Origin of the sequence: Clostridium hydrogenum, assembly GCF_021432385.1 — a bacterium.
GTDB classification, from domain to species: domain Bacteria; phylum Bacillota; class Clostridia; order Clostridiales; family Clostridiaceae; genus Clostridium_S; species Clostridium_S hydrogenum.
This window is the reverse complement of record NZ_JAEACT010000004.1, coordinates 1-115,343: the sequence shown is the minus strand read 5'-3', so window position 1 is coordinate 115,343 and position 115,343 is coordinate 1. Positions and strand designations below refer to the sequence as shown.

Below are 115,343 nucleotides of genomic sequence, written 5' to 3'. Positions count from 1 at the left end.
CACCACTTGCATCATGGGGTAGCTTAGCGTCAGATGCATTAGGAGGATATCAATTATATCCATATCAATTACTCTTCCCAGCTTTAGCAATTTGTTTAACAATGCTTGCATTTAATTTGTTGGGAGATGGATTAACTTATGCATTAGATCCAAAAATGAGAAAGTAGGAGGTAGAATATGGAAAAACTGCTTCAAATAAATAATATACACACATCGTTTCATACGCACATGGGTGAGGTGCAATCGGTAAGAGGTGTTACTATAGATTTAGATAAAGGTGAAGCAATTGGAGTTGTTGGTGAATCTGGAAGTGGAAAAAGCATTACTATGATGACAGTTATGCGTCTTTTAGATAGTAATGGAGAGATAAAAACAGGAGAAATTCTCTTTGAAGGAAAAGATTTAGCAAAAATTTCTGAAAAAGAAATGGAAAAGATTCGCGGAAATGAAATAGGAATGATATTTCAAGATCCGATGACTTCTTTAAATCCAGTACTTACCATTGGAGACCAATTAAGTGAACCTTTAATTAAGCATAAAAAATTAAGTAAAAGTGAAGCTAGGAAAAAGGTTATTGAAATGCTTGGTTTAGTTGGCATCCCTAGCCCTGAAAAAAGAATAAAACAATATCCACATGAATTTTCTGGTGGTATGAGGCAAAGAGTAGTGATAGCTATGGCACTAATTTGTGGGCCTAAGCTAGTAATTGCGGATGAGCCGACTACAGCGCTTGATGTTACAATTCAAGCTCAAATATTGGAGCTAATGAAGGATCTTAAAGATAAATTAAATATGTCAATAATACTTATAACTCACGATTTAGGAGTAGTTGCAGATGTGTGCAGCAGAATAAATGTTATGTATGGTGGCATTGTGGTTGAAAGCGGAAGTGCAAGGGATATTTTCTATAATGCAAATCATCCATATACTTGGGGACTTTTAAGAAGTATTCCTAATCCTAAATTGGAAACTAAGGAAAGGCTTAAACCAATTGAGGGAACGCCTCCGGATTTATTAGCACCTCCAAAGGGCTGCCCATTTGCAGATAGATGCGATTATGCAATGAAGGTATGTTTTGAAAATAGACCTGAAAATTACAAGATTAATGAAGGTCATTATTCAAGTTGTTGGCTTAATCATCCTAGTGCACCAAAGGTTGAACCTAATATTAAAAGGGGGGAAAGCTAATGGAAAAAAAAGATACTCTAATTGAAGTGAAAAATCTTTCTAAATTCTTTAACATTAATAAAGGTATTTTTTCAACTAAAAAAAGCTATGTAAAGTCAGTAGATGATGTTTCTTTTAGTATAAAAAAAGGTGAAACTTTGGGACTTGTTGGTGAATCAGGCTGCGGTAAAACAACAACTGGAAGAACTATATTAAAGCTTTACGAACCAACAAGCGGACAAATTATTTATGATGGCAAGGACATAGCAAAATTAAAAAATAAAGAAATACTTCCATATAGAAGAAAGATGCAAATGATATTTCAAGATCCATATGCATCCTTAAATTCAAGAATGACAGTTGGGGATATCATAGGTGAACCAATAGAAATTCATAAATTAATGAATAAAAATGAAAAGCTTGAGAGGGTCCAATATTTATTAAATAGAGTTGGATTAAATCCAGATCATGCAAATAGATATCCTCATGAATTTTCTGGCGGACAAAGACAAAGAATTGGTATAGCAAGAGCACTTGCAGTTGAACCAGAATTTATAGTTTGTGATGAGCCAATTTCGGCACTTGACGTGTCAATACAAGCACAAGTTGTAAATATGCTTGAGGATTTGCAAGAGGATTTAGGACTTACTTATTTGTTTATTGCACATGATTTGTCCATGGTAAAGCATATATCAAATAAAATAGGTGTTATGTATTTAGGTAAGCTAGTTGAAATAGCAGATAGCAATGAACTTTATAAAAATCCATTGCATCCTTATACAAAAGCGCTTCTTTCAGCGGCACCAGTTCCAGATCCAGATATGTCAGCAAAAAACAAAAGAATAGTTTTAGAGGGAGAAATACCATCACCTATAGATCCGCCGCAAGGTTGTAGATTTAGGGGAAGATGTAAATATGCAAAACCAGAATGTGCGGAAGGCAATATGGAACTTAAAGATGTTGGCGGCGGACACATGGTTGCATGCAAATTGTATTAAAAAACAGAGTACAAAGTACAGAGTACAGAGTACAGTTAAGGTTGATTTACCTTTCCTTACGTCAGGTAAATCTTAAAACTTAGATATTGTCAGCTTCGCTGAGCGCCATAAATGGTGGCATTGCGTAAGCAATCAAAAAATAAGTTTTAAGATTTTCTGTAGCAAAGCGGAAGAAAATCATCCTTCACTGTACTTTGTACTCTGTACTCCGTACTCTGTCTTTTTTTATTTGTGTATAAAATAATTTTTCGGCAGCCTCATATTTTTTTGACAAAAATTTTTAAAATGTATAAGAATAATAATTACATATTAAAGTTAATGTTGGTAACACTATATATAATGAAACTCAAGTCGGTTTCACAATATAAAAAATAGAAGGGAGAAATTCCATGTTAAAGGCTAAAAAATTAAAAATTATAGCTGTTTTTATGTCAACTGTGTTGTCAGCTTCACTTTTAGGTGGATGCGCAAGTAATAAAGGAACTACTACAAAAAGCACACAGCAGATTATAAGATACAATTTAGGTGCAAATCCTAAAACAATTGATCCAGGTTTAAACAGTTCTGTTGAAGGAGGAACTGTAATAGCAAATGCTTTTGAAGGACTTACAGATGTTGATGCAAATAATAAGCCACATCCTGGTGTAGCACAAAGCTGGACTGTATCAGCAGATGGAAAGAGTTACGTATTTCATTTAAGAAAAAATGCAAAATGGTCAGATGGTAAGCCTGTAACTGCACATGATTTTGAGTATGCATGGAAAAGGGCTTTGGCTCCAGAAACAGCATCTGATTATGCATATCAGCTTTATTATTTAAAAAATGGGCAGGGGTATAACGAAAGCGGACTTCCAGCAGCACAAAAGACTCCTGGTGTTGCAGCAGCTACAGCTGATCAAGTTGGAGTAAAAGCAGTAGATGACTATACTCTTAATGTTGATCTTGAAAATTCAACACCATATTTCTTATCATTATTGGCTTTCCAAACATATATGCCAGTAAGAAAGGATATTATAACTGCACATCCTACTGATTGGGCATTAAATGGTTCAACATATGTTTCTAATGGAGCTTTTATGATGAAGGATTGGAAACAAAAAGATAAATTGGAATTTGTAAAAAATCCATACTATTGGAATAAATCAGCTATTAAACTTACGAACTTAACATATACAGTTTTAGATGATGCAACAAGTTACATGTCAGCATATCAATCAGGACAAATTGATATGATTGATACACCACCAACAGAACAAACACCTACACTTTTAAAGCAAGGAAAAGCAAAAACTTATGTTAATATAGGAACTTATTACTATAGCTTTAATTTAGATCCAAAAGCTAAACTTGATGCATCGGTAGCAAAGGCACTAAACAATGTTAATGTAAGAAAAGCAATTTCTCTAGCAATAGATAGAACAGCTTTAGTTAATGATGTAACAAAAGCAGGACAATATCCAGCAACAAGCTTTGTACCTAGAGGTATAATTGGACCTGATGGAAAAGACTTTAAGCAAAAAGAGTATTACTCTGCTAAAGGTGATGTTACTCAAGCTAAAAAGCTATTATCAGATGCTGGCTATCCAAATGGCACAGGTTTTCCTACTATTGAGTTAATGTACAATTCTGGAGATCTTCACAAAAGTGTAGCTGAAGCCATTCAAGCCATGCTTAAAAAGAATTTAAATATTAATATAACACTTAGAGCTGTTGAAAGAAAAGTTCAGCTTGATGAGGTAAGCAAGCACACATATGCAGGAATGGCTAGAAATGGCTGGAGTGCAGATTATGCTGATCCAATGACTTTCTTAGATATGTGGGTAACTGGCAGCGGAAACAATGTTGTAGGATATAGTAATAAACAATATGATGCACTCATAGCAGCAGCTAAAACTGAAACAGATACTACAAAGAGATTTAATGAAATGCATCAAGCAGAAGATATATTGATGAATGATATGCCAATCATACCTTTATATGAATACAATGTTGTATCTGCCATGAAGGATTATGTTAAAGGCGTGTATAGAACACCTATGGATATAGTTTATTTTACAAATGCATACGTACAAAAATAAGGGTTTGGGCATCCCATTAAGATCATTGAACCTGAGATAACTACATTTAAAAGTAACAGTAGAAGAAAGACTGTCAAACTAAAAAGGATTTAAGCGTGATTTAAAATTATTGCGAACATTTATTCAGAGTACAGAGTACAGATGACAGAGTACAGTTAAGGATGATTTACCGTTCCTTACGTCAGGCAAATCTTAAACTTATATGTTGTTCAGCTCCGCTGAACAACATTGATAATATAGCGATTGCGTAAGCAATCAAAATAAGTTATAAGATTTTCTGTAGCAAAGAGGAAGAAAATCATCCTTCACTGTACTCTGTACTCTGTCAGTTGTACTCTGAATAAAGGTTCTTAAAATTTAAAATTTACGTATTAAATAATTATTAGTATGATAGTCTATTTTTTTGTTGACATATGTGGAAGGTAGTGACAAAATTTAATTTATATAGGTTTTATTAAGGCGGTGTATTCAATATGAAAAGATTTATGATTGGCCAATTTGATAAATTTGATGATAATAAACAAGCTAGGGATTTTAGAGATTATTTTTGGGGCATTGAAGTTAATCAAATGGAATCCTTGCATGAACTTGAAAGATTAAAAGAAAATATTAATAAAAGAAATTTAAAAATTGGAATTCACTTTCCTATATTAAAGAATCAGTGGAGAGTAAGAGACTTAAAGAAAAAAGCATAAATTTCTTTAAAATATTGTCCAAGCAAGGTAAGAAATATAATTTTACACCTGTTTTAGAATTAGATGCATTAAATAAATATGTGTATGGAACAAATTTACTTGAACAGTTATTAGATGAATATCCAGATATTAAATTATGTCTTGATTTTGGAAGAATACATATACAGGATTTTACAGACAATAATTTTAATGGAGTAGATGTGATTAGAAAGTTTGGAAGATATACACATTTAGTACACTTGTGGAATGCTAAGGTTGATTCAAATGGGCACTATCCTGCACTTAAAGCTTTAAAGGTAGAAGATGGTTGGGGCGATATGGAAGCATACTTTAAAGCTTTAAATGAAACAAATAGTGATTACAAGGTTTTATTTGAACATAGATCAGATTTAATAAGTGATGAGGAACTTGAAGAATGTTATAAGTGGATTTCGAAACTTGTAAAAAGTTGATTTAACATATATATATAGTGTTATCGATTCAACTGTTAAGTTATACATGTTGGTATTAGAAAAAGTGTATAAGGTTTCACGATTTTTATAAAATATATAAAAGAAAAGGAGTAAAACATGAAAGTAACAGTTATTTATGGTACTATGCACAAGGGAAGCACATATAACTGTGTAAAAAATTTGCTTAATAATACTAAAATTAACGATAGTGATATAACAGAATTTTTTTTACCAAAGGATATGCCACATTTTTGTTGTAGTTGTTTTTCGTGTTTTTTGAAAGGTGAAGACTATTGTCCGCACTATAAAGAAGTGCAGCCTATTGCAAAAGCTTTAGAGGAAGCGGATCTCATAGTGTTGTCATCTCCTGTTTATGTATTGAATGTTAGTGGTCAAATGAAAGCTTTATTAGATCATTTAGGTTATCGTTGGATGCCTCATAGACCATACCAAGAAATGTTTAGTAAAGTTGGAGTTGTCATATCTACAGCAGCAGGAGCAGGAACAAAGGAGGCAAATAAGGTTATGAAGAAAAGTTTGCTTTTTATGGGGGTTAGAAAAGTATATTCCTATGGAATTAATGTTGGAGCTATGAGCTTTGAAGACGTTGGTACAAAAAAGAAAGAAAAAATTGAAAAACAATTACAAAAGCTTGGAGATAAAGTTATTAAATCAGTTAAAAATTCAAGTAAAAAGGGTCCTAGCTGTTTTGCAAAAATGCTTTTTTATTTAATGAGAATGTCGCAAAAAAATAATAAATGGAATAAAACAGATTATAATTATTGGAAAGATAATGGATGGCTTGATGGTAAAAAACCATGGTGATAAGTAGGCACTTCGAAATATGTGTTGTTATCGTTAACAATAAATATATAAGGCTATGTTTTAAAATAATGTTGATATGAGCTTATGTCATTAACGGACTGTAAGAATTGCTCGTTTATAATAAACAAGTGTGAAAATCAACACTTATTTAAAACATAGCCTTATAAATATATGCTATAATGAATAATAAATATGTAAAAATTATAGAAAAGGTGGGAAATGAGTGAAAAGCTTTACTAAAATAATAATTGTAACAATAATGATATTGTCTATACTTAACGGCTGTTCTGTAGTTCCTGCTGAAAACAAAACCATTAATAAAAAGCAGAGCAGTAAGAAGGTACTTACCTTGTGGTATTATTGGGATATTGCTAAAAATCAGCAGGAACTTAGTGATCTAATTGATAAGTTTAATAAGTCACAGGATAAAATAGAGGTAAAAACTAGATATGTTCCAGATGAAGATTTTAAAAAGCAGTTATCTTTAAGTGTAATAAAAAAAGATACTCCAGATTTGGTTTTAATAGATTCCGCAGATCACGCTTATTATAATGGTATGCATTTATTTGAAGATTTAACTGATAAGATAGATGATTTAGGGTCTTATGATCAAACAGTTTTAAATTCTTGTAAAATGAATGGAAGGGTATACGGTGTGCCATTTGGAATTAATTGTTTAGCCCTGTTTTATAATGAAGATATGTTAAAAAAGGCTGGATGTGAAGTACCTACAAACTGGGAAGAATTTGAGGAAACTGCAAAAAAATTGACCAATGAAAATACTCATGGATTTGGCATGACAGCACTTCAAAGTGAAGAAAGTCTTTATGAATTCCTTCCAATTTTATGGTCATATGGCGGTGAAATAGATAAAATCGATAGTAGTGAGGGTAAGAAAGCCTTTTCTATAGTGCAGAATTTAGTTAGGAATGGTTCAATGAGTAAAGATGGTACAAACTTAACTTTAGTTGATTTAATGAATGAATTTATAAATAAAAAAATTGCTATGATGTTTAATTCACCAATGATAGTACAAACTATTAGGGAAAAAGCTAAAGGCTTAAATTGGAATGTAGCATTTCTTCCTAAAGTAAAGGAAAACGTTTCCGTAATAGGAGGAGAAAATTGGGCTGTAGTAAAGGGAAAAAACAAGGATGCGGCAATTAAATTTATAAAGTATGTTACTCAAAAAGATCGTGTAGAGTCCTATATTAGTAACTTTGGATTTCTAGCACCCAGAACAGATATTATGGAAAAACAATATCTAAATGATAAAATTATGAGAAAATTTTATGAAATTTATAATTACTCAAGGCAAAGAGAAATTACTAAAAAATGGCCACTTAAATCTGAAGTTATTTCTAATGCTATGAGAGATACTATAATGGGCTCAAAAGATTTGGATGAAATTTTACAAGAAGCTCAGCAAAGTATGGATAATATTTCAAAAGAGGAACAATAAAATGAATAAGAGTAAAAAAAGAAACAGTTTAATTTATCAATTGGTTTTAGCTTTTTTAATATCGTCTATTATCCCGGTTACCTTGATAATGCTTATATTTAACTTTCGCATGAAAAATTACATTGAAGGAAATATGAATCAATTGATTAAAAATAATGTATACAAAACACAGCAATATTTACAGCTTTCCTTAAATGTATATGAAAATTTGATGTATGATGTTTGTTCAAATGACGATATCATCCAAATAGTAGAGGCTATGAATGAACAAAAAGGAGATATGGATGTTCTTTATAGCCAGCTGCGTAGAGAACTGAATAGAACAGTTAATAACAATACATGTGTTCAGGGAATAACCATTATAACCAGCAGTGGAAGAATCCTTTATTATGATAAGTTGTCATCGTCTTCAGAAAATAGCCATTGGATTAAGTTCAATAAGAATTTCGATAATTCTATGAAGAATACAGATGATATACAATACCTTCCAACTCAGTTTGAAACTAAAATAGGTGATGAAAAATATTATATGTTTCACATGGCACATAAGATAGTAGATTACAGAGATATATATAGGAATATTGGTGTAGTTATTATAAGCATTGATTCATCTGTATTAGAGCAAGTGTGCACACAACAGTATCAAGAAGGCAGTCAAGGTGATAATTTAGGGATAAACATGATTTGTGATGAGGAAGGAAAAATAGTTTATTATAAGGATAAGAGTAAAATTGGAAAAAATGAAAAGGATGAGCTTACTTCTAAATATAAAGTAACAGCAATTAAAGATAATAAATCTGGTTGGGTAATTAAAAATTTGTATGATGAAAAGCAGTATATGAAGGGGATAAGGCAGGAAGAGGAAACTACTATAATATTGATGATTTGCATAGTGTTTATATTAGTATTACTTGTATTTAAGTTTACTGATAAGCTTACAAGTTCTATTAGGAAAGTAGTTAATGCGATGAAGACTGTAGAAAATGGTCAGCTAAAGGTTAAAATTGATCAAGATAAAAACATGCCTACTGAAATTTGCACCATAGCTGATGGATTTAATAGCATGGTGGAACGTGTTGAAGAGTTAATGAAAAATGTTACAGAGGCAACTTTAAGGCAAAAAAATGCAGAAATCAAGGCATTAGAAGCTCAAATTAATCCTCACTTCTTATATAACACCTTGGATACTATTAATTGGAAAGCCATTGAAAATGAAGAATTTGAAATCAGCAATATGATTAATTCTTTAGCAAAAATATTGCGTTATGCAGTATTAAATAGCAATGGAGTTGTCACAGTTAAAGATGAGCTGGAGTGGCTAAAGTCATATATATATTTACAGGAGTCTAGATTAGAAAATAAATTTGAGTTTTTTGTAAATATAAGTGAGGAATTGCAGTGCTTCGAAACTCACAAGTTATTGCTACAGCCATTTATTGAAAATTCAATTCGTCATGGTTTTTTCGAAAAAAATAAAACTTATATTTTAATTATAACCTGTAGAGAACAAGAGGCTTCAATTGAGTTTTGTATTGAAGATAATGGAGTTGGTATAGATAAAGAAACTTTATATAAAATAAATAATAATCTTTTAAAAGAGCAGTATTCTAAAGATCACATAGGTATTGGAAATGTAATGGCAAGATTGGAAATGTATTATGGTAAAGCAGCAGGCATTCATGTTGAAAGTGAAAAAAATAAGTATACAAAAGTGTATATACGTATACCAAAGAATATAGCCCAAAAATAAAAAAGGAAATGGAGGGGGATACATGAAAATCGCAATAATAGAAGATGAGTATGTAATTAGAAAAGGTATTTCTAGAACACTAGAAAAAATAAATAGTAAATATGAAATTGTTGGGCAAGCTGAAGATGGGCTTGAAGGATTAAATTTGATTAAAGAGAAAAGTCCGGATTTAATTATAACAGATATTAAAATGCCCAAAATGGATGGCTTGGAACTGCTAAATGAATTAAGAAATAGTGGAATTCAAGTAAAGGCTATTGTGTTAAGCGCATATTCAGAGTTTGAATATGCCCAAAAAGCAATATCTTTAGGTGTTAGTGAGTATATTTTAAAGCCGATATCAATTTTAGATTTGTCATCAGCATTAGAGCGCATAGAAAATCAGATTAATGAGGAAAAAAAGGTTAAGGCAGAGCATCCAAAAGAACTCTATGAATTAAATAGTATTTTATTAAGAAGTATTAAGGGAAATTTAAATATATCAGATAGTTTAAGTGCATTTTTAAAGGAACAATATAACCTAGCAATTGAAGAAGAAATGGGTGTTTTTGAAATATATTTAGGAGAATTATTTCAAAGTAAAATAAATGACTTGAAAGCTCAACTAAAATTAATAAATAAAAGACAATTTGATTATAACATTTTAGAGTTCAGCCAAGATAATATTGTGATTTTGGTTATTTACAACATGGAAAGCAAAGATAAGGTTAAAGTTTATTTTGAAAAAAGTGTTATCTTCATTATTAGAAGTATCATTTCAAAGGAATTTGTTTATGGATTAGCTTTTTGTAATGGACTATTAAAGCTTAGTGAGAGTGTAGAAGGCTTGAAAAGTAAGCTTGGGTTTAATTTGGTTATGAAAGAAGGTACTCTCATAAATTATGAAGTTGTAAATAATATGGATACGAAACAGTTTTTGTATCCAATAAATATTGAAAATAAAATCAAGGTTGCTATCGTGAAAAGGGATGTCGCTAAGGTGAAGGAGGTTTTTCAGTCATTTGAAAGTTATTGTAAAAGTGAAATTTATGAGCCAAAGGATATTAAAGAAGCGTGTGTTAATTTTTGCTGGACTGTAATTAATACTGCTAAAGAGTTAAATAGTTTACCATATCAAAACTTGGATGTTCAAACTATTCTAAAAAAAGTTATGACAGCTATTACATGGAAAGAAGTTGAACAAGCATTATATATTTTATTTAATGCAATTTCAGAGTCAAATGTTAAAGAAGACAATAAAACAGTAAGTTTGGTAGTCAAAAGAGCAGAAAGTTTAATTCATGAGTATTATAATCAAGGAATTAATTTAGATGAAATTGCAGCAAAATTAAATATTACAGCCGATTATTTAGGAAAGCAATTTAAAAAAGAAACAGGGGAATCTTTTAATGCCTATACTAAAAATTATAGAATAAATAAGGTTAAAACCTTGTTATTGGGAACGGAATTAAAGGTCTATCAAATTGCTGAATTAACAGGGTATTCTGATTCAAAATATATGAGTAAAGTCTTTAAAGAGACAACAGGATATTTACCAAATGATTATAGGAAGCTATATAGGTAAGCAACTAACAATTCACAGTGCACAATTCACAATGAAGGATGATTTTCTGTTGGAGCAGAAAATCTTAAAAAGAATAAATTATAAGATTTTTTGTAGTGTTAACGGAGAAAAATCATCAATCATTGTGAATTGTGAACTGTGAATTGTGCATTGCAAGAAAATAGTTCGGATTTTTTCTCCTTTTACAGTTTTTTTGAGTGTAAAACGTATACAAAATTTTATAAAATGTAATCGAGTACAAGATATAAAATAATTTGATTTTGTTTATATTTGCAGCTATTAATTATGGTTTTAATAATATTAACAAATCAAATCATAATAAAAGGAGGAAAATTCAATGAATAAAAAAGTATCTCCAGCTTTAATTTATTTTTTCGGAGCTTTTGGTGGCTTTATGTTTGGATATGATATAGGGATAATTAATGGTGCTTTACCTGGAATTGATGCAACTTGGCATGTAAGTTCATGGTTAGAAGGCTGCATAACTTCAGGATTATTTGTAGGTGCTATGATAGGAGCTTCAATGATGGCTTCTTTAGCAGATTTATTTGGTCGTCGTAGGATGATTATGTGGAGTGCAATTATATTTGCAATTGGTGCATTTGGATCAGCTATATCTACTAGTACAGCTTTTCTAATATGTGCTCGTGTGATTTTAGGAGTAGCTGTAGGTGGTGCTTCTGCTTTAGTTCCAATGTATATGGGCGAAATTAGTCCTGCTGAAACACGTGGAAAATTATCGGGTTTAAACCAATTAATGATAACTGTAGGAATGCTTTTTTCATATGGTATAAACTTCATATTTGCACATACATTTGAAGGATGGCGTTGGATGTTAGGTGGAGCCATGGTTCCAGCTATAGTACTTTTAATAGGAACATTTGTATTACCAGAATCACCAAGATTCTTAGTAAGAATAGGAAAAAAAGATTTGGCTAGACAGGTTCTTCAAACTTTACGTTCAAAGGAAGAAGCAGAAAGTGAATATGCAGAAATAATTAATTCAAAACATACAGAAACAGGATCCCTTAAAGATTTATTTGCAAAACAAGCATTACCAGCTGTAATTGCAGGTTGTGGACTTACTCTATTACAACAGATTCAAGGTGCAAACACTATTTTCTATTATTCATCACAAATTTTATCTAAGGTTTTCGGATCTTCAAATGGTGGAACTATTAGTACAGTTGGAATCGGTGTCGTTCTAGTAGTAGCTACAATTGTAACTTTAATGGTTGTAGATAAATTTAAACGTCGTACATTGTTTATGACAGGCTCTATAGGAATGGGTGTATCATTATTAATAGTTGGACTAGTTTATCCTGCTGCTCAAGCTAATCACGTATGGGCAACATGGGCAGTATTCTTCTTCATATGTTTATATGTTGTTTTTTATGCATACTCTTGGGCTGCTACCACTTGGATTGTAGTTGGAGAATTATTCCCAAGTAATATTAGAGGACTTGCAACAGGTATCGCTTCAGCAGTAAATTGGTTTGGTAATATTTTAGTTGCGTTATTCTTCCCAGTATTACTTGAAACAGTAGGTTTATCTGTAATCTTCTTTGGTTTTGCTGCAATTTGCGTATTAGGTTTTCTATTTGCAAAATATGTCCTTTATGAAACAAAAGGAAAATCATTAGAAGAAATTGAAAAATATTTGGACGATCGTTCTAATGGAAAAGTTGTTGGACTACAAGACTAATTAGAATTCCAAAAACAGAGTACAAAGTACGGAGTACAGAGTACAGTGAAGGATGATTTTTCTACGCTCGCGTAGAAAAATCTAAAAACTTATTTTTTAGTGTTTACGCAATGTTAGCATATATGGTGCTCAGCGAAGCTGACAACATTAAGTTTAAGATTTACCTGAGAGAAGCGAAAGGCAAATCATCATTCACTGTACTCTGTACTCCGTCATCTGTACTCTGTACTTTGGCTTCTCATCGGTTTATTTAACTACAAAGTTATATATTTTTCCTTTAACGTATATTTCTTTAATAATCTTTTTATCTGCAAAATATTTTGTTATTTCGCTGTTTTCAATGATTTTATTTCTAACGGCTTCTTTATTAGAAGAAGTATCAATTTTAATAGTTGTTTTCAGTTTACCGTTAATTTGTACAGCTATTTCTACAAAGTCATCTTTTATTTTATTGTCCTCCCATGCAGGCCATTTTTGTGAGTATAACCTTCCACCAAATCCTAAGAGTTCCCACATTTCTTCCGTTATATGCGGTGCAGCTGGATTTAAGAGTATTAGGAAAGTTTTTAATTCGCCAGTGGTGATTTTTTTAACTGCATAAAATTTGTTTGTTAAAGTCATTAAAGCTGCGATGGCAGTATTAAATTTAAGATTTTCAAAATCTTCACTTACCTTTTTTATAGTTTTGTGCATTTCAGTGGATAATTCATTTGAGTAATTCGTTTCGCTAGTTAATAATTCTTGAAGCTTCCAAACTCTCTCTAAAAATTTTCTGCAGCCACTTAAGCCATTATTTGACCAAGGAGTACTTTGTTCAAAGGCGCCTATAAACATTTCATAGGTTCTTAAAGTATCAGCACCATATTCATCTATTAAGTCATCTGGATTAATTACATTTCCTCTTGATTTGGACATTTTTTCGTTATTTTCGCCAAGAATCATTCCATGGGAGGTTCTTTTCATATAAGGCTCTGGAGTTGGTACATAACCTTCAGCATAAAGAAATTTGTGCCAAAATCTAGAGTATAAAAGGTGAAGTGTTGTATGCTCCATTCCACCGTTGTACCAATCTACAGGTAGCCAGTATTTCATTTCTTCCTTGTCTGCAAATTCTTTATCGTTATGTGGATCGATGTAACGAAGAAAATACCAGGAAGATCCAGCCCATTGAGGCATAGTATCAGTTTCTCTTTTTGCTTTGCCACCACATTTTGGACATGTAGTTTCAATCCAACTTTCCATATTTGCAAGAGGCGATTCACCAGTAGCTGTAGGTAAATAGTTTGATACTTCTGGAAGTTTTAAAGGAAGTTCAGACTCAGGTACTGGCACCCATCCACATTTTTCGCAGTGAACTAGAGGTATAGGTTCGCCCCAGTAACGCTGCCTTGAAAATACCCAATCTCTTAATTTGTAATTTATCTTAGAAAAACCTATTTTTTTATCTTCAAGCCATTCTATTATTTTTTCTTTTCCTGCTTCTGAAGTTAGTTCATTTAAAAAATTTGAATTTATTAAAGTATTGTTTTCGTTTATAACTTTAATTATTGGAAGTTTAAACTTATCTGCAAATTCAAAATCTCTATCATCATGTGCAGGAACTGCCATAATTGCGCCTGTACCATAGGACATTATTACATAATCAGATATCCATACTGGAATTTCCTTGCTATTAGCAGGGTTAATTGCGTTAATTCCTTTAAGTGCAACTCCAGTTTTTTCTTTTGAAAGTTCTGTTCTTTCAAAATCGGATTTTTTGCTTGCAGCATTTTTATATTCTTCAACCTCTGCAAAGTTTTTTATTCTGTCCTTGTACTTATTAATTAGTGGGTGCTCAGGTGAAATAACCATGTAAGTTACACCAAAAAGTGTTTCTGGGTGTGTTGTGAATATTGTTAAATTATCACTTGTTTCTGAAATTTTGAAGTTTATTTCCGCACCTTTTGAGCGGCCAATCCAATTTCTCTGCTGAGTTTTAACTTTTTCAATATAATCAACATAATTTAAACCTTCAATAAGTTTGTCAGCATAAGCAGTTATTTTTAGCATCCATTGTTTTTTTACCCTTCTAACAACTTCAGCACCGCAGCGTTCACATTTTCCATTTACAACTTCTTCATTAGCAAGACCTACCTTGCAGCTAGGACACCAATTTATAGGCATTTCAGCTTTATAAGCTAAGCCTTTCTTAAATAGTTTTAAAAATATCCATTGAGTCCATTTGTAGTAGGAAGGTTCAGTTGTGTTTATTTCTCTAGACCAGTCAAAGGAATAGCCAAGATTATTAAGCTGACCTTTAAATCTTTCAATATTTTTTTCTGTAACTAACTTTGGATGAATTTTATTTTTTATTGCAAAATTTTCTGTTGGAAGGCCAAAAGCGTCCCAACCCATGGGGAAAAGAACATTATAACCCTGAAGTCTTCTTTTTCTAGCGATAATATCCATGGCAGTGTATGGTCTTGGATGACCAACATGAATTCCCTTTCCAGAAGGGTAAGGAAATTCTATAAGTGCATAGTATTTTGGTTTTGACTTGTCAGTTCCTGTTTTAAAAGCTTGTTCCTTTTGCCATATTTCATGCCACTTTTGTTCTATTTGTTTTGGATTATATTTTTTCATTTTTACTACACCTCAAATTAAAGACTGTATTTTAAGATAATGTTGATCACCACTATAATAAAATAGAGCCAAATTAGTTTAATAAAGTATATAGAGGCCTCTTAAATTTTCATGTATATACCATACCGGCTGAAACAGCCAAATTAAAAATACCAAATGTATCCTTAATGTTAATGCTTTCAATTCACAATTCACAGTTCACAATGCACAATGAAGGATACACATACTAGGGGTTTGGGCTTTAGCCCATGTAAATTCATGAACCCAAGCCTACTAATTTCAAATGCAACAAACAAAAAATATATTTCTATTACTAAACTTAGTCTAGGGGTTTGGGCGTAAAGCCCATGTAGGTTCTTTAACTTATTAGAAGTACTTTCACTAGTAGTGAAATAAAACTTTGTATATTAATAAACTTGCGTCAGGAAAATCTTAAATTATAAGCTCCTACTAGCACCATAAATGGTGCTATTGCGTAAGCAATAAAAAAATAAGTTTTAAGATTTTCTGCAGCAAAGCGGAGGAAAATCCTCCTTTATTGTGAATTGTGCATCGTGAACTGTGAATTGAAAAATATTGCTGTCAGAATAAACTTGGAATTTGCAAGTTCCAAGTTGTCTATCTATAAATATAAAAAAGCCCTTTCATCTACATATAGAGACGAAAGGGCTCGTGGTACCACTCTAATTGATAATAAATAATGTGCAGTGCATTAAATTAAAAGCTATATAGCATACACAAGTTTGCTTTGATTATATTTACTATCATCTTAATTTTATAACGGTTTTATCCGGCCATAATTACTTTATATTGAAATTAATTCAACTAAATTTCACGATGGCAGCTCGAGGACGAGTTCAAAATATAATGATTACTGTTTTGCACCAAACAACAGCTCTCTTTATGGATAAACTAATTCAACTAATAAAATAAATTTGCATCATAATGCCCAGAAGATGGCATTTTGATATAAGTTAATTTTGAAGTTTCAAGCGGTTTATCTTTAAATCAATTATAAATTTACTACTTCCTGTCAAGGCTTTTAAATATTTGAATCTATTTTACCACACTATTAAAAAAAGTCAAATATAGAATAAAATTTAATTTACAAGATAAAACTAAAGATAAACCACCGTGAAACTTGAAATTCATTTGTACCAAAATGCCATCGTCTGGGCATTATAGTGCACATGAATTTCAATAGTTGAACTGGTTTATCTATATGTAAAGATATAATATTTAATATTTTATGCGGAGGTGTCGTATTTGAAAAAATTATTATATATACCTGTAAATACAAAAACGGAGGAAATGTCTGTAAGCAAAACGGTTGGAAGACAATTTGTAAAAAGATTTACTGAAAAATATCCAGAATATGAGGTCATGGAATTAGACATATGTAACGAATATATTCCGGAGCTTAATTATAAGTATTTTAAGGGAAGGGGGGAGCTTGTTACAGGGTATGACTACAATAATTTGAGTGAAGAAGATAAAAAAGCTGTAGATAGAATAAAAGAACTTTGCAATCAATTTTTAAGCGCGGATGTTTATGTTATAGCAGCACCTATGTGGAGCTCGTTATTTCCACCTAGATTAAAGATGTACATTGATTGTGTAATTCAAAATAATAAAACAATTAGAGTTTCACAAGATGAAGTAAAAGGTCTTATGGATGATAAGGAAAGAAAAATGCTGTATATTCAATCTTCAGGTGGAAAATATCCTAAGCTTATTTCTTGGAAAGTTGAGCATGGAGTAAATTATCTTCATGATACATTTAAATTTTTAGGCATAGATAAATTTGAAAAAATTTTAGTTGAAGGTGTTGATATGTCTTCGGTAGAAAGAGATAAATTGCTTGAAAAAGCATTCCAAGATGTTGAAAATATGGTTGATAAAATGGCTGTAAGGGAATTGGCGATGAAGTAGAAAGGTATAACTATAATTAAAAAATAAATGATATAATATACTATGGATATACCAATTGAAAAATCGAAATTATAAATGCCCAATGTATAACTTATAACAACTTTTTTAATTCACAATTCACAGTTCACAATGAAGGATGATTTTTCTACGCAAACGTAGAAAAATCTTAAAACTTATTTTTGTATTGCTTACGCAATTGCGCCATGTATGGTACTCAGCAAAGCTGACGACATTTAAATTTGAGATTTACCTGAGCAGGGCGAAAGGTAAATCATCCTTCATTGTGAATTGTGCATTGTGAACTGTGAATTGAGAAATATTGTTGTAAGGATAAACTTTGTATTTGCAATTTGTGTTTTTAACTGGTATATCTTTATATAAGTTTAATTGAGGTTGGAGGGTAAATTTTGATAGCAAATATTTTAACAGCAAATTTTAATATAACAGTAATTAAATTTTTACAGCAGTTTTCTAATCCATATTTAGACAAGCTTGCTGAGCTTGTAACAATGACAGGTGAGCAATATTTTTCAATTGCAATTATGGTTATTATTTATTTGTGTGTAAATAAAAAACTAGCATATAGACTTGGTTTTGCTAGTTTATTTAGTAATTCTATTAATAATTTAGTTAAGGGAATCTTCAAGGTACCAAGGCCAATAGGAACAAAAGGTGTAAGATCTTTGAGACTTGAGACTGCTGGAGGATATTCCTTCCCAAGTGGACACACTCAAAATGCAACTGTTTTATGGACAAACTTTATGAAAAACTTGAAAAAAAAGTGGATATATATTTTGGGAAGCATAATGATAGTAGCAGTAGCATTATCAAGACTCTATTTAGGTGTTCATAGACCGGTGGATGTGATTGGTGGTTTTATATTAGGAACTTTATCCATGCTAATAGTAAATAAAGTTTTAGATTTTGAAAAAAGTAGTGGAAGTATATTGGTTTTGTTAATACTTATTATACCGATGGTTATTATAACCTTGATAAATGGAAGTTCTGATTTGTACAAGCAACTTGGTGCTGCTCTTGGATTTTTTATAGGATACTTTATAGAAAGTAGATTTATTGATTTTAAGGAAAGCGCAACAGTAGTTCACAATGTAATAAAAATACTTTTAGCAGCTACAGGCGCATTATTTGTAGAATTAATTTTAAAAGCTATTTTGCCGCATGGACATTTTTTTAGCGTTATTAGATATACCATTATGTTACTATGGGTAACTGTTGGAATACCTTATTTAGTTGATAAATTTAAGCTGTATAAAGAAGAAAAATACTTTAATAATTACGTTTAAGTAGTTTTTGCATTTAATGTAGGGTCTGTATGTAAAATTAATGCGAACCTTTATTCAGAGTACAGAGTACAGATGACAGAGTACAGTTAATGATGATTTACATTTCCTTACGTCAGGTAAATCTTAAACTTAAATGTTGTCAGCTTCGCTGAACAACATTGATAATATAGCGATTGCGTAAGCAATCAAAAATAAGTTATAAGATTTTCTGTAGCAAAGTGGAAGGAAATCAACCTTCACTGTACTCTGTACTCTGTCAGTTGTACTCTGAATAAAGGTTCGCATTTTTTAATAATTACGACTAACAATTCTTAGTAATGCACCTCTGCATAATACATAAGTATTATTTAGTGTAGTCTCTATCAACAGTTATTACTGTGCTATAATTTGGATGAATTTTTTTTATTTCATAATCTATATTTTCACACAAGCCATTTTGGGCACCTTCGGATATTTTAACATCAAAAGATACAACAATATCAAAAAGTAATTTTTTGTGGTCACCTTCACCAACAATTCTAAAATCATGGAAAGAACTCACTTGAGGAAATTTTTTAATTAGTTTCGCTATTTCTTTTCTAGTTTCTGTAACTTCCCTTGAATCAGTAAGTACAGGATCCATGTGTATAACTGTAAATATATTAAGTTCTTCAGATATATGTTTTTCAGCCCTGTCTATTTCATCGTGAATGGTCATTATAGGTACGTTGTAGGGAACCTCTGCATGGAAAGATGCCATAGATTTTCCTGGACCATAATTGTGAATTACAAGGTCATGAACGCCGATGATTAGGTCATAATCCATGGCTAAACTTTTGATGCTTTTCACTAAATCTTGGCTTGGGGCCTGACCTAAAAGTGGATCTAAAGTGTCTTTCATTATCGAAAATCCAGAATGTAATATTATTAATGCTACTATAATTCCAACATATCCATCTATTGAAACATTAAAAACACCAGAAACTATAAGTGAAAATATTACTCCACATAATATAAATACATCATTTAGTGCATCAGCGCCAGTTGCAAGTAGTGTTGTTGAATTGATTTTTTTGCCTAAATATTTGTTAAAGTGGCTAAGCCAAACTTTAAGTGGAATTGCGATGATAATTATAATAAATGAGATTAAATTAAATTTAACTGGCTGTGGTGATAAAACCCTTAAAAATGAAGTTTTTATAAATTCAAAACCAACAAGAAGAATTATTGCAGAAACTAAAAGTGAAGAAAGATATTCAATTCTTCCGTGACCAAAAGGATGTTCTTTATCAGCTGGTTTACTAGATAATTTAAAGCCTAAAAGGGTTACTACAGAAGAACTTACATCTGCTAAATCATGAAACGCATCTGCGATTAAAGAGATACTATTTAAAAAAATACCAATAAACAATTCTATAAAAAATAAAATTAGGTTTATAACTAAACCTGTTATACCACTTAAGATTCCGTATTGCTCACGTACTTTGTTATCTTTGGTATTTTCATGGTTTTTTATAAATTTTGATATTATTAAATTTGCAAGCATAAAAAATCACTCCTTTGTATAAATTTATTATATCATATTAGAAAAGGTACTGGAAAAAAATAAATATATTTTGTATACTTAAAGGTATTGAATATATTGGAGGTTGACGAATGAAAAACGAATTAGAATATGCTAGAGAATTGATTGATTTTATATATGAAAGTCCAACGCCATTTCATGCAGTAAATAATTTGAAAAAGGAACTTTCAACTAGCGGATTTGTTGAACTTAAAGAAGATGAAAAATGGGAACTACAAAAAAGCGGAAAATATTTTGTAGAAAGAAATAATTCTGCAATAATTGCTTTTGTTGTTGGAAGTAGTGTTGTAGCTAAAAAAGGCTTTAAAATAGTAGGAGCACATACAGATTGCCCAACATTTAGAGTAAAGCCAAATCCTGAGATTGTTTGTGAAAATTCATATATGAAATTAAATACAGAAGCTTATGGTGGAGCAATATTAAATACGTGGCTTGATAGGCCTCTTTGCATTGCAGGAAGAGTAACTTTAAAAAGTAATGATATATTATTCCCTAAAACAGAACTTGTTAATATAAATAGACCAATTTTAATAATACCAAATCTTGCAATACACATGAATAGAAGTGTCAATAGTGGTGTTGAACTTAATAAACAAGTAGATATGCTGCCTATTCTAGGTCTTATAAATGAAAATTTAGAAAAAGAAAATTACCTTGTAAAATTGATTGCACACGAGCTTAATGTAAAAAGTGAAGATATACTTGATTTTGATTTGTTACTTTATGAATATTACAAAGGCTGTATAATTGGAGTAAACAATGAATTTATATCTAGCAGCAGGCTTGACGATCTTGAAATGGTTCACGCAGGATTAACTGCTTTAGTAAACTCAAAAACGTCAGAAGCTACAAATGTACTTGTATGCTTTGATAACGAAGAATGCGGAAGTTCTTCAAAGCAGGGAGCTGACTCTCAATTTTTATCAGATGTACTTGAAAGAATAATACTTTCTTTTGGTGGAGACAGAGAAGATTTCTTTAGAGCTCTTAATAAATCTTTTATGGTATCTTCAGATGTTGCACATGCAGTACATCCAAACAAGGGAGAAAAGGCGGATCCTACTAATAGACCACATATAAATAATGGACCTGTGATTAAAATTAATGCAAATCAAAAGTATGCATCGGATAGTAACTCTATAGCTGTATTTAAGGAAGTTTGCCAAAAAGCCAATGTTCCTTGCCAAACTTTTGTAAATAGATCTGATGAAGCTGGAGGTTCAACTATCGGACCTATAAGTTCGAACCATGTTGCAGTAAGAACTGTTGATATAGGAACTGCACTTTTGGCAATGCATTCAATAAGAGAAATGTGTGGAGTATTAGATCACAGCTATGTTGAAAAATCCCTTGAAGAATTTTTTAATATTTAAGCTTGAAATTTATTGTATAATTATTAGTAGTGTGATACAATAATAAATAATTTAATAGCAAATTAAACTTTTGTAGAGGTGCTGAAGTTAAGAGTAACTGTTCTAGTTGGCGAACGTTTATAAACAGTGAAAGGGACTTTGGCCGAAGAAGAAAACTGGCGGGTTTTTGTTCTGGCTTTTCACAAAACATGTGAACGGCTGTCGCTTATAAGGTAAATCATTTGGAATTTAAAAATTGTTTTTAATAAATGAATTTTTAGTTGGAATGATTTATAAAGGGTTTAAGTGGAGAGCTACAAGGTAAACGCAAAGTTGTATATATACGGCAGAGGTTACCTTTGTCGTATTTTTTTATATAGTTTTAACGCATAATTATAGACATGTTAGTTTAAATATTAATTGATTGTAAAAATAAGAGAGGTGTATAGAGTGAAATTATTTGGAAACATGAATGTAAAAAATAATGAATTATATATTGGTGGTATTAGTTGCAGCGAACTTGCAAAGGAATATGGTACGCCGCTTTATGTAATAGATGAAGATTTAGTTAGAGAAAATTGCAGAAGTTATTATAAAAGTTTTCAAGCGCAAAGTGGTATAAATAGAGTAGCTTATGCAGGCAAAGCATTTCTTCCAGTAGCTATGTGTCAAATTATAAAAGAAGAGGGGCTTAGTCTTGATGTTGTGTCAGGTGGGGAACTTTATACAGCATACAAGGCACAATTTCCAATGGATAAGATATTATTTCATGGCAATAATAAAACTTTAGATGAAATAAGAATGGGAGTAGAGCTTGGTGTTGGAAGATTCGTTGTCGATAACTTTTATGAAATTGAAATAATAAATGAGATTGCCAAAGCGAAAGGGATTATTCAAAAGGTTTTTTTAAGAATAACACCAGGAATTGAAGCCCATACTCATGAATATATAAAAACAGGGCAGATAGACTCAAAATTTGGTTTTACACTTCAAAATGGTGATGCGCTTGAAGCAGTTAGAGATGCAATAAAATTTGAAAATGTTGAACTTGCGGGTTTACACGCTCATATAGGCTCTCAAATTTTTGAAATAGAACCTTATATAGAAGAAGTAGATACTATGCTTGAATTTATTAAGGAAATAAAAGATAAATTTGACTATGAGATTAAAGAACTTGATCTTGGTGGTGGTTTTGGAATTTATTATAAAGATGGGGATGAACCTAAAGAGGCTAAGGAATTTTGCAGCGAAATATTAGAGGAAGCCCATAAGAAAAGCAATAAACTTTGTATGGAACTTCCTAAACTTATTATAGAACCTGGAAGATCTATAATAGGTAATGCAGGAACTACCTTATATACTATGGGTTCTATAAAAGATATACCTGGAGTTAGGAAATATATTTCCGTAGATGGTGGCATGAGTGATAATATAAGACCTTCGCTTTATAATGCAGAATATGAATGCGCTGTTGCCAATAAATTTAATAATGATAAAGAAAAGGTAACAATATCAGGCAAGTGCTGCGAGTCTGGTGATATTTTACTCAATGATGTTAATATATCAGAAGCTGAAAGTGGAGATTTACTTGTAGTTGCTACGACAGGAGCATATGGATATTCGATGTCAAGTAATTACAATAAAATACCTAGACCAGCTGTTGTTTTAGTTAAAGATGGAAATGCAAAACTTATATGCAAGAGGGAAAGCTATGAAGATATTATAATGAATGAACTAAGCATTTAATTACAGAGTACAGATGACAGAGTACAGAGTACAGAGTACAGTGAAGGATGATTTACCTTTCGCTTCTCTCAGGTAAATCTTAAATTTAAATAGTATAAGCTTCGCAAGCACCATATATGGTGCTGTTGCGTAAGCAATAAAAAATAAGTTTTCAGATCTTTCTACGCTTGCGTAGAAAAATCATCCTTCATTGTGCATTGTGAACAGTGAATTGTGAATTGAAAATATTAGCATAAGGATACATTTGGTATTTATAATTTCAATGTTTCAGGTTGTCTATCTTTATATATGAAAGTTTATTTAATCTTAAATTTTAGTACCATTTCAGTAAGTCTTTGCGAAAGCTCCGCTTGATTTTGAGCTGTTGATGCAATTTCTTCTAAAGCCTGAGTAGTTTCAGTTATGCTTCCCTTTATTATTTCTGTTTGATTGCTAGATTCTTGTGCCATTTGGGATATTGTTTGAGAAGCTTCTGTTACTTGATCTGCGGTAGCAGTAAGTTCTTCTGACATACTAGCAATTTCTTCTGACATTTTACTTACAAAGCTAGAGTCATTGTAATATTCTATTCCTGCATTGCTATACATATTTAATTGCTCATGTACATCTGTATTGATAAATTCTAATATTTCATTTGCTGTATCAGTGCTACTTTTAAATGCATTTTCAACTTGCAATATTGTTTCCTTAATATTTGCTACGGCTTCGGAAGATTGTTCTGCAAGTTCCCTAACTTCATTGGCTACAACAGCAAAACCTTTACCATGCTCACCTGCACGAGCAGCCTCAATATTTGCATTAAGTGCAAGTAAATTGGTTTGCTCAGATATTTCTGCTATGGTATCTGACATAATTCTAATATTATGTACTATCTTACCATCATCAATGGCTTTCAACATTTTATTTTGTTTTTCAGCAAATATATTTCTAGTTTGTTCAATGGCTTTTTGACTGTTGATTTTTACATTAGTGGCTTTTTCTTTAGCTTTACTTGAGTTATTACTTCCGTCTATAGACTTTTGTGAAAGTTCATTAATACTTGAACCAACTTCTTCTATGGAGGCATTTATTTCTTCTATTCCAGCAGTTGATTGCTGCATGCTGGCTGAAATATTATTTACAGATTCATCTATGGTTTCAGCCTTTGAAGCTAATTCTTCTACAGTTGCAGAAAGTTCTTCGCTAGCTGCACTAATATCTTGAGAGTTATCCATAATAGTTCTAACCAGTTTATTTACATTAGCTTGAGCTGTATTTAAATCAACAGCCACTTGTCCAAACTCGTCCTGCCTTGAAATTTTAATTGGTAATGAAAAATCATAAGAAGCTAATCTTTTTGACAAATCTTTTATGATATCGAGAGATTTAATTACATCAGTTGACAATAAGAAACCAAGTAAAATTGCAACTGCAAAACCTATCAAACTAAATAAGAATATAATTAGATTAAAGTTAACATATGTTGAGTGGATATTTTTGTTTGATAATTTTGCATTATCTAAGTTTATATTTATTAATGTAGCTACATTGTTAAACATTTCATCAGTATCTTTAATCATGTTATTATATTCTTCTTTTGCGTCATTATATTTATCATCATCAATAAGTTTAATTAAAGTATCATTTGAAGCTGTATATTCATTTAAATCGGTAAGAAAACTTTCATAAGTATTTTTTTCATTAGAAGACATGAGTGATTTATCTAAACTAGCTATGTAAGTTTTATTTTTATTTTTATTGTATTCAATATCTTTTTCTAATATATCCTTTTTATCTGGATTTTTTATGTATAATAATTCTAATGTATCACTCTTGATTTGAGTTAAATTTTGATTCATATCAGTAATCATATAAGCAGTTTTTAAATTTTTTGAATATAAAATATTTGCACTGCCATCTACAGCCTTTAAGGATAAAGCCCCCATTATGCCTCCAACAGCAATAAATATGGCAACGATTAAAAAGGTGCCAATTAATTTTGTTTTTACCTTTAGTTTTTTAAATAAATTCATCTCTACACTCCCCTTTTACCCAACTGATAATTCTTTTAAAAATATACATTAAAAGTAATTTTGACTTTTATAAATAAATGATTATACTATTCATTGAACAAAATAAATATTTTGTATAGTTTTAAGACGAGTTTTTAACAATAATATGGAACTTAATGTAATAAATTCACTAAAAAAGACGTATTTTTTTATAAAAGTTACATAATAAGTAAATTACATATACAATATTTACTTATTCTACAAATTGTAATATACTAAAATTGTACAAAATATTTATAATGTATCATTATTTACTAAGGGGAATGTAGAAATGATAAGAAATGCCCAAGTTAAAATTAAATATTTAACACAAAAAGAAACAAAAGCATTATTCAATGCTATAGAAAATTCATGTACTGCACATTCAATCCGTGATTTGGCTATATTTAGGGTAGCATATAGATGTGGACTTAGAGTATCAGAAATATCAATGCTAAAGTTGGAAAACTACAATATGGACAAGGGACAAATTTATTGTATGCGCTTAAAGGGAAGTAATAATAATACCTTGCGTTTAGATGAAAAAGCTAAGGATGCTTTAGACAGATATATACATGAGAATAATATAGTTTCGGATTCGCAAGTGTTATTTACAAGTCAAAAAAATAATCCAATATCAAGACAAACTTTAGATTACTTAATGAAAAAGTATTGTTCATTAGCCGGAATTGAAGATAAATCAAAATATCATTTTCATGCACTTAAACATACAACTGCTGTTCATCTTGCAGAATGTGATATGGATATTAAAGAACTTCAGTGGTGGCTTGGACATAAATCTGTATCTAATACGGAAGTGTATTTTCAATTTACAACGAAACAACAAGATAAAATGTATGAAAAGCTTAAGGGAAAAACGGAAATTGTTTAAGATACCTAAATAGAATGAATTATAGAACCTTTCAATGTTTGAATTAGTAAGGGTTCTATTTTTTTGTTTAAAATTTAAATATAAGGGAATAATAATTTAAGTTAGATTTTTTAAGATATATAGTTTCAATTTGAAAAGTACGTAGCCGAAAGGATGAATTATTATGACTTATTTGTATTTAACGTTAATAATATTTGCGCTTTTAATTCTATCTTATACGATTATAAATTTATCAATACATAAGACAAATGTTTTCTTTAATGATGTACCACATATTGATGATGTTGAAAACGAAAAATTAGGTAATCATGCAGAAAAGCTTTCGGAGTATCACAAGGTTACTAAAAAATCCAGCAGCAGGAGGGTCTTGATGAAAAGACTCGATAAAAGTTATGCTGCAATTTTAAGGGGATACGAGTATATAGATAGAGATGTAAGAAATAAAAAGGAAATAGTGCCAGCTGCAGAGTGGCTTCTTGATAATTTATATTTAATAGAAAAAGAGTATAAAGATATAAAACACAATATGCCTGAAAGTTATTATAAGAGCTTACCTAGAATAGACAAAGGTTCGCTAAGAGGATTACCAAGAATATATCATATTGGAGCTGAAATTATAGCACATACTGATGGTAAAATAGATGAAAATACCATAATATCTTTTATAGAGGCATATGAGAAACATACAGTACTTACAATTGCCGAACTTTGGGCTTTGCCTATAATGCTTAGAATAGCTTTGATTCAAAATATAAGCAGTGTTACAGAAAAAATAGTTTTTGCGCAAAGGGAAAAAAGAAAAGCAGATGATTTAGCTGATAAAATTATAAATCTTTCGGATAAAGAATTAGATGAGCAAAATATAGAAAAAATGTTTAGAGGTAAAAATATTTTTTCAACACATTTTATGGAAAGATTTCTTAAAGTTTTAATGGATAATGGAGTGGAAAATAAAAAAATATATGATTATATAGATAAAATAATGAATATTGAAGAGATAGACAGCAATAAAATGATAATTCTAGAGCATCAAAAGCAAGCAAGACTTCAATTATCTATGAGAAATTGTATAAGTGCTATAAGGGAAGTGGAAGCATTAAACTGGAGGGAATCTTTTGAAAAACTTAGTTTGGTTGAAAGAGTTCTAAAGGAAGACCCAGCAAATGTATATAACAACATGGATTTTTCATCTCGAGATTATTACAGACATCAAGTAGAAAAATTATCTAAGTATATGAGAGTTCCTGAATCTTATGTAGCCAAAGCTGCAATTAAGTGTGCAAAAGAACAAAACAGTTCGGATATTTTAAAAAATCATGTTGGATATTATTTGCTAGATGATGGTATTAAAATTTTGAAAACAAAAATCAAATTTACAGAACATGGTATTGGAGGGGCTTTTAATTTTATAAAACGCTATAGAGTTGCTTCATATATTTATACAAATGTTATTGGAACATTACTTTTAGATTTTGTAATACTTTGGATAATATATATTACTGATTATTATGTAATGCCATGGAAATATGTTTTAGGTGGTTTAATAATTTTAATTCCATGTTCTGAAATAGTTAATTCAATATTAAATTGGAGTATAAACCATTTAATAAAACCTACATTTGTTCCTAAAATGGAGCTTAGTGCTGGAATTCCGGGTGATGCTAAAACTATAGTTGTAATTCCTTCAATTTTGAATAATGAAAATAGAGTAGATGAACTTATTAACAATATGGAAGTTTATTACTTAGCAAATAGGGAAAAAAATATTTATTTTGCTCTTCTTGGAGATTTTAAAGATAGTGTTAATGAGAAGGAAGAGTCAGATAACAGTATAAATAGAGCTGCATTAAAGCACATAAAGGCTTTAAATAGAAAATACAGTACAAATGGTAAGGAGATATTTTTCTTTTTTAATAGGTATAGACAATTTAATGAAAGTGAAAATTTATGGATGGGTTGGGAAAGAAAACGTGGTAAGCTTATGGAATTTAATTCTCTTTTAAGGGGAGATAAAAACACTAGTTACAATGTTATGAGTGGAAATTTAGAACAGCTTTATGACGTAAAATATGTTATAACTCTTGATGCTGATACAAGACTTCCTATAAATGCTGCTAAAAAGCTTATTGGTGCAATGACTCATATATTAAACAAAGCGGTTATTAAAGAGGATAAAGTAGTGCGTGGATATGGAATTATGCAGCCGAGAGTTAGCATTAGTACAGTTAGTGCAAATAAAACTATGTTTTCAAGTATATTTTCAGGTGAAACAGGAATTGATACCTATAGTACGGCTGTATCAGATGTCTATCAGGATTTATTTGCTGAAGGAATATTCACTGGTAAAGGAATATATGATATAGATGTATTCCAAACTATGCTTAAAGCTCAATTTCCCGAGAATACTGTTTTGAGTCATGATCTTCTTGAGGGTTCATATGCAAGAACAGCACTTGTAACAGATATCGAACTTATGGATGGATATCCTGCATATTATTCTTCAAGTTCAAAAAGATTGCATAGGTGGGTAAGAGGAGACTGGCAGATAGCAAGCTGGATATTTAAAAAGTCACCCATAAATGCACTTTCAAGGTGGAAAATTATTGATAATTTAAGAAGAAGCTTAGTTTCAACAAGTATAATTATTCTAACTATATGTTCATTTACTGTGCTCCCATATAATCCTGATAGATGGTTAAGTATTGCATTTTTAGCATTGATATGTCCATGGCTTTTTGATGTTTCTGAGGTTGTAGCGTCTCCTATGAGGGGGCTTAGTTTATCTGGAAAAATAAATAATAGTAAGACGGTAATTGAGCAAGTATTCCTAATATTTGCATTTTTGCCTTACAAAGCATTTTTAATGTTAGATGCTATAGTTAGAACTTTATATAGACTTTTGATTAGCAGAAGAAATTTGCTTGAATGGCAGACTGCAGATGATGCTGAAAAAACCTCAGGAAAAAGCTTAAATTATTATATTAAAATGATGTGGTCTTCTAGTGTAATTGCAGTAGCAATAGGTGGATTTGCTTTTGCAAGAGAAGCAATTATGGGAATAATTATGTTCCCATCTTGTGTAGTATGGTTTATAAGTCCCGCAATTGCTTATTATATTAGTAGAGAAAGAAAATTAAATAATGAGAAAATAAATATACATGATACAAAACTTTTAGCAAGATTGTCTAGAAAAACTTGGGCATATTTTGAGGACTTTGTAAATGAAGAGTCTAATTTTCTTGCTCCAGATAATTATCAAGAAGAATATGATAAGGGTGTTGCCTTTAGAACATCACCAACTAATATGGGGATGGGACTTACCTCTAATATAGTTGCATATGATTTGGGCTTTATTGGAATAGGCGAGCTTGTAGAAAGACTAAATAAAGTTCTTTTCCAAATGGAAACTTTACCTATGTATAGAGGGCATTTTTATAATTGGTATGACACAAAAACTAAGCAGCCTCTAAATCCACGGTATATATCTACAGTAGATAGCGGAAATCTTGTAGGATACTTATGGCTTATAATAAGTGCCTTGAATGACTATAAAAATATGCCTTTAATTAATTCAAAATATAAAAATGGTTTAAAGGAAACAATAGAAATTGCAAATGAAGAAGCCAATAAAAATATTGATTTAAAAGCATATTATGATGATATACTTGATGAATTTGATAAAAATAATTTTGACTTAGTAGGGTGTAGAAAAATTATTTTAGGTGTAATAAATAAAGCTAAGTCTATAGAAGAGAAATATACTTCTGACAAAATTTATTGGAATCTAAAGGTTAAAAATGTTTGTAATAAGTTTATAGGTGAAATTGAAAAGTTTGTACCTGAATTAAATTTTATATTAAATAATAAAGATGAAGAGGAATATATCTATTATTTAAATAAAATTTGTATGAGTACAAAAATAAAGGATATTGATTATGAAATAGAAAAAGTAAAAATGCATGTATCAAAGCAAATTAAAAATAATCCAAATAAAATGGATACATTGCTTAGGCTTATGGATCTTCTAGATATGCAGAAAAAAGAAATAGAAGGCTTAATAAACGACATAAATAATTTAATAGATAGATTTAAAAATTTGGCAAACTCAACTGACTTTGGAATGTTATTTGATAAAAAAAGAAATCTCTTTGCAATAGGTTATGACATAGATAGTGATAGTCTTGGAAAAAGTTATTATGACCTTTTAGCATCAGAAGCAAGGCAAGCAAGCTTTATTGCTATTTCAAAAGGAGATATTCCTGAGTCACATTGGTTTAAGCTTGGTAGAGCTATGACATCGGTGGCTGGTAGAAAGGGCTTAGTTTCTTGGAGTGGAACTATGTTTGAGTATTTTATGCCGCTTATAATAATGAAAAATTATCCTGATACTCTTTTAAATGAAACCTATAAAACAGTTGTAGAAAGTCAGAAAAAGTATTGTAAAAGCAGGGGAATTCCTTGCTGGGGAATTTCAGAATCTGCATTTTATAAGGTTGATGTAGATAAAAATTTTCAGTATAAGGCCTTTGGGGTTCCTGGCATAGGTTTAAAAAGAGGGCTTGCAAATGAACTTGTTATATCTCCATATTCAAGTGTTATGGCTCTTCAATTGGATTTAATTGGAGCAATTCAAAACATTAAAAAACTTATTGCAGAAGGAATGGAAGGCAGATATGGACTTTATGAGGCAATAGATTACACAAAAGACAGAATGGAAAAAGGAAAAGAAAAGTCAATAGTAAGATGTTTTATGGTACACCATGAAGGAATGAGTTTAATGGCATTAGATAATGTGTTAAATAATAATATCCTTCAAGAAAGATTTCATTCTCTTCCAAGAGTTAAGGCTGCGGAACTTCTTTTGCAGGAAAGAATTCCAAAGAGGGTTGTATATGATAGAGAGCAGGCTTTTGAAGTTGCTGAATTTAAGGATGAGAGACAAAATATTATAGCAAGAACCTTTAAAACTGCAAAAACAGAAATTCCAGAGGTGCAGCTGCTTTCAAATGGAAACTATTCTGTAATGATATCAAATAGTGGAAGTGGCTACAGCAGAAAAGGCGATATTGATTTATATAGATGGAGGGAAGATTTAACCAAGGATGACAATGGAATGTTTTTCTATATAAAGGATATATCAACTGGAAAGTTGTGGAGTGCAACTTACGAACCATGCAAATCAGAGGGTGATTCGTATGAGGTAATGTTTACTTTTGATAAAGCGGAATTTAAAAGAAGAGACGGAGGCTTAGTAACAAATACTTCAATAACAGTATCCAATGAAGAGGATGCGGAGGTTAGAAAAATATCAATAACTAATCACGGCAATACTTCAAAAGTGATTGAGATAACAAGTTATTCTGAAGTTACTATAGCTCCACATAATGCAGATTTGGTTCATCCTGCCTTTAGTAATCTTTTTGTTAGCACAGAATTTGTAGAGGAACCTCAATGTATTCTTGCGACGAGAAGACCAAGAAGTGATAAAGAAGATAGGCATTGGATTATGCAGAGTATGGTAGTTGAGGGGGAAACTTTATCTAGGGTTGAATATGAAACCAGTAGAGTAAACTTTATAGGTAGGGGCAAAAATAGATATAATCCGGAAGGAATTAATAATCCTCTTAAAAATACTGTGGGAGATGTTTTAGATCCAATAATAAGCATTAGAAAGAAAGTAAGAATCGCTCCCGGAAAAACTTGCAGCATATATTATATTAATGCAATTAGCAAGTCTAAAGAGGAGTTAATAGGTATAGCTAATAAATATAGTAGGTATCACAGCATAAAGAGAGCATTTGAATTGGCATTAACTCATTCACAGGTTGAGCTTAAATATATGGGAATAAAATCGCCACAGGCAAATATATTTCAAGCAATGGCATCTAGAATATTATTTATAAGTGACAATTTAAAAAATAGGGAAAAGTATGTTAAAAACATAAAAAAATCGCAGCCTGATTTATGGGGGTATGGAATTTCAGGCGATTTACCTATAGTTCTTTTAATCGTGAGGGAAGAAAATGACATAGGTCTTGCAAGGCAGATGCTCACTGCTCAGGAATATTTAATAAGCAAGGGTTTAAAAATGGATCTTGTAATTATTAATCTTCAGCAGAGTTCTTATATTCAAGTATTACAAGATTCATTAAGGGATACAATAGCTTCCAGCCATATTCGTGATAGGCAAAACAAATCAGGCGGAGTATTTTTGTACAGTAGAGCAGAAATGCCTAAGGATTATATAGAATTTTTGATTGGTATAGCTAGATTTGTTGTGGCTCCTGAAAATGGACTCCTAGTAAGTCAAGTTAAAGTGGAAGCACGCAAAACTAATCAGATTCCAGATTTAAAAACTGAAAAGATAGAATATGAGGTAAAGCCATATAAATTTGATGTAGGTAATTTAAGATTTTTTAATGAGTATGGTGGATTTAATGACAATGATAACTATGTAATTATCTTAAATGACAATAAAAATACTCCTGCACCATGGATAAATGTCATTTCTAATGACAAATTTGGTTTCCATGTTTCTGAAAGTGGAGCGTCATACACCTGGAGCAGTAACAGTAGAGAAAATAAATTAACAACTTGGTATAATGATCCTGTATCAGATCCTCTAGGTGAGGCACTTTTTATACGTGACGAAGTAACAGGTAAGTTCTGGAGTATAAGCCCTAAACCAGTTAGAGATAATAATGATTATATAATTGAACATGGTTTTGGTTATTCAACTTTTAAACATTACTCAGAAGGTATAATAGGAACTATGAGTATGTTTGTTCCTATGACTGAAAGTTTAAAAATAATAACTGTAAAATTAAAAAATAATACCAATATTTTGAGAAAGTTATCTTTAACTTATTTTGCAGAACTTACTTTGGGGGTTGTTCCGGAGCATACAGCTTCATTTGTTTCGACATATGTAGAGGAAAATGATAAATTCATTTATGCTCAAAATCCGTACAGTACAAATTTTGGTAATGCTTTTGCTTATCTAAAAATAGCTGGTGGTGAAAATGAAAGTTTTACTGGTAGTAGAAAAGAATTCATAGGAAGAGGAGGAAAAATAGAAAATCCTCAGTTTATGGTAAAAGAAAGACTTTCAAATGATGTTGGTAGTGGTGAAGATCCATGCATTTCTGAAAATGTTAAAGTAGAGCTTAAGCCTAATGAAGAAAAAGAGCTCATAATTATGTTTGGTCAGGATATGTCTATTGAAGTAATAAAGGAGATAACAGAAAAGTATTCATCTTTTGAAACTGCTAATAAGGAACTTCAAAATACTATAGAATACTGGAATTCCCTTCTCCATACTATAACTGTTAAAACACCTGATGAAACTATGAATTTAATTATGAATGGTTGGCTAATGTATCAAACTATAGCCTGCAGGGTATGGGCGAGAACTGCATTTTATCAATCTGGAGGAGCTTATGGTTTTAGAGATCAGCTCCAAGATGTAATGTCTTTGAGCTATATAAAACCACAAGTTACAAGAAATCAAATTTTGATAAATGCTTCAAGACAATTCATACAAGGAGATGTACAGCATTGGTGGCATCCTGTAGTTAACAGTGGTATAAGAACTAGATTTTCAGATGATTTATTGTGGTTACCATTTGTAACAATTGATTATATAAAAAATACAGGAGATTACTCTGTTTTAGATGAAAAGGTTAATTATATTGAAGATGATCCTTTAAGGGAAGGCGAAGATGAAAGATATAATGTAGCAAGGCTATCTGAAAAGTCAGAGACAATTTATGAGCACTGCTTAAGAGCCATAGAAAAGGGTCTTAAGTTTGGAATTCATAATATACCTTTAATGGGCAGCGGCGATTGGAATGATGGTATGAATACCGTTGGAAATAAAGGTAAAGGTGAAAGCGTATGGCTTGGATGGTTTATGTATTCAATTTTAAAGGATTTTAAAGGTATATGTGAACGTAAGGGTGATGAATATAGGGTTCAAAGATATGGAGAACTTAGCGAGTTTGTAAGAGAAAATATTGAGAAAAATGCTTGGGATGGAGAATGGTATAGAAGAGCTTATTTTGATGATGGCACACCTCTTGGTTCTTCTGAAAATGATGAGTGCCGAATAGATTCTCTTGCACAATCTTGGAGCATTATATCTGGAGCTGCACAGCCGGCACGTGCGGAAAAGGCAATGAGTTCTCTTAAAAAATATCTTGTAAAAGAGGATAAAGGTGTAATTTTATTACTTACTCCACCATTTAATGAATCAAAATTAGAACCTGGCTACATAAAGGGTTATGTACCAGGGGTAAGAGAAAATGGAGGTCAGTACACTCATGCAGCAACTTGGGTAATTTATGCTATGACAAAGCTTGGCCATGGTAAAGAAGCCGTTAAAATGTTTAATATGATAAACCCTATAAATCATGCTAAATCTTATTATGATTGTCAAACCTATAAAGTAGAACCGTACGTAATGGCGGCAGATGTTTATGCAAAGCAGCCTTATGTAGGAAGAGGTGGCTGGACTTGGTATACAGGTACTGCTGGTTGGATGTACAGAATTGGAATTGACGGTATTTTAGGTTTGAAACTTGTAGAAGGACGCGGTTTTGCTATAAAGCCATGTATCCCAGAAGATTGGAGTGGCTACAGTATAAAATACAGACATGAAAATGCCACATATAATATAGAAGTTTATAGAGGTGGAAATAAGGAAATTACCCTAGATGGAAGTAAAATTGACGGAGAGGTAATACCATTTTCTGATTATGGTGAGCATAAGGTGGAGGTAATTATATAAAGCATTAAACCAGAGTACAAAGTATAAAGTACAAAGTACAGTGAAGGATGATTTACCTTTCGCTTTGCTTAGGTAAATCTTAAACTTAAATGTTGTCAGCTTCGCTGAACAACATTAGGAACTTGAGTGTGTAAGCAATCAAAAATAAGTTTTAAGATTTTCTGTAGCAAAGATTATTAATATACAAAGTTTTATTGCACTACTATTGACAGTGCATCTACTAAGTTAAAGAACCTACATGGGCTAAGCCCAAACCCCTAGTAAGTGTATCCTTAACTGTACTCTGTACTCTGTCAGTTGTACTCTGAATAATTATAGTATAACTTGATTCTAGTTAAATCAACTTGACAAAGCTTCATAGTTCTATTACCATAGAACTATGAAGAATATAGATTTAATAAAAATATTTAAAGCACTGTCGTGTGAACAAAGGTATAAGCTTTTTAAAATGCTATATGAATGGTATGAAACAACTAATAATGTGGAAAGTGAGTATTGTTTTGATGAAGGAGTTGAAAAATGTTTTACAAAAGCATGCTGCTGTATGAAATTATCACGTTCAACAATATCACATCATTTTAAAGAACTTCAAAATGCGGGACTTATAGAATATACAAGAAATGGTCAATGCTTTACATGCAAAATAAATTTAGAAGCTGTAAATGCAGTGAGAAATTTTTTGAAATAATTTTTTAAAAATTGGGTAAGAATAAATTATACATTTATTGTTCGATTGTTAGCGAACAATAGTATGCTATATTCAAAAGTTAAGGAGATTTTTATGTTGGAATTTAAGAATATTACTATTGAAGATAAAAGTATATTTGATATGTATTTAAAAGGATATGATTTTAGAACTAGTGAGTATTCTTTTACTAGTTTACTAATATGGAGAAAAGGCTGCGATATTCAATATTGTATATATGAAAATGCACTTATAATAAAGAAGAAAGATTTTAAAGGCAAATATCATTTTATGCAGCCTATTGGTTATAATAAAGAAAATTTAAGAAAAATAGTTGAGAAATTAAAAGAATATAAAGAAGAGAACAATATGGATTATCTTTTTAAAGATGTTGAAAATTCTTTTTTAGATGATATTAAGAATATTTATGGAGAAAAATTTGATGTTGAGAATGATATTGATAATTTTGACTATATATATCAAAGTGAAAAATTGATAAGTTTATCAGGAAAGAAGTTGCATGGTAAAAAAAATCATTACAATAATTTTATAAAAAACTATAATTATAACGTAAAAGATTTTTCCGAACCAAATGTAGTAAAAGAGTGTATTGCAGCTGCTGAAAAATGGTATGATGAAAATTATAATGGAGATAGTTATTTAACTTACGAACTTGAAGGAATAAAAGAGATTTTAAGTTATTTTGATACATTAAATTTAAAAGGATTAGCTGTTTATATAGATAATGAATTGGCTGCATTTACTATTGGAGAAATTGTAAATAACAACATGGCTATAGTTCATATTGAAAAGGGAAGAAAAGACGTTAATGGAATATATGTTTTTATAAACAAAACTTTTGTTGAGCGTTATTTTAGTGGAATAGAGTATATTAATAGAGAACAAGATTTAGGCATTGAAGGCCTAAGAAAAGCCAAAATGTCATATCAGCCAATAAAACTTGAAGAAAAATATTGTGTAAACTTATAATACAGAGTACATGGGGCTGATGAACAAGTAATAAACATTGCGAACCAAAGGTTCTTTGATTAATCTCACTACCTCTTTATTTCACAATGTTTAAATAAGTTCATTAATTAATATACCGATTAGCATCTTCTAAAATATTACTTGGTAAAAAATTAAATTTTCTGCACTAGCCCAAAATTCCGTAGGTACGGAGGAATTTTCACACTAAACCACTGTAAATGCGAAGTAAGTGTGGTTCAGAATGGTTTAAATAAAATTTTAATAAATCTTAGAGTGAAATATTTAAAAGACTTAGATATTTTAATTGTTTGAGCGTTTTTTGCGAGTTATTGAAATATCTTAGGATTTTAAATATTTCACTCTTAGACTTATTAATTTTATTTAATATTCTGGACTACACTTACTTCGCATAAGATTAGTATCTTCTATTTAATTTCCTCTCAATCAAGTCAACAATTAAGTACATCAAGTATGCTAAAATTGAAAGAATGACTATACTCATCATAACCATATCAAGGTTAGAAATTTGTCCACCATATACAATTAAAAATCCAAGACCCTCTTTTGCAACCAAAAATTCTCCCATAATAACGCCAACCCAAGATAAGCCTACGCTTATTTTTAAAGCTGATATTAAGGTTGGAATGGAAGCTGGAATTATTAAATTCATAAGTATTTGAAATTTTGTAGCACCAAAGGTTTGGAGCAGTTTTATTTTATCGGAATCAACTGCATTAAAACCATTTAATGTAGTTATTATAGTTGTAACTATTGAAATTAAAAGGGCTATTAGTATAATTGCCTTCATGCCATTTCCAACCCAGAAAATAATTATTGGAGCCAAGGCTACTTTAGGTAGGGAATTAAGTACTACAAGATATGGATCTAATACTTTTGATGCAAAAGTGGACCACCATAAAAGTATGGCAATAATTGTTCCTAGAATAGTTCCAGAAATAAAACCAATAATTGTTTCAAAACAGGTTATACCTATGTGAGTAAATAAAGTTCCTTCACTGTATATTTGTATAAGGCTTTTAACCATTCTAGAAGGCGTACTTGTTAGAAATGGATCTATCCAGTTTAAATCGCCAGCTATTTCCCATAAAGCAAATAATATTAGCAGTATTGAGATTCTTGTTATTCTTATTTTTAGTTTTTCCTTTTTTAAGCTAGCTATATATTTTTTTTGTTCTACAGTTTCACTCAATTTTATCCATCTCCTTCCATATGAGATCAAAGTAAATTCTGAAATTTTCATCTTCACGTCTTTCAATTGGTGAGGCTTCTTTTAAATCAATGCGCACATCCTTTTTTATATAAGCAGGACGTTTGGATAATATTAATACTCTTTCAGATATTGAAACTGCTTCAGCGATATCATGTGTCACCATAATTGCGGTTTTTCCCTCTTTTTTTATTATGCCGCATATTTCACTGCCAACATTTAATCGTGTTTGATAATCTAAGGCTGAGAAAGGTTCGTCTAAAAGTAAAACTTCTGGATTTAAAATTAAAGTTCTAATTAAGGCGACTCTTTGACGCATACCGCCCGATAGCTCATTTGGATAATGATTTTTAAAATCTTTAAGATCATATTTATCTAGAAATTCATCTATCTTTTTTTTACTTTCCTCTGTATATTTTTTTTGAATTTTAAGACCGAGAGCTATGTTATCTTTTACTGTGAGCCACTCAAAAAGGTTATCCTTTTGAAACATATAGCCTATTTTTGGAGAAACATTTTTTATTGGAACACCATCCAAGTATATTTCTCCACTTGAAGGTTTCAGTAATCCAGCGAGTATATTTAAAAAAGTTGATTTTCCACAGCCCGATGGTCCAACTATGCTTATAAACTCTCCTTCTTTTATAGAAAAAGATATATTCTTTAGTGCTTTTGTTTCTGCCATTAATGAATGATAATTAACAGAAATATTTTTAACATCAACTTTATCCATTTTATTATCACCTTTCTCTTAATTCTCATTTAAAATTTCTACGATTTATTTGATTTTCTGTACAGCTTCTTTTGCGAAAGTTGTATTTACAATTGTATTAAAAGAAGGTCTTTCTTTTATAAGATCTGATTTATAACCTTGTATTATATCCATAAGCCTGGTTAAGTCTTCTTCTTTTAAAATAGGATTTGAGCAGTACGCGTCTATACTTCTATAATTTTTTATTGAGTTTTCAAGTAAGCTTTCATTAGTCCCAGGGAAAAATGATTTTATAGCATTTGCAACTTCTTTATCTGAATGGTTTTTTACCCAAAGTTGACCTTTGTATATTGCATTTGTGAATTTTTGTACAACGTCTTTATTCTTAGATATATAAGATTTTGTAGCGAAAAAGCAGGTATATGGAAGGGTACCAGCTTCAGCACCAACAGATGAAACAATATATCCTGATTTACTTTCAGTAAGCAAGCTGCCTGTAGGCTCAAAAAGAGTAGCATAGTTACCGGTTCCGCCTTTAAAGGCACCACCAACAGCACTAAAATCTATATTTGTTATTACATTTACATTTTTGCCGGGCTTAAGTCCTTTGTTTTTAAGTACATATTCAAGTGCCATTTCTGGAACTCCGCCAGGTCTTCCACCAATTATAGTTTTGCCTTTTAAAGAAGTCCAATCAAAATTTGTTTCCTCTTTTCTACCAACTAGAAAGGAACCATCTTTTTGAGTAAGCTGAGCAAAAACTATAGGATAATCTGATCTATGTTGATTGTAAATATAAATAACTTGTTCAGGGCCGCAAAAACCTATATCGGCATTTTTACTTAAAACTTCCTGCATTGTTTTATCTGCACCTTGACCAGTCGATATATCTAGATTAATTCCATTTTCTTTAAAATATCCGTTATTTATAGCCGCGTACATAGGTGCGTAAAAAACTGAACGTGTAACTTCATTTAATCTAACCTTAGTAACATTTTTATCAGTTTTTTTCCCGCAGGCTGAAAATAGAGTGGTAAGCATTAAGGCAGAAGCTAAAAGTGATAAAACTTTTAAAGTACGATTTTTCATGAGAACCTCCATAATTTAGTACTTAGTTCATAATATGAAGAACAAGGTACTTAAGTTATTGTTTTGTACAAATATTTAAATAGTATAAAATTTTTTTATATTTAAATACTAATTATAAAAAGAGGAGGAGATTATTGTGGATAAAGCAAGAGTGGAAGAAATACTTGAATCTAAAGGTGTTATAGAGGTGACATATAAGAATAATCCTGTATGGTTAGAAGGCATTAGCACAAAGGAAGATGGCAAGATTTTGGTAAAGGATTTAATTACGGATGAAAAGTATGAAGCTGATATTAGAGAATTGAAAGAATGACAATATAATATTGGATAAAGTTACTAAATATTCTTTGATTATCTTAGTATATGTAGTATAATAAAGTAACATTTATTAAGAGAGGTGAAGGATATGGATATTAAAAGCTATGCAACATTGCACAATGGTGTAAAAATGCCTTGGATAGGCTTTGGTACATTTAAGGTTAAAGATTATGATATAGCGGTAGCATCAGTTAAAGAGGCATTGAGACTAGGGTACAGGCATATAGACACAGCTGCTGTATATGGAAATGAAGAAGCAGTTGGAGTTGGAATAAAAGAAAGCGGAGTTAAAAGAGAGGACATATTTCTTACAAGTAAAGTTTGGAATAGTGATCAAGGATATGATAGTACCTTGAAGGCTTTTGAAACTTCTATAAATAAATTAGGTGTAGATTATCTTGATTTGTATTTAATCCATTGGCCAAAGGCATTAAATAAAGAAACTTGGAGAGCTTTAGAAAAACTTTATAAGGATGGAAAAGTAAGAGCAATAGGTGTAAGTAATTTTAAAGTTCATCATTTAGAGGAGCTTTTGGAAAGTGCTGAAATCGTGCCAATGGTAAATCAAGTTGAGTACCATCCTGAATTTCCTCAAGCAGAAGTACATGAATACTGCAAAAATCATAAAATTCAGCTTGAAGCCTGGGGACCACTTATGCAGGGGAAAATATTTAATATCCCACTTATGCAAGAGCTTTCCGTAAAATATGGAAGGACTATTTCGCAAATAGTTTTAAGATGGGATTTGCAAATGGGAGTTGTAACTATACCTAAATCAGTTACTCCATCAAGAATAAAAGAAAATATGGAGTTGTTTGACTTTGTAATATCAGAAGATGATATGAAGAAAATAGAAGCTTTAAATAGCGAAACGAGGATAGGACCAGATCCTGATGAAATAACATTTTAAGCATATAGAGAAAATTAAAGAATAAAGTTCTAGATGGCTAAAAACCTATCTGGAACTTTATTTTTTTAAATTATAGTGTAACGTTAATTTTAACGCTGGAAATACAAGGATAAGCATTTATTTCAAATATATATTTTTACTCGTATCCTTTTCTAAATTATGAAAATAGTTAATAACAAATTTCATAAATTGATGTGCTGCTTTAGATATATACCTATCTTTTTTCCAACATAAGTTAATAGTTCCTTTGCAAGCTACATCTTGGATTCTAATCAGGTTTATTTCTAGGTTTGGATCTATTTCTAATATTAATGGAGTAATAAAAGCAAGACCTAAGCCATATTTTACATAGCGAATAATTGAAAGAGGTTCATTACTTTCAATTATAATATTTGGGTTAAAACCAGCTTGATAACAAAAATCGTCTGCTATTTCACGAAGACCATATCCCTTAGGCATGCTAATAAAAGGTTCATTTTCTATATCGTGAAGAGATATACTATTGCATTCAAGTAAAGCATGCTTAGGAGGTAGGGCTAAAAATGCTTCTACATTAATTATAGGAACTTCTTGAATACTAGGATGCTTTGAGGAAGAGATAGGTGTGACTGATATTCCAAAGTCCACTTGTTCGGATTCTAATAAATTTCTAATATTTGATGTAGTAGCTAATGTTTGTTGAAATTTAATATATGGATATTGATCAACAAATTTTTTTAATAAAGCAGGCATAAAAATACTGGTGTTAACCGCTAATGAAATTTTACAGTTCTTAATATCAGACAAATCTAAAAGTTCACGTTTTGCCTCGATTAATTCACTAAATATTTTATCTACATGGGATAAAAAACTTTTTCCAAAACTATTTAATTTAATTTGTCTGCCTACTCTATCAAAAAGAGGAGTCCCTAATTCTTCTTCCAATTTAGATATGGTACGGCTTAATGAAGGCTGGGCAATATGAAGTTCTTCGGCAGCCTTTGTAATGTGCTCTAATCTAGCGATGGTTCTGAAGTATTGCAATTGTAGTAAATCCATAATAACTCCTTTAATAGATAAATCGTTTCAACTTCTAAATTGATTTGTTTTTAATAACAATTTTGATATGAAATTATAAGAAATTATATATTTTTTTTTATAAGTAATCAAGGCTATAATAATAAAAAATATCAAATTTATCAGATTATTTATTGAAAAGGAGAGATAAACATGGACAATGAAAAATTAACTCAAAATTCAATTTGTGCAGATATAATTTTATATAATGGGAAAATAGTTACTGTTGATAAAGAATTTAGTATAGCACAAGCTGTTGCAATTAAGGGAAATACTATTTTGGCAGTTGGGAAAAATGAAGATATGAATTCATTTAAAGCTCATAAAACTCAAATTATAGATTTGGAAGGTAAAACTGTAATTCCAGGGCTGATTGATAGTCATATTCATGCTAGCCTTTGTGCTAAAGAAATTAAAAATTTTATTCTTTCAGAAGTTAAAACTATAGCTGAGTTACTCAAAGAAGTTGAAAAATGTGTTAAAGCTAGTGAACCAGGGAAATGGATTATTTCTTCAAGTGCTTGGCATGAAAGTCAATTAGTCGAAAATCGTTTTCCAACTAGATGGGAATTAGATAGAGTAGCCCCAAATAATCCTGTAATGATATCTAGAGGAGGGCATGTACTTGTTGTAAATTCCAAGGCTCTAGAATTGGGCAATATAACCAAAGATACAATAGAACCAGAGGGTGGAATTATTGTAAGGAACCATGATACGAAAGAGCCAACAGGAGTTCTATTAGAAAATGCTGCAGCTGTAATTAGAACTTTAATACCTAAGCCTACAGAAGTTGAAGTAAAACAAAATACTATAAATTTCATGAAAGAAATGAATTCTTATGGAATTACAGGGATGACCGATGCGTGGGCAAAGGATAGTGATATTGAAATATATTCAAAACTTAATGAGGAAAAAAAATTAACAGTGCGTACGCAAGCTTTATATCCAGTAATGAATTTAGAGGAGACTTTGCATGCGGTCTCAAAATATAAGCCATTAGAAGGTGATGATTATTTTAGAATTGGTGGAATCAAAACTATGGTTGATGGTGGTGTAGAAGCAGCTTGGATGAAAGAACCATATGAGATAGTAGCAGGAATGCAGTTGAATCCAGAATACCGAGGAATTCAAATTTATGATGGGGAAGCACGAAAAAAAGAATTTAAAGATATATTGAAGTTAGTAGCAGAAAAGGGGTTTCAAATTCAAACTCATGTTGCAGGTGATGCAGCAATAGAATTTGTAGTTAATAGTTATGAGGAAATTAATGAAATTACCTCAATTAAAGATTTAAGATGGACTGCTATGTATGTTATGTATCCAACAAAAGAAAGTTTAGATAAAATTAAAAAATTGGACATCTTCACTACTGTCCAAAATCATCCATATCTTTTGGGAAAGAATATGAAAAGTTTTTGGGGTGAGAGACGTGCAAATTCTGCAATTCCAATACGTACAATAATGGATAAAGAAATAGTTGTTGGGGGAGGAACGGATGCACCTATTGTTCCTTGGAATCCATTCATTTCAATTTCATGGATGGTAACACGTCGTATTGCAAATGGAGAAGTTCAGGGAATAGATGAAAGTATATCACGTGAAAGAGCTTTATATATTTGGACAATGGGGAGTGCTTATACTCAAGGTAGTGAGAATAAATTAGGTTCTATAGAGAAGGGAAAATCTGCAGATTTAGTTGTTATATCAAAAGATTTATTAACAATTCCAGTTGAAGAAATACAATCAATTAAAGCAATTAAAACTATTGTGGGAGGAAAGCTTGTATACCAAAGAAATAACTGAAATTATGAGGATAATTTTATATCCTCTTTAAAATTATTAAGGTAGGTTCAAAATAAACAATATAATTGTCAACTTCACAGAAAATACCGTATTTTTCTCTGTAATGTGCAAGGGCATATTCTAAAAATTCTTCAGTTACATTTAAGTAATCAGATAAATCGTTTTTGCTTCGAATGCCTTTTTCAAAAGCGGATATTAGAGAAGACAGTGTCACTAATTTTTCATATCCCCAATTTTTAGCTCTTTTTTCTTGTTTAGCATTTTCTATGTTATTGGTGCTTAATATATTGCCTAAAGAAGTATAGTGGTGTCCTAATTCTTCAGCTAATATGCAGTTCTTTTCGCTTTCAGTGTCAAGCCTAGAATCAATTGCTATAGTATTATCGCAATACAATCCCTTTAAATTACCCTTAAAATTCATTTCAATTATTTCTAAATTTTGTTCCTCAATTTCTTTTAGTAATGATTCATTCATACAATTCCTCCAATAATGTCCGTTATGTATATTATTAATTTTTCTTTTTTTTAGAGAGTACAAACCTAATAAAGTTTTCTATATCTTCTTTATCTGCTTCTGAAAATTCTTCCCCATCAAAGTGTGCGGCTATAGTATTCAGTGTATTTGGAGTTTTACAATCTTTTTCATTTTCTGAAATACCGGTTATATAATCCAAGGTTACATTAAAATATTCAGAAAGTATTCTAGCATAGTTTAAAGTGGGTTCCATTTTTCCGTTTTCCCATTTGGATATAGTGCTTTTAGCTATACTTACGCCATATAAGGCTGATAAGTCACTGCACATTTTATCCATAGAAATTCCTTTATTTTCTCTTAATTTTTTTAATTTAACACCTAATTCACTCATTACATGTAAATCTCCTTTAATAAGATTTTTGAAGATATTTATACATATAATTATAGCACGTGAGTTTCTAAATGTGAACACAAAGCTGTGAAAATTTACAATATGTTATTGACATGGAAACAAAAAAGAGATATATTGAATACAAAAGTTTCTAAAGAACTAACAAATGCTGTGAAAAAATAATTTTCCAAGCATGATTTTGCAGTGTTTGTTTCCAAAAGACTAATAAAATAAATTATATAAAAGGATGGGTGCTAAATAATGAATAAAGATATATTAAAAACAGTTGAAAACAGATTATATGACTATTTTGAACGTGAGGAATTATTAGAAGGAAGTAAATTAAAAATTCATAAACTTCAAGAGCAAATTAAACAAATAGATGAAGATATTAAAGGTAATAATGTTATGCTCGAAGGAGGATATAAGTCAATTACTTATGGGGAAAAAGTTCAAACAAGTTTAGACACCACAAGTTATTTTGAAAAAGAATTTGTTAGAGCTGTTGAAAGGCTAGAGAAGGAGAAGGTATTTAAACTTGGAAGGATAAGTGAATTGAAGTCGGAAATGAGAAAGTTAGAGGAAGCCTCAATAGATATCGAATGTAATATAGATAAGCTTCAGGAAATTGATTTAAAATTTATAGAACTTAAGTATAAATCAAAAGCTAGATTGAGTGTTGAAGAAGTAGCTAACGAACTTAATATGTCTAGATCATCAGCATATTTAAAGAGGGACAAACTAATAATAGAAATAGCAGGTTGGATTGGTTTGCAGGGTTTGGATTTTTAGTGGACAAACTATGGAGGAAGTTGGGATGATTTTACTAGTAAACCATAGTATACTAATAGCATAAGATTAAAACATTGAGAAGTAAGAGCATTCTGGAACATTAAATAACATCAATAAATCTAAGAGGAATATTATTAAAATCCTAAGAACTTTCAATAACTCACTGACGTTCAAACAAATTGAAAGTTCTAAGTACACATACTAGGGGTTTGGGCTTTGCCCATGTAGGCTCATTAACCTAAGCTTATTAATTTTTTTGAAACATGTAATAATGTTGCGTACTACTAAAAGTTTGGATATTCCTCTAAGATTTATAAGATGTTATTTAAATTGTTCCAAAACGCTCTTACTTCTCAATATAAATGAGTTTAAGGAGAGAACACATATCAGAGGTTTGGGCGTAAGCCTATTAACATTCTTGAACCTATATTGTTACTTTCTAGTGCTCCATTTCAAAGACATAAGTTAATGAAAAATATTAGTGTGCCTACGGAATTTTGGGGTAGTGCAGAAACAATAATTATTACAAAAATGCGAAGTATAGTATGTTAAATTACAATTTGAAAAGCAGAGTACAGATGACAGAGTACAGAGTACAGTGAAGGATACACATGCTAGGGGTTTGGGCGTAAAGCCCATGTAGGTTCTTTAACCTTAGTAGAGTTACTTTCAATAGCAGTGCAATAAAACTTTGTATATTAATAAACGTTGCTTAGGTAAATCTTAAACTTAAATGGTGTCAGCTTTGCTGAACGCCATGTATGGCGCCATTGCGCAGCAATAAAAAAATAAGTTTTCAGATTTTTTGGAGTGTTAACGGAGAAAAATCGTCCTTCATTGTACTTTGTACTTTGGCTTCTTGAAAGGTGGTGAGAAAAAATTATTTGCATAAGAGCACCTAATAATTTTGAAAAAGGAGGAGCAAGTGTTGATAGAAATAAATGGTATAGAGGAATATCTAAACAAACTTCAAAAATTTAATGAAGATTTTGAAGGTGAATTTGAAAATGAAGCAGCTGCATTAGCTTATAAGTTTTTAGAAAAAGTTGTCCAAAGAATACCGGCTGGAAATTATGATAAAAGTACAGAAAGCATAAAAGAAAGCTTTGTAATAGGACCACTAGTGGAAGATGAGGAAGGCTTGCATATTCAAATTTACAATGCGAGTGAAAATGCCAAGAAAGCAGAATATGGGTATATGACAATTGACACTACAACAGGTAATCTAATTTTTAAACCAGGAACACACTTTATGAAAATAAGCCTGCAGGAATTTAAAGAAGAATTAGATTTAGAAATTAAGCAGTGGTTAAATAATTTTTGGGAAGGGGAGTTTAGATGGTAGCATACAACGACATAAGAAATGCTTTTAAAACAATAATAACTGAAAACTATAATGGGATACCAATATATGATGAAAGTATACAGCAGGGATTTAAAGCACCTGCTTTTTTTATGCAGTTAATTCCTATTAATGGTGAAAGGGAAAATAAAAATTCCAAATCAAGACTTATGATGATGGATGTACAATATTTTCCCAAAGACAATTCTACTGATGATGCTTTTGATGTAGTAGATGGATTAGAAAATTTATTTAGAGATTCTATTGATGTAAATGGAAGAAGCTTAAAGCTTGAATACACACAGTATCAAACAGAATATGATGGTACAGGAATTGTACTACATTTTAATATTTTTATAAATTATTTTGAATTAATAAGGGAAGAGCCTACTGGAGAGACTGCTTCAGAGGTTATTGTGAAAGGAGTATAAAAAATGAATTTACCTAATATTAATATAGCTTTTAAAGATAAAGCAAATACAACAATAAGACGAGGGGAAAGAGGAATTGTGGCACTTGTTTTAAAAGATGCAGTGCCAAGCGTTAATCCAATAATAGTTAAAAGCGAAGATGATATACCAGCTAGTTTGACAGCTGATAACAAGGAACAAATAGAGTTAGCACTTATTGGAGGAGAAAATGTTCCAGAAAAAGTAATTGTATATATTGTTGCAGCCGATGCAGCAGATTTTTCAGCTGCTTTAAATTATTTAGAAACAACAAAATTTGATTATTTGGCAATACCAAGTATAGATAAGACAGATGATGTAGTTGCATGGGTAAAGCAGCTTAGAGATTCTATGGATATAAAAATAAAAGCAGTACTTCCACATACTACAGCAGATTATGAAGGTGTAATAGATTTTGACACAGATAATATATCTGCTAATGGTAAAACTTATACAGCAGCACAGTATTGTTCAAGAATAGCTGGAATATTAGCTGGTACACCACTTAATATATCTGCAACTTATTCAGTATTAAAAGAGGTTGAAGATGTGCCACATTTATCAAAAACAGATGGCGATAATGCAGTGGCAGCAGGAAAATTAATATTAATTAATGATGGAGAAAAATGCAAAATAGGCAGAGCAGTAAATTCACTTGTAACTACTGATGACAATAAAGGCGAAGATTTTAAGAAAATTTTAATAGTAGATAAAAATGATATGTGGCATAACGATGTGAAAATGACCGTAAGTGATTTTTACTTAGGAAAATATCCTAATAATTATGATAATAAAATATTGCTTATAGCAGCAATTCAAGGCTACAATGATCAGCTTGCAGTGGAAGGTTTGCTTGATAATTCTTTGGCGGAATATAACAAGGTGACAATCGATATAGATGCTCAAGAAGTTTATTTAGAATCCATAGGCACAGATACTTCAAGTATGAAGGAACAAGAAATTAAAGAGGCTAACACAAAAGACAAGGTATTTTTAGCATCAAATTTAAAATGGACAGATGCTATGGAAGATTTTAATATTAACGTTACTATATAAGGAGGATTTTGATTATGGCATATGATTCACAAAAAACAATATCAGGAACAGAGGGAGAGGTTTGGATTGACGGAGATTATATAAGTGAAGTTACAGCTCTCCAAGCTAAGGTTACACTTACTAAAGAAGAAGTTAAGATGTGTAAGGTAAGAGGCAAAAAATATAAGGTTACAGGTTATGAAGGTAAAGGAACACTTAAAATGAATAAGGTTAATTCAAGAATGCTTATAAAACTTGGAGAGGCTATTAAAGAAGGACATACTGTTGTATGCACAATAATATCTAAGCTTGATGATCCAGACAGTGAAGGTACAGAGAGAATTGCAATAAAAGATGCTACCTTTGATGAATTAACTTTAACAGATTGGGAAGCAAAAAAGATGGCAGTAGAAAGCATTCCCTTTACTTTTTCTGATTATGAAATTTATGACACAATACAAGCGTAAATTAAGAAGAGTCGGCTAGCTGCTGGCTCTTAATTTTTAGGAGGAAATGAAAATGAATAATAATGTTATGGATTTATTGTTAAAGGCAGATACAAGCAAAATAAAAAAGCCAACTAAAAAGGTTAAAATACAAAGCTTAAGTGAAAGTTTAGGAGAAGAAGTGATATTTACAATAGAAGCACTTTCTATGAGTGTGTATAGCTCTATTCAAGAAAGCTCCTACAGTCTTGTAGACAACGAACTTAGCGATATTGATATAAACAAAATTCAAGTATTAACTGTTATTGAGGGTGTAAAAGAGCCAAATTTAAAGGATAAACAACTTTTGGAACATTTCAAGGTGCATAGTCCAGTGGAACTTGTTGAAAAAATGTTTTCTGGAAAGCCGGGTGAAATAACAAATTTATACAACCATATAAACAGCTTGTGTGGTTTTGATAAAAAGGCGGTTGAAGAGGTAAAAAACTCATAAATTCTGATGGTGAAGTTAATTTAATGTATTATCTTTTTGAAACCAAGAGGATAAGTAAACCATCGGAATATTGGAATATGAAATTGGGAGATAAAATCGTTTTGAGATCCTTTGTTGAAAAAGAAATTTTAGATAAAAATAACAAATGGCGTGAACTTGAAAATAAAAAGATACCTGTTATGGAGGTAGACTTAATTTAATGGCTATGTTTTAAATAAGTGTGAAAATCAGCACTTATTTAAAACATAGCCAATTTAATATGTCTAAAGCTAGAAGGGAGGTGAGGTAATGCAGGATGATGATTTACAGGTAAATATGACCCTTAATGCTGATGATTATATGGAAAATATAAAACTCATTATTGATCAAACAAATGAGTTTAAAAATGTTTTAAATGAAACCATAAGAACCATTGAAAATCAGCAAAAAATGAGTTTTGTAGTAAAAATAAGAGCGGATAGTAGAGAGGTTATTGATGGAACTAATGAAATCAGAAATAATCTAGAACAGGTAGCTAGTAGTAAAGCAATAAAAATAGAAGCTCAAGATTTAGCAAAACCTAAACTAGTAGAGACTGTAAAGCAAGTAAATGAATTCTCAAAAAAGCCTAATAAGATAGTTTTAGATGCTGTTGATAATACTAAGAAAAGTATAGATTCGGTAAAAGCTAATATTTCAAAAATAAATGAATTAGAAAAGAAGAAAAAATTAAAAAGTAATTTAGAAAATACAGAAGAGGGAAACAGAAGTTCAAAGGTTTCAAGAAACTCTAAAGCAATGGAAAATAGTCCCAAGGAAGTAGAAAAATCAAATGCTGATGAAGATAATTCACTTAGTGTAGATAAAATTGTAAAAAGTATTTCTAAATTAGTAGGCGACAAAGCAAAGTATAAGAAGATATTAGACCCAATTAGCAAGATAGTTTCAAACAAAAAAACTTCAGCAGGTATGAAAAAAGTACAAGGCAGTCAAGAACAAGTAAAAGCTTTAGATGCTGTTAAAGGTGCTGGAGGAAGTTCTAGTGGCCTAAAAAAGATTATAAGCAATATTTCCAAAATAGCAGGTGATAAAGCTAATTATCAGAAAATATTAGATCCAATTAGTAAGATACTTGCAGACAAGGATAAGTCCATCAATGATGCTGTAGGAATTGTCAATTCTTTAAAGAAAGGTAATGTAGGTGAAGCCTTAAAGGGAATAGATAATTTAAAAGTAGGCGATAAAGGATGGCAGGATGCAGTTTCACAAATTAGCAAATCATCAAAAATGAAAGGTGCACCTAAGGAAGCTTTAAGCACAATATTACAGGTTGTAAAAAACAGTAAATCAATGAAGGCTTCAGATGAGGATGCTAATAAGGTTAAAAGTATAGTAGATAGTTTAAAGAAGGGTACAAAATCTATTGGTTTAAACATACCTGCTTTAAATAACCTTGATGGTGCAAAATTAGGACAAGATTTCGCAGAACTCAAAAAGAATATAAAAGTAGTAGAGCCTATTTTAAAGAAATTAGAAAAAACTAAGGCCTTTAGCAACTTAAAGAAACAAATAGATTCATTAAATTCTGGTGGAGTTAAAAAAGTAATTAATTTACTCAAAGATATTGAAAAGAATCCTAAAAAAATTGAACAAGCTTTTAAAAGACTTGGAAAAGTTACAAATCCATTTGAAAAAGCTTTAAAAGAAATTTCAAAGCTTATGTCAAAAAAAATGACACTACCTTCATTAGCAAAGGCTGGATTTAAAATAGGTCCTGAAGTAAAGAAGGGATTTAGCGAGCTGAAGAAATTGATTGATGATATTGCAAAAAGGTCTAAAACCTTTAAAGATTTCAGTGATAAGGTTAAAGCTTCTATGACTTCTATAGGATCAGTATTACAAAATAAGCTGCTTAAGATAGTTACATCTTCGTCATCTATAATTCAAAGTGCAGCTAGAGGGGTTTTTGCTTTATTTCAAGCTAATCCAATTGTTTTGGCAATAACTGCTATAGTGGCAGCTTGCGTACTTTTATATGAAGCCTGGAAACATAATTGGGGCGGCATTAGAGATAAAACAAAAGCAGTGGTTGATGAAATTAAAAAGATTTGGAAGGAACTCACAGATTTCTTAGCACACCCTATAAAGGCAACTGTAAACTTTTTTAAGGGCTTCTTTGGAGGAAAAACTGATGGAAGTCATGCAACAGGCTTGTCATATGTTCCTTATAATGGCTATGTAGCAGAATTGCATGAAGGTGAAAGAGTATTAACAGCACAGCAAAATAGAAGCATGGCAAATGGAGCTGGCTTTGGTGGAATATCAATAGCAAAATTAGCAGAAACAATAATTGTTCGTGAACAAGCAGATATAGATAGAATAGCAAATGCCTTGGCTAGAAAATTGCATGAAGCTGCGTATAATATGTGAGGAGGTAGGTTATGGAGTTTTTATTAAAACAAAATGAAGAAAGTTTATGGCTTCCTGTTCCTCCAGCTGATTTTTCAATTCCAAGGGAAATAAGCACAGATACCTTTGATGTGGAAGGCTTTGGGGAAATAAGCTTTATTGGAAAAAGAAAATTGCAAACAATATCTATAAACAGTTTTTTTCCAAGTGAGGCATATTATTTTTGCCAATATACTGATTTCCCTGAGCCTTATGCTTGTGTGAATTTAATTTCAAATTGGCAGGACAGTGGCATTCCAATAAGATTAATAATTTCAGAAACAGGTATAAATATGGAATGTAGTATTGAAAGATTTGAATACGGTGAAAAGGATGGAACAGGTGATGTCGATTTTCAGCTTGATTTAAAGGAATATAGAAGAATAAATACAGCAGAAAAAGTAGTTGGTACCTTTGGGTATAGTTATGATAAGGTCTCAATTAACGATGCAGATAAAATAATTAATACTACAAGACCAGTTACAAAGCTAGTTCCAAAAACCTATACAGTAAGATATGGAGATACACTTTTTAGTATAGCCAAGAAATTTACTGGCAGCATCATGAATTATAAGGCAATAGCAGATAAAAACAATATAAAAAATATGGATAAAATTTATGTTGGGCAGGTGCTTAATTTATGATACATGCATACAGCTTGTACGATAGGTGGCTTGTTACAGACATTACAGGATATTTAAAAACAATTGAATGGAGCGGTGATTTGAGCCAGTGTGCAAGGAAAATAGAATGTACTCTGGCTTATTCTATATTTGATAAAAATCAACCTCATGTTCAAATAGGTCCAGGGACTTTAATATGGCTTGTAGATGATGAGATTGGGGAATTTTTTAGAGGTATAGTTTTTGATAGAGAATTAAATTCTTCAGAGGAACTTAGTTTTACAGCATATGATTATTTAATATATTTTTTACAATCGAAGGGAACCTATAATTTTCAAAATATGTGCCCAGAGGATGTAGCAAGAAAAATATGCACGGATGCTGGAGTAGCAGCAGGAAATCTTGAAAAAACAGGAGTCCAAGTTAATTTATTAGTTCAAGAGGAAAGTTTTTATAACACAATAATGAAGGCATATAAAAAAGCAAGTGATAACTCAGGAGGTCAAAAACAATATTTTCCTAGAATAAATGGAACTAAATTTGAAGTAATAGAAAAAGGGCAAGTCATTGATGAATTTGAATTAAGCCCCGAGACAGATATGAGAAATGCAGCTTATAGTGACAACATAGAAGCTATGGTTAATAGAGTGAAAATATACGATGATAAGAACAATTATGTAGGCACTAAGGAAAATTCTAGTTGGATAACGACCTTTGGAGTATTTCAAGATACCTATACAGTTGAAGAGGGCAAAGATCCAAATGCGGAAGCAAATTTAATGCTTCACGGTGGTGATTCTGAAACTGTTGTAGAGGCACTTGGAAATATGAAGTGCATAACAGGTTTTGGAGTAAAAACAAAAATTTCTTATGTTGATGTCTTGAAGGATTCAGTATGGTATATAGATGCAGATACACATACCTTTTATGTTGCAAGTGGCAAGCACACCATGCAGTTAACGCTTCACAGTACAAATATAATGGATTCTGAAGGGGAGTGATAAAGTGAATATAGGAAATCCGTATAGTTTTTTAGTTAGCACCATAAGAAATCAAGGAGCAGTTAACAATTCCCCGAGTGTGGAGCTTGGAAAAATTGTAAGTGCTGCACCTTTAACGGTTACCATAGGAGATTTGCAGCTTACTTCAAGTAATTTGCTTTTGGCAGATTATCTGAAGGAAGGTTATGAAAGAACACTTGAGGTCAGTGGAACAGAAAATGTTTATACGGCTAAAAGCAATTTAAACAATAACGATACCGTGGCACTTATTAAGATAAGTGATTCAAGCTTTCTCATACTTTGCAAGGTGGTGGAAGCATGATATTTCCAGAAATTAATTATGAAAATTTAAGTACTACAAGTGAGCTGAAGCCATTAAAGGAGTATGCCTGGGATTTTGAGCAGGAGGATTTTATTTTAAAGGATGGAAAATTTCAAGTGGTTTCTGGAACTGAAGCACTTAAGATATGGATATGGAAGGCACTAAGCACAGAAAGATATAGATATATGGCTTATTCCTTTGACTATGGAAGTGAAATTGAAGCTTTAATAGGAAGTACCTATTCAAGTGGACTTATGAACAGTGAAATAGAAAGATATTTAAAAGAAGCTCTTTTAATAAATCCCTACATTAAAAATATAAGTGATATTTCTACAAGTATTGATGAAAGCACAATAAATATAGCTTGTCTTGTAGATACTGTATATGGGGAGGTGAAAGTTAATGTATAGTGAGGATGATGCAGTAATTTTAAATAGAATGAAAAATAATGTACCCTCAGATATTGATAAGGCTGAGGGTTCTTTTATACACGATGCCTTATCACCAATAGCTTTGGAGCTTGCACAGCAGGAGATAAATTTGGATGATGTGTTAAAAAGAGCTTTTGTTATAACAGCAGCACAAAATGGATACAGCGAGGAGCTTGAAAATAGGTGCCTAGAGCAGGGGGTTACTAGAAAACAGGGAACTAATTCTACTGGTCAGGTGACTTTTACAGGTTCAGCCAATACATCAATACCAGATGGGACTATAGTTCAAACTGTAGGTGGACTTCAATATAAAACCGTAGGGGCAGCAGTAATATCAGCTGTAAGTGTAGTGGTTAATATTGAAGCTGTAGATGTAGGTATTAAATACAATGTGCCAGCCAGTGCCATTGTTCAGCTTCCAGTACAGGTTACAGGTGTTACAAGTATTGTAAATTATAATTCAACTACAGGTGGAACCGATATAGAAAGTGATGATGATTTATTACAAAGATATTTAACAAAGGTTCAGCAGCCCTCCAGTTCAGGAAATGTTTCAGATTATATTCAATGGGCGGAAGCTGTTGATGGCGTTGGTGGTGCAAAAGTATTTCCGCTTTGGAATGGGAATGGAACGGTGAAGGTTTGTATAGTTGATAGTAATAAGCAGCCTGCTTCGGATGATTTGTTAAATTCAGTTCAAAGCTACATTGAGTCGGTGCGTCCTATAGGTGCAAATATAACTTATGAAGCTGCTAAGGGGCTAAATATAGATATTTCTGCAAAAGTAGTTCTTGCAGATGGCTTCACACTTCAGCAGGTTCAAGATGATTTTTGTTCCATTGTGAATAAGTATCTCAGTAACTTAGCTTTTAATGCAACTTATGTAAGCTATGCAAAACTGGGAAGTATGCTTTTGACTACAGAGGGTGTTGTTGATTACAATACTTTAACTTTAAATTCTAATACTGTTAATGTGGCTCTTCAAGCTGAGGAGATACCAGTAGCAGGAAATATAAGTTTGGGGGTATGATGAAATGGCATATCCAGATAATATAGATAATTTTACAGATAAATTAAACAAGCTTGATAATAACACTTATGTTATAGAAGAGGAAGTGGCGCTTGTAAATGGTGTTTATGAGGGTGAGCTTCAACATGATAATGTTAGCTTACCTTCTATTAATGTGTACACTGGTTCAAAGCTTACAGGAACTAAGGTAGAAAATATTGTGATATCCACGCCGAGTCTTACACCCTGGAAAAATACAATTAGAATATATTCCGAGGTGTCGCCAGTATATATAACCTATCAAACACAAGGAGATACTGTGGAGGCTGATGATATAAATAAAGTTCAAAATAGTATTGTTAATACTCAAAAAACTTTGAATAATGAGATAACCCGTGCGATTAATGCAGAGACAACATTAACAAATAATCTGAACTCAGAAATAACAAGGGCAAAAAACTCTGAGACAACTATATCAAATGCTTTGACATCTGAAACGAGTAGGGCAGAAAGTTCTGAAGCTACAATAACAACTAATTTAAATGCGGAAATTACGAGAGCCACTAATTCCGAAAATAATATTTCGAATACTATTACAACTAATACTCCTGTATGGAATGATAAATATACAAAAAATGAAGTGGATAATAAAATAAGTGCTGTCATAACGAATTTGGATTATAAAGAACATGTTGCCACTTTTGCAGACTTAGCAACAACTTATCCGAATCCTCAAGATGGTTGGACAGTAAGTGTAGATGCTGACAACATAACTTACAAATACAACGGAACTTCTTGGATACCTATTTCAGCAAACTCAATTCCATTGGCAACAGAATCTGTCAGCGGATTACTGAGTAGTCAAGATAAAACTAACTTTGATGACGCAAATGCTAAAAAGCATACTCACAGCAATTTAAGTTTACTTGAAACAATTACTCAGGTTTTGATAAACAACTGGAATAGTGCTTATACACATATATCAGATGCAGTCAGGCATATTACTTCGGCAGAAAGGTCACTTTGGAATACAGTAAGTAACAAAGTAGATAAAAGTGGAGACACAATTTCAGGACAGCTAACAGTTTTGGGGAATGCCCAAAATAGACCTATAGTAACTCGTGGTATTTCAGGTTCTTCCAGTGATGGGACTACAGTTGATAGTCTATATTTAAACTATGATTCGAATAAGCCTGTGCAGATTGGAACTACTATAACTATAGATCCGAGTACGTCATCAATAACTGCAAAGGCAAGTGATAGCGATGCTGTTGGAGGACATCCTGCTACAGATTTTGCACCAAGCGGATATGGTCTAGGCGGATTCACTCCTTTAATAAATAGCACTGATGCAAATACTGTCATATCAACAGGTTTTTATTACGGAAACAATATTTCTAATGTTCCAACCGTTTCAGGGGAGTCAACTGCTGGGTATTTATTAGTAGAAGCTTCAAGTTCAAATTGGGTGAAGCAAACGTATTGCACATATACAAATTCAAAGATATTTGTAAGAACTAATAATAATGGAACATGGACATCTTGGAAGTCATTAGCATCCTCAGGAGATATACCAACATCACTTCCAGCAAACGGAGGAAATGCTGATATGGTTGGAGGAAAACATGCTACAGATTTCATGGCTAGAACCATTTCTTCAACTACTCTTGATTTTAATACTGTCAAAACGAGTGGAGTGTACAGTGTTAAAGCAAATACAAATTCACCAAATCCAAGTTATAATGGAACATTAATAGTTGAGTTTGAGGTTGGCACTCCGTATCAATTGTGGTGTCCTGATAATTTGAATACAGTATATAAACGAAACTATACTGTTGGGTCTTCAACTTGGGGAGCTTGGGTTAACTTGTTAGGATTGGATACCTTAGGAGCAGACGCTAAATATGCACTTAAAACTGATATTACTAACTTAGGAACTGGTGATATGCAGAAAGCTACCTATGATAAAGATGGAGATGGGATTGTAGATAACTCAGAAGCTTTACAAGGTCATCCTGCTAGTGATTTTATGCTGTTGGGACAAGCAATTATAGGGGAACAGCATTTTGGATATGGCTCATATGTAGATCCATATGTAGGGTTAAGCTGTGCATTGAAAATAAATGGAAATTTGGCGGTGGGCGGAACTATTTATGAAAATCAAAAACAGGTTCTGACAAAGGGCGTCAAATGGAATGACCTCAAGGGGGTGTGATTTATGTATGGTACGGAACATTATGGAATAAATGAATATGCAAGTGAACTTGAGATGACAGCGGGAGAAGTTAAGCCATATAAACCAGACCTACTATCGTATATTACACCTATGCTTAGAGCGTCTCAGGTATTTAAAAGTTGGGATGCTGCCTCTGGGTATGAAATAGGCCTTTTAAAGTTAAATTCCAATGAACTACTTGAGCAATTTTTTATAGCTACAGCAACTTGGGGAATTGCTTATTGGGAGAAGCAGTATGGAATTCCAACTGATTTAAATAAAAGTTATGAGGATAGAAGAGAAGTAATAAAAGCAAAAATTAGAGGTTCAGGTACAACCACAACACAAATGATAAAAAATACTGCCGAGGCTTTTAGTGGCGGTGACGTAAATATAATTGAACATCCTGAAAGTTATTCTTTCACTGTACAATTTGTTGGGGTTTTAGGAATTCCAAAAAACTTGGAGGCTTTCAAGGAGATGTTAGAAACTATAAAGCCCGCCCATTTAGGTTATGAATTTAAATATACCTATACGGTTTGGGATTTTATAAAAAATAAACCTGAAATCTGGGACAATGTAAAAATAAATACCTGGGATAACTTAAAAATATTTAGTGATAAAAATAAGTTACTTGAAACTTAAAATCTATTTGTACCAAAATGCCATCTTCTAGGCATTATGGTTCACATGAATTTCAATAGTTGAACTGGTATATCTATAGGCATTATGGTGCAAATAGATTTTGTTAGTTAAAAAAATTTATCAATAATTAAGGAGGAGAATAAAATGCAGCAAACAACAAATTATGCTTTAAAAAAGCCAGATGGAACTGATACGGTTGATATATCAGTTTTGAATGGGAATATGGATACTATAGATTCAGAACTAAAGAAAAGAGCCATTGATAATTATGCAGTGACAACAAATAGTGGAAATGCTTATTCTGCCACAATAAATGGAATAACTGCTTTAGTAGATGGTTTACAAGTAAGATTAAAATTTAATGCAGGAGCAACAGCACCTATAACATTAAATATAAATGGTCTAGGAGCATGTAAAGTATTTGATTATTATGGTAATCAAGTTTCAGATGTACACGGAGGATATATTGCGAATTTATCATACGACTCAGGTACTGGAAATTTTATATTACAGGGTAAAGGGGGTGGTGGAAATGCACAACCAGCTCACCTTTTAAATGGAGAAACAGCTACAACGAATAGTGGACCGATAACTGGAACTATGGCAAACTACCCAATGGATAAAAAAGCTTCAAATACGCAGGTATGGACACCTCCAAGTAATGTAAATGGCGAATTAACAGCAGGGATACCAACTTTGGCTTATAGAATACCACTTGGTGCGTATTTACAAGAATTAAGTTCTTCTCCAGGAAATTCAGTTGTTAATTATCAAGAGCCTAATTTAGTAAGCGGGAATATAAAATCAGGAGCTAGCATATTTGGAGTAGTAGGAAAATCTTCGGTAGTAGATACAGCAGATGCAACAGCTACAGCAGGGCAAATTTTAAGTAATCAAACTGCTTATGTAGGTGGTTCAAAAGTAACTGGCACAATGGCAAATAGACCTGACGGGCAGATGGCATCAAATGCAGTAGTATGGAATAATAATGGCACACAACAAATGGCAGTTAGAATTCCAAATGGTGCATACTTAGTAAATCATGATGGAGCAGGTAATCAAGAAGTTCAACTTGTAGAAAATAATTTAAGAACTGAAAATATAAAAGCTGGTTCATCAATATTTGGAGTATCAGGTAAGTCTAGTGTAGTAGATACTTCTGATGGAACAGCTACAGCAGGACAAATCCTCAATGGTCAAAGTGCATATGTTAATGGATCTAAATTAACTGGCACTATGGCAAATAATTCAAGTGCAACAAATGCCATAAGTGTGGGAACTAGTGGAACTAATAAATATTTCAGAATACCTTATGGAGCATATTTACAAAATAATGGTCAAGGATATCCTGAAATAGTTTCAAGTGCTACACAGATTGATAGTAATATAGCGAGTGGAAATATTAAATCAGGAATTTCTATATGTGGGGTTACAGGTACAGCAACATCCATACCACCTGGCAACACATGTGCTATATCTACGGTAAATGAAAGTGCTTATTCTTTCAGCGGAGTAACAATACCGACATATTTAACCTCTATAAAATGTAATTCTAATGCGGCTGGAAGTTATACACTTGCATTAAATATTTATTCAAATGGAGGAGTGGGAATATCTTATATAAGTGTTCGTATAAATAGCATAGAAGTTGCTTGTGTAAGTTATGGGATTTTTCCAGCTCAATATGTGTGGGAATATTGTACTGTTCAACTTACCCCAGGTTGTACAATAGATCTTTACGGTTATAATGCAAATTCAAATTGCCCAGGAGAATTATGTGGATGGAAATTTGTATGTGGGGGGATAGCTTAAAGCTATATAAATTTTAATAGGATATTGAATTTAAATAGTTTTACAGTGATATTTTTTTAATTAATGTATAACTGCTGTTTATTGAGTTAACTTGGGGAATGACTATCCCAACTACAAACACTACTACAGTCACAGCGTAGGAGATAATAGGTATGAAGTATCTAAAAAATAGGCTATGTTTTAAATAAGTGTGAAAATCAACACTTATTTAAAACATAGCCCAAAAATAAAATAATCCACTTCTTAGTTTTTGGTGCTATTTATATGGATATAGAAGTACTTGCAAGAGCAGCAGGCAACCAACTTGTAGGTTATGAAGGTATAAAACCTCTATCCCTCATGGGTTATACAAGTCTTTGGATGTTTTTAGTCGGTGGCTTATGTGGTGTCTTAATAGGTCACTTAAATGACCACCCGCGCTTTTATGATAAGAAAATATGGCAACAAATTTTAATTGGCGGTACCCTTATAACCTTAGCTGAACTATTTTCAGGAATAGTATTAAATTTAATGCTTCACTTAAATATTTGGGACTATAGTAATGATCCTTTTAACTTCATAGGACAGATAGAATTAAAAAACTGTATTTTGTGGTACCTAGTAATTACGCCACTTGTAATATGGCTTGATGATATACTCACCTATTACTTGTACAGAGAAGGACAGCCATATAATTTACTAGAAATATATAAAAAAATGATAAGACTAAAATAGCCAAACATACTAAAGGAAGCTCTAGAAGGCAAAATGCCAGCTAGAGCTTTTATTTTGAGCAATTTCCTTAAAACAGCATATTGATTATATGAAAAACTAATTAAACCCTGAAATATGAATTTTCTCAATTCACAGTTCACGATGCACGATTCACAATGAAGGATGATTTTTCTACGCGAGCGTAGAAAAATCTCAAAAATTATTTTCTTTATTGCTGCGCAATCGCGCAATATATGGTGTTCGGCGAAGCCGACAACATTAAGTTTAAGATTTACCTGAGAGAAGCGAAAGGTAAATTATCCTTCACTGTACTCTGTACTCCGTCATCTGTACTCTGCTTTTTTAGGGTTTACATTAACCACAAAATTTTCTTTTTAAAGTTATCAATATTTCTAAAAACAACAAAATAAGAAAGGGGATGTTTTATGATAAATGAAACTGCGGCAAATTTATATTTACAACTCGGAATAGCAGGAGCTACTTTGTTTATTTTATTGGTTTTTGTTATTCTTTTGTTCAAATTTTCTACAAGGGTGAGTACTTCAGAAAGCAGTCAGCAGAATAATAGGATAGACAAGCTTTGTGATAAAATTGATGGTTTAATTACAAGTTATTCAGAAAATACAAAACAGCTTAATAAGGTTTTACTATGTAATGATAAGGATCAAAAGGAAACTTTAAGTAAGCTTGATACAATACTTGAAATAGCTGTAGAAAATCAAAGGAGAATTTCTTTAATAGATGATAGAACATATAAGTGTCCCAATAAATAAAATAATTTTAGGAGGTGCTTTTAATGAAGGGAATAGATATAAGTAATTTAAATGGAAGTGTAGATATAAACAGCGTAAAAAATTCAGGCTATGGCTTCGTAATTTCCAAGATTACAGAAGGAACAACCTTTGTTGATAGATATGGCAGCACAAATGTAGCAAATACGAAAAAAGCAGGTTTAATTGCAGGTGCATATCATTTTGCAAGATTTAGAACTAAAGATAAAGCTATAAACGAGGCTAATTTCTTTAAGCAGAATTGTCCATCAAATGTTGACTTTGTTTGTTTGGATTTTGAACAGCAAGAAGCAGCAGGAGACATGACAGAAGCATGTTTGGCATTTTTGAATATTGCAGCAACAATAGCACCAGCAGTTATTTATTGTAATCCTAATTATATCAATAGCTATTTGAATTCTTCTATTACAAAGTATCCGCTGTGGATAGCAAACTATGGAGTTTCAAGTCCGAAGGTTCCTATTTGGGGAAGGTATGCTATATGGCAGTATTCTGAAAGTGGCAGAGTAAGTGGTGTAAGCGGACAAGTAGATTTAAATCAAAGTGGAGATGACTTTTACAGGGTGTCTAATAAAGGAGGCGCTACTGTAACTACTTCAACAGCAGTTGCTTCAAATTCTGTGAAAGAACTTCAAAATCAATTAAATTCACTAATAAATGCGGCTTTAGTTGTAGATGGAATTAATGGACCTAAGACGGTGGCGGCAGTTAAAAAATTTCAAGGCATCATGGGACTTACGCAAGATGGTATTGCAGGACCTAAAACCCTTGCAGCTATAAGCCAAATAAGGAGTTATCCAGTAGTAGGCATTAATTATCCAAAGTATGAATATGCCACAAGGTGGATACAGTGGAGAGTTGGAGCTTCTATTGATGGAATATTTGGAAATGGAACCGCTGAAGCAGTTAAAAATTTTCAAAGCGGTGTTAATAAGGCACATGGTGAAAAACTTGCAGTAGATGGTATAGTCGGAAAAGAAACCTGGAGATGCATGTTTAAATATTAAATTTAAAGAGTTTCTTCATTAATATAATAGGTAATCAATTCACAATTCACGATGCACAATTCACAGTGAAGGAGGATTTTCTTCCGCTTTGCTACAGAAAATCTTACAACTTATTATTTTAAGATTTTTATCCGCGAGCGGATAAAAATCAACCTTCATTGTGAATTGTGAACTGTGCATTGTGAATTGAATAAAATAGGAGGGGTATTAAATGACAACAGCACAATTAATAACAATAATAATTATTTTAGCAGTTACAGCAGGTGTTCTTGCAACATTACTTTTTATATTTCCACTTTTAAAGAAAAAGGGAGTGGACGCTGGAAAAGCCTTAGATAATGCACAAACAGCTGTAAATACGGCAGGAAAGCTAATTGATGCGGCAACAGCAGTTTTGCCAAGTAACCCAGCATTAAATATACTTGAAATAGTAGAAAAGTGGGCGAAAATAGCAGTTGGGGATGCTGAACAGCTTTATCACGCGGGAGATATTACAAAAGACGAGAGAGCTAAAACTGCAGAAACAGTAGTATTAAATGTTCTCAGTGAATTAAAGATAGATGTAGATGATAATAAGAAAGCGCTTATAGATGCAGCAATTAAAAATGCAGTAAATGACTTAGGCCATGCAAAATAAGTATATTACAGGATATTAAATAAAATTAATAAATCTAAGATGAAAAACTTTAAAACCCTAAGAAGCTTCAATAACTCGCAAAAGAAGCTCAGACAATTGAAGCATCTAAGGCTTTTAAAGTTTTTTATCTAAGATTTATACAATTTTATTTAAATCATCCTGCAATATACTTATTTCGCATTTACAGTAGTTTAATGCAATTAAACAATATAAAGTTTTTTACCAAAAAGCTCTTTAAAGGAATCAGAAACTCCCTGTGCCTGTTTTATTAAAAAATCTTGGGGATGTTTTGAAATTGCCTTTATTATAATTAAATCATCTTCTATTGTGCAGTTTACATCTTCAATTGAACCTGAAAGATCCTTATCTAAATTTTCAGCTATTCTAATTAAAATTCCAACTACTTTAATTGAATATATATCAAGTTTATCTAATAAAGGTTTAAAATTATCAAAGCTTGATGGTAAATTGTCACTTCTGTGATATGAAGCAGCAAAAGCACTCATTATACATTCTTGTGGTGTTATACCATAAATAGTAGAATTAAGGATAACATAAGAAGAATGTTTATAATGATAATAATAGGAGATATTGTTGCCTATATCGTGAAGTATAGCAGCGGTTTTAACTACATTAATAAGGTAATCATCAAGTCTATGCAGTGGTTTTAATTGCATAAATAGAGATTTTGTAAGTTTATATATATGAAGGCTGTGTTTAAGATTTACACTATTATTGGTTAAAATATTATTTAGTGAATGACTTAAAAGGTCATCTAGTTTTTTATCTTTGTATAAGGTGCTGAAGAGAACTCCCTCACGAAGTCCATTTCTACTTATTATAAGTTTTTTTATTTTGCATATATCCATTAATGTATCTACAGCTGAAACAGCACCTAAGAATATATCAGCTCTATCTTTTGACAAACCTTTTATCTTTTTTCTCTGTTCCGTTGATTTAGTTCTTACATTATTATATATTGATGAAACTTCTTCAGCAGCTATTGAATAATTGTGAATTAAGTCTAAAGGATAATTATTTCGTTTTTTGCTGATTTTAGCTATGTTTCTTATACTTCCACCTATACCAACTAGGGCACTTGCTTTAACCTCTTTAAGCCAAGGTATAGCAGAAAAGCTTTGTACAAAAAAGTTTTTTAAGTCTTTTTCCTGGTCAGGGGTAATTGCATTTTGAAGATTAAATTTGTTAGTTAAAGTAATGGCTCCAAAAGGTAGGCTTATGCACTCCTTTAAGTTTCTGTTCTCAACCCAAATTAATTCTGTGCTGGCACCACCTATATCCATTATAAGTCCATCAACAATATTTAAAGAATTTATTGAAGCAAAGTAATCATAATAAGCTTCTTTTTCTCCAGATAAAACCTTTATTTCTATTCCAGTACTAGACTTAATTTTATCTAAAAAATAGCTTTGATTTTTTGCCTTTCTAACGGCCTCAGTAGCAGTTGCAATAATTTCTGTTCCCTCAAAGCTATTGCAAAAGTTTTTATACATATTTAAAACTTGTATAGTATCGCTTATTTTTTCCTCAGTTAAATTTTGATTATCATCAAAGCCTTCACCTAGACGTACATATTCTTTTAATTCAGTTATTATTTTAAAGGAATCATAAGCAGTTATTTCTGCTAATAGAAGTCGTACAGAATTTGATCCAATATCTATTACTCCAATGTTTTTCAAAGTATCACCTCTTTTAAATAAATATTTTTATTATTATATCATAAATTTTTAATTTTGCATTTATATTAAGCTTTTTTAACACAAAAAATAAGGTGTTTATGATATAATTACAATTAAAAAGGGAGTTGTTTTATGCAAGAGACAAATGAAAATGTTGCAGCGATAGATATTGGTGCAAATTTTATAAGAATGACTATAGCGGGCATAAGCCCAAATGGAAATATAAATATAATTGATAATCTTCAGAAAAATACTAGTATAGGTAGAGATACTTTTAATTTTAAAAGAATAAAGGCAGAATCTGTAAGAAGTACTTGTGATATTTTGAAGGGCTTTGTTAATGTTATGAATGATTATGGAGTAAAGTCCTATTTAGCCATTTGCACAAGCGGGATTCGTGATGCTGAGAATAAGGAATACATAATAGAGCAAATAAGAATGAAAACTGGGCTAAAGGTTAAAATTATAAATAACGCTGAAGAAAGATTCTTTATGCTAAAAGCTATAAAAAGCAAATTAAGTAAGGAAAATGCTGCATTTAATAGTGGAACTGCGGTTTTAAATATAGGCTCTGGAGGAATTGAATTTTATATTTTTGAAAATGGAAAGCTTAAGGCTACAAATTATCTTGATATGGGTGCTTTAAGAATAGGGGAGACCTTTTCAGAAATAGAAAAGGACAACCTTGATTTTGGAAATGTTTTAGAGGAATACGTAAATAGTAAGATAATAAATTTGAAAAGCTACCTAATAAATTTAAAAATAGACAATTTTGTGGTTTTAGGTGGAGAATTAAAGTTTATACTTAAGCTGCATAAGGAAGGCTGTTTTATTGACAAGGCGTGGATGAACTCTTTTTATGCTGAAGTAAAAAAGATGACAGTTGGAAATTTAGCTGATAAATATGAAATTCCACTTCGTCAAGCTAAAGTTCTTCTGCCTAATGTGGTTATTTTATCTCAGTTTTTAAAGTTAACTAGGGCAAAGGGGATATATGTCCTGGGTTCAAGTTTAAGAGATGGTATGCTTATAGATCTTTCCCATAAGAAGTTGAAAAAAATTGGGCAAAATACTTTTAAAGGTGACATAATAAATTCTGTATGGGTTATTGGAAAAAAATATGGAATAGACATGGCACATGCAAGAAGAATAAAAAAATTAGCACTAAAAATTTTTGATAGTACTTTGGAAATTCATACCCTTTGTAATAGGGAAAGATTGTTTTTAGAGGTAGCAGCAACGCTACATGATGCGGGAAATTATGTAAATGTAAATAGACACTTCATTTACAGCTACGACATTATTAATTATGAGCAAATAATAGGCTTTTCAGATAGGGAAAGAGCCATATTAGCAAATGTAGTTATGTACCATGAAGAATTAATCCCTTCCTTTAATGAGTGGAATTATGTAAATTTGAGTTATGAGGATAAAATAGTAGTTTCTAAATTATCGGCTATATTAAAGCTAGCAGAAAGTTTAGATATATCTCAAAAGGGTAAAATAAAGGAATTGAATATTGAACTTTGTGAAAGTGAAGCATATTTTGATATTTTTTCGCAAAGTGATTGTACTCTTGAAAAATGGAGTTTTAATAAAAATGCAAGTTTTTTTGAAGAGGTTATGGGAGCAAAACCTATAATTAGATAAATTATTGGCTAAAGATAAGGAAAAAGGTGATACTATGGGAAAATGGAATTGTGAAAATTTTATAAATAGAGAGTTAAGCTGGCTTGAATTTAATAATAGAGTTTTAGAAGAGGCAGTGGATGACAATAATCCTGTTTTTGAAAGATTAAAATTTTGTGCTATTGCGAGCTCAAATTTAGATGAATTTTTTATGATAAGAGTAGCGTCAATAGTGGAGCAGGTTAATGCAGGTTTTACTATGCCAGATATTGCAGGTTTTACTGCTCAATATCAGCTTGAGTTAATAAGGCAAAGAGTACATAAAATGATAGAGGACCAGTATAAATGTTATATGAAGCTTTTGGAAGAACTAAAAAAACAAAGAATACATATAATGAAAGCTGATGAATTAAATACAAATCAAAGAGAATACATTACGAAGTATTACTATAACACTGTCTTTCCAGTTCTCACGCCTATGGTTATGGATAGCAGTAGACCCTTTCCCCTTATACTTAATAAAAGCTTAAACATTGCTTTATTTATAGAGGGAAAGGATGAGGCGCCTATGTTTGGAACAGTGCAAGTTCCTTCAGTAATAGGGAGAATCATTGAAATGCCATCTGAAGGAAAGCAGATGAATTGCATCTTACTTGAGGATGTAATAAAAATGTTTGCACAGGATTTATTTAAAGGCCACAAAATTATAAGCATGAGTTCATACAGAATAACGAGAAATGCAGATCTTTCCATAGATGAAGAGGGTGCAGAGGATTTACTTGAAACTATAGAGCAATCTGTAAAAAGGAGAAAATGGGGAGAAGTTATTAGAATTGAAGTAGAAAAGGATATAAATGCTGAGCTGATAAACATACTAAAAGATGAAATGGAAGCAGATGATGCAGATATATACTATATAGATGGACCAATTGATTTAACATTTTTCAATAAATTAGCTGGTAGTAAGGGCTATGATGATTTAAAATATGAAAAATTTGATTCTCAACCTATCCCTGAGTTTTATGGAAAGGATAAGGATATGTTTGAAGTTATATCAAAGCAAGATGTGCTTGCGTTTCATCCATACCAATCCTTTGATCATGTTGTAGAATTAGTTAAAATTGCGGCAAAAGATCCAAAAGTTCTTGCTATTAAGCAAACTTTGTATAGGGTAAGTGGTAATTCTCCAATAGTAAAAGCACTTATGGAAGCGGCTGAAAATGGAAAACAGGTTACGGTGCTTGTAGAATTAAAGGCCAGATTTGATGAGGAGAACAATATTGTATGGGCTAAAAAGCTTGAAAAAGCAGGTTGCCATGTAATATATGGACTTCTTGGACTCAAGGTTCACGGAAAGCTTTTATTAATAGTTAGAAATGAAAAAGAGGGGATTAAGAGATATGTCCATTTGGCAACTGGAAATTATAATGATGTAACAGCTAATTTTTACACCGATTTAGGCTTATTTACATCTAATAATTTAATTGCGGCGGATGTATCAGCTATTTTTAATATGCTTTCAGGTTTTTCTCAAATAGGAGAATTAAATAAACTTTACATAGCACCAGTAAATTTAAGAAAAAAATTTGTAGCACTAATAAAAAAGCAAATTGAAAGTGCACAAAATGGCAAAAAAGCACATATCATTGCCAAAGTAAATTCTTTAGTTGACAAAGAAATAATTGAAAGATTATATGATGCATCAGAAGCAGGTGTAAAGATAGATTTGATTGTAAGAGGAATATGCTGCTTAAAACCTCAAGTGAAAGGTGTCAGCGAAAATATAAATGTAATTAGCGTAGTTGGCAGATTTCTCGAACACAGCAGAGTATTTTACTTTAATGATGGTGAGGAAGAAGCTATTTATTTATCTAGTGCGGATTTAATGAACAGAAATTTAGATAGAAGAGTTGAAGTTTTATTTCCAGTTGAAGATGATAAGTTAAAAGAAAGAATAAAAGAGCAGTTAAATGTATATTTAAATGATAATGTAAAAGCTAGAAAATTAAATATGGATGGAACATATTCAAGGGTTGAAGCTAAAATAGATTTAAAAGTTAGTAGTCAAAAAATATTTGAAGAAAAATCAAGAAAATTCGTTAAAAAAGTTAAAAAAAGCGGTAAAAGAAAAGAATTTAAACCAATAAAAATGTGAAAAAACAGAGTACGGAGTACAAAGTACAGTGAAGGAGGATTTTCTTCCGCTTTGCTACGGAAAATCTTAAAACTTATTTTTTTATTAAGTGCTCAATTGCACCACTTGTGGTGCAGAGAGTAGCTTATAATGCTTAAGTTTTAAGATTTTTCTGACGTAAGGAGGAAAATCAACCTTCATTGTACTCTGTCATCTGTACTCTGTACTCTGTTTTTTAAAGGTCATCGTCTCGGTTGTAAGTGTAGTCAAATTCCATGCTTGAAATATTATTACTAACTATTGGATCTCTTACTGGGTCTGGAAGCTTTGTGCAATCATATTTGGAGTAAGATTTTATTACTTTTGGTTTTTGCTCGAAGTAATCTCTTTTATTGGGTGCGTAAGCAGTCTTATCTTTGGTTTTCATTTAAATTACTCCCTTCATGATAAAATTATTTATAGATTTTTGGGTAAAATATTATATAAAATCAAAGCTTCATTTTTATTATTTCTTGCATGTAAAATAATAATCTAAAAATTTTTAGGGAATTTTGTTTTTAGATGAAAAATTCATGCAAAAATGATATAATTTATTACAAATAAATATTTGGGAGTGATTTTATATGACAGAAGTTAGACAAATTTACAAATGTCCTATTTGTGGAAATATTGTTGAAGTTGTGCACAAGGCAGGAGGAACTCTTGTATGTTGTGGAAAACCTATGATCTTAGTCTCAGAAAATAGTGTTGAGGCTGCTGTTGAAAAACATGTCCCTGTTATTGAAAAAATTGAAAACGGCGTTTTGGTGAAAATAGGAGAAGTAGAACACCCTATGATACCAGAGCATCACATTGAATGGGTAGAAATCCATACTGAAGATAAGGTTTATAGAAAATATTTAAAAGTTGGAGAAAAACCAGAAGCAATTTTTAAAGTTGATGAAGAAGTTTTATATGCTAGAGAATACTGTAATTTGCATGGACTTTGGAAAAAATAATAAACCAGAATTTGAAAAGCAGAGTACAAAGTACAGAGTACAGAGTACAGTGAAGGATGATTTACCTTTCGCGCTGCTTATGTAAATCTTGAACTTAAATGTTATCAGCTTAGCTGATAACCGTGCATAACGCGACTGCGTAAGCAATAAAAAATAAGTTTTTAGATTTTTCTACGCTTGCGGATAAAAATCATCATTCGTTGTACTCTGTACTCTGTCATCTGTACTCTGAATAAAGGGATGGGGTATAAAGATGATATTTGATTCTCACGCGCATTATGATGATGAACAATTTGATGAAGATAGAGAAAAAGTAATTAGTGAGCTTAAAGAAAACGGAATTATTGGAGTTTTGAATTGTGGTGCATCTTTGCAAGGAGCAAGAAACTCTGTTCGTCTCTCAGAAAAATATGACTTTTTTTATGCGGCAGTTGGTTTGCATCCTGAATTTGCAGATAAAGTTGATGAAAAAGTTATAAATGAATTAAAAGAATTAAGCAAAAACAATAAAGTAAGGGCTATTGGTGAAATAGGACTTGATTATTATTATGAGGAAAATCCACCAAGGGAAGTGCAAAAGAAGGCTTTTATTAGACAAATGGAGCTTGCAAAGGAACTTAATCTACCTGTTGTTATACATGATAGAGATGCACATGGTGACACTTTGGAAATAATGAGAAGTTTTCCAGAAGTTAAGGGCGTTGTTCACTGTTTTTCTGGAAGTGTTGAATTTGCAAAAGAGTGTTTAAAGCTTGGATACTATATTGGATTTACAGGTGTTGTAACTTTTAAAAATGCAAAGAAAGCTGTAGAAGTTGCAAGTGAAGTTCCATTAGATAGGATTTTAGTTGAAACGGATTGTCCTTATATGGCGCCAGTTCCAAATAGGGGAAAAAGAAATAGATCAGAATATATTGAATATGTAATTGAGAAAATAGCAGATATAAAGAGTATTTTACCAATAAATGTAAGTGAACAAACTATTCAAAATGCTAAAGACTTGCTAAAAATATAAATATGAGGTAAAATGTGAACATGATTATTTTTTTAAACTTGTTAAATGATAAATTATTTTTAACTTCTAATGATTAAATGGTTGTCATATAATAGTTATAAGAACCCCTAAAAATTGAATACCGATTATTAAAATAAACGCTATTATACATTTTTTATCTTATATGCATATTGTGCATTTTATCGGTTATTAAATTTTTTTATGGCATTAAATTTGACATTTTCCTTTAGATAGGTTTATAATGTTAAAGACTTTTGCCTTTGGGGGGAGGTATTACTATGTTAGAAAAGATGAAGGGTAATATCCAAGCTTTGGTTAAATTATTTAAAGACAAAGTTAATCAAAACCTTAGAGATTACTTTTCAAATGGACCTAAGGCATTAAAATCATGTATCGCTTTTATAGTAGTAATTTTGTTAGTTGCTGTAACTGCAGTTTTTTCTACTAGGAAAACTATAGTAGTTAGGGTTGACAACAAAGTAATGAAGATTGTTACCTATAGAAGTATTGAAAAAGACGCCTTAGCACACAATAACATACTAGTAGGGCCAAAAGACAAGGTTCAACCAAGTTTAAGCACAGAAATAAAAGACGGAGATAAAATATACATCAAAAAGGCTGTAAATGTTAACATTGCAGTCGATGGAAAGTTGCTTAAGATTAAATCCGCAGAAAATAATATAGCAAGTATGTTAAAAGCGGAAGGTATCACTTTAAGCAAAATTGATAAAATAAAACCAGCTAAATCTTCAAAAATAAAAAGTGGCATGAAAATATTGATTACAAGAGTTAATTCACAAATTGTGAAAAGTAGTGAAGATGTTGGTTTTGCAACAGAAGTTATAACAGATAACACTATGGGCAATGATGAAAAAAATATTATCCAGCAAGGGCAAGCTGGTGTAAAAGAGACAGAAACAAAAATAGTATATGAAGACGGTAAAGCAGTATCAAAAAATATTATATCTGAGGTATTATCCAAATTGCCAATAAAGCAAATAGTAAGGGTAGGCACATTAGGTGTTTTAAAACCAGATAGAGGCGGAAAAGTCTTATATAAAAGCAGTGTTGGCGTAGTCGCAACTGCATATACTAATGACTTTGGTTTTGGAATAACAGCTTCAGGAACAAGGGTAAAAAGGAGTGTTGATGGTTACAGCTCAGTGGCTGTAGATCCTAGGGTTATTCCTTTAGGTACACGACTTTATATCCCAGGGTATGGTTATGGTATTGCAGAAGATACAGGTGGAGCTATAAAAGGAAATAGAGTAGATTTATTTTTTTCAAGCGAAAGCGATTGTTATAACTGGGGAGTAAAAGATATTAAAGTGTATATACTAAAATAAAACTAGGAGCTTTTAATGCTCCTAATTTTTTTATATTTATAAAAAATGAATAGATTATTAGTTTATATAAGGAGTAAAAAATGATAAAAGAAGTAGTTGTTGTTGAGGGAAGAGATGATGTGTCTGCGGTAAAAAGAGCAGTTGAAGCAGAAGTAATTGCCGTAGGCGGATTTGGTATAAATTCTAAAGTAATTGAAAAAATAAAAGAAGCGCAAAAAAGAAAAGGCGTAATTATTTTTACTGATCCTGATTTTGCAGGAGAAAAGATAAGAAAAATAATAACTAAAAGGGTTAGTGGTGTTAAGCATGCTAGAATATCACAAAAAGATGGAATAAAGGATGGCGACATTGGTGTTGAAAATGCCGCACCGGAAGTAATATTAAAAGCACTATTAAAAGCTAAGTGTGAGCTTCAGGAAAAAAGAGAAGTATTTACTATAGAGGATATGATGTTTTTTAAACTTATAGCTGATGAAAAGGCTAGGGCAAGAAGAGATTTTGTTGGGAGAGAACTTGGAATTGGCTATGCAAATGGAAATCAATTTTTGTCAAGGTTAAATAATTTTGATATATCAAAAGAAGAACTTACAAAAGCTGTAGATAAAGCTAATAAGGAGATTTAAATATGGAAAAGTTAAACACGTTAGATGTTGTTAAGAAGCATGGATTTAAATTTTCAAAAAGTCTTGGGCAAAATTTCTTGACGGATTCCAGTGTATTAGAAGATATAGTCAATAGTGCAGAAATATCTAAAGAAGATTTTGTAATAGAAATAGGACCAGGGGTAGGAACATTAACAAAGAAATTAATAGAAAAAGCGAAGTACGTCTGCGCAATTGAAATAGACTCAACACTGTTACCTATAATACAAGAGGAAATAGGAGAAGTATCAAATTTTAGAATTATAAATTCTGATGCACTTAAACTAGATTTTAATGAGATAATAGGAAATGAAAAATCAGTTAAGCTTGTAGCGAATTTGCCATATTACGTAACAACGCCTATAATTTCAAAGCTTTTAAATGGCGAGTATAATTTTAAGTCACTTACTGTAATGATTCAAAAAGAAGTTGCAGATAGAATAAATGCAGCTCCAAACTGCAAAGAATATGGAGCACTTTCAATACTTGTACAATATTATTGTAATACGAGTATTGTGAGGGTTGTTAAACCTTCATGTTTTGTACCACAACCGAAAGTTGATTCTACTGTTATAAAATTAGATAAGCTTGAAAATCCTAGAGTAAAAGTACATGATACAAAATTGTTTTTTAGAGTTGTAAGAGATGCATTTAATATGAGAAGAAAAACTCTATGGAATGCAATGAAACAACTAGGAATTTCCAGTGATAATATGATAAGTGTCTTTGAAAGAGCGGAGGTTGATCCTAAAAGAAGAGGAGAGACTCTCTCAATAGAGGAATTTGCAAGATTGGCTGATGAAATACATAAAGAACTGTAAAACTTTAAATTTTTAATTGTGCATTTTTTATTATAGCCCTTCATATATTATTAATGTATAAATTTTTATGGAGGGCAAATAATTTGAGTCAGAAAAAAAATTATAGTAGGAGTTTTATAATTCTTCAGGAGAATGAAAAAGGTCATGGAGTATCTTCAGATAAACTTCCTACAGGTTATACAAAGATAGAGCTTAAAAATGGGAAGTGCAAAGTATCTTACTATGTTCAAAACTTAAAAAAAGGTGCAAGACCATACCATATGATACTTATATGTAATAAAAAAGACACAAAAAAACTTATAAAATTTGGAGAAATTAGCCTCGATCAAGATGGAAAATCAGAAGCTTCAAAAGAATTTGAAGGTAATAATATAATTGGAAGCGGAATAGGCACAGATAAAATTATAGGGGCTGCAATAGTACAATTTATTGATAAAGATATGGTAGTTGTAATGAGTGGATTTAACGCTTCTGATATTCCAGATTCATGGAAAACATATCCACTGGTTGGGGAAATGAGCGAAAAAAAGCCTGCTGAGGTGGAGGTTAAAAAAGAAGTTAAGGCTGAAGTGAAAAAAGAAGCTAAACCTGAGCACAAAAAAGAAACTAAAGTTGAAGTTAAGAAAGAAGTTAAAATTGAAGAGCCAAGAACTGAAACTAAAGTAGATAGTCCAAAAGTAATTGTAGACGAAGGAAATAAAAACATATTTGAGCAGTATGAAAAAGATATAGAAGAAAGCAAGAGCAAAGTAAAATTAGAAAATGAGAACATAAATGATAATTCTGATAAAGAAAAATTAGATGTTGAAGCTGAAAATGATAATGAAAACGTAGAATTATCTGAAAATACTAGCACTGAAGTTAAAGAAGAAAATAAAGATTATGAGAGAGAATATTTTAATCAAAGTAGCGAAGCTTATCCTACTGGAAGAATGGGAAGCTTTTTTAGAAATTTGGCCGAAGATTTTGAAGATTTAGGAGAGTATTTTCCAGATGTAAGATGCTGCAAGTGGTATAAGGTTCCTTTGAATAGTGAAGAAGAAGATTATAATGAAAGAAACCATAATAAACATGTTCTTATTTATTATCCTATGATGGCATATTATCCATATATACAGAAGAATGGGTATTATCTAATAGGGTATAAGTGTGACAAGAATGGAAAAATGAAATATATGGTGTATGGAATTTTAGGAACAAAGAGCAAATATGATCAGCCTTTTCATGGAAGAACAGGTTTTGTATCATGGGTCCCACTAGAAAGAGGTAAGGAAGAAGAAGATTCTAAAGGATGCTGGCTTATGTTTTACGATTTTAAAAATGCAGCTATTTTGGTACCGGAAAGGCGATAGAGTACAAAGTACAAAGTACAGAGTACAGATAAGGTTAATTTTCTGCGGTTTCAGAAAATTTTAAAACTTAATGGGCTTAGCCCAAACTATTGAATATTTATCAGCGAAGCTGATTTATATAAGTTTTAAGATTTATACGACGTAAGGAGCATAAATCATCATTCACTGTACTTTGTACTCTGTCATCTGTACTCTGAGGGATGCTATTATGAAGTTTGTAGTTATAGATGGGAAAAAGCTTGGTGCCATAATAGTTGTAGTTGGACTTACGCTAGTTTTATTTGGAATTGGAACTAACCTTGGTGGGAGAATAAGATCTACGGCATATATTCAAAGTAATCTTGGGCAACTAAAAAAATATAATATAGATAATTTAAATATTAGTTATATGTTGCCAATTAAATGGACAACAAATACTGAAAAGTTTAGTGGAAATGAAATAATATATCACAATAATTTTAATGACAACAAATCTATACATGGATTCGTTCAGGTTTGGAATAAAAATCAGGATTTATTAAAGTTTTTAAATGCAAGCAAGGAAATATCAGAAAAACAAAATACAATACAAAATTACTCAATACAAAAAATAAAAGTAAAAGATAAAGAAGGATACAATGTACAATATACAATTGAAAATGAAAATGGACAAAAGTTTAATGCTGATGAATATTTTATAGATATTGGTGATAAATTTGTGCGTTTTTCATTTTATGTTAATAGCAAGGATTATAAAGCAGATATGAAGCCTATATTTAAGGCAATAGTAGAAACTTTAAAGGTATAGCGAGTTATAGATATATAACTTGGAATATTGAAATTGCTTATCTGTATTAAGCGGTGAATTATTAACAAATGGTTAATATAATTGATAAAAAGTTGTTTAAGTATTATAATCATAGAAGAAGTTAAAACTTCTTCTATTTGTTTTTTAGGTGATTTTGCAATAAAGGTCTTAAAGCTTTAGCTGGCTTAATGCCACTTTTAGTTTCATTGGTAGGAGGAATTTTTTTGAAAATAAAAAAACTTATATCCTTTTTTATAATTTTATTAATTATTTTTAGTTTTTCAGGATGTGATAAATTAGATAAGGTTGAAGTTAAAATGGGATTAAAAAATCAAGATTTTGATTATATGCAGCAAGGTAAAATAAAAAAAATAATAATACAGAGTACAAGAGATAAAGGGTTTAGGTTTGTTGTTACGAGTTCTAAAACTATAAATGAAATTTATGATATTTTATCAAGTGCAAAGCCGGCACAATCGAAATCAACACTAGATCCAGACTATACTTTTGATTTGTATAAGAGTGATACTGTGAAATTTGATAGTTTTAATTATATTGCTGGATTAGATAAAAAGGATGGTGGAAATTTATATAATGGTAAGAAAAGTTATATAGTTTCCAAGAGAATAGATAGTGATATATTAAAAGATTTTTGGGATACAGATGCTAAAAGGCTGCCAACTAGTTTCAGCAAAGTGTATTATCCTATGATTTCTGATGCACTTAGTAAGTATGAGGCTACAGGTGTTGATAAAAATAAAAAAGTAGGTATTAATATTAAAGACGATGTAGAAGCAGCTAAATTCATTCTTTCTACAGAGGTAGAAGATTTTAAAAAGAAGCTTGATGATAATGTGTCTTTAATCACTGATGATAAGGACAATAATGATATTGATGAATTGGTTAGTACTTATGGATATAAAAGTGATGTATATAAATCTATAATAACCTTTTATGATAAAAAGACCATGATTCAAAAAAAATACTATTTGATTGGAACATATTCACCATATAAAGATAATTGGGGTATAACAATTTATGAAAGTGAACCTAATGATTTTTAGGTTTTTTTGATAGTAGGAATCTTATTAATATATATTGGAGGTAAATATTTTGAGTAATTGTGATAGTTGTGCAAGTAAAGGAAAATGTAATTCTAAGGATAGTAATTGTTCTAAGATGAATTGTAAATATGGTAGTATAAAAAATATTATAGGAGTAATAAGTGGTAAAGGTGGAGTTGGAAAATCAACAGTTACAGGTATTCTTGCAGTTAAGCTTGCAAAGGCAGGCTATAAAGTTGGAGTGCTTGATGGTGATATAACAGGTCCATCAATGCCTAGAATATTAGGTATAAGCGATAAGAGAAGCTTAATTGTCCAAAAAGATGGAAGCGAGGAAGTTAAATTTATTCCAGCTGAAACTGAACTTGGAATAAAGGTAATGTCTCTAAATTTAATGATTGAGAGCGAGGATCAGCCAGTTATATGGAGGGGTCCAGTCATAAATAATGTTTTAAATCAAATGTATGTTGACACTGAATGGGGAGAGCTTGATTATCTACTTATCGATATGCCACCGGGAACAGGTGATGTTGCGCTAACTGTTATGCAAAGTATTACACTTGATGGTATGATAATAGTGTCAACACCTCAGGATATGGTATCTATGATAGTAAAAAAAGTAGTTATAATGGCTCAGAAGCTTAACGTTAATATACTTGGTGTTGTAGAAAATATGTCATACATAAAATGTGAAAAATGTGGTGAAAAGATGAGAGTATTTAGTAAAAAATCTGCTGCAGAGCAAGCTAAATATTTGAATTTACCACTACTTACAGAAATGCCAATAGATTTGGATCTTGTAGAAAGTCTAGAGCAAGGTACAGCTGAAAAGTATATATATAACAATGATGAATATGAGGAATTAGTTAAAAAAGCAATTAAATAGAAAAATTATTATTTTATTTAAGATGCCTTAAGAGTAGAAATTAGAATGAAGTTAAATCCATCTTCATTCTAATTTCTACTCTTAATTTTTATCTCTAAAAATTTATATACTGCATCTTAAAGAAAATAACAAGTCCAACTTTCGGCTACTTTTGTGTAATACTTCGTCACCATAGCACGCTAAGACAACCAGTATTAGCGTGCTACAGTTCCTTGCATTACACAAAACTATCTCTCAATTTGGAATTGTTATTTTTTTTAAAATGCTTAAATAAAAAAATAAAAAAGTTCACATACTATAAGGCAAAGGTATATTTATATAAAAGGGAGCAATTGTATGAAAAAAATTAAAGCGAGTATAAAGGTTATAACAGTAATAATTATAATTTTAATAATATATTTTGGCTGTGGTATGATAATTAAATCGAGCAAGAAGGCAAGTGAAGCTAAGAATATTAATATAATGGCAAACTTAAATGATACAGAACTTTCAGAACTTAAGAAGATATGCAAATCGTGGAGTAATAAAAATGGCGTGAAAGTTAATATTGAGAAGATAAATGATATTAATAATGATTTAAATACTTTAAAAAACAATAAAAAGGTCGATATAATACTAGGTATATCTAACGAATATACAGGTATACTTGCAAAAAATAAAATTGTTAGTGAAATTCCCAAAGGTATTATAAAAAATAACGAATATTTAAATAAGGGAATAATAGACGCAGGAAAGTACAAAGGAAAAGAATATGGTGTTCCATTATTTGCAGACACATATGCATTATTTTATAACAAAAGTTTAATACCTAAAGTTGCAGATACATCAGAAAAGTTATTAGAACAAGCAAAAGCAAAAGGATTTGAGTATGATGCTAAAAACCTTTATTATTCTTACGCATTAATTGCATCTAATGGTGGATATATATTTAAAAACAACGATGGTGATTTTGACACTAAAAAAACAGGATTGGGAGATGAGGCGATTCCTGGCCTTAAAGTAATTGAATTTTTAGCTAAAAACAATATTATTGCTGCTAACATAAACAAAAGTACTGCTCTACAGGATTTTAAAAATGGTAAAATAGCCTTTTACGTTGGAGATACAAAGGATTTGGATGAAGCTAGAAAGTCTGGAGTTAATTTTGGAGTTTCTGAACTTCCTACAATTAATGGCAAAGGTGCAAAATCGCTTATGAAAGTTCAAGAAAGCTACGTTTTAAAATCATCTAAGAATGAGAAAAAGAGCTGGGATTTAATTAAATACATACAAAATGATAAAAATTTATCCAGCTTGGTAAAGGTGGATTCAAGATTGCCAGTGAAAAAATCAATTAAATATTCTGATGAAAAGATGAATGCATTTGTAAAACAGCTTAAAAAGTCTGACCCAATACCTGGAATACCAGAAATGGCAGCAGTGTGGAAGGTATCATATAATGCACTTGATCGTATGATTAATGGTAAAATTACAGCAGAAGAAGCAGCTCAAATTATGAAAAACGAATTAGAAAAAGAGATAAATACAATGAGTTAAAAATATTTGGAGGTGATAGTATGATAAATATACCATCACATATTGGAATAGTTATAGACAATTATTCTGATGAAAAATTCTCTAATGAAAGTATAATGTCTTTTATTAATTATGTATACAATATATGTGCAGATATAGGTGTAAAAGAAATTACTTTTTATGGGATGGATAACACTAATGTTGAAGATAATTATTGGCAAAACTTAGCTGTTATAATATCGTATGAATTATTTAAATTAGGTTCAAAATTGCTTGTAGTTGGTAATACAGAATCAGCTAAGTTTCCTTATGAATTACTTTGTTTTGCACAAAAAAGAGCTATAGGTCATGGCTTGAAGGTGAATTTTTTGGTTAATTATAGTATAGAATGGGATTTAGATAATGAGATTTCTAAGCATTATCAGAAAAATGTTTATGATGATGCAGTTAGTAATATAGATTTAATAAGTATATGGGGAAAATCAAAAAAAATTAAAGATTTCTTGCCGATGCAAACATCTTCATCTAATCTATATTTTCAGAAAAAGTTGTATTACAAATTTGAACCATCACAAATTTATGATGCTATTATGCTTAGTAATTAAAAAAATTTAAATTTACTATTGATTATATTTTAAAGTAGGGGTATAATGTATTTAATTTGTTGCATATATATGCAGCTACTATTGAGAAAATGATGATGAAGGGAAGAGTACAGTTAGCAAAGTTTTTAGAGAGTCGGGGATTGCTGGAAACCTGATAACCTAGTTGATTGGAAGAACATCCTGGAGTAGTTAACCCAAATCTATTTGTAGTTTAATTAAAAGCTCACAATAAGAAAGTAGGCTTAAACGGCTGTCCACCGTTAAAAGGAATAAGTATCGGTAGTTTTTATCATTGAGATAAAAGCTTGGACTAAAAATTACCTGTACGGATTAGAGATAGCTTCGGCTAATTAGGGTGGCACCGCGAATATATACGCCCCTATACCAATTTATTGGTATAGGGGCTTTTTGTGTATTATAAATGTATTTAAATTCAACAAAATTGGAGGTTAAAAACATGAAAAAATTGTATGTTAAAGATGTATTAGCTCTTGAAGAAGGAAAAGAAGTAGTTTTAAAAGGTTGGATTCATAAAATCTATGATCTTGGTCATGTTAATTTTATTAAATTAAGAGATAAGACAGGTATTATTCAACTTGTAGCTAGCAAAGAGCAGCTAGAAGGACTTAGAAATGAAATGTCAATAGAAGCAAAAGGAACTATAAGTAAAAATGAAAAAGCACCAGAAGGAATTGAAGTTCAGCTTAAAGAAATTAAAGTAGTTGGTAAGGCTTACTACGACAAATTGCCGTTTGACATAAATGGAAGAAAGACAAATGCAGCACTTGAAACACAGCTTGATCACAGAAACATAAGTTTAAGAGCACCGAAGGTACTTGCTGTTTTTAAAATTCAAGAAGAAATAGGAGAATGCTTTAGAGCATATCTAAGGGCAAATAATTTCACTGAAGTACATACTCCGAAAATACTTGCGTCAGGAACAGAAGGTGGAAGTGAATTATTTACTGTAAATTATTTTGACCATAGAGCATTTTTAGCACAAAGCCCTCAATTTTATAAGCAAATGATGGTTGGCGTTGGATTCGAAAGAGTTTTTGAAGTTGGTCACGCATATAGAGCAGAACTACATAATACCTATAGACATTTAAATGAATATGTAAGTTTAGATGCCGAAATGGGATTTATAGAGGATGAAACTGAAATTATGGACCTTGAAGAAGGCTTTTTAGATTATCTATTTAAGCACCTTAAAGCAAATTGCAAAAGAGAGCTTGAGATGTATGGTATAGAACTTCCGGATAAAGTTGAAATCCCAAGAATTCCACTTTCAGAAGCACAAGAAATAGTTTTTGAAAGGTATGGAAAGAGATCTCCAAAGGGTGATTTAAATGCTGAAGGTGAAAGATTATTTTCTGAGTTTGTTAAAGAGAAATATGGAAGTGATTTTGTATTCTTAACAAAGTATCCTATTTCAAAGAGACCTATGTATACAATGCCAGATTCAGATATAGAAGGGGCAACTAAGAGTTTTGATCTTATATATAAAGGACTTGAAATAACAACAGGCGGACAAAGAATCAATGATTATGATATGTTAATAGAAAATATAAAAAAGTTTGGATTTAAGCCAGAAGAATATGAATTTTATACTGATAATTTTAAATATGGAATGCCTCCTCATGGTGGATTTGCAATAGGACTTGAAAGACTTACAATGCAAATACTAGGACTTGAAAATATAAGAGAAGCATCACTTTTACCAAGGGATATGAAGAGAATAACACCATAAAGGCAGAGTACAAAGTACAGAGTACAGTGAAGGTGGATTTTCCTCCGTTTCACTTCGGAAAACCTGTAAATATAATTTAAAGATTAGGTATAATTGATTGAGAATTGCGAATTATAGTAAATTAACTAAAAATTATATGTCATGAGAAGATTTTAAGAATTCAAAAATTTTAGAATATTAAGTAATGAGGAGTGATTATTTTGGGTGATAAACATGTAGATTTTGATACAGTTAAGTATATTGCAAAACTTGCAAAGCTTAAATTTACGGATGAAGAGGCATTAAAGCTTGCAAAAGAATTTGAAGCAATACTTGGACATTTTGAAACAATAGATAAGGTGGATTTATCAGATATAGATATAAATGAGTTTGATGAGGTAAATACTGAGTTCAGGAAGGATATCCCAGAAACTTATGAGGACAAAAAGAAACTTCTACAAAATGTAAAAACTTTAAGAGATGGTGCAATTGAGGTACCAAAGATAATAGAGTAAGGAGGTTTTATTGTATGGATATATTAGATATGACAGTAGAAGAGCTTAGAACTTCTATTTTAGATAAAAAATTAAAATCAAAAGATATAGTAAAAGCTTATTTTGATAATATAGAAAAAACTGAACCAGAAATAAATGGATATATAACACTATGTGAGGAATATGCACTAAAACAAGCTGAAATTGTGGATAAAAAAATTGAAAATGGGGAAAAAGTGGGTAAACTTGCAGGAATACCTATTGCTATAAAAGACAATATATGTACAGATGGAATAAAAACAACTTGTGCTTCAAAAATGCTTTATGATTTTGTGCCACCTTATGATGCAACAGTAATAAAGAAATTAAAAGAGGAAGATGCTGTAATTATAGGTAAGACTAATATGGACGAATTTGCCATGGGATCTTCTACTGAAAATTCAGCTTTCAAGGTTACTAAGAATCCTGTAGATTTGAGAAGGGTTCCAGGAGGTTCTTCTGGTGGTTCAGCGGCAGTAGTTGCTGCTAAAATGGCACCCATATCACTTGGCTCAGATACAGGTGGTTCAATAAGACAGCCAGCTGCTTTCTGTGGAGTTGTAGGTTTAAAACCAACTTATGGGCTTGTTTCAAGATTTGGACTTATAGCTTTTGGTTCATCACTTGACCAAATTGGACCCTTTGGAAAAACTGTAAAGGACTGTGCAGGGTTACTTCAGGTTATATCAGGAGAAGACAAACTTGATAATACAAGTGTAAAGGGACTTCCAGAAGTTGATTATATGGAAGGCATTGATGATGGAATACAAGGTATGAAAATAGGGATGCCAAAAGAATTCTTTGGAGAAGGACTTGACTCTGAGATTAAGGCAGCGGTACAGGAGACTATTGAAAAGTTAAAGAGTTTAGGTGCTTCAGTTACTGAAATGAGTCTTCCGATAACTGAAGAAGGACTTTCTGCATACTATATAATTTCATCAGCAGAAGCAAGTTCAAACCTTGCAAGATTTGATGGAATAAGGTATGGATATAGAACGGAAAACTATGAAAATGTTTATGATATAATGGAAAACAGCAGAACAGAAGCCTTTGGAGATGAAGTTAAAAGAAGAATAATGCTTGGAACTTATGCACTTTCTTCAGGCTATTATGATGCTTATTATAAAAGAGCACTAAAACTTAAAAAGAAAATAAAAAATCAATTTAAAAAGGCTTTTGAGGAGTATGATCTTATTTTAAGTCCAGTATCTCCAGTACTTCCATTTAAAATAGGAGAAAAGAAGGCAGATCCCTTAGAAATGTATCTTGCAGATATATATACAGTAAATATTAATCTTGCTGGAATACCTGCAATATCAATGCCTTGTGCCAAAAGTAAAGATGGGCTTCCAATAGGAATTCAACTTCTTGGACCACATTTTGGAGAAAAGAAAATATTTAAAGCAGCAAGAGCACTTGAAAAGGAGAGATAGAGATGAGTTACGAAACCATAATTGGTCTTGAAATACATGCCGAATTAAATACAAAAACAAAAATATTTTGCAACTGTTCAACTGAATTTGGAGCAAAACCTAATGAACATACTTGCCCAATATGCATGGGACTTCCAGGAACTCTACCTGTTTTAAATGAAGAAGTAGTTCATCTTGCAGTAAAAGCTGGAAAGGCACTTAATTGCAAAATAAATAAATTAAATAAAATGGATAGAAAGAACTATTTTTATCCAGATCTTCCAAAGGCATATCAGATATCACAATTTGATCTTCCTATATGTGGTAATGGAAGTGTAGAGATACACACAAAAGATGGTGTTAGAAATATAAGACTAAATAGAATACATATAGAAGAAGATGCAGGAAAACTTGTTCACTTAGATTATGAACCATATTCGCTTATAGATTACAACCGTGTTGGTGTTCCTCTTGTAGAAATTGTTACAGAACCAGATATGCGTTCACCAGAAGAAGCTGTTGAATTTATGAAATCTTTAAGGGCTATACTTCAATATGCTAATATTTCTGACTGCCGTATGGATCAAGGGTCAATGAGATGTGATGCAAATATATCACTAAGAGAAGTTGGAAAAGAAGAATACAATACAAAAGTTGAAATAAAGAACATTAACTCCTTTAAAGAGCTTCAAAAAGCACTCGAAAAAGAAGAAAAACGACAAAAAGAACTTTATGATTTTGGAGAGAGTTTTAGAATAAAACAGGAAACAAGAAGATGGGATGCAGGAAAAGGCAAAACTGTAACTATGAGGACAAAAGAAGATGCTAATGACTATAGATATTTTCCAGATCCAGATATAATTCCAATAGTAATAAAAGATGAACTAATTGAAAGTGTACAAAAGGAAATGCCAGAACTTCCTCACGATAGAACTAATAGATTTAAAGAGCAGTATAATCTTACGGATAAAGAAATAGAAATACTTGTAGAAGATAAACCTTTTGCAGATTATTTTGAAAAACTTGTAGCTGTAGGTGCAGATAGCAAAACAGTTTCTAATTGGATGCTTGGAGATATGATTAGGCTAATGAGAGAAACTGAAACAGAAGCTAAAAATATACCAGTATCGGTTGAGCACATGAATGAGCTTCTAAATATGATTAAGAGCAAAGCAATAAGCAATACTGCTGCTAAGGAAGTATTTGAAGAGATGTTTAAAACTTCAAAAGAACCAAAGGCAATAGTTGAAGAAAAGGGGCTATCACAAATAAGTGATACTGGTGCACTAGAAAAGATAGTTGATGAAGTGCTTGCAAACAATGAAAAGTCTGTTACAGATTACAAAGCAGGTAAAGTTCAAGCTATAGGTTACCTTGTTGGTCAGGTAATGAAGGCAAGCAAGGGTAAAGCAAATCCACCTGTGGTTAAAGAAATCATTGAAGGTAAACTGAAGTAATGATAGTACTGTGGGACATTAAATAAAAGCCATAAATCTAAGAGGCTAATTATTAAGAGCACAAGAAATTTTAATAACTCACTTGTAAGATAAGTGGAATTTCTAAGGCTTTTAATAATTAGAACCAAGATTTATTGGCTTTTATTTAAATTGTACGCATTTATACAAAAATGTCTTTTTGCTCTATTATAATAAAATATATTATGAAAGTTGCAAGTAAATATATAAAAGATATTAAGCCACAATATAATATACTATAATTTATACTCATTGGTGCGTCTGTATTAAATAAACCAAGCATACCTATAGGTGAAAAATACTTACTTTTTGAAAAAGTATCACATATGCTTATTAGAATACTTATTGATATAGAAAGCAATGTAAGTATTGATTTGCTTATATTTGTGGTAGAAATTACTGCAACAATACTGGTAAATGCAAGTAATGGTAAGCATCCAATTAAGTATATAACAAATGTATTTAAAATATCGGATAAAGTAATATTTTTTGTTCCGAAAAAAATAGCACCAATAAAGAAACCAAAGATAAAGAGCATGCAAACTATTGTAAATATAGTTATTGCCATGTAAATATATTTACTTAAAGTTAATTCAAATTTACTAATACCAGCTGCTAGTGTAAATTTAGCGTTACCTGATTTATAGTCATATAAAAAAGTATCTATTGCCAAAAAAGAAATTATTATTATTAGAAAAGGAGTTGTTCCTGTAAAAATTGAATCGGTGGAAAATAACTTTAAGAAATTTATAGCATTAATATTTTTTAAAAGAAATTTCATGTGTGGTGGAAAGTATTCACTGCTTGAAGTTAAATCATATCTGTTATTTGTATAATTGTTTCCTACTATAAGAGTCAATATAATTATATATGCTAATATAACATAAAATTTTTTTTCTGAAAATAATTTAACAAATTCATTTTTTACTAGTTTTGATATACTTTTCATATCCAGAAATCCTTTCTTTTTATTATAATAAAGTCAAGCGAGAGAAAAATAACGGAATATATTAATATAGAAATTAAGGAATAATATATATTAATTGAACTTTTGGCAGTAAGAAACATTAAATTTATTATAGTGTAAGTTGGAATTAAAAATTTAATAGTTGTAAATAAATTAGTTATAATGCAAAGTAAGAAGAAAGTTACTATGGATAGTGTAATTGATTTTTGAAATTCATTAAAAATAAGACATATAAATATAGTAAACAAACAAATTGGTAATACTGATATAGAACTGAATATATATTTTGCAAATAAATTTAAATATTCTTTTGAGAATATTCCTAGAAAATTATGTTCAACTAAACCACTAATTATTGAATTTGTTATAAATATTAAAACTATATTTATAATTATAGCTAAAATTATGAAAAATATTTTTCCTAGAAGTATATCAAATTTCTCTATTTTAGATATTAAAGAAAATTTCATTAAACCACTTTCGTAATCTTCAGAAATAATTGATGAAGTTATAACTATAGTTATTATTGGAATTACTAAATTCATAATACCAGATTCTACGTTATAAGGATTTAAAAATAAAGTTATATCTTTAATATAATTAGAATGAGCACTTCCACTAAGTATCCTAATTAAAGTTATAAGTATAACTGAAAAAATAGAAAGAAAAGAGTATATAATAAATTTACCATTAAAATATTTAAGAAATTCATTTTTTAAAATTGCTATCAAATTAATGCACTTCCTTGCCTAATGCGTTAAAAAAGTATGTTTCTAAGTTTTTTTCTTTTTTATCAATAGAAGTAATTTCTATATCGTTTAAGGATAATTCTTTGTTTATTAGACCTATTCTACCTTTTAAGATTTTTATCTGAAGTTTATCATTAAGAGATTTAATTGAATGAACAACTGAAATATTATTAAGTATTAATTTAGCTTTATTTAGAGCTGGAGTACATATTTCGTATTCATCAAATTCGTCAGACAAAAGATCTTTAACAAGACCTTGTTGTACTACTTTGCCTTTATTTATTATAACTACCTTGTTGCAAATTTCTTGAATTTCACTTAATATGTGAGAGCAAATTATAAAAGTGGTATTGTTATTAGAAAGCTTTTTTATTAAATTTCTTATTTCAACAATTCCTGTAGGGTCAAGACCGTTAGTAGGCTCGTCTAGAATTACAATACTAGGTTTATTTATAAATGCTCTTGCGATTGCTAAACGTTGTTTCATTCCTAAAGAATAATTTCTTACTTTTTTATTCTTATCATTTTCTAAACCAACTAATTTTAAAACCTCATTTATCCTGGTAGAAGGTAAATTATATAGATTTTTATATATGCAAAGATTTTTATACCCTGTTAAATAATCGTAAAAACTAGGAGCCTCAATCATTGCACCTATTGAAGAAAGGGCATTTTTTTTATCAGTTTTTATATCATAGTTATTTATTTGTATTTTACCATTCGTAGGTTTTACAAGACCAAGTATCATTTTTATAGTTGTACTTTTTCCGGCACCATTTGGACCTAGAAAGCCATAAATATCACCAGAATTAACTTCAAAATTAATTCCATCCACAAGTTTAATATTATTCTTTTTTTTTACTAAGTTTTCAACTTTGACGACACATTTCATAAAAATTCACTCCTAAATAATATATAATAGTTATGTTATGGTTTTACTTTTTAAAGTTTTTATTTTGCTAAAGCAAATTATAAAAAAAATAAAAATATACATTTTTATTTCTTTTAAACCATCAATTATATTATTGTTGATGTTGAAACCTAAAATAAAGCTTCTATAAATAGAAATTATTTGCGATATAATTAAGTAAAAAATTGATAGTATTGATATTAAAAAATATACTAAATATACAACCTTAAAAGTAGTACGTTTTGACGAATTCTTTAATACTTTAAATGAGTTCTTTCGTAAATTTGGAATTTTTAATATAGTAGATAAAATAAAGTATCCATCCAGTGGTAAAAATGGAACTAGGTTTGTTACTATTAATCCCAAATTACTATAGCAAGAAACTAAAAATATATTATGAATAGTTCCGAAAGTATAGTTCTGTAATATTGCTGATATACAAAAAATTACAAAATTGCAATAAACACCAGATAACCAAAGATATACTCTTTTTTTTCTACTAAGGGTGTAAATACCAGGAATACATATATATATCATTGAATTTACATATAAGTAGAGGGTTAATTTTAAACTTTTTGGTTTAAGAGAAAACCTTGTTGCTATGGTTGCATGGGAAATTTCGTGTAGAATAACACTTATAGTTGTTATAACTGTACAAATAATTAGGCTTATTATTGAAGAATTTACTATTTTAAATAAATTTAAGTTCATCATTTTGTAAAAAACAGGAATAAAATAGTTTATAGATGTTAAAATCACAAATATGGATATTATAAAAAATAATTTTATATATTTAGCAATTAATTTAAAAAAATAAATAGATTTGTCTAATTTTAAAGTTGCAATATTAATTCCATATTTCTCATACTCGTTTTTTTCTAAATTTGCATTACAGGAATTTTCTATAAAACCTGCATTGTTTAATATGTTGTATAATTTATTAGTATCAACGTTTAAATTATTTAAAGTGATAAGCTTTAAATGTATATCATCAATAGTATTTTCTCCATTAAAATATGATATGGCAACCATTATTGAATCTACTAAACTTTTTTTTAATTGAATGTATTTATCTTTTTTTAAGCTTCCAATGCAGTAAATATCTTCATTATTTTTATTTTTAAAAAGAGAATAAGATTTTATATCGGAAACTACAATAGGTTTAAAATCATCCATATAAACAACATCCTTTTAACTTATATTTGCTAGTGAAATTATTAATTGCTCTGATAATTTCTTTTTAAATTCGCAATCTTCATTAGGAGTATTGTATATATCTCCTGTGCTAAAATAATTTGAGCCGAGACAACCAAAGCATAGGGTATTATTAAAGCAATCTTTACATTTGTTTATTTTAAATCTATCCACTTGTTTAATTAATGAAAAATCATCAAATACATTGCCTAGTTTATATTGCTTTACGTTATCTAGCATGAAGCAAGGATAAATATCTCCGTTTACAGATACAGAAAAAGTTGATAAACCAGCATTACAAATATGTTTTGAGGTTGACTTATGTAATAAATCGCTTATCATCCTATCGAGGATCATATAACTATAATTCTGACCTGTCTTACTTTTATAATCAATTATAGCTGGAATGGAATCTATAAATGATTTTTTGTTTTGCAGGTAGAAGTCTTTTGCTTTTTTTGCATTTACAGGCGTTACATGTACATCTTTTATTTGTAATTCATTTTTTAAATATTTAATAATGTCTAAAACTGATAGATTATTATCAACATGATATTGTGTAAAAGTAGATTCTACTGCTTTAATACTATGCGTAAATTTTTTTAATTTAGAAATATTATTTAGTACTATATTAGAACTTCCTATACCATTTTTCAGAATTCGTGTTTTATCATTAATGCTTTTAGGACCATCTAAACTGATGGTTAATTCTAAATTATATTTATTTATAATATCTATAAATCTATCACTAGCACAGGTCCCGTTAGTTACCATACCGATATTGGGTTTAAATTCAATCTGGCCATTAGTGTACTTGTCATTTATATATTTGCCTATAAACTCAACTGCATCTAAATTTAAAGTGGGTTCTCCACCGAATATCTGTATATTAAGTATATTTTTGTATTTATCAAAGAATAAATCCAAAGATTTCTGCATAACTTCATTTGATGAGTTATGTGATTTAGAATTGTTACCACCATTATGCTCATAACAATAAACACAATTTAAATTACATTCACTAGTTACATTTAGTATTAATTTGTATAGGTAATCATTATATTCATCTATTGTATAAGTTAATACTTCTTTGCTTGAATCTGAAACAAATTTTTTTAAATGGTTAAAGTTATCCTCGGTTATTTCATATTTGTCAATTATGTATTTTTTATCTTGGGAATTAATGATGTCAATTATAATTGATTTAGTTGTGGAGTTTATTTTAAAAAATCTTAAGGAATCAGGCAAATACATTATTAAATTATCTTTATTTTCGATAAAATGAATTCTCAATTGGTATACCTTCTTTCTATAAACAAGTACTAAATATTTAAACAGTCTTTTTCATGCAAAAAAAGACTGAAAGAAAAAGATATAGGATAGGAACTAGTGGCAGTGTGCACCAAACCATCCATGAGGGCAGGCAAATCCAAAGCTAGGAGTAACAGCATCCTCTAATAGTTCAACTTCATCCAATTTTACTTCTTCTAAAACTGTTTTATTATCTTCATTATTTTTCATAATTAAACATCTCCTTTTGATAAATCGAAATAAATTAATAACGTTGATTAAAAATTAACAGAAAATGAATCAAAAGAACCTACTATAATTGTGATTAAATATAAATTCAGAAATAATAGCAGGCTCTGAAAATTAAAGATTGTCCAATTTTAGTTTTTACAAAATTATGTTAGAGTATCCATTATATTTAATTGGCAATCAGTCAACTATGCAATAAACTTACATATTAGTGACAGTATCCACCGAACCATCCATGAGGACAGCCGAATCCAAAGCTAGGAGTAACAGCATCTTCTAACAATTCAACTTCATCTAATTTCACTTCTTCTAAAACTGTTTTATTATCTTCGTTACTTTTCATGGTTAATCACCTCCTTATCTAAAAAGTTTAAAAGTAAAGTTTATAATAAAAATGCTGAAATGATTTGTAGTAAATTCAATTAGGATTAATATAATACTGTTCAAGTATAGATAAATACAAGTAAATGAATTTATTACCATTTATGAAAGAAATAAGCTTTACAATCTTTATAATACCATTATGTAAAAAAAAGTCAATAACTAATTATAATATAGAAAGTTAAAAAATATAATTAACAACGCATTTGCATTGCATAGCCAAATGTCACTAATATCTAATAAGTTTTTACGTAAGTATGCATGATTTACAGTTTACTTCGTCATATTTTATTTATAGAAAATCCTATAAATTATATAAAAATGTAAAGCGAAATATTGACTTTGCTATTATATGTAAATATAATGTAATTATTCAATATATTTATAGGAGTGGTAATTATGAAGAGTAATAGAATAATACTTATACTTACAGCGGTTTGCTGTATTACTGCAAGTTTTTATGGGACAAGCAACATCAAGGCAAAAAATATTCAGGATGGAAAGAAAAGTGTTGCAGCAGTTAAGCAATCAGTAGATATTAAATCAGATAAAAGCAAGTTGATTGATTTAATTGCAAATGGTTCAAACAGAGTAATTGGTAAGGGCGTTGGATTCGATGGAGATGAAATAGGTAACAAAACAGGTAAGATTAGATATGATTGGGAAAGTGGAGGAAGAGATCATACACATCAGTTTATTGTTGCTAATGCAATAGATTGCATAGAAAACGATAAGGGTGATAGCGCTGCTGGAGATTTGATTAATTATTCTGATACGATTTTGGAATATGCGGATATGCCAGATATTGATGAAAAGGGATTTCCACCTTTTGCAGCACATTTTTATAATCCATATACAGGTGAAAACTATATAGGTGGCACAAGTGATACAGCACTCACAGAATTTATTAAACATGCTAATAATGCAGTAAACAATTTTCCTAAGGATAAAACATATGCAATGCAGGAACTTGGAAGAGCATGCCATTATTTAGGCGACATGAATGAACCTCACCATGCAGCTAACTTAGTAGCAGGACTTTCAACACATTCACAGTATGAAAAATGGGCTGATTCCCATAGATGTAATTATGAAGTGAAAAGCTCAAGATACTATTCTTCATGGGAAAGAGGCGGTTTTGATGATGATTGTAAACATAATGCAGTTTGGGATGCAGAGCAAGCGTATTCACATAAAGATGATGTTAATTCTTTTATAGATATGTCTAAATGGGATTCTGCAACTAAAGCATGTTTAGATGATGCACAAGAAGATACAGCAGGCTTCTTATATAGATTTTTAGTTGAAGTAGGGGAGGAAAATAATTAATAAGGTGAGAAGATGGAGGAGTATTTGTATTTTACCAGAGATACTAGGGTATTAACTAATACAAACAGAGTTATTTTAATTAATAGAAATAACGGAAGGAAATTAAAAATTACCAAAGAATGTTATGACATACTATCCAATATTTCAAAAGAAAAAATATCACTACAACAAATATTAGATGATTTTCAAGAAGAAGAGGATAAGGATTACTTTAATAAGTTAATAAAAATATTGAAAGATTATGATATCTTAAGTGACAAGTTTTTAAATAAAGAAAGTCGTAAAATTGAAAAGGTTATGTTTAAGATAACCAATAAATGTAATTTAAAATGTTATCATTGTTCTGTTGATGCTAAGGTTGATAGCAATATTAAGGAAATTGATTTTGAAGATATAAAAAGAATTATTGACATATTGGTGCAAGAAAACCCAAAGCTTTTGGTATTTACAGGTGGTGAGCCATTAGTTAGAAAAGACATATTTGATATACTTGATTATTGCAAAAGTGTATATAGAGGATCAATTCAACTTATGACTAATGGCACCTTGATAAATGAAGAAAATGTAAAAAAAATAGTAAGTTGTGTTGATGACATTGATATAAGTATTGATGGAATTGACGAGAAATCATGCTCTTTGATAAGAGGAAAAGGCGTTTTTGAAAAGGTGATTAGTTCTGTTAGATTATTAAAAAAATTTGATTTTAATAGGATATCATTATCAATGGTGCAAGTGAAAAGCACTGAAGCCTTAGTAGAAAAGTTTTACGAATTAAATAGAGAATTAGGTACAAGACCAATGATAAGGGCATTTGCGGACATTGGAAGAGGAAAAAAGAATAAAGATTTATTTAGAAGTGATGATGAGGATGTTCAAGCATTAAATTCATTTGAAAATAATAATTTTGAAAAAGTAAGATTAAATAAGTTTTTTTATAAATTAAAAACTTGTACTTGCGGAGCTGGAAAAAGGGAAATAATGATTAATGAATTTGGGGACGTATATCCCTGTGTGTTATTAAATTTAGATAAGTATAAAATTTGTAATATATTAGATTTGAAAAATATGAGTGAATTAAATGAAAAACTAAATCATAATTGTACAAGCCTTAACAATATACAACCAGATAATTATAAAAGGTGCAAGGATTGCAATGTAAATTTATTTTGCTGGGGATGTATTGAGGAATTGGATAGACTGTCTAGAGAAACTAAGAGATTTGAAAGAAGATGTAAAGTTAATAAAGGAAAATTACAAGAGGCAGTTTGGAACATTTAAATTTGAATTAGTGTCAACTTTTCTATAATGCTAATTTATATATTAAATGCAAAGGGGGGATTTATTATGTTAAAGGTTAAAAAGTTAACAGAAAAAATAGAGTTAGAAGATGTAAAAGCAGATGGATGGATAGATGGACCTTGTAATTCAGATTGTTGGGCAATAAGAAGTTGGTCAGGAAATAGTAATAGTAGTAGAGAAGATGGGTGTGAAGCAAACTATGGTTGGACTCCTGAAACTACTACATGGTGGTAAAAAATAGTGCTAATAAGTTAAATCTTCACATAAAAAAGTATATTACGGATAAGTAGTGTTTGATTTACAATTAATTATTTAAATGTTTTATTATGGAATAGTTGACATTAATATAAATTACAGCTTAAATAATATTATAGGGGTGAGATAAAAGCATGGATATGCATGAAAGCATTGCAGTTGCAATTATTGATAGTGGAATTGCAAGAGATATATCCATTTTTCAAAATAAAATTATTGGTGGGTTTAGTATATTTGAGAATGATAATAAAATCTTATTTGATGATAAATATGATGATTCTAATGGTCATGGTACTGCTTGTGCCTATACTATAAGCAAGCAGTGTAAATATGCAAAATTCTTTATCATAAAAATTCTAAATACTAATGGGGTATCAAGCTCAAAAAAGCTTTTAGAGGCTCTTAAGGCATTGAAAAATATTAATGTAAAGATAATAAATTTAAGTTTATCCACCCTGAATAATGAATATAGAAAAGAGTTATTTGATATTTGTGAAGAGCTAAAGCAGCAAGGCAAAATAATAGTAAATTCACTTAGAAATAATTCGAGATATAGTTTTCCAACAATGTTTTCTAGTGTTATTGGAGTCAAAGGAGTAAGTTTCCTTACTGAAAAAGAATACTGGTTTGATTCTAAAAAGCAAGTACAATGTTTAGTAGACAATACTCCAATTATATATGATAAAAACTGTAGGGAACATGACATTTTTTACGGTAATAGTAAGAGCACTGCATTGTTTACTGGTATACTATGTGGTTTGTTATTAAATAACAAGGTTAATACTTTTGATGAAGCTGTCAAATTAATTAAAGAAAATGCTATAAGAAGTAAATGGAATAATATAAAAAAATTAAATGTACTAATCAATAGAGAAGTTCATGAAAGCTATAAAGAATTTACAAAGGAACAAGGTAGTAAAATAATAAATATTTTAAAGGAACAACTAAAATGTGAACAAATGGAAGATAATATGTTTTATAAATATAATTTAATAGATCCTATAATAGGTCTTAATGCTTCTAATATTATTAGTGTAATTAAGAGCATTGAAAACCAATGTAATATAAAATTGGATTATGAAAAAATAAGTGGAAGAGATTTTATTAGTATATATGATTTGCTTTATATGATTCATAATAATCAGGAATAAGGAGTAAGTAATGAAAAAAGGTAAGTTATTAATACGCTTTATCAAAGAGTTTATACTTCCAATGAAAAAGCAAATTATTATTTATTGTTTTTTTATGATTTTTGCTTCTTTAGGAGAATTATTTATACCAATGGGGGTTCAGCTAGCAATTGATAAAGGTATAGGAAATAAAAATATCAAATTGTTATTTACATATATAGTAGTTATACTTGTAGTTGCCTTTTTAACTGTTTTAATTAAGTATGTTCAAAATTACAAGATAACGCAATTGGTTAAAACTATAAGCTTTAATATAAAAAATAAAATTTTTAAAGGCTTACAAGAATATAATTTAGAGTTTTTTTCAAAACATAAAGCAGGAGAGATTACGTCTATAATTGAAAGAGATGTGGAACAAATAGAGGGGCTAGCAACAACTACATTTTTAGTGGTTGTTGTAAAGAGCTTTACATTAATTGCACTGCTAGTTACGATGTTTTTAATTGAATGGAAGGTTTCTATTTATGTAATTGTTGTAAGCCCTATGATGGTTTATCTTCAATACAGCATAGGAAATAAGTTGACAAGTAAAATTTCAAAATTAAGACAAGCTGTTGGAGAGATAAATGATTTTACTCAAGAATCCATAGAAAATATAAATGATGAGCAGTTGCTTGACTATACATCAGTTATTAATAATAAATATGAAAAAAAGCAAATAGATCTTATAAATAAAAATGTTGATATTACTAAAATATCTGGACTAATTTCTGTGGCAGGTCAATTGATAAATATACTAGGAATAGTCATAATACTGCTTTTTAGTGGAATTGATATTTTGAATCACAAGATGAGTGTTGGATATATAATGTCACTTATCATATATGTTCAAAGAGCATATGATCCATTATTACAAATTATGCAATCAGTAATGCAAATACAAAATAGTAATGCTATTTTAGAGAGAGTGTATTCATTAATTGATGTTGAAAATAAAATTAAAGATGGAAGCTTTGAAGGTAAAAGTAATTTAAGAGGTGAAATACATATAAAAAATTTAAAATTTAGTTACGATGAGAAGAAAGTATTTGATAATTTATGCATGCATATATGCTATGGAAAATTTGTGGGAATAGTTGGTGAGAATGGTACAGGGAAATCAACTATTGCAAGAATTCTTACTAGAATTTGTGAACCTGAACGCGGAGAAATATTATTTGATGGGGTTGATATTAGAAAGTATAAATTAAAATATTTAAGAGAACAAGTATTATATATACCGTCAAATACTTATATATTTACTGGAACAATAAAAGAAAATATATTACTTAATAAGGATAATGAAAAATTTGACATGGATAAGCTTTATAAAATAGTAGAGTTAGTTGGTCTAAAAGATGATATATGCGCTATGGAAAAAGGTTTTGATACTATTTTAACACCACATGCAGTAAATTTATCTACAGGTCAATGTCAAAAGCTATCATTAGCTAGAGCGTTAGTAAAAAATCCATCAATTTTAATTCTAGATGAACCAACAGCAGCCCTTGATTTAAATATGGAAAAGGATATAGCAAATACATTGAAAACTGCTTTTGAAGGAAAAACAGTTATTATTATAACTCATAGAACCGAATTGCTAAAAATATGTGATGTTACGTATTTAATCAATAAGAATGAAAATAAATTGGTTAGAAGGCTGGAGATAACTGATGTTAATAAGCTTAAAGTTAACTGATAATTGTAATTTAAAGTGCAGTTATTGTTATGAAGGAGAACATAATAACGGTACTAATATGAAACTTAGTACAGTAAATTCAATCCTAAATTTTATTGAGAGATATTGTAGGCTTAAAAATAAAGATAAACAGATTATTATAGGACTTTATGGAGGGGAACCTCTTTTAAAATTTGATTTAATAAAATATTTTATAGACAAAATGAAAGAGATAGAGGAAGAATATTGCCTAGATGTTAATTATATAATGACAACTAATGGTACCTTACTAACAAATGAGGTAATTGATTATATAAAGGAGAATGATATAGCATTATCTTTAAGCATTGATGGACTACCTAAAATTCAAAATAAGAATAGAAAAACAATAGATGGAGGAAGCACATCTAATATTATTGAAGACAAGCTATCATATTTAATTGAAAATATGCCAGAGGTTATAGCAAGAATGACCTATACGCCTAAGACTGTATCATTTTTAGCAGAAGGAATAAGTTATTTAATTAATGCTGGCTTTAAAAATATAAAACCTGTACCGGATTTTTTTGATAATACCTGGGATAATCAAGATGTTGAAGTATTGATGGAACAGTTGAAAATTACCATGAAAATTGTAGAACAAAATAAAAATATTAAACTTATGATTTCTAATTTACAAAATCCATTAAGAAAATGCAGTAAGTGCAAAGGCGGAATTAGCCAGTTCTATATTGCCACTAATGGAGATGTATATCCGTGTAGCTACGTAATTGGAGAAAAAAATTTTTTGATTGGTAATGTAGAAAATATTGAAGAGTTTAAAGAAGAGAGAAACATGAATAAAAATTACGATTTTAAATTATGCAAGGGATGTACTTATTTTCAATACTGTGATGCTAGTAAGTGTATATATATTAACTACAAAATGACTGGTAAGGAAGATGAACCGACAGGCTTTTTTTGTAGGTACCAACAATTAATTTATAGTATGAGAATGTGAATATAGATAAACCAGTTCAACTACTAAAATGAATTTGCATCAAAATGCCCAGAAGATGGCATTTGGATACAAATTAATTTTAAAGTTTCAAGTGGTTTATCTTTACGAGGAGAACAATTATGGAAATTAAAATAGATAATTTATTTAAAAAGTATAAGGATGTTAATGTTTTAAAAGGAATTAATTTAGAAATTAAAAATGGTATGTTCGGTCTATTGGGACCTAATGGAGCTGGTAAAACCACATTAATTAGAATATTAACTACATTGATTCCGCAAACCAGTGGGAAGGTTGAGATAAATGGGATAGATGTAAGACAAAAAAAAGAAGTTAGAAAAATTATAGGATATTTGCCGCAGGAATTTTCTTTTTATCCAGAAATGACTGTTACGGAGTGTATGGATTATTTAGCAATTTTAAGTGGTATTAAAAATAGAAAAAACAGGATTGAAAAAGTAAAAGAATTGTTGGAAAAAGTAAATCTTTTAGAACAAAAAGATAAAAGATGTAAATCTCTATCAGGTGGAATGAAAAGGAGACTTGGGATAGCACAGGCAATGCTTAACAATCCAAAAGTATTAATTGTAGATGAACCTACTGCAGGGTTAGATCCAGAAGAACGAATTAGATTAAGGAATTTACTAAGTGACTTTTCAAAGGATAAAATAGTTATATTGTCAACACATATTGTTGAGGATATTGAGTATACTTGTGAGAATATAGCAATATTAAATAAAGGACAAGTCATTTATTTGGGTAATGCAAGTTCACTTATAAAAAAGGCAGAGGGTAAGATATGGTCCATAGAATTTAAAAATAATAAATTTGAAGAAGTAAAGAAAAAGTATACTTTAATTTCATCTATATATGATAAAGAAAATGTTAAAGTAAGAATATTATCAGAAAAAAAGCCTATGGAAGAAGCAGTAACTGTTAAACCAACCATGGAAGATGCATATATGCAGTTAATCAAGGGGTGATAAATATGTTTTTTGATTTATTTAAGAAAGAATGCAAATATTATTTAAAAAACCCAATATACTATTTTTTTATAGCTGTAACTGTAATATTTTATATTATGCAGGTAGCACCAAAAAGCATTAACGAAAGCTATAAACCAAAGCAAGGTGATCAAAGAACATATATTGCGTATACAATTAAGGACGAAAGAAAAATTATTAATATTATTTTAGAAGAATTACAGGGAATAACTTCACGAGAAAATGTATTGAAGATAGGATTTGTTTTAAATACTAGCCAAAGTATCACGGGAGATGAAAAACAGTATGTAGATAATAGTATTAAGGATATTAATAAAGTTCTTAAAGAGCTAAATGATAAGAAAATATCAAAGGAAAATGCATTAAATGAGGTATTATTAATTGGAGAAAAAGTTGACGTGAAATTGGGCGGAAACACTGAGCTAGCTTCAAAAAATAGCTATCTTTTATTAAATGCTAAAGATAGCTATAAAGAATCTATGAATGAGTGGAATGATATATTAAAAAAAGATCATATTACAAATGCTGTTGGAAGATATTTTGCTGATTGTATGGGGATAGTAGCTGGGATTTTTCCTATATTTTTAGCTGCTTTTTTTATTTTAAGAGAAAAAGCAAATCAAATTTATGAAATAGTATATACCAAAAGTATTTCCTCCTTGGAGTACATACTATCAAAGTTTACAGCATTATTTTTTCAAATATTTATTGTATTTATGATTTTAGCTGCACATTGTACTATTTTTTATTATTTTATTTGTAGAAAAAATAATTATATATATGAATCGTCATCGTTTTTTAAGTATACGATATTTTGGATATGTCCAACCATATTATTATGTTTATCCATTGGACTATTTATATCAACTATAACAGAAAAAAGGATTATAGCCGTGGCTATTCAATTAATTTGCTGGTTTATAAGTATAATGCCAAGTGTTGGAGATTACCGATTATTTAAAATTTTTATTCGTTTTAATCAGCTTGGAGGATATGACAATTATATTAAGTGGCTTCCAAGTATAATAATTAATAGAATATTTTTTGTGATAATATCTATATTTTTAATTGTTATGTCAATATATATATTTGATAAAAAGAGAGGAAATGTAAATGGAAGCTTTAAGCAATTACTATAAAATTGTTAAATGTAATATTAAATTATTAAGAGTGCCAATTGGAATTAGTTTGATTTATGTATTGCTTAGCAAATTATTTTTTGATTTTAAAATGCAAAATGCTTCTTATGTAAGTAGCTTTTGTGAAATGTATTTATCAGTTGTTGGTATTTTTATATTTAATGGACTTATAATGATTGAAGAAGAGAATAGAATTCAGGAAATTTGTTATATTAAGCCAATTAGTCAGTTTAAAATAGTTATAATTAGAGTAGGTATAATGATTTTTACTAATGTATTGCTGTTTGGTTTGATACTAGCTTATGTTAAATATGAACAAGCACAAATAAGAATTATTTATTTTCTAGTAGGTGCTTTTATCACAGCATTATTTTTAGGTACTATTGAAATGACTGTTTCTACAATATTTAAAAATAACATATTAGGGTTATGCTGCTCTATATTTATATATATTATAAATTTTTTTGGTGGAGAAAAATTATTAGGCAAATTATATCTATTTACATTAATAAATAATCATTATGAACGCAAATTAATTTTTTTAATTATAAGTATTGTGTTGTTGGTTGCAAATGTTCTATATTTAAAAAAGAAATTTTAATAAAATAAGCTATTTATTTCCTATAAGATTTATGAGAAATAAGGCATCTTAAAGAAAATAAAAAGCCCAACTTTCGGCTAGTTTTGCGTAATACTTCGTTAGCATAGCACGCTAAGACAACCAGTATTAACGAGTTATACCTCCTCGTCTTACACAAAACTAGCTCTCAATTTGGACTTATTATTTTTTTTAGATGCCTAAATAGCTAATTTGTTTAAAAACTATATAAATTGTTCAAAGACGAATTATAGGTCTAATGCAGCATAATGACCATGATGAACTGCAGTCATTGCTTTTCCAGGGCGAACACAATCGCCAATTGCACGGAAATCAAGTACAGTATCACTCAATGCTTGGACTTCATTAGAACGAGATCTCATACCAACTGCACATAAAATTGTATCAGCTGGGAAAACGAGCTCGTTGCCATCCTTATCAACTGCTACAACACCTTCTTTGGTTATAGCTTTTACAGAAGTACTGACCCTTACATCGACACCTTCGTGTAATTCTCTAGTTAATCCCATCTTATGGAACGGATTTGCATCTATTGCAAAATCATTTCTAGCTTCTATAAGTGTTACTTCTTTATTCTCACGTTTGAAATGAATTGCTGATTCTGATCCTACAAGTCCTGCTCCAATAATAACAACTTTATTACCTATTTTAGGACTATCTTTTGCAAGTTCATCGCAGTATACTACTCTTTCATCATCAATTCCAGGAATCCTTGGTACTATAGGATAAGCACCTATAGCGCAGATTAGAGAATCTGGTTTTATATCTTCAACAAGTTTTGTATCTACTTTTGTATTTAAGCGGATTTCAACATTATTATGTTTTTTTAGTTGGCGAATAAGCCACTTAGAAAAACCATAATAGTTTTTCTTAAAATCAACATGAGCTTCACAAAGTATTTGTCCACCCAATTTATCACTAGCTTCGCAAAGTATTACATTATGACCTCTTTCTGCGGCAGTAAGTGCTGCTTGCATACCACCAGGGCCGCCTCCGGCAATTAATACTTTCTTTAATTTAGCTGGTGGTGCTGGTGGTGAAAAGTATAATTCTTCTTCTCCAATTACTGGATTTAAAGCACAGGCTGTATCTCTTGTATTAATGATGGTATCAAAGCATACATGACAGCGCATACATTTTCTAATATCTTCATCACGACCTTCTTTAACTTTAGTTGGGAAGAAAGGATCAACTATAAGCGCACGAGCCATTTCAACTACATCTGCTTTTCCAGAAGCAATAATTTCTTCTGCTTTTTCAGGATCAGAAATAGCACCTACAACAGCAACTGGAACGTGTACGTTCTTTTTAATTTCTGCTGCTAGTTCAACATTAAGTCCATGTGGATAGAACATGTCAGGATGTGTACGTACAAAAGTTTCCTGAACTTCTTGATTTCCAACACTAATATGAAGCATATCTACATAATCTTGAAGGTGCTTTGCGATTTCAACAGCTTCGTCTAAACCATAACCACCATCAAAATAATCAAGACCATTCATTCTAAATTCTATTGGGAATCCAGGTCCAACAGCTTCTCTAAGAGCTTTTAGCACCATTATAGGGAAACGTAATCTATTTTCTAGGCTGCCGCCATATTTATCTTCACGATTGTTAGTAGGAGAAAGAAATTGGCTTATTAACCATCCATGACCACCATGGACCATAAGCATTTCGAAGCCTGCTTTTTTTATTAGGGAAGCACCTTTAGCAAAAGCATCTACTAAATCTAAAATCATACCTTCGTCCATCTGATGAACAATAGTTCCATTAACCATTTCATATATTGGACCATATGCCTTATTTTTAGGATATGGATTTTCTAAATTAGGAACACCAGCATATTTACCAGCATGTGTTAACTCAATATTAGGAACACAGCCATGACGTTTAATTGTACGAGCAACATGAGTTAAAGATGGCAATATTAAAGGATTATCTAAAGCGAGTTCTTTGGTATGTCCACGACCAGAATCAAGTACATTAGATACACCAATAGTACAATTTGCTGCTCCACCCTTTGCACGTAATTCAAAGAAAGCAATATTTTCTTGGTTTAAAGTTAATTCTGGTGATAATTCTTGCAGAGAAATAGGTGCAGAGAACATTCTATTTTTAAAAGTAACATTTCCTAGAGTAATAGGTTTACAAAGATTTGGATATTTTAAATTCATAGTAATTCCTCCTTGGCTTTTATACTTGATTTAAGTTAAAAATTTAAACGAATACATAGTTAATTTTTTCTCAATCACGATATAATTGTAGCAGATAATAAAAATGTTTTTAAATTCAAAAAAAGTAATAAGTTATTCCAAAAATGAATCGCACTTCTTTACTTTGGTATAATAATATGTTAATCTTGTGTCATAAAAGGTCATAAAAAGTATTATTTGCGATAACAAAAATGATATAAGAGTGAATTTATATTGCTTTCCTATATTATCTGTTTGTTTTTTAATGACATCTATTTTATAGAAAGGAGTTATAAAATGCGAATTGATATATTGCGTGAATTTATTATACTTTCTAAGAATTTAAATTTTAGTGAAACGGCTAAACAACTCTATATTACCCAGTCTGTTTTAAGCAAACATATTATTTCGTTAGAGCAGGAAGTAGGTACAGCTTTATTAAGAAGAAACTATCACAAGGTTGAATTAACTGATGTGGGAAAATTATTTTTAATTGAAGCCACAGAAATTGTAAATAGATATGATGAAGGCATGAAGAAAGTAAAAATGTCAATAAACAGCTTTGAAAAAGAATTGAAAATAGGTTATTTATATGAGCATACCAAAAATATACTTGTACCATCTGTACATTTATTTAAAAGAAATTTTCCTAATACTAAATTATCCTTAATTGCTGGATTATACGAAACTTTGCCTAGGCAACTTAAAAATAAAGATGTAGATTTAATTCTTACACTTAATTTAGATAAAGATATGCTATCTTGGTGTGATACCTACCCATTATACAGGGATACTCTTTGCGCAGCGGTATGTAAAAGCAATCCATTGTCAAAGCGAAAAAATATTTCTAGTCATGATTTAACCTCAGAAAAAATTTTGCTACCTTCTAATGAAATTTTTAATGGGTATGGAATCTTTACAAATACCATTTTAAACTCAGAAGATTTCCAAAAAAACAAGGTTTTTAAGTATGAATGTATATATTCTGCATTACTAATGGCTGAAGCTGACCAGGGAATTGCAATTATACCTGAAATGTTCCAAGCTAGTAGAAATAACAATATATGCTTTATACCCTTTGAAGGAACTCAATATTCCTTTGATGTTATTGCAGCTTGGAGAAAAAATGAGAATAATTCGTCAATAAAAAATTTTGTTGAAACATTATCTCTTAATTTAAATTAGTTTAAGGCATCTTCAAAAAAATAAATTATTTGGTGGATAATTTATTTTTTGAGGATGCCTAATGTCTTTCAAATTTAGTTTAATTATCTCTTTGTGTTATGGCTTTTAGCTTTATTTGTTTTAGATTTTTTTTGGGTGCCTGAAAAACTAACTTCATCAGCGAACTCTTCGCTTACTTTACTAGTTTCTCCTTTAGCTTTTTGATTTGTAGTACTATTTCTATCTTTGCGAGACATTAAAAAAGACCTCCGTATTAATAATTTATATATTTTTATACTAGAAGTAAGGAACGTTATGTATATTATTTCTAGTACGGTTTTTATTTTAACCAAAACTAATTTAAATATACATAATATAATTTTTTAACTTCTAGGATCTCTTATTTCACGTTCTCTAGCTTCATTATTGCCAAGTTTTTTGGAAGCATTTGAATAGCCAACATCATTTGCAGTTTCAAATTTCATTTTATTAAGTTCGCCTTTAGTTTTTTCACCTGCCTTTTTGTTTGATTTACTATTTTTATTATTTTTATGTGCCAAATAAAACACCTCCTTTCTTCAGAGTAGAGAGTAGAGAGTAAAGAGTAGAGTGAAGGATGATTTTCTTTCGTTTCACTTAAGAAAATCTTATAACTTATTTTTTATTATTTACGTAATAGTAAGGTGTACCTTAATTGTGCTTTGTACTCTGCTGTACCTACTCAGTAATGTATTGTTAAGTTAAATGTAAGGAATTATAATAAAGCTATAAAATTAAAAAGTTTATCCGTATTATGCTTTTTAGTTTTACCCCAATTAATTTAAATATGCAGTAAGAGTATTAACAGATTATTAATACTTTCATAAGTGATATTATATACCATTTATAAAGAAGGTGTGCTATAATAAATCTAAAGTTAAAAGAAATTTAGAGATATTTTTATAAATAAGAGGAGTGATTGAAATGAGTTTTTCAGATAAAGGTGTTTTTGGAACAATAGGTGTTTTGATAATTGCTTTTTTGGCAATAGCTTTCTTTATTAAATTACTTCCTATAATACTTATAATGGGAGTTGCAATTTGGGGAATAGTAAAGTTATCAAAATTATTTGAAAGTAAAAAGAATAATAAATTTGTAAATAATGAAAAATCAAATGTTTCTGAAGTTTCAAAGGATGATGATGTATTTGATTTTGAAAAACAAGATGTTGTAGATGTTGATTATACAGAAATTAAAAAATAGGATTAAATGTTTGTACAAGCATAATTATAAAAATATAGAGTACATATATTTAATTTGTGATATAATGTTTATATAAAACTATAATTCATATTTGTATTATAGGAAAAAATAAATAGTAGATATACTTCTTATCAAGAGAGGTGGAGGGACTGGCCCTGTGAAACCCGACAACCAGCATTTTATTTTAATGCATGGTGTTAATTCCTGCAAAGTTAATTTGGAAGATAAGAGAAGAGCGACTGTTTGAGTATTATTAAAAGCTGTTTTTCTTGGGGAAGACAGTTTTTTTTATTTATAAGGAGTGATAACAATGCCAGAGTTAAGTAACAGATTGGATTTTATTACTGAGTCAGTAATAAGGAAAATGACTAGAGTAGCTAACAAGTATGGAGCAATTAATCTTTCACAAGGATTTCCGGATTGGGATCCGCCTACAGAGATAACAGATGCTTTAAAAGAAGCAGCGATCCATGGACCACATCAATATGAAATAACTTGGGGGTCTAAAGAGTTTAGAGAAAAACTAGCAGAAAAGCAAAGTAAGTATATGGGATTTAAAATCAATCCAGAGGAAAACATAGTTGTAACCTGTGGAAGTACAGAAGCGATGATGGCTGCGATGATGTCTGTTTGTAATAAAGGTGATAAGGTTATAGTTTTTTCACCCTTCTATGAAAATTATGGAGCAGATGCAGTACTTTCAGGTGCTGAACCTATATATGTTCCATTATTACCACCCAAATTTAATTTTGATAAGGAAGTTTTAAGAAAAGCATTTGAACAAAAACCTAAAGCTTTAATATTATGCAATCCATCAAATCCAGTTGGTAAGGTATTTACAAAGGAAGAACTATTGTATATAAGTGAACTTGCTATTAAATATGATGCTTATGTAATAACCGATGAAGTGTATGAACACATTGTATATAAGCCATATGAACATATTTATATTGCATCACTTCCTGGAATGCTTGATAGAACAATATCTTGTAGTTCCTTGTCTAAAACTTATTCAATAACAGGGTGGAGGCTTGGATATATTATAGCTGATAAAAAGATAATAGATAATTGTAAAAAAGTACACGATTTTTTAACCGTTGGAGCAGCTGCACCACTTCAAAAGGCAGCATTGGCAGGGCTTGAATTTGATGAAAAATATTATGACAGTTTGATAGAACTTTATACCCATAAAAAGCAATTGTTTTTAAACGGGCTTGATGAAGCGGGATTAAAATATTTTGAGCCACAAGGAGCCTATTATGTTTTAGTTGATATATCTGAATTTGGAGAAAAAGATGACTGCAAGTTTTGTGAATGGCTTGCAAAAGAAATAGGTGTTGCAGCTGTTCCAGGTTCAAGCTTTTTTAAAGAAGATGTAAATAATTATATAAGATTTCATTTTGCCAAAAAAGACGAAACTTTAATAGAGGCAATAAAGAGATTAAAAAAATTGCGAAGGAACTAAATCAAAGTACAAAGTACAAAGTACAATGAAGGATGATTTACCTTTCCTTGCGTTAGGTAAATCTTAAACTTAACTGTTGTCAGCTTTGCTGACAACAGTAGTGACGCGATTGCGTAAGCAATCAAAAATAAGTTATAAGATTTTCTGTAGCAAAGCGGAAGAAAATCATCATTTTACTGTACTTTGTACTCTGAAAAAAGGTTAGCAATAATTTTAAGTTGCGTGTTAAATAATCTTTGTGTCATAGCCATTTTATATCGCCTTATTTTATTACTTTAGGCAATATTTTTTCATATTCATGCCTAAGCTTATAAAGTTCATTAAGCTTATCAAGTGATTTTTTCTCACGCTTTTTTCCAACGGAAACTATTATGTTCTCAACAAGAGCTAGTGGTGCAAGCATAGAGTGAAATTCCCAAAGTTCACCTCTTGAGGTGTAAAAACTAAAAGTAGCTTTTTCTAGCATTGGACTAATTAATAAATCAGAAATTAAAATTGTCTTACATTGAAGTTTGTCTGCAAGGTCAAGTAGAACTTTTATTTCTGGAGATTCATAGACAAAGCCAAATATGAATATTACATCATCTTTTTTTATATGAATTAAATCTTCAAACAATTCATGACCGCTTTGTGTAAGAACATTTATATTAAAGTCAAATCTCTTAAGTCTAAATTCCAAAAGAGAAACTAGACATACAGAAGGACCATAACCATATATGTGGATTGTATTGCAGCTATTTAAAATTTGTATCATCTCATTAAATTTTACGTTGTCTATATTATCAGCAGTTTCCTTTAAAAAAGCAGTACCTGAGAGTATATTATTTGAAACATTTTCAGCTTCAAGTTTATTAAAAGCAGATTTAAGTTTTTCAGCAGGGGAAAAGGTGTTTTCTTGCATTAAAAATTGTTTAAATTGTTTAAAGTTTTTAAATTCAATAGTTTCCCAAAAGCGTGATACTGTGGATATGCTTACATTACAGGCTTTTGCTAAATCACTTTCAACCATGAATGGAATTTTGTCTATTTCTTTCATTATATAATTGGCTATTTTCTCGTGATTTGGTGTAAATTTTTTTGTAGAAAAATTTAGATCTATCATAAAATTATCTCCTTAAACCTTAAGTTTTTCCTTTAACAATTTTTTTATAATTGTGGCTGCTTTGACTTTAGTTTTTAAGCAGGGAGAAATAACTATTTTATAGTTTCCTTTTGCAATTTCCTCTTTGATTTCTTTAACAGTAGTACAATCTTTTTCAAACGCAGTCATAACACATCCTAACTGCAAATATTGATGAGTATCACTGCCAGTTACTACTGGAACGCCGTATTGTTTACCCATATTCATAACCTTTTCTTTCATTTCTTCTATTCCATAGGTGAATAAGTCCTTACCATTTAAATCAAAAGCATCAAATTTACATAATAATTCATCTTGAATCTTGTAAAGTGGATGATCATTTCTGAAGGGATGAGAACCTATAACAAGCATAGAATTTTCTGAGCATAATTTTAATAAAGTCTCTAAGGCTATAAAACAATTTGAAGTTTCATGTGAACTTAAAATTTTTCGTATTTTTCTAACCTTTTTAAGATTACCGATAACTAGCACATGTCCATTTTCGGCTATATCAACTTCCATACCTGTAAAGGCTTTTATGCCATTGACTTCAAAATAATCATTTTTATAGGCATATGTTTTTTCTAAAGTATCATAGACATCATCGAAATTAAGTGTGTTAAAATGCTCCGTTATAGTAATTGCAGTCATGCCATTTTCTTTAGCTTCTTCTATGATATTATTGAAATTCTCCATTGAAAAGCTTGATTTTTTAGATAACTTAACGTGTAAATGAAAATCTATTGTCATTTTTAGTCTCCTAACTATAATTAATTTAATAAGTTTCCAGTTGATTTATCATATATGTTTATATTTCTATAATTAAAATTCATAAAAATAATAGAATTAACAGAGTAATCCTCTTTGCTTTGAGTAAGTATATTTAAAGTTTCGCAGCCAATCTTTACTTGAAGCTGGGTTTGAGCACCCTCTGGAAAGACAGAAGTCACTGTACCGGATATAGTGTTTGGAGTTTCTTCTTTTAAAACCGCTATATCCTCTGACCTTATAGTTATAATTATATCTGTGCAAGAAATTTTTGAAGTCTCAAAATTAAAAGCTGTAAAGGATGTTTTTATTATAGCACCAGAGGCTAAAGCTTCATAAGTTCCTTCAAGCATATTGAGAGAAGAGTTTCCAATAAATTGTGCAACTTTTAAATTTTTAGGTTTATTATATAAAGTTTTGGGAGTGCTAACTTGTGCTATAGCTCCTGCATCGAATACAGCAATTTTTGTGGATAAAGTCATTGCTTCCACTTGATCGTGAGTAACACATATTATTGTTGTATTTAATTCTTGGTGTAATTTTTTTAATTCATTTCTCATTTCAATGCGAAGCTTTGCATCTAAGTTTGATAAAGGTTCATCCAAAAGAAGTATTTTAGGGTTTGTAACTATGGCTCTGGCAAGGGCCACTCGCTGCTGTTGCCCTCCAGATAATTCATTTGGATATCTATCAGATAAATCAAGAATTTGCAGCTTTTTTAGTGCTTTTTCAACTAAGCCTTTAATTTCTTTTTTATTAATTTTTTTCATCTTTAGGCCAAAGGCTGTATTTTCATAAACTGTCATGTGTGGCCACAGGGCATAATTTTGAAATACCATACTTAAGTTTCTTTTTGATGAATCTAAGTGGAAATTATTTAATGCATTGTCAACTTCAATTCCATCAATAGTTGCAATTCCACCTTCAGGTTTTTCAAGACCAGCAATAAGCCTCAGAGTTGTTGTTTTTCCACAGCCTGATGGACCGAGCAGTGTCATAAATTCGCCTTCTTCAATGCTTAGATTTATATCATGTAATATATGGTTTCTATTGTAATATTTATTAATATTTTTTAATTCAATTAGGCTCATTGTTGCCTCCTATTCCTTTCGCAAAATCTATTCTCCCAAATATAAAGGAAATAAAATAAACGCAAAATATAATGAAAATGGTTAGTATAAGAGTTGCATCCGTTAACTGCGTATATCCTTTTTCGGCATAAGAAAAGGTCAAAGTCGTAAGTGTTTCTGTACTTGGGGTTATTAAAATAATTATAAGCTCCAGCTGTTTTATTGAACCTATAAATACCAGTAAAAAACTGGAGAATAAAGATTTCTTATTTAGTGGAATTATTATATTTTTAAAACGACTAAGCCAGGAAGAACCGCTTAGTTTGGCTGCTTCTTCTAATTCATTACCTATTTGCAGCATGGAACTAGTACTTATTTTCATTGTAAAAGGAAGTTCTTTTACTACAATAATTAATACTATTATAGAAGTAGTTCCATATAATGCTGGAAGTCCAAGTGTAGGTTTTGCAAACATTGTAATATAAATTGTAGACAAAGATATTCCAGGTATCAAATATGGCAAAAATGAAATTTGTTCCATAGCCTTTGAAATTTTTTTGCCCTTGCTAGTGGAAATAATATAACCAAGTACTAGACCTATAAGCGCAGTTATAATTGCAGCAGTAAGTGAAATAGTTAGAGAATTTTTTAAGCCTAGAAAAAAGGTATCATTTTTAAAAATACCGGGCTCACCTGTGTTAATATTGGCACTGCCCTCACCAATCCAATAATGAAGGGTAAGATTTTTTAAACTATAAACACCATCTTTAAGCAAAAGCGTCTGCAAGAATATTAATATTAGAGGGATGATTGAAACAAGAGAAAAAAAGCAAAGTAGAAGCATTGTTACAACATTTTTCATTTTTCCAAGGTCAATTATTGTATTTCTTGAACTTTTACCTGTTACAGTTACAAAACTTTTTCTTTTGCCAATTAGCTTTTGATTAATAAAAAGTGTGAATACAGATACAATAATCAAGATTAAACTTAAAACGTTGGCGTCAGAAGTCATTTGAGAACGTACACTGCTGTAGAGCATAGTTGCTATAGTTTGGAATTTTACGGGAGTACCCAGAATAGCGGGAACTCCGTAAGAACTAATTGCTCTAGTAAAAATAAGTATAAAGCCAGATAGTATAGATGGTAATATTATAGGAAGAACAATTTTTCTTAGCACAGTAAATTTATTTGCGCCACAGATTGTGCCTGCTTCTTCAAGAGAACTGCTCATGGAAGCAAGAGCAACAGAAATTATTAAATAAAAGTATATACTATCATGAATACTTAGCGAAGCGACTATTGGAACAAAACCATAGGAAATCCAATCAGGAGGATTTATATTAAAAAGCCATTGAAAAATACCGCTAGTGCCTCCGATTTTTTGATTTTTAAAAATACTTAGCCAGGCTAAAGAAGTTGCCCAAGACGGCAATAAATAAGGAATTATTGCTAAAAAACCTATTGCCTTTTTAAAGCGTATGTTAGTCCTAACCATAAGCCAAGCTAAGGTTGAGCCAATAACCATTGATAGAATTGCTACTGATATACCAACAGAAATTGAATTGAAAAAGGGCTTATAAAACAAGGAGTTACTTATGCTGCTAGATAAAATTCTAAACCAGTGGTAAAGTGTAAATTTGCCTGTAATGGCATCCGATGATAAACGTAAGTCAGTGTCACTCCAAGTAAAGGTGCTTGCTATTATTTGAGCTAAAGGAATTAGTATAGTATAAGCTAAAAATATTAAGGAAATTAAAATCACTATATTAATAGGATTTGTAAAAAAGTTTTTAGCTGTGTTTTTTAGTTTTACTTTCAAAGCCTATCACTCCAACATAAATTTTTATTTTAAGCCTATCCAAAAGTCCCTTACCTTAGGTGATGTTTTATAAAGCTTATCTCCATCAAAATTCCAAAGATTAAGATCGCTATAGTTAAGAGGGTTCTTTGATTTTACATCCTTTCGTGGTATCCAGGCTCCAACTGCATTAAAGGCATCAACACCTTTTGCTTTTCCATCGGTTTCTCCCATTATCCAGCGTAAATATAACATTGCTGCGCTTGAGTGAGGTGCATTTTTAGCAACAAAAACATAACCAGGATCGGGAACTGAAGTTTTTGGTTGTATATCATATATAGGCGATACGTGCCAGCTTTTTTCTTCTATTTTACTCATATCACCGGATACAGCTATGGCAACTGCATTTTTTCCTTTTTTATTTATAGCATCAAGTGCATCATCGCTGCCTTTAAGTACGACAAGACCGTTATTGTACAATTCCTTTATAAATTCATAACCTGCGTTTTCAGTACCATGAAGAACTATATCTTTTCCGAATTTTTCTTTGTATGCTTTTGCCATATCGTCGCTGTTAATTACCATAGTACTAAATAAGTCCATAAATGCTGGATTGCTTAAAGGGTCTGCGGTATAAACTTTTCCCTTCCATTCGGGAGTTGTAAGATCCCACCAGTTTTTTACTGGAGCTTCTTTAAAATCATCTGTATTATAAAATAAGGTTCTAAATTCTAAATAGCTAGCATAGCCCTCGGACTGTGTTTTAAAAGGTTCGTCTACGTTAGCAGCTATATCTGATGGAAGGTAACGCAAATATCTGCCCTTATCTACCATTTGGTTTTTCACAGCACCGCTTACTTCTTTTGTAATAATAACATCAGCATTAAACATAGAAGCATCCTGCTCTTTTGTAACTTTATTCATAAGTTCATCTGATTTAAGGACGCTTACTTCTACTTTTATTCCAGGATATTTTTTCTCAAAGGATTTTTTTGCATCCTTTGCACGCCCAGAAGTTGAGTAAATTACAACCTTGCCTTCTTTTTTGGCTGCTTTATATAATTCATCGGTTGATTCGTTTTTTGCGAGAATGCTTTTTAAATTTATGTTTTTAGAGGTATTTGTGCTTGAATTGCTGCAACCTGAAATTATGGAACTAAGAATTAATAGAGAAGATAATAAGGTTAATTTTTTGTGTGATAAAAATTTTCTTTTCATTAATAAATCCCCTTTGCACTTTTATAGATAAACCATTTCAACTAAAAATATACAGGCACAATATTAACTAAATGTTAAGCTAAGGTTTGCTTTTGGTAAAAAAATATTATTTTTATGATTTATGATAAAAAAATTTCAAAAATAAGTTTTTGTGTAAAAAACAACTTCTTGCAGTAAAAACAAGTTGACATCTGACTAATATTGATTTATATTTATTGTGATAATATGACTAAAACATATAAAACCAATATGATTTATAAGAAAGAGGGGTCTCATCTTTGGTTTATTTTGATAACAGCGCAACAACAGAGCCTCTTAAAGAAGTTTCAGAAATAATGAGGGATGTTTTCTATAATTACTATGGAAATCCATCATCACTGCATTCTTTAGGTAAAAGGGCAGAAGATAAATTAATTGAAGCAAGAAAAACTATAGCAGCTACTATAAAGGCAGAAGCTGAAGAAATTATATTTACATCAGGTGGAAGTGAAAGTAATAATTTTTTAATAAAAGGTTTTGTAAAACCAGGATTACATATAATAACTTCAAAGATTGAACATCCAAGTGTATTAAATTCTTTTGCACAGCTTGAAAGGTTTGGAGTAAAAGTTACTTATATAGATGTGGATAGCAATGGCAAAATAAAATTAGATCAGCTTGAAAACAGTATAACAAAGGATACTGTTCTTGTAAGCATTATGCATGTAAACAATGAAACAGGAGTTATTCAAGATTTAAAGAAAATAAGTTCAGTAATAAAGTCTAAAAGTGCAAGAGCTAAGTTTCATGTAGATGCAGTACAAAGTTATGGAAAATTAAAAATAAATCCAAGTAAAATGGGTATAGATTTGCTTTCTGCAAGTGCACATAAAATATACGGACCTAGAGGAATAGGTTTTGCATATGTTAGAAAAGGTCTTAACCCAGAACCACTTATTGCTGGTGGTGGTCAAGAATTTGGCTTTAGAGGAGGTACAGAAAACCTTCCTGCTATGTGTGCCTTTGCTTTTGCAGCTGAAAAGATACATGAAAATATGGAAGATAACTATAACAAGGTAAAAGCTTTGAAGGAATATTTCCTTAATAAAGTGTCAAAGATAGATAAAATAATAATAAACAGTGGAACTGGAGATGACTTCCTGCCGCATGTTGTAAATGTATCCTTCGAAGGAGTTCGTGGAGAGGTTCTTGTACACGCACTTGAGGATAAAGAAATATATGTTTCTACAGGTTCAGCCTGTTCTTCTAAAAGAAAGCATATAAGCCATGTACTTCAGGCAATTGGAGTTAAAGAATGTGATATGGAAGGTGCAATTAGATTTAGTTTTTCACCTAAAAATACCTTCGAGGAAATAGATTATACAATAGAAAATATAGAGAAAATACTTGTTTTTTTAAGGAGAATTAAAAAATGAAAAGGCTTATAATGATTAAATATGCCTCTGAAATTTTTCTAAAAGGATTAAATAAGAGCAAATTCGAAAAAAAATTAAGAGATAATATTAAAAGAGCACTAAGAGGTGTAGAATTTACTTTCGTTGAGGATTCAGGAAGATGGTTTTTAGAAAGTAACGACATAGATGAAGCAGTAGAAAGATTAAAGAAAGTATTTGGAGTATCTGAAATATGTTTAGTTACTCAAATTAAATCAGATTATGAGGAAATAAAGAAGCAATCACTTTTAGAAGTTAAAGAAAGTGGAGCAGCAACCTTTAAAATAGAGACTAACAGAGCAAATAAAAGCTTCCCTAAAAATTCAATGGAAGTAAGTAGAGAAGTTGGAGCTTATGTTCTAGAGAATTTACCGGATATTTCGGTTGACATACATAAGCCACAATGTACAGTTCATTTAGATTTAAGAAATGATACTTATGTGTATTCAAAAGTTATAAAGGGATTAAATGGAATGCCATATGGTACCAATGGAAAAACTCTTTTAATGCTTTCAGGGGGAATAGATTCTCCAGTTGCTGGATACATGATGGCAAGAAGGGGAGTTGAAGTTGAATGTGTTTACTTCCACAGTCCTCCATATACTAGTGAAAGAGCAAAGGATAAAGTTAAAAAGTTAGCTGAAATATTAACAGAGTATACAGGTAGAACTACTTTATACGTTGTTCCGTTTACTGATATACAGATGCAGATAATAGAAAAATGTAGAGAAGATGAACTCACTATAATAATGAGAAGATTTATGATGAGTGTTTCCTGCAGAATAGCAAAAGATAATGAAATTCATTCGGTTGCTACAGGAGAAAGTATAGGACAGGTTGCAAGCCAAACTATGCAGGGACTTGTTGTAAGTGATGATTGCGCTGATAGACCGGCCTTCAGACCACTTATTGCTATGGATAAAATAGATATTATGGATATATCAAGAAAAATAGGCACTTATGATACTTCGATACTCCCATATGAAGATTGTTGTACTATATTTGTACCTAAGCATCCTAAGACAAAACCAGTTTTAGAAGTTATAAGGAAATCTGAAAGTGTTCTTGATAAGGAAAAGCTTATTGATGAAGCAGTCAAAAATATGGAGATAATTCGTATAGGACATTAATAAAGAATATACTATTGTGAAACTCAAAATGGTATATCTATAAAACAAAACATGCACAAGAAATTGGATTAAGGCATAAGGTAATAATATATAAATAAAGTTTAAGCAATGATAAGGAATAGTAAATTAAATTTGAGCTAACAGAGATAAATCCTCAAGGCTGAAAGGGATTTTTAGTGAGAATTAATTGAATGCACCTTTGAGCACCGTGTTGAAAGAGATTAGCTTGAGTAAATTACGGCGGGTACGCCCGATAAAGCGTAAAGGTATTATTTGTACCTAATTGAGAGCAATATTGTATTATTGCTAGTATTAGAGTGGAACCGCAGAGTAAACTCCTGTCTCTATAATTTATTTATAGAGGTAGGAGTTTTTTATATAAAAAATAGCTAAATAAAAAAAAGGAAGTGTTTAATTATGAATACAGTAGCATACTTTAATGAAATTGCTCATGATTGGAATAGAATAAGAAAGGAGTATTTTGAAGATGAATTAAGATCAAAGGTTATTTCTAAGGCAGATGTAGAAGGAAAAGTATGTGCAGACTTAGGCTGTGGAACAGGATTTATATCACTTGGTCTTTCAGAAAAAGCAGACATAGTATTTTCTATAGATAGTTCAAATAATATGCTTAAAGAATTAAGAAATTCAGCTTTCAATAAACAAATTAAAAATATATATGAAATAAAAGGAGATATGTACGATTTACCACTTTATGATGAAAGTGTTGATGCAGTTTTTATTAATATGGCACTCCATCATATTGTAGATATAGAAAAAGCAATTAAAGACATGTACAGAATATTAAAGAAGGGAGGAAGTTTAGTTATTTCGGATGTTGAGCAGCATAACGGAAATTGGGCTAAAGAGGAAATGCATGATGTTTGGCTTGGATTTTCCCATGATCAAATTGAAAAGGCTATGACAAAAGTAAAATTTGAAGAGATAAATGTAGAAAGCACAGGACTTAAATGCACAGGGTATTCAAGCAAGGGAGAATGCACAACTACAGGAATTTTTATAGCAGTTGGAAAAAAGAATTAAATTATAAATAAAAACCTAGTAAGTCAATAAGAATAATATTAAAATGGAGGAGAT

The 115,343-nt window shown here is 30.6% G+C and carries 99 protein-coding genes, 2 riboswitches and 2 other annotated features (1 of these 103 running past the window's edge); of the genes, 73 read left to right on the top strand and 26 right to left on the bottom strand.

Annotated elements, in window-relative coordinates:
- From CUEA01_RS18905 to CUEA01_RS18855, 11 genes are all read left to right on the top strand, one after another.
- Window positions 1-167, top strand: partial view of an ABC transporter permease gene (locus tag CUEA01_RS18905; RefSeq protein ID WP_234123484.1) — the 3' portion only. The gene continues 748 nt to the left of window position 1, outside the view; 167 of the gene's 915 nt are visible here — the last part of the coding sequence; its start codon lies beyond the left edge, outside the window; the stop codon is at window positions 165-167.
- Window positions 168-177: 10 nt separating this feature from the next.
- The gene (locus CUEA01_RS18900) at window positions 178-1,188 is read left to right on the top strand and encodes an ABC transporter ATP-binding protein (RefSeq protein ID WP_234123483.1); all 1,011 of its coding nucleotides are present in this window, start codon (window positions 178-180) and stop codon (window positions 1,186-1,188) included.
- Window positions 1,188-2,165 carry an ABC transporter ATP-binding protein gene (locus tag CUEA01_RS18895; protein ID WP_234123482.1) on the top strand — a complete coding sequence of 326 codons (978 nt, stop codon included), beginning with the start codon at window positions 1,188-1,190 and terminating at the stop codon, window positions 2,163-2,165. Before CUEA01_RS18900 ends, CUEA01_RS18895 begins: the two co-directional genes overlap by 1 nt.
- Window positions 2,166-2,554: 389 nt before the next feature.
- Window positions 2,555-4,243, top strand: coding sequence for a peptide ABC transporter substrate-binding protein (locus CUEA01_RS18890; protein ID WP_234123481.1), 1,689 nt, complete (start codon window positions 2,555-2,557; stop codon window positions 4,241-4,243).
- Window positions 4,244-4,716: 473 nt separating this feature from the next.
- Window positions 4,717-4,938 (top strand): hypothetical protein, encoded by a 222-nt coding sequence (locus tag CUEA01_RS18885; RefSeq protein WP_234123480.1) that lies wholly within the window; start codon window positions 4,717-4,719, stop codon window positions 4,936-4,938.
- Window positions 4,905-5,390 (top strand): sugar phosphate isomerase/epimerase, encoded by a 486-nt coding sequence (locus CUEA01_RS18880; RefSeq protein ID WP_234123479.1) that lies wholly within the window; start codon window positions 4,905-4,907, stop codon window positions 5,388-5,390. The genes CUEA01_RS18885 and CUEA01_RS18880 overlap by 34 nt, the downstream gene beginning before the upstream one ends.
- 117 nt (window positions 5,391-5,507) lie before the next feature.
- A complete protein-coding gene (locus CUEA01_RS18875; RefSeq protein WP_234123478.1) occupies window positions 5,508-6,215 on the top strand; it encodes a flavodoxin family protein in 708 nt (235 codons plus the stop codon).
- Between the two features lie 223 nt (window positions 6,216-6,438).
- Entirely contained in the window at window positions 6,439-7,677 is a 1,239-nt protein-coding gene (locus CUEA01_RS18870; RefSeq protein ID WP_234123477.1) for an ABC transporter substrate-binding protein, read from the top strand.
- Between the two features lies 1 nt (window position 7,678).
- Window positions 7,679-9,427, top strand: coding sequence for a sensor histidine kinase (locus CUEA01_RS18865; protein WP_234123476.1), 1,749 nt, complete (start codon window positions 7,679-7,681; stop codon window positions 9,425-9,427).
- Between the two features lie 22 nt (window positions 9,428-9,449).
- Window positions 9,450-10,991, top strand: a complete 1,542-nt coding sequence (locus CUEA01_RS18860; protein ID WP_234123475.1) for a response regulator transcription factor — start codon at window positions 9,450-9,452, stop codon at window positions 10,989-10,991.
- Window positions 10,992-11,328: 337 nt separating this feature from the next.
- The gene (locus tag CUEA01_RS18855) at window positions 11,329-12,696 is read left to right on the top strand and encodes a sugar porter family MFS transporter (protein WP_234123474.1); all 1,368 of its coding nucleotides are present in this window, start codon (window positions 11,329-11,331) and stop codon (window positions 12,694-12,696) included.
- Window positions 12,697-12,942: 246 nt separating this feature from the next.
- Here CUEA01_RS18855 and leuS read toward each other — a convergent pair whose 3' ends face one another.
- Window positions 12,943-15,318 (bottom strand): leucine--tRNA ligase, encoded by a 2,376-nt coding sequence (gene leuS / locus CUEA01_RS18850; RefSeq protein WP_234123473.1) that lies wholly within the window; start codon window positions 15,316-15,318, stop codon window positions 12,943-12,945.
- Window positions 15,319-16,584: 1,266 nt separating this feature from the next.
- Between leuS and CUEA01_RS18845 the strand changes: the two genes are divergently transcribed.
- On the top strand, window positions 16,585-17,250 hold the full coding sequence (locus CUEA01_RS18845; protein ID WP_234123472.1) for an FMN-dependent NADH-azoreductase: 666 nt from the start codon (window positions 16,585-16,587) through the stop codon (window positions 17,248-17,250).
- A gap of 407 nt (window positions 17,251-17,657) precedes the next feature.
- The gene (locus CUEA01_RS18840) at window positions 17,658-18,554 is read left to right on the top strand and encodes a phosphatase PAP2 family protein (RefSeq protein WP_234123471.1); all 897 of its coding nucleotides are present in this window, start codon (window positions 17,658-17,660) and stop codon (window positions 18,552-18,554) included.
- Between the two features lie 343 nt (window positions 18,555-18,897).
- Here the strand turns inward: CUEA01_RS18840 and CUEA01_RS18835 are convergent, their stop codons facing one another.
- A complete protein-coding gene (locus tag CUEA01_RS18835) occupies window positions 18,898-20,079 on the bottom strand; it encodes a cation diffusion facilitator family transporter (RefSeq protein WP_234123470.1) in 1,182 nt (393 codons plus the stop codon).
- 110 nt (window positions 20,080-20,189) lie between these two features.
- On the opposite strand from CUEA01_RS18835, the gene CUEA01_RS18830 reads away from it, so the two are divergent.
- Complete coding sequence (locus tag CUEA01_RS18830; protein WP_234123469.1) at window positions 20,190-21,491, top strand: M18 family aminopeptidase; 1,302 nt, start codon at window positions 20,190-20,192, stop codon at window positions 21,489-21,491.
- 65 nt (window positions 21,492-21,556) lie between these two features.
- A riboswitch (Lysine riboswitch) is annotated at window positions 21,557-21,795 on the top strand.
- Window positions 21,796-21,920: 125 nt separating this feature from the next.
- Window positions 21,921-23,216, top strand: coding sequence for a diaminopimelate decarboxylase (lysA, locus tag CUEA01_RS18825; protein WP_234123468.1), 1,296 nt, complete (start codon window positions 21,921-21,923; stop codon window positions 23,214-23,216).
- 296 nt (window positions 23,217-23,512) lie between these two features.
- Here lysA and CUEA01_RS18820 read toward each other — a convergent pair whose 3' ends face one another.
- Window positions 23,513-25,228 carry a methyl-accepting chemotaxis protein gene (locus CUEA01_RS18820; protein ID WP_234123467.1) on the bottom strand — a complete coding sequence of 572 codons (1,716 nt, stop codon included), beginning with the start codon at window positions 25,226-25,228 and terminating at the stop codon, window positions 23,513-23,515.
- Between the two features lie 310 nt (window positions 25,229-25,538).
- Between CUEA01_RS18820 and CUEA01_RS18815 the strand changes: the two genes are divergently transcribed.
- The 4 genes from CUEA01_RS18815 to CUEA01_RS18800 all read left to right on the top strand — a co-directional run bounded on the left by CUEA01_RS18815 (window position 25,539) and on the right by CUEA01_RS18800 (window position 36,601).
- Entirely contained in the window at window positions 25,539-26,138 is a 600-nt protein-coding gene (locus CUEA01_RS18815; protein ID WP_234123466.1) for a tyrosine-type recombinase/integrase, read from the top strand.
- 163 nt (window positions 26,139-26,301) lie between these two features.
- Window positions 26,302-34,926 (top strand): GH36-type glycosyl hydrolase domain-containing protein, encoded by an 8,625-nt coding sequence (locus tag CUEA01_RS18810; RefSeq protein ID WP_234123465.1) that lies wholly within the window; start codon window positions 26,302-26,304, stop codon window positions 34,924-34,926.
- Window positions 34,927-35,305: 379 nt separating this feature from the next.
- On the top strand, window positions 35,306-35,614 hold the full coding sequence (locus CUEA01_RS18805; RefSeq protein ID WP_234123464.1) for an ArsR/SmtB family transcription factor: 309 nt from the start codon (window positions 35,306-35,308) through the stop codon (window positions 35,612-35,614).
- Between the two features lie 93 nt (window positions 35,615-35,707).
- Window positions 35,708-36,601: a DUF2156 domain-containing protein gene (locus CUEA01_RS18800; protein ID WP_234123463.1), complete on the top strand. Its 894-nt coding sequence runs from the start codon at window positions 35,708-35,710 to the stop codon at window positions 36,599-36,601.
- Between the two features lie 415 nt (window positions 36,602-37,016).
- On the opposite strand, the gene CUEA01_RS18795 is transcribed toward CUEA01_RS18800, so the two are convergent.
- From CUEA01_RS18795 to CUEA01_RS18785, 3 genes are read right to left on the bottom strand one after another with little or no spacing between them, the layout of a single operon-like run.
- On the bottom strand, window positions 37,017-37,862 hold the full coding sequence (locus CUEA01_RS18795) for an ABC transporter permease (protein ID WP_407929271.1): 846 nt from the start codon (window positions 37,860-37,862) through the stop codon (window positions 37,017-37,019).
- On the bottom strand, window positions 37,804-38,562 hold the full coding sequence (locus CUEA01_RS18790; protein WP_234123461.1) for an ABC transporter ATP-binding protein: 759 nt from the start codon (window positions 38,560-38,562) through the stop codon (window positions 37,804-37,806). The genes CUEA01_RS18795 and CUEA01_RS18790 overlap by 59 nt, the downstream gene beginning before the upstream one ends.
- Before the next feature lie 45 nt (window positions 38,563-38,607).
- On the bottom strand, window positions 38,608-39,630 hold the full coding sequence (locus CUEA01_RS18785) for an ABC transporter substrate-binding protein (protein ID WP_234123460.1): 1,023 nt from the start codon (window positions 39,628-39,630) through the stop codon (window positions 38,608-38,610).
- 136 nt (window positions 39,631-39,766) lie between these two features.
- Here CUEA01_RS18785 and CUEA01_RS24760 point away from each other — a divergent pair, with 136 nt between their 5' ends.
- Both CUEA01_RS24760 and CUEA01_RS18775 read left to right on the top strand, forming a co-directional pair.
- Window positions 39,767-39,943, top strand: coding sequence for an H-type small acid-soluble spore protein (locus CUEA01_RS24760; protein ID WP_234123459.1), 177 nt, complete (start codon window positions 39,767-39,769; stop codon window positions 39,941-39,943).
- A gap of 93 nt (window positions 39,944-40,036) precedes the next feature.
- Entirely contained in the window at window positions 40,037-40,858 is an 822-nt protein-coding gene (locus CUEA01_RS18775; RefSeq protein WP_234123458.1) for an aldo/keto reductase, read from the top strand.
- A gap of 117 nt (window positions 40,859-40,975) precedes the next feature.
- Here CUEA01_RS18775 and CUEA01_RS18770 read toward each other — a convergent pair whose 3' ends face one another.
- Complete coding sequence (locus CUEA01_RS18770; protein ID WP_234123457.1) at window positions 40,976-41,896, bottom strand: LysR family transcriptional regulator; 921 nt, start codon at window positions 41,894-41,896, stop codon at window positions 40,976-40,978.
- Between the two features lie 171 nt (window positions 41,897-42,067).
- On the opposite strand from CUEA01_RS18770, the gene CUEA01_RS18765 reads away from it, so the two are divergent.
- The gene (locus CUEA01_RS18765; protein ID WP_234123456.1) at window positions 42,068-43,717 is read left to right on the top strand and encodes an amidohydrolase; all 1,650 of its coding nucleotides are present in this window, start codon (window positions 42,068-42,070) and stop codon (window positions 43,715-43,717) included.
- Window positions 43,718-43,733: 16 nt separating this feature from the next.
- On the opposite strand, the gene CUEA01_RS18760 is transcribed toward CUEA01_RS18765, so the two are convergent.
- Entirely contained in the window at window positions 43,734-44,192 is a 459-nt protein-coding gene (locus CUEA01_RS18760; protein ID WP_234123455.1) for an ImmA/IrrE family metallo-endopeptidase, read from the bottom strand.
- 34 nt (window positions 44,193-44,226) lie between these two features.
- Window positions 44,227-44,583: a helix-turn-helix domain-containing protein gene (locus tag CUEA01_RS18755; protein WP_234123454.1), complete on the bottom strand. Its 357-nt coding sequence runs from the start codon at window positions 44,581-44,583 to the stop codon at window positions 44,227-44,229.
- A gap of 261 nt (window positions 44,584-44,844) precedes the next feature.
- On the opposite strand from CUEA01_RS18755, the gene CUEA01_RS18750 reads away from it, so the two are divergent.
- The 19 genes from CUEA01_RS18750 to CUEA01_RS18660 all read left to right on the top strand — a co-directional run bounded on the left by CUEA01_RS18750 (window position 44,845) and on the right by CUEA01_RS18660 (window position 62,774).
- The gene (locus tag CUEA01_RS18750; protein ID WP_234123453.1) at window positions 44,845-45,375 is read left to right on the top strand and encodes a hypothetical protein; all 531 of its coding nucleotides are present in this window, start codon (window positions 44,845-44,847) and stop codon (window positions 45,373-45,375) included.
- Between the two features lie 928 nt (window positions 45,376-46,303).
- A complete protein-coding gene (locus CUEA01_RS18745) occupies window positions 46,304-46,720 on the top strand; it encodes a hypothetical protein (protein ID WP_234123452.1) in 417 nt (138 codons plus the stop codon).
- Entirely contained in the window at window positions 46,714-47,148 is a 435-nt protein-coding gene (locus tag CUEA01_RS18740) for a phage tail terminator family protein (RefSeq protein WP_234123451.1), read from the top strand. Before CUEA01_RS18745 ends, CUEA01_RS18740 begins: the two co-directional genes overlap by 7 nt.
- Before the next feature lie 3 nt (window positions 47,149-47,151).
- Window positions 47,152-48,222 carry a phage tail sheath subtilisin-like domain-containing protein gene (locus CUEA01_RS18735; protein WP_234123450.1) on the top strand — a complete coding sequence of 357 codons (1,071 nt, stop codon included), beginning with the start codon at window positions 47,152-47,154 and terminating at the stop codon, window positions 48,220-48,222.
- A gap of 14 nt (window positions 48,223-48,236) precedes the next feature.
- Window positions 48,237-48,668, top strand: coding sequence for a phage tail tube protein (locus tag CUEA01_RS18730; protein ID WP_234123449.1), 432 nt, complete (start codon window positions 48,237-48,239; stop codon window positions 48,666-48,668).
- Window positions 48,669-48,720: 52 nt separating this feature from the next.
- Window positions 48,721-49,140 carry a phage tail assembly chaperone gene (locus tag CUEA01_RS18725; protein ID WP_234123448.1) on the top strand — a complete coding sequence of 140 codons (420 nt, stop codon included), beginning with the start codon at window positions 48,721-48,723 and terminating at the stop codon, window positions 49,138-49,140.
- Window positions 49,141-49,428: 288 nt separating this feature from the next.
- Window positions 49,429-51,549 (top strand): phage tail tape measure protein, encoded by a 2,121-nt coding sequence (locus CUEA01_RS18720; RefSeq protein ID WP_234123447.1) that lies wholly within the window; start codon window positions 49,429-49,431, stop codon window positions 51,547-51,549.
- Window positions 51,550-51,560: 11 nt separating this feature from the next.
- Window positions 51,561-52,211 carry a LysM peptidoglycan-binding domain-containing protein gene (locus CUEA01_RS18715; RefSeq protein WP_234123446.1) on the top strand — a complete coding sequence of 217 codons (651 nt, stop codon included), beginning with the start codon at window positions 51,561-51,563 and terminating at the stop codon, window positions 52,209-52,211.
- On the top strand, window positions 52,208-53,191 hold the full coding sequence (locus CUEA01_RS18710) for an XkdQ/YqbQ family protein (protein ID WP_234123445.1): 984 nt from the start codon (window positions 52,208-52,210) through the stop codon (window positions 53,189-53,191). Before CUEA01_RS18715 ends, CUEA01_RS18710 begins: the two co-directional genes overlap by 4 nt.
- 4 nt (window positions 53,192-53,195) lie before the next feature.
- The gene (locus CUEA01_RS18705) at window positions 53,196-53,513 is read left to right on the top strand and encodes a DUF2577 family protein (RefSeq protein WP_234123444.1); all 318 of its coding nucleotides are present in this window, start codon (window positions 53,196-53,198) and stop codon (window positions 53,511-53,513) included.
- A complete protein-coding gene (locus tag CUEA01_RS18700; protein WP_234123443.1) occupies window positions 53,510-53,923 on the top strand; it encodes a DUF2634 domain-containing protein in 414 nt (137 codons plus the stop codon). Before CUEA01_RS18705 ends, CUEA01_RS18700 begins: the two co-directional genes overlap by 4 nt.
- Window positions 53,916-54,974, top strand: a complete 1,059-nt coding sequence (locus tag CUEA01_RS18695; protein ID WP_234123442.1) for a baseplate J/gp47 family protein — start codon at window positions 53,916-53,918, stop codon at window positions 54,972-54,974. The genes CUEA01_RS18700 and CUEA01_RS18695 overlap by 8 nt, the downstream gene beginning before the upstream one ends.
- A gap of 4 nt (window positions 54,975-54,978) precedes the next feature.
- Window positions 54,979-57,168 (top strand): pyocin knob domain-containing protein, encoded by a 2,190-nt coding sequence (locus tag CUEA01_RS18690; RefSeq protein ID WP_234123441.1) that lies wholly within the window; start codon window positions 54,979-54,981, stop codon window positions 57,166-57,168.
- Window positions 57,169-57,171: 3 nt separating this feature from the next.
- Window positions 57,172-57,813, top strand: coding sequence for a YmfQ family protein (locus CUEA01_RS18685; protein ID WP_234123440.1), 642 nt, complete (start codon window positions 57,172-57,174; stop codon window positions 57,811-57,813).
- A 144-nt stretch (window positions 57,814-57,957) separates the two neighbouring features.
- Window positions 57,958-59,625 (top strand): hypothetical protein, encoded by a 1,668-nt coding sequence (locus tag CUEA01_RS18680; protein ID WP_234123439.1) that lies wholly within the window; start codon window positions 57,958-57,960, stop codon window positions 59,623-59,625.
- 264 nt (window positions 59,626-59,889) lie between these two features.
- Window positions 59,890-60,339, top strand: coding sequence for a putative ABC transporter permease (locus CUEA01_RS18675; RefSeq protein WP_234123438.1), 450 nt, complete (start codon window positions 59,890-59,892; stop codon window positions 60,337-60,339).
- Between the two features lie 425 nt (window positions 60,340-60,764).
- Window positions 60,765-61,112, top strand: a complete 348-nt coding sequence (locus tag CUEA01_RS18670) for a hypothetical protein (RefSeq protein WP_234123437.1) — start codon at window positions 60,765-60,767, stop codon at window positions 61,110-61,112.
- Window positions 61,113-61,135: 23 nt separating this feature from the next.
- Entirely contained in the window at window positions 61,136-62,137 is a 1,002-nt protein-coding gene (locus CUEA01_RS18665) for a GH25 family lysozyme (protein WP_234123436.1), read from the top strand.
- A gap of 211 nt (window positions 62,138-62,348) precedes the next feature.
- Entirely contained in the window at window positions 62,349-62,774 is a 426-nt protein-coding gene (locus CUEA01_RS18660; RefSeq protein ID WP_234123435.1) for a hypothetical protein, read from the top strand.
- Between the two features lie 200 nt (window positions 62,775-62,974).
- Here the strand turns inward: CUEA01_RS18660 and ppx are convergent, their stop codons facing one another.
- Window positions 62,975-64,474, bottom strand: coding sequence for an exopolyphosphatase (gene ppx / locus CUEA01_RS18655; RefSeq protein WP_234123434.1), 1,500 nt, complete (start codon window positions 64,472-64,474; stop codon window positions 62,975-62,977).
- A gap of 132 nt (window positions 64,475-64,606) precedes the next feature.
- On the opposite strand from ppx, the gene CUEA01_RS18650 reads away from it, so the two are divergent.
- Window positions 64,607-66,124: a Ppx/GppA phosphatase family protein gene (locus CUEA01_RS18650; protein WP_234123433.1), complete on the top strand. Its 1,518-nt coding sequence runs from the start codon at window positions 64,607-64,609 to the stop codon at window positions 66,122-66,124.
- Window positions 66,125-66,158: 34 nt separating this feature from the next.
- The gene (locus CUEA01_RS18645) at window positions 66,159-68,258 is read left to right on the top strand and encodes an RNA degradosome polyphosphate kinase (protein ID WP_234124741.1); all 2,100 of its coding nucleotides are present in this window, start codon (window positions 66,159-66,161) and stop codon (window positions 68,256-68,258) included.
- A 214-nt stretch (window positions 68,259-68,472) separates the two neighbouring features.
- Here CUEA01_RS18645 and CUEA01_RS18640 read toward each other — a convergent pair whose 3' ends face one another.
- Window positions 68,473-68,664 carry a hypothetical protein gene (locus CUEA01_RS18640; protein ID WP_234123432.1) on the bottom strand — a complete coding sequence of 64 codons (192 nt, stop codon included), beginning with the start codon at window positions 68,662-68,664 and terminating at the stop codon, window positions 68,473-68,475.
- Window positions 68,665-68,860: 196 nt separating this feature from the next.
- Between CUEA01_RS18640 and CUEA01_RS18635 the strand changes: the two genes are divergently transcribed.
- The 15 genes from CUEA01_RS18635 (at window position 68,861) to gatB (ending at window position 84,398) form a co-directional block, all read left to right on the top strand.
- The gene (locus CUEA01_RS18635) at window positions 68,861-69,235 is read left to right on the top strand and encodes a desulfoferrodoxin (RefSeq protein ID WP_234123431.1); all 375 of its coding nucleotides are present in this window, start codon (window positions 68,861-68,863) and stop codon (window positions 69,233-69,235) included.
- A gap of 253 nt (window positions 69,236-69,488) precedes the next feature.
- Window positions 69,489-70,250 carry a TatD family hydrolase gene (locus tag CUEA01_RS18630; RefSeq protein ID WP_234123430.1) on the top strand — a complete coding sequence of 254 codons (762 nt, stop codon included), beginning with the start codon at window positions 69,489-69,491 and terminating at the stop codon, window positions 70,248-70,250.
- Between the two features lie 278 nt (window positions 70,251-70,528).
- Window positions 70,529-71,596, top strand: a complete 1,068-nt coding sequence (locus tag CUEA01_RS18625; RefSeq protein ID WP_234123429.1) for a G5 and 3D domain-containing protein — start codon at window positions 70,529-70,531, stop codon at window positions 71,594-71,596.
- A gap of 80 nt (window positions 71,597-71,676) precedes the next feature.
- Window positions 71,677-72,219, top strand: coding sequence for a ribonuclease M5 (rnmV, locus tag CUEA01_RS18620; protein WP_234123428.1), 543 nt, complete (start codon window positions 71,677-71,679; stop codon window positions 72,217-72,219).
- Window positions 72,220-72,221: 2 nt separating this feature from the next.
- Complete coding sequence (gene rsmA / locus CUEA01_RS18615; protein ID WP_234123427.1) at window positions 72,222-73,058, top strand: 16S rRNA (adenine(1518)-N(6)/adenine(1519)-N(6))-dimethyltransferase RsmA; 837 nt, start codon at window positions 72,222-72,224, stop codon at window positions 73,056-73,058.
- A gap of 83 nt (window positions 73,059-73,141) precedes the next feature.
- The gene (locus tag CUEA01_RS18610; protein ID WP_234123426.1) at window positions 73,142-74,410 is read left to right on the top strand and encodes a hypothetical protein; all 1,269 of its coding nucleotides are present in this window, start codon (window positions 73,142-73,144) and stop codon (window positions 74,408-74,410) included.
- 208 nt (window positions 74,411-74,618) lie between these two features.
- Window positions 74,619-75,197: a PsbP-related protein gene (locus CUEA01_RS18605; RefSeq protein WP_234123425.1), complete on the top strand. Its 579-nt coding sequence runs from the start codon at window positions 74,619-74,621 to the stop codon at window positions 75,195-75,197.
- 224 nt (window positions 75,198-75,421) lie between these two features.
- On the top strand, window positions 75,422-76,261 hold the full coding sequence (locus CUEA01_RS18600; protein WP_234123424.1) for a hypothetical protein: 840 nt from the start codon (window positions 75,422-75,424) through the stop codon (window positions 76,259-76,261).
- Window positions 76,262-76,310: 49 nt separating this feature from the next.
- On the top strand, window positions 76,311-77,147 hold the full coding sequence (locus CUEA01_RS18595; RefSeq protein WP_234123423.1) for an Mrp/NBP35 family ATP-binding protein: 837 nt from the start codon (window positions 76,311-76,313) through the stop codon (window positions 77,145-77,147).
- Between the two features lie 336 nt (window positions 77,148-77,483).
- Window positions 77,484-78,683, top strand: a complete 1,200-nt coding sequence (locus CUEA01_RS18590; RefSeq protein ID WP_234123422.1) for a sugar ABC transporter substrate-binding protein — start codon at window positions 77,484-77,486, stop codon at window positions 78,681-78,683.
- A gap of 20 nt (window positions 78,684-78,703) precedes the next feature.
- Complete coding sequence (locus CUEA01_RS18585) at window positions 78,704-79,267, top strand: undecaprenyl diphosphate synthase family protein (protein WP_234123421.1); 564 nt, start codon at window positions 78,704-78,706, stop codon at window positions 79,265-79,267.
- A gap of 86 nt (window positions 79,268-79,353) precedes the next feature.
- Window positions 79,354-79,651: a binding site (T-box leader), on the top strand.
- A gap of 73 nt (window positions 79,652-79,724) precedes the next feature.
- Window positions 79,725-81,017, top strand: a complete 1,293-nt coding sequence (aspS, locus tag CUEA01_RS18580; RefSeq protein WP_234123420.1) for an aspartate--tRNA(Asn) ligase — start codon at window positions 79,725-79,727, stop codon at window positions 81,015-81,017.
- Window positions 81,018-81,217: 200 nt separating this feature from the next.
- Window positions 81,218-81,511 carry an Asp-tRNA(Asn)/Glu-tRNA(Gln) amidotransferase subunit GatC gene (gene gatC / locus CUEA01_RS18575; RefSeq protein ID WP_234123419.1) on the top strand — a complete coding sequence of 98 codons (294 nt, stop codon included), beginning with the start codon at window positions 81,218-81,220 and terminating at the stop codon, window positions 81,509-81,511.
- A 14-nt stretch (window positions 81,512-81,525) separates the two neighbouring features.
- A complete protein-coding gene (gatA, locus tag CUEA01_RS18570) occupies window positions 81,526-82,962 on the top strand; it encodes an Asp-tRNA(Asn)/Glu-tRNA(Gln) amidotransferase subunit GatA (protein WP_234123418.1) in 1,437 nt (478 codons plus the stop codon).
- Between the two features lie 2 nt (window positions 82,963-82,964).
- Window positions 82,965-84,398, top strand: a complete 1,434-nt coding sequence (gene gatB, locus CUEA01_RS18565) for an Asp-tRNA(Asn)/Glu-tRNA(Gln) amidotransferase subunit GatB (RefSeq protein ID WP_234123417.1) — start codon at window positions 82,965-82,967, stop codon at window positions 84,396-84,398.
- Window positions 84,399-84,558: 160 nt separating this feature from the next.
- Here gatB and CUEA01_RS18560 read toward each other — a convergent pair whose 3' ends face one another.
- From CUEA01_RS18560 to CUEA01_RS24990, 7 genes are all read right to left on the bottom strand, one after another.
- Window positions 84,559-85,365 (bottom strand): ABC transporter permease subunit, encoded by an 807-nt coding sequence (locus CUEA01_RS18560; RefSeq protein ID WP_234123416.1) that lies wholly within the window; start codon window positions 85,363-85,365, stop codon window positions 84,559-84,561.
- Window positions 85,362-86,114 (bottom strand): ABC transporter permease, encoded by a 753-nt coding sequence (locus tag CUEA01_RS18555; protein WP_234123415.1) that lies wholly within the window; start codon window positions 86,112-86,114, stop codon window positions 85,362-85,364. The genes CUEA01_RS18560 and CUEA01_RS18555 overlap by 4 nt, the downstream gene beginning before the upstream one ends.
- A 1-nt stretch (window position 86,115) precedes the next feature.
- Window positions 86,116-87,024 (bottom strand): ABC transporter ATP-binding protein, encoded by a 909-nt coding sequence (locus CUEA01_RS18550; RefSeq protein ID WP_235699980.1) that lies wholly within the window; start codon window positions 87,022-87,024, stop codon window positions 86,116-86,118.
- Window positions 87,025-87,054: 30 nt separating this feature from the next.
- The gene (locus tag CUEA01_RS18545) at window positions 87,055-88,218 is read right to left on the bottom strand and encodes a zinc metalloprotease (protein WP_234123414.1); all 1,164 of its coding nucleotides are present in this window, start codon (window positions 88,216-88,218) and stop codon (window positions 87,055-87,057) included.
- Window positions 88,219-88,233: 15 nt separating this feature from the next.
- Window positions 88,234-89,529 carry a radical SAM/SPASM domain-containing protein gene (locus tag CUEA01_RS18540; RefSeq protein WP_234123413.1) on the bottom strand — a complete coding sequence of 432 codons (1,296 nt, stop codon included), beginning with the start codon at window positions 89,527-89,529 and terminating at the stop codon, window positions 88,234-88,236.
- Between the two features lie 93 nt (window positions 89,530-89,622).
- Complete coding sequence (locus tag CUEA01_RS24995) at window positions 89,623-89,757, bottom strand: hypothetical protein (protein ID WP_268906363.1); 135 nt, start codon at window positions 89,755-89,757, stop codon at window positions 89,623-89,625.
- Between the two features lie 226 nt (window positions 89,758-89,983).
- On the bottom strand, window positions 89,984-90,118 hold the full coding sequence (locus tag CUEA01_RS24990) for a hypothetical protein (RefSeq protein WP_268906362.1): 135 nt from the start codon (window positions 90,116-90,118) through the stop codon (window positions 89,984-89,986).
- Between the two features lie 437 nt (window positions 90,119-90,555).
- Here CUEA01_RS24990 and CUEA01_RS18535 point away from each other — a divergent pair, with 437 nt between their 5' ends.
- From CUEA01_RS18535 to CUEA01_RS18495, 9 genes are all read left to right on the top strand, one after another.
- Entirely contained in the window at window positions 90,556-91,485 is a 930-nt protein-coding gene (locus CUEA01_RS18535; protein WP_234123412.1) for a zinc dependent phospholipase C family protein, read from the top strand.
- 24 nt (window positions 91,486-91,509) lie between these two features.
- Window positions 91,510-92,763: a radical SAM/SPASM domain-containing protein gene (locus CUEA01_RS18530; protein ID WP_234123411.1), complete on the top strand. Its 1,254-nt coding sequence runs from the start codon at window positions 91,510-91,512 to the stop codon at window positions 92,761-92,763.
- A 66-nt stretch (window positions 92,764-92,829) separates the two neighbouring features.
- Entirely contained in the window at window positions 92,830-93,018 is a 189-nt protein-coding gene (locus CUEA01_RS18525) for a hypothetical protein (protein ID WP_234123410.1), read from the top strand.
- A gap of 155 nt (window positions 93,019-93,173) precedes the next feature.
- Window positions 93,174-94,190, top strand: coding sequence for a S8 family serine peptidase (locus CUEA01_RS18520; protein ID WP_234123409.1), 1,017 nt, complete (start codon window positions 93,174-93,176; stop codon window positions 94,188-94,190).
- A gap of 10 nt (window positions 94,191-94,200) precedes the next feature.
- Window positions 94,201-95,907: an ABC transporter ATP-binding protein gene (locus tag CUEA01_RS18515; protein ID WP_234123408.1), complete on the top strand. Its 1,707-nt coding sequence runs from the start codon at window positions 94,201-94,203 to the stop codon at window positions 95,905-95,907.
- Window positions 95,882-96,886, top strand: a complete 1,005-nt coding sequence (locus CUEA01_RS18510) for a radical SAM/SPASM domain-containing protein (RefSeq protein ID WP_234123407.1) — start codon at window positions 95,882-95,884, stop codon at window positions 96,884-96,886. Before CUEA01_RS18515 ends, CUEA01_RS18510 begins: the two co-directional genes overlap by 26 nt.
- A 119-nt stretch (window positions 96,887-97,005) precedes the next feature.
- Window positions 97,006-97,866: an ABC transporter ATP-binding protein gene (locus tag CUEA01_RS18505; protein WP_234123406.1), complete on the top strand. Its 861-nt coding sequence runs from the start codon at window positions 97,006-97,008 to the stop codon at window positions 97,864-97,866.
- 5 nt (window positions 97,867-97,871) lie between these two features.
- The gene (locus CUEA01_RS18500; protein ID WP_234123405.1) at window positions 97,872-99,026 is read left to right on the top strand and encodes an ABC transporter permease; all 1,155 of its coding nucleotides are present in this window, start codon (window positions 97,872-97,874) and stop codon (window positions 99,024-99,026) included.
- Window positions 99,001-99,627, top strand: coding sequence for a hypothetical protein (locus tag CUEA01_RS18495; RefSeq protein WP_234123404.1), 627 nt, complete (start codon window positions 99,001-99,003; stop codon window positions 99,625-99,627). The genes CUEA01_RS18500 and CUEA01_RS18495 overlap by 26 nt, the downstream gene beginning before the upstream one ends.
- Before the next feature lie 245 nt (window positions 99,628-99,872).
- On the opposite strand, the gene CUEA01_RS18490 is transcribed toward CUEA01_RS18495, so the two are convergent.
- Window positions 99,873-101,819, bottom strand: a complete 1,947-nt coding sequence (locus CUEA01_RS18490; RefSeq protein ID WP_234123403.1) for an oxidoreductase — start codon at window positions 101,817-101,819, stop codon at window positions 99,873-99,875.
- A gap of 315 nt (window positions 101,820-102,134) precedes the next feature.
- On the opposite strand from CUEA01_RS18490, the gene CUEA01_RS18485 reads away from it, so the two are divergent.
- Complete coding sequence (locus CUEA01_RS18485) at window positions 102,135-103,022, top strand: LysR family transcriptional regulator (protein ID WP_234123402.1); 888 nt, start codon at window positions 102,135-102,137, stop codon at window positions 103,020-103,022.
- An 83-nt stretch (window positions 103,023-103,105) separates the two neighbouring features.
- On the opposite strand, the gene CUEA01_RS18480 is transcribed toward CUEA01_RS18485, so the two are convergent.
- Window positions 103,106-103,258, bottom strand: coding sequence for a hypothetical protein (locus CUEA01_RS18480; protein ID WP_234123401.1), 153 nt, complete (start codon window positions 103,256-103,258; stop codon window positions 103,106-103,108).
- 126 nt (window positions 103,259-103,384) lie between these two features.
- On the bottom strand, window positions 103,385-103,561 hold the full coding sequence (locus CUEA01_RS18475) for a small, acid-soluble spore protein, alpha/beta type (protein WP_234123400.1): 177 nt from the start codon (window positions 103,559-103,561) through the stop codon (window positions 103,385-103,387).
- A 403-nt stretch (window positions 103,562-103,964) separates the two neighbouring features.
- On the opposite strand from CUEA01_RS18475, the gene CUEA01_RS18470 reads away from it, so the two are divergent.
- Together CUEA01_RS18470 and CUEA01_RS18465 are read left to right on the top strand one after the other, a co-directional pair.
- Complete coding sequence (locus tag CUEA01_RS18470) at window positions 103,965-104,243, top strand: hypothetical protein (RefSeq protein WP_234123399.1); 279 nt, start codon at window positions 103,965-103,967, stop codon at window positions 104,241-104,243.
- A gap of 125 nt (window positions 104,244-104,368) precedes the next feature.
- A riboswitch (SAM riboswitch) is annotated at window positions 104,369-104,474 on the top strand.
- A gap of 79 nt (window positions 104,475-104,553) precedes the next feature.
- A complete protein-coding gene (locus CUEA01_RS18465) occupies window positions 104,554-105,708 on the top strand; it encodes a pyridoxal phosphate-dependent aminotransferase (protein WP_234123398.1) in 1,155 nt (384 codons plus the stop codon).
- A 262-nt stretch (window positions 105,709-105,970) separates the two neighbouring features.
- Here the strand turns inward: CUEA01_RS18465 and CUEA01_RS18460 are convergent, their stop codons facing one another.
- The 5 genes from CUEA01_RS18460 to CUEA01_RS18440 are packed head-to-tail and all read right to left on the bottom strand — an operon-like array spanning window position 105,971 to window position 111,682.
- On the bottom strand, window positions 105,971-106,810 hold the full coding sequence (locus tag CUEA01_RS18460) for a MurR/RpiR family transcriptional regulator (protein ID WP_234123397.1): 840 nt from the start codon (window positions 106,808-106,810) through the stop codon (window positions 105,971-105,973).
- A 12-nt stretch (window positions 106,811-106,822) separates the two neighbouring features.
- Window positions 106,823-107,578, bottom strand: coding sequence for a PHP domain-containing protein (locus CUEA01_RS18455; protein WP_234123396.1), 756 nt, complete (start codon window positions 107,576-107,578; stop codon window positions 106,823-106,825).
- A gap of 20 nt (window positions 107,579-107,598) precedes the next feature.
- Window positions 107,599-108,687: an ABC transporter ATP-binding protein gene (locus tag CUEA01_RS18450; RefSeq protein ID WP_234123395.1), complete on the bottom strand. Its 1,089-nt coding sequence runs from the start codon at window positions 108,685-108,687 to the stop codon at window positions 107,599-107,601.
- On the bottom strand, window positions 108,674-110,485 hold the full coding sequence (locus tag CUEA01_RS18445) for an ABC transporter permease (RefSeq protein ID WP_234123394.1): 1,812 nt from the start codon (window positions 110,483-110,485) through the stop codon (window positions 108,674-108,676). Before CUEA01_RS18445 ends, CUEA01_RS18450 begins: the two co-directional genes overlap by 14 nt.
- Window positions 110,486-110,509: 24 nt before the next feature.
- Entirely contained in the window at window positions 110,510-111,682 is a 1,173-nt protein-coding gene (locus CUEA01_RS18440) for an ABC transporter substrate-binding protein (protein WP_234123393.1), read from the bottom strand.
- A 278-nt stretch (window positions 111,683-111,960) separates the two neighbouring features.
- On the opposite strand from CUEA01_RS18440, the gene CUEA01_RS18435 reads away from it, so the two are divergent.
- The 3 genes from CUEA01_RS18435 (at window position 111,961) to CUEA01_RS18425 (ending at window position 115,289) form a co-directional block, all read left to right on the top strand.
- A complete protein-coding gene (locus CUEA01_RS18435) occupies window positions 111,961-113,097 on the top strand; it encodes a cysteine desulfurase family protein (protein ID WP_268906360.1) in 1,137 nt (378 codons plus the stop codon).
- The gene (gene thiI, locus CUEA01_RS18430; protein ID WP_234123392.1) at window positions 113,094-114,245 is read left to right on the top strand and encodes a tRNA uracil 4-sulfurtransferase ThiI; all 1,152 of its coding nucleotides are present in this window, start codon (window positions 113,094-113,096) and stop codon (window positions 114,243-114,245) included. Before CUEA01_RS18435 ends, thiI begins: the two co-directional genes overlap by 4 nt.
- Window positions 114,246-114,344: 99 nt before the next feature.
- Window positions 114,345-114,594, top strand: a binding site (T-box leader).
- A gap of 68 nt (window positions 114,595-114,662) precedes the next feature.
- Window positions 114,663-115,289, top strand: a complete 627-nt coding sequence (locus CUEA01_RS18425) for a class I SAM-dependent methyltransferase (protein WP_234123391.1) — start codon at window positions 114,663-114,665, stop codon at window positions 115,287-115,289.
- The last annotated feature ends 54 nt before the right edge of the window (window positions 115,290-115,343 follow it).

Bases quoted from the DNA above. Each gene is read 5' to 3' on its own strand.
- CUEA01_RS18685 (WP_234123440.1), top strand. From the start codon at position 57,172: ATGTATGGTACGGAACATTATGGAATAAATGAATATGCAAGTGAACTT.
- CUEA01_RS18740 (WP_234123451.1), top strand. From the start codon at position 46,714: ATGGTAGCATACAACGACATAAGAAATGCTTTTAAAACAATAATAACT.
- CUEA01_RS18650 (WP_234123433.1), top strand. From the start codon at position 64,607: ATGCAAGAGACAAATGAAAATGTTGCAGCGATAGATATTGGTGCAAAT.
- CUEA01_RS18455 (WP_234123396.1), bottom strand. From the start codon at position 107,578: ATGACAATAGATTTTCATTTACACGTTAAGTTATCTAAAAAATCAAGC.
- gatB (WP_234123417.1), top strand. From the start codon at position 82,965: ATGAGTTACGAAACCATAATTGGTCTTGAAATACATGCCGAATTAAAT.
- CUEA01_RS18735 (WP_234123450.1), top strand. From the start codon at position 47,152: ATGAATTTACCTAATATTAATATAGCTTTTAAAGATAAAGCAAATACA.
- CUEA01_RS18625 (WP_234123429.1), top strand. From the start codon at position 70,529: ATGTTAGAAAAGATGAAGGGTAATATCCAAGCTTTGGTTAAATTATTT.
- aspS (WP_234123420.1), top strand. From the start codon at position 79,725: ATGAAAAAATTGTATGTTAAAGATGTATTAGCTCTTGAAGAAGGAAAA.
- CUEA01_RS24990 (WP_268906362.1), bottom strand. From the start codon at position 90,118: ATGAAAAGTAACGAAGATAATAAAACAGTTTTAGAAGAAGTGAAATTA.
- CUEA01_RS18460 (WP_234123397.1), bottom strand. From the start codon at position 106,810: ATGATAGATCTAAATTTTTCTACAAAAAAATTTACACCAAATCACGAG.
- CUEA01_RS18750 (WP_234123453.1), top strand. From the start codon at position 44,845: ATGAATAAAGATATATTAAAAACAGTTGAAAACAGATTATATGACTAT.
- leuS (WP_234123473.1), bottom strand. From the start codon at position 15,318: ATGAAAAAATATAATCCAAAACAAATAGAACAAAAGTGGCATGAAATA.
- CUEA01_RS18545 (WP_234123414.1), bottom strand. From the start codon at position 88,218: ATGGATGATTTTAAACCTATTGTAGTTTCCGATATAAAATCTTATTCT.
- CUEA01_RS18725 (WP_234123448.1), top strand. From the start codon at position 48,721: ATGAATAATAATGTTATGGATTTATTGTTAAAGGCAGATACAAGCAAA.
- CUEA01_RS18510 (WP_234123407.1), top strand. From the start codon at position 95,882: ATGTTAATAAGCTTAAAGTTAACTGATAATTGTAATTTAAAGTGCAGT.
- CUEA01_RS18755 (WP_234123454.1), bottom strand. From the start codon at position 44,583: ATGAGTGAATTAGGTGTTAAATTAAAAAAATTAAGAGAAAATAAAGGA.
- CUEA01_RS18635 (WP_234123431.1), top strand. From the start codon at position 68,861: ATGACAGAAGTTAGACAAATTTACAAATGTCCTATTTGTGGAAATATT.
- CUEA01_RS18550 (WP_235699980.1), bottom strand. From the start codon at position 87,024: ATGAAATGTGTCGTCAAAGTTGAAAACTTAGTAAAAAAAAAGAATAAT.
- CUEA01_RS18665 (WP_234123436.1), top strand. From the start codon at position 61,136: ATGAAGGGAATAGATATAAGTAATTTAAATGGAAGTGTAGATATAAAC.
- CUEA01_RS18605 (WP_234123425.1), top strand. From the start codon at position 74,619: ATGAAGTTTGTAGTTATAGATGGGAAAAAGCTTGGTGCCATAATAGTT.
- rnmV (WP_234123428.1), top strand. From the start codon at position 71,677: ATGATAAAAGAAGTAGTTGTTGTTGAGGGAAGAGATGATGTGTCTGCG.
- CUEA01_RS18525 (WP_234123410.1), top strand. From the start codon at position 92,830: ATGTTAAAGGTTAAAAAGTTAACAGAAAAAATAGAGTTAGAAGATGTA.
- CUEA01_RS18860 (WP_234123475.1), top strand. From the start codon at position 9,450: ATGAAAATCGCAATAATAGAAGATGAGTATGTAATTAGAAAAGGTATT.
- CUEA01_RS18660 (WP_234123435.1), top strand. From the start codon at position 62,349: ATGACAACAGCACAATTAATAACAATAATAATTATTTTAGCAGTTACA.
- CUEA01_RS18675 (WP_234123438.1), top strand. From the start codon at position 59,890: ATGGATATAGAAGTACTTGCAAGAGCAGCAGGCAACCAACTTGTAGGT.
- CUEA01_RS18500 (WP_234123405.1), top strand. From the start codon at position 97,872: ATGTTTTTTGATTTATTTAAGAAAGAATGCAAATATTATTTAAAAAAC.
- CUEA01_RS18560 (WP_234123416.1), bottom strand. From the start codon at position 85,365: ATGAAAAGTATATCAAAACTAGTAAAAAATGAATTTGTTAAATTATTT.
- CUEA01_RS18425 (WP_234123391.1), top strand. From the start codon at position 114,663: ATGAATACAGTAGCATACTTTAATGAAATTGCTCATGATTGGAATAGA.
- CUEA01_RS18710 (WP_234123445.1), top strand. From the start codon at position 52,208: ATGATACATGCATACAGCTTGTACGATAGGTGGCTTGTTACAGACATT.
- CUEA01_RS18890 (WP_234123481.1), top strand. From the start codon at position 2,555: ATGTTAAAGGCTAAAAAATTAAAAATTATAGCTGTTTTTATGTCAACT.
- CUEA01_RS18830 (WP_234123469.1), top strand. From the start codon at position 20,190: ATGAAAAACGAATTAGAATATGCTAGAGAATTGATTGATTTTATATAT.
- CUEA01_RS18440 (WP_234123393.1), bottom strand. From the start codon at position 111,682: ATGAAAAGAAAATTTTTATCACACAAAAAATTAACCTTATTATCTTCT.
- thiI (WP_234123392.1), top strand. From the start codon at position 113,094: ATGAAAAGGCTTATAATGATTAAATATGCCTCTGAAATTTTTCTAAAA.
- CUEA01_RS18810 (WP_234123465.1), top strand. From the start codon at position 26,302: ATGACTTATTTGTATTTAACGTTAATAATATTTGCGCTTTTAATTCTA.
- CUEA01_RS18515 (WP_234123408.1), top strand. From the start codon at position 94,201: ATGAAAAAAGGTAAGTTATTAATACGCTTTATCAAAGAGTTTATACTT.
- CUEA01_RS18815 (WP_234123466.1), top strand. From the start codon at position 25,539: ATGATAAGAAATGCCCAAGTTAAAATTAAATATTTAACACAAAAAGAA.
- CUEA01_RS18590 (WP_234123422.1), top strand. From the start codon at position 77,484: ATGAAAAAAATTAAAGCGAGTATAAAGGTTATAACAGTAATAATTATA.
- CUEA01_RS18720 (WP_234123447.1), top strand. From the start codon at position 49,429: ATGCAGGATGATGATTTACAGGTAAATATGACCCTTAATGCTGATGAT.
- CUEA01_RS18785 (WP_234123460.1), bottom strand. From the start codon at position 39,630: ATGAAAAATCGTACTTTAAAAGTTTTATCACTTTTAGCTTCTGCCTTA.
- CUEA01_RS18805 (WP_234123464.1), top strand. From the start codon at position 35,306: ATGAAGAATATAGATTTAATAAAAATATTTAAAGCACTGTCGTGTGAA.
- CUEA01_RS18535 (WP_234123412.1), top strand. From the start codon at position 90,556: ATGAAGAGTAATAGAATAATACTTATACTTACAGCGGTTTGCTGTATT.
- gatA (WP_234123418.1), top strand. From the start codon at position 81,526: ATGGATATATTAGATATGACAGTAGAAGAGCTTAGAACTTCTATTTTA.
- CUEA01_RS18680 (WP_234123439.1), top strand. From the start codon at position 57,958: ATGCAGCAAACAACAAATTATGCTTTAAAAAAGCCAGATGGAACTGAT.
- CUEA01_RS24995 (WP_268906363.1), bottom strand. From the start codon at position 89,757: ATGAAAAATAATGAAGATAATAAAACAGTTTTAGAAGAAGTAAAATTG.
- CUEA01_RS18900 (WP_234123483.1), top strand. From the start codon at position 178: ATGGAAAAACTGCTTCAAATAAATAATATACACACATCGTTTCATACG.
- CUEA01_RS18450 (WP_234123395.1), bottom strand. From the start codon at position 108,687: ATGAGCCTAATTGAATTAAAAAATATTAATAAATATTACAATAGAAAC.
- CUEA01_RS18630 (WP_234123430.1), top strand. From the start codon at position 69,489: ATGATATTTGATTCTCACGCGCATTATGATGATGAACAATTTGATGAA.
- CUEA01_RS18465 (WP_234123398.1), top strand. From the start codon at position 104,554: ATGCCAGAGTTAAGTAACAGATTGGATTTTATTACTGAGTCAGTAATA.
- CUEA01_RS18795 (WP_407929271.1), bottom strand. From the start codon at position 37,862: ATGAAAATTTCAGAATTTACTTTGATCTCATATGGAAGGAGATGGATA.
- CUEA01_RS18700 (WP_234123443.1), top strand. From the start codon at position 53,510: ATGATATTTCCAGAAATTAATTATGAAAATTTAAGTACTACAAGTGAG.
- CUEA01_RS18640 (WP_234123432.1), bottom strand. From the start codon at position 68,664: ATGAAAACCAAAGATAAGACTGCTTACGCACCCAATAAAAGAGATTAC.
- CUEA01_RS18690 (WP_234123441.1), top strand. From the start codon at position 54,979: ATGGCATATCCAGATAATATAGATAATTTTACAGATAAATTAAACAAG.
- CUEA01_RS18895 (WP_234123482.1), top strand. From the start codon at position 1,188: ATGGAAAAAAAAGATACTCTAATTGAAGTGAAAAATCTTTCTAAATTC.
- CUEA01_RS18835 (WP_234123470.1), bottom strand. From the start codon at position 20,079: ATGCTTGCAAATTTAATAATATCAAAATTTATAAAAAACCATGAAAAT.
- rsmA (WP_234123427.1), top strand. From the start codon at position 72,222: ATGGAAAAGTTAAACACGTTAGATGTTGTTAAGAAGCATGGATTTAAA.
- CUEA01_RS18490 (WP_234123403.1), bottom strand. From the start codon at position 101,819: ATGAATTTAAAATATCCAAATCTTTGTAAACCTATTACTCTAGGAAAT.
- CUEA01_RS18470 (WP_234123399.1), top strand. From the start codon at position 103,965: ATGAGTTTTTCAGATAAAGGTGTTTTTGGAACAATAGGTGTTTTGATA.
- CUEA01_RS18875 (WP_234123478.1), top strand. From the start codon at position 5,508: ATGAAAGTAACAGTTATTTATGGTACTATGCACAAGGGAAGCACATAT.
- CUEA01_RS18505 (WP_234123406.1), top strand. From the start codon at position 97,006: ATGGAAATTAAAATAGATAATTTATTTAAAAAGTATAAGGATGTTAAT.
- CUEA01_RS18775 (WP_234123458.1), top strand. From the start codon at position 40,037: ATGGATATTAAAAGCTATGCAACATTGCACAATGGTGTAAAAATGCCT.
- CUEA01_RS18715 (WP_234123446.1), top strand. From the start codon at position 51,561: ATGGAGTTTTTATTAAAACAAAATGAAGAAAGTTTATGGCTTCCTGTT.
- CUEA01_RS18885 (WP_234123480.1), top strand. From the start codon at position 4,717: ATGAAAAGATTTATGATTGGCCAATTTGATAAATTTGATGATAATAAA.
- CUEA01_RS18520 (WP_234123409.1), top strand. From the start codon at position 93,174: ATGGATATGCATGAAAGCATTGCAGTTGCAATTATTGATAGTGGAATT.
- CUEA01_RS18730 (WP_234123449.1), top strand. From the start codon at position 48,237: ATGGCATATGATTCACAAAAAACAATATCAGGAACAGAGGGAGAGGTT.
- CUEA01_RS18585 (WP_234123421.1), top strand. From the start codon at position 78,704: ATGATAAATATACCATCACATATTGGAATAGTTATAGACAATTATTCT.
- CUEA01_RS18480 (WP_234123401.1), bottom strand. From the start codon at position 103,258: ATGTCTCGCAAAGATAGAAATAGTACTACAAATCAAAAAGCTAAAGGA.
- CUEA01_RS18695 (WP_234123442.1), top strand. From the start codon at position 53,916: ATGTATAGTGAGGATGATGCAGTAATTTTAAATAGAATGAAAAATAAT.
- CUEA01_RS18800 (WP_234123463.1), top strand. From the start codon at position 35,708: ATGTTGGAATTTAAGAATATTACTATTGAAGATAAAAGTATATTTGAT.
- CUEA01_RS18790 (WP_234123461.1), bottom strand. From the start codon at position 38,562: ATGGATAAAGTTGATGTTAAAAATATTTCTGTTAATTATCATTCATTA.
- CUEA01_RS18765 (WP_234123456.1), top strand. From the start codon at position 42,068: ATGGACAATGAAAAATTAACTCAAAATTCAATTTGTGCAGATATAATT.
- CUEA01_RS18495 (WP_234123404.1), top strand. From the start codon at position 99,001: ATGGAAGCTTTAAGCAATTACTATAAAATTGTTAAATGTAATATTAAA.
- CUEA01_RS18645 (WP_234124741.1), top strand. From the start codon at position 66,159: ATGGGAAAATGGAATTGTGAAAATTTTATAAATAGAGAGTTAAGCTGG.
- CUEA01_RS18760 (WP_234123455.1), bottom strand. From the start codon at position 44,192: ATGAATGAATCATTACTAAAAGAAATTGAGGAACAAAATTTAGAAATA.
- CUEA01_RS18670 (WP_234123437.1), top strand. From the start codon at position 60,765: ATGATAAATGAAACTGCGGCAAATTTATATTTACAACTCGGAATAGCA.
- CUEA01_RS18865 (WP_234123476.1), top strand. From the start codon at position 7,679: ATGAATAAGAGTAAAAAAAGAAACAGTTTAATTTATCAATTGGTTTTA.
- CUEA01_RS18770 (WP_234123457.1), bottom strand. From the start codon at position 41,896: ATGGATTTACTACAATTGCAATACTTCAGAACCATCGCTAGATTAGAG.
- CUEA01_RS18855 (WP_234123474.1), top strand. From the start codon at position 11,329: ATGAATAAAAAAGTATCTCCAGCTTTAATTTATTTTTTCGGAGCTTTT.
- CUEA01_RS18485 (WP_234123402.1), top strand. From the start codon at position 102,135: ATGCGAATTGATATATTGCGTGAATTTATTATACTTTCTAAGAATTTA.
- CUEA01_RS18820 (WP_234123467.1), bottom strand. From the start codon at position 25,228: ATGAATTTATTTAAAAAACTAAAGGTAAAAACAAAATTAATTGGCACC.